The 113134-nt window shown below is 71.9% G+C and carries 109 protein-coding genes and 2 pseudogenes (1 of these 111 cut by a window edge); 80 read left to right on the top strand and 31 right to left on the bottom strand.

Features of this window, described 5'->3' with window-relative positions:
• Positions 1-1677 carry part of the coding region annotated (locus ACWEPX_RS18625) for a hypothetical protein (RefSeq protein ID WP_451898442.1) on the bottom strand (this coding region is incomplete at its 3' end). Its footprint begins 2458 nt before the window's first position, so 1677 of the 4135 annotated nt are shown.
• 177 nt (positions 1678-1854) lie between these two features.
• On the opposite strand from ACWEPX_RS18625, the gene ACWEPX_RS18620 reads away from it, so the two are divergent.
• From ACWEPX_RS18620 to ACWEPX_RS18605, 4 genes are read left to right on the top strand one after another with little or no spacing between them, the layout of a single operon-like run.
• Positions 1855-2841 carry a helix-turn-helix transcriptional regulator gene (locus tag ACWEPX_RS18620; RefSeq protein ID WP_451898441.1) on the top strand — a complete coding sequence of 329 codons (987 nt, stop codon included), beginning with the start codon at positions 1855-1857 and terminating at the stop codon, positions 2839-2841.
• Entirely contained in the window at positions 2832-3755 is a 924-nt protein-coding gene (locus tag ACWEPX_RS18615) for a DMT family transporter (protein WP_451898440.1), read from the top strand. The genes ACWEPX_RS18620 and ACWEPX_RS18615 overlap by 10 nt, the downstream gene beginning before the upstream one ends.
• A gap of 5 nt (positions 3756-3760) precedes the next feature.
• Positions 3761-4615, top strand: coding sequence for a bifunctional methylenetetrahydrofolate dehydrogenase/methenyltetrahydrofolate cyclohydrolase (locus ACWEPX_RS18610; protein ID WP_451898439.1), 855 nt, complete (start codon positions 3761-3763; stop codon positions 4613-4615).
• The gene (locus ACWEPX_RS18605) at positions 4612-4905 is read left to right on the top strand and encodes a DUF3017 domain-containing protein (protein WP_451898438.1); all 294 of its coding nucleotides are present in this window, start codon (positions 4612-4614) and stop codon (positions 4903-4905) included. Before ACWEPX_RS18610 ends, ACWEPX_RS18605 begins: the two co-directional genes overlap by 4 nt.
• Here ACWEPX_RS18605 and ACWEPX_RS18600 read toward each other — a convergent pair.
• Positions 4898-5695 carry a helix-turn-helix domain-containing protein gene (locus ACWEPX_RS18600; RefSeq protein ID WP_451898437.1) on the bottom strand — a complete coding sequence of 266 codons (798 nt, stop codon included), beginning with the start codon at positions 5693-5695 and terminating at the stop codon, positions 4898-4900. The genes ACWEPX_RS18605 and ACWEPX_RS18600 overlap by 8 nt on opposite strands.
• Before the next feature lie 220 nt (positions 5696-5915).
• On the opposite strand from ACWEPX_RS18600, the gene ACWEPX_RS18595 reads away from it, so the two are divergent.
• The 3 genes from ACWEPX_RS18595 to ACWEPX_RS18585 all read left to right on the top strand — a co-directional run bounded on the left by ACWEPX_RS18595 (position 5916) and on the right by ACWEPX_RS18585 (position 8378).
• Positions 5916-6899 carry a malate dehydrogenase gene (locus ACWEPX_RS18595; protein WP_451898436.1) on the top strand — a complete coding sequence of 328 codons (984 nt, stop codon included), beginning with the start codon at positions 5916-5918 and terminating at the stop codon, positions 6897-6899.
• Between the two features lie 66 nt (positions 6900-6965).
• On the top strand, positions 6966-7781 hold the full coding sequence (locus tag ACWEPX_RS18590; protein ID WP_451898435.1) for an inositol monophosphatase family protein: 816 nt from the start codon (positions 6966-6968) through the stop codon (positions 7779-7781).
• A 198-nt stretch (positions 7782-7979) separates the two neighbouring features.
• Positions 7980-8378 carry an SsgA family sporulation/cell division regulator gene (locus ACWEPX_RS18585; RefSeq protein WP_451898434.1) on the top strand — a complete coding sequence of 133 codons (399 nt, stop codon included), beginning with the start codon at positions 7980-7982 and terminating at the stop codon, positions 8376-8378.
• Between the two features lie 138 nt (positions 8379-8516).
• Here the strand turns inward: ACWEPX_RS18585 and ACWEPX_RS18580 are convergent, their stop codons facing one another.
• On the bottom strand, positions 8517-8894 hold the full coding sequence (locus tag ACWEPX_RS18580) for a bacteriophage spanin2 family protein (RefSeq protein WP_451898433.1): 378 nt from the start codon (positions 8892-8894) through the stop codon (positions 8517-8519).
• Positions 8895-8937: 43 nt separating this feature from the next.
• Entirely contained in the window at positions 8938-10281 is a 1344-nt protein-coding gene (locus ACWEPX_RS18575; RefSeq protein ID WP_451898432.1) for a serine/threonine-protein kinase, read from the bottom strand.
• Positions 10282-10310: 29 nt separating this feature from the next.
• On the opposite strand from ACWEPX_RS18575, the gene ACWEPX_RS18570 reads away from it, so the two are divergent.
• Positions 10311-10973: a spermidine synthase gene (locus ACWEPX_RS18570; RefSeq protein ID WP_451898431.1), complete on the top strand. Its 663-nt coding sequence runs from the start codon at positions 10311-10313 to the stop codon at positions 10971-10973.
• Here the strand turns inward: ACWEPX_RS18570 and ACWEPX_RS18565 are convergent.
• Together ACWEPX_RS18565 and ACWEPX_RS18560 are read right to left on the bottom strand one after the other, a co-directional pair.
• On the bottom strand, positions 10945-11511 hold the full coding sequence (locus ACWEPX_RS18565) for an HhH-GPD-type base excision DNA repair protein (RefSeq protein ID WP_451898430.1): 567 nt from the start codon (positions 11509-11511) through the stop codon (positions 10945-10947). The two genes, ACWEPX_RS18570 and ACWEPX_RS18565, sit on opposite strands and share 29 nt — an antisense overlap.
• A 105-nt stretch (positions 11512-11616) precedes the next feature.
• On the bottom strand, positions 11617-12069 hold the full coding sequence (locus ACWEPX_RS18560; protein ID WP_451898429.1) for a hypothetical protein: 453 nt from the start codon (positions 12067-12069) through the stop codon (positions 11617-11619).
• Between the two features lie 1181 nt (positions 12070-13250).
• Between ACWEPX_RS18560 and ACWEPX_RS18555 the strand changes: the two genes are divergently transcribed.
• Positions 13251-14669, top strand: a complete 1419-nt coding sequence (locus ACWEPX_RS18555; protein WP_451898428.1) for a hypothetical protein — start codon at positions 13251-13253, stop codon at positions 14667-14669.
• A gap of 27 nt (positions 14670-14696) precedes the next feature.
• On the opposite strand, the gene ACWEPX_RS18550 is transcribed toward ACWEPX_RS18555, so the two are convergent.
• The gene (locus tag ACWEPX_RS18550; RefSeq protein WP_451898427.1) at positions 14697-15119 is read right to left on the bottom strand and encodes an NUDIX hydrolase; all 423 of its coding nucleotides are present in this window, start codon (positions 15117-15119) and stop codon (positions 14697-14699) included.
• A 69-nt stretch (positions 15120-15188) separates the two neighbouring features.
• Here ACWEPX_RS18550 and ACWEPX_RS18545 point away from each other — a divergent pair, with 69 nt between their 5' ends.
• The 15 genes from ACWEPX_RS18545 (at position 15189) to ACWEPX_RS18475 (ending at position 26387) form a co-directional block, all read left to right on the top strand.
• Positions 15189-15968: a GntR family transcriptional regulator gene (locus ACWEPX_RS18545; protein ID WP_451898426.1), complete on the top strand. Its 780-nt coding sequence runs from the start codon at positions 15189-15191 to the stop codon at positions 15966-15968.
• A 103-nt stretch (positions 15969-16071) separates the two neighbouring features.
• Positions 16072-16524, top strand: a complete 453-nt coding sequence (locus ACWEPX_RS18540; protein WP_451898425.1) for a hypothetical protein — start codon at positions 16072-16074, stop codon at positions 16522-16524.
• A 68-nt stretch (positions 16525-16592) separates the two neighbouring features.
• Positions 16593-16877 carry a hypothetical protein gene (locus tag ACWEPX_RS18535; protein WP_451898424.1) on the top strand — a complete coding sequence of 95 codons (285 nt, stop codon included), beginning with the start codon at positions 16593-16595 and terminating at the stop codon, positions 16875-16877.
• Between the two features lie 6 nt (positions 16878-16883).
• A complete protein-coding gene (locus ACWEPX_RS18530) occupies positions 16884-17165 on the top strand; it encodes an AMED_5909 family protein (protein WP_451898423.1) in 282 nt (93 codons plus the stop codon).
• A gap of 19 nt (positions 17166-17184) precedes the next feature.
• The gene (locus ACWEPX_RS18525; RefSeq protein WP_451898422.1) at positions 17185-17925 is read left to right on the top strand and encodes a Scr1 family TA system antitoxin-like transcriptional regulator; all 741 of its coding nucleotides are present in this window, start codon (positions 17185-17187) and stop codon (positions 17923-17925) included.
• A gap of 352 nt (positions 17926-18277) precedes the next feature.
• Positions 18278-19780: an FtsK/SpoIIIE domain-containing protein gene (locus tag ACWEPX_RS18520; protein ID WP_451898421.1), complete on the top strand. Its 1503-nt coding sequence runs from the start codon at positions 18278-18280 to the stop codon at positions 19778-19780.
• An 8-nt stretch (positions 19781-19788) separates the two neighbouring features.
• Positions 19789-20205: a hypothetical protein gene (locus ACWEPX_RS18515; protein WP_451898420.1), complete on the top strand. Its 417-nt coding sequence runs from the start codon at positions 19789-19791 to the stop codon at positions 20203-20205.
• The gene (locus tag ACWEPX_RS18510) at positions 20202-21800 is read left to right on the top strand and encodes a replication initiator (RefSeq protein WP_451898419.1); all 1599 of its coding nucleotides are present in this window, start codon (positions 20202-20204) and stop codon (positions 21798-21800) included. The genes ACWEPX_RS18515 and ACWEPX_RS18510 overlap by 4 nt, the downstream gene beginning before the upstream one ends.
• A 12-nt stretch (positions 21801-21812) precedes the next feature.
• Complete coding sequence (locus ACWEPX_RS18505) at positions 21813-22010, top strand: helix-turn-helix transcriptional regulator (protein WP_451898418.1); 198 nt, start codon at positions 21813-21815, stop codon at positions 22008-22010.
• Positions 22011-22051: 41 nt separating this feature from the next.
• On the top strand, positions 22052-23341 hold the full coding sequence (locus tag ACWEPX_RS18500) for a tyrosine-type recombinase/integrase (RefSeq protein WP_451898417.1): 1290 nt from the start codon (positions 22052-22054) through the stop codon (positions 23339-23341).
• Positions 23342-23476: 135 nt separating this feature from the next.
• Positions 23477-24721, top strand: a complete 1245-nt coding sequence (locus ACWEPX_RS18495) for an MFS transporter (RefSeq protein WP_451898416.1) — start codon at positions 23477-23479, stop codon at positions 24719-24721.
• A gap of 39 nt (positions 24722-24760) precedes the next feature.
• Positions 24761-25021 (top strand): Prokaryotic metallothionein, encoded by a 261-nt coding sequence (locus tag ACWEPX_RS18490; protein WP_451898415.1) that lies wholly within the window; start codon positions 24761-24763, stop codon positions 25019-25021.
• 31 nt (positions 25022-25052) lie between these two features.
• A complete protein-coding gene (locus tag ACWEPX_RS18485; RefSeq protein ID WP_451898414.1) occupies positions 25053-25679 on the top strand; it encodes a SecDF P1 head subdomain-containing protein in 627 nt (208 codons plus the stop codon).
• A 32-nt stretch (positions 25680-25711) separates the two neighbouring features.
• Positions 25712-26020, top strand: coding sequence for an ArsR/SmtB family transcription factor (locus tag ACWEPX_RS18480; RefSeq protein ID WP_451898413.1), 309 nt, complete (start codon positions 25712-25714; stop codon positions 26018-26020).
• Positions 25998-26387, top strand: a complete 390-nt coding sequence (locus tag ACWEPX_RS18475) for a VOC family protein (RefSeq protein WP_451898412.1) — start codon at positions 25998-26000, stop codon at positions 26385-26387. The genes ACWEPX_RS18480 and ACWEPX_RS18475 overlap by 23 nt, the downstream gene beginning before the upstream one ends.
• A gap of 1 nt (position 26388) precedes the next feature.
• Here the strand turns inward: ACWEPX_RS18475 and ACWEPX_RS18470 are convergent, their stop codons facing one another.
• Positions 26389-27192 (bottom strand): metal-dependent hydrolase, encoded by an 804-nt coding sequence (locus ACWEPX_RS18470; protein ID WP_451898411.1) that lies wholly within the window; start codon positions 27190-27192, stop codon positions 26389-26391.
• Positions 27193-28077: 885 nt separating this feature from the next.
• On the opposite strand from ACWEPX_RS18470, the pseudogene ACWEPX_RS18465 reads away from it, so the two are divergent.
• From ACWEPX_RS18465 to ACWEPX_RS18450, 4 genes and pseudogenes are all read left to right on the top strand, one after another.
• Positions 28078-29225 (top strand): annotated as a pseudogene (locus tag ACWEPX_RS18465) (serine hydrolase domain-containing protein).
• Between the two features lie 109 nt (positions 29226-29334).
• Positions 29335-30555 carry an NADP-dependent isocitrate dehydrogenase gene (locus ACWEPX_RS18460; RefSeq protein WP_451898410.1) on the top strand — a complete coding sequence of 407 codons (1221 nt, stop codon included), beginning with the start codon at positions 29335-29337 and terminating at the stop codon, positions 30553-30555.
• Positions 30556-30703: 148 nt separating this feature from the next.
• Positions 30704-31015, top strand: a complete 312-nt coding sequence (locus tag ACWEPX_RS18455) for an SH3 domain-containing protein (protein ID WP_451898409.1) — start codon at positions 30704-30706, stop codon at positions 31013-31015.
• Between the two features lie 212 nt (positions 31016-31227).
• Entirely contained in the window at positions 31228-31416 is a 189-nt protein-coding gene (locus ACWEPX_RS18450; protein WP_451898408.1) for a hypothetical protein, read from the top strand.
• A gap of 67 nt (positions 31417-31483) precedes the next feature.
• Here ACWEPX_RS18450 and ACWEPX_RS18445 read toward each other — a convergent pair whose 3' ends face one another.
• Complete coding sequence (locus ACWEPX_RS18445) at positions 31484-32980, bottom strand: S8 family peptidase (protein ID WP_451898407.1); 1497 nt, start codon at positions 32978-32980, stop codon at positions 31484-31486.
• Positions 32981-33152: 172 nt separating this feature from the next.
• On the opposite strand from ACWEPX_RS18445, the gene trpS reads away from it, so the two are divergent.
• Together trpS and yhjD are read left to right on the top strand one after the other, a co-directional pair.
• Complete coding sequence (gene trpS, locus ACWEPX_RS18440; RefSeq protein ID WP_451898406.1) at positions 33153-34166, top strand: tryptophan--tRNA ligase; 1014 nt, start codon at positions 33153-33155, stop codon at positions 34164-34166.
• Positions 34167-34213: 47 nt separating this feature from the next.
• Positions 34214-35221: an inner membrane protein YhjD gene (gene yhjD / locus ACWEPX_RS18435; protein WP_451898405.1), complete on the top strand. Its 1008-nt coding sequence runs from the start codon at positions 34214-34216 to the stop codon at positions 35219-35221.
• On the opposite strand, the gene ACWEPX_RS18430 is transcribed toward yhjD, so the two are convergent.
• Positions 35218-36501, bottom strand: a complete 1284-nt coding sequence (locus ACWEPX_RS18430; protein ID WP_451898404.1) for a D-alanyl-D-alanine carboxypeptidase family protein — start codon at positions 36499-36501, stop codon at positions 35218-35220. The two genes, yhjD and ACWEPX_RS18430, sit on opposite strands and share 4 nt — an antisense overlap.
• Positions 36502-36638: 137 nt before the next feature.
• Between ACWEPX_RS18430 and ACWEPX_RS18425 the strand changes: the two genes are divergently transcribed.
• The gene (locus ACWEPX_RS18425) at positions 36639-36983 is read left to right on the top strand and encodes a hypothetical protein (RefSeq protein ID WP_451898403.1); all 345 of its coding nucleotides are present in this window, start codon (positions 36639-36641) and stop codon (positions 36981-36983) included.
• Here ACWEPX_RS18425 and ACWEPX_RS18420 read toward each other — a convergent pair whose 3' ends face one another.
• Positions 36984-38141 (bottom strand): ROK family protein, encoded by a 1158-nt coding sequence (locus ACWEPX_RS18420; protein ID WP_451898402.1) that lies wholly within the window; start codon positions 38139-38141, stop codon positions 36984-36986. It lies immediately after the preceding gene.
• A 157-nt stretch (positions 38142-38298) separates the two neighbouring features.
• Here ACWEPX_RS18420 and ACWEPX_RS18415 point away from each other — a divergent pair, with 157 nt between their 5' ends.
• Positions 38299-39468, top strand: a complete 1170-nt coding sequence (locus tag ACWEPX_RS18415) for a saccharopine dehydrogenase family protein (RefSeq protein WP_451898401.1) — start codon at positions 38299-38301, stop codon at positions 39466-39468.
• Positions 39469-39554: 86 nt separating this feature from the next.
• Here the strand turns inward: ACWEPX_RS18415 and ACWEPX_RS18410 are convergent, their stop codons facing one another.
• From ACWEPX_RS18410 to ACWEPX_RS18395, 4 genes are all read right to left on the bottom strand, one after another.
• The gene (locus tag ACWEPX_RS18410) at positions 39555-40151 is read right to left on the bottom strand and encodes a hypothetical protein (protein ID WP_451898400.1); all 597 of its coding nucleotides are present in this window, start codon (positions 40149-40151) and stop codon (positions 39555-39557) included.
• A 109-nt stretch (positions 40152-40260) separates the two neighbouring features.
• Entirely contained in the window at positions 40261-41328 is a 1068-nt protein-coding gene (locus ACWEPX_RS18405) for a fatty acid desaturase family protein (protein WP_451898399.1), read from the bottom strand.
• 80 nt (positions 41329-41408) lie between these two features.
• The gene (locus tag ACWEPX_RS18400; protein WP_451898398.1) at positions 41409-41540 is read right to left on the bottom strand and encodes a hypothetical protein; all 132 of its coding nucleotides are present in this window, start codon (positions 41538-41540) and stop codon (positions 41409-41411) included.
• Positions 41541-41555: 15 nt separating this feature from the next.
• Positions 41556-42557 carry a bifunctional lysylphosphatidylglycerol flippase/synthetase MprF gene (locus ACWEPX_RS18395; RefSeq protein WP_451898397.1) on the bottom strand — a complete coding sequence of 334 codons (1002 nt, stop codon included), beginning with the start codon at positions 42555-42557 and terminating at the stop codon, positions 41556-41558.
• A 157-nt stretch (positions 42558-42714) separates the two neighbouring features.
• Between ACWEPX_RS18395 and ACWEPX_RS18390 the strand changes: the two genes are divergently transcribed.
• The 17 genes from ACWEPX_RS18390 (at position 42715) to ACWEPX_RS18310 (ending at position 62519) form a co-directional block, all read left to right on the top strand.
• The gene (locus ACWEPX_RS18390) at positions 42715-43653 is read left to right on the top strand and encodes a diacylglycerol/lipid kinase family protein (RefSeq protein WP_451898396.1); all 939 of its coding nucleotides are present in this window, start codon (positions 42715-42717) and stop codon (positions 43651-43653) included.
• A complete protein-coding gene (locus ACWEPX_RS18385) occupies positions 43650-45068 on the top strand; it encodes an MmgE/PrpD family protein (RefSeq protein ID WP_451898395.1) in 1419 nt (472 codons plus the stop codon). The genes ACWEPX_RS18390 and ACWEPX_RS18385 overlap by 4 nt, the downstream gene beginning before the upstream one ends.
• 159 nt (positions 45069-45227) lie before the next feature.
• Entirely contained in the window at positions 45228-46853 is a 1626-nt protein-coding gene (locus tag ACWEPX_RS18380; protein WP_451898394.1) for an aldehyde dehydrogenase family protein, read from the top strand.
• Positions 46854-46870: 17 nt separating this feature from the next.
• Positions 46871-48010: an acyl-CoA dehydrogenase family protein gene (locus tag ACWEPX_RS18375; protein ID WP_451898393.1), complete on the top strand. Its 1140-nt coding sequence runs from the start codon at positions 46871-46873 to the stop codon at positions 48008-48010.
• A gap of 11 nt (positions 48011-48021) precedes the next feature.
• The gene (locus ACWEPX_RS18370; protein WP_451898392.1) at positions 48022-49329 is read left to right on the top strand and encodes an aspartate aminotransferase family protein; all 1308 of its coding nucleotides are present in this window, start codon (positions 48022-48024) and stop codon (positions 49327-49329) included.
• A gap of 1 nt (position 49330) precedes the next feature.
• Positions 49331-49819 (top strand): type II toxin-antitoxin system RatA family toxin, encoded by a 489-nt coding sequence (locus tag ACWEPX_RS18365; RefSeq protein WP_451898391.1) that lies wholly within the window; start codon positions 49331-49333, stop codon positions 49817-49819.
• A gap of 15 nt (positions 49820-49834) precedes the next feature.
• Positions 49835-50338 carry a hypothetical protein gene (locus ACWEPX_RS18360; RefSeq protein ID WP_451898390.1) on the top strand — a complete coding sequence of 168 codons (504 nt, stop codon included), beginning with the start codon at positions 49835-49837 and terminating at the stop codon, positions 50336-50338.
• A gap of 6 nt (positions 50339-50344) precedes the next feature.
• Entirely contained in the window at positions 50345-51331 is a 987-nt protein-coding gene (locus ACWEPX_RS18355) for a VlmB-like protein (RefSeq protein WP_451898389.1), read from the top strand.
• 49 nt (positions 51332-51380) lie between these two features.
• Complete coding sequence (locus ACWEPX_RS18350; RefSeq protein WP_451898388.1) at positions 51381-51617, top strand: acyl carrier protein; 237 nt, start codon at positions 51381-51383, stop codon at positions 51615-51617.
• Positions 51617-52837 (top strand): beta-ketoacyl-[acyl-carrier-protein] synthase family protein, encoded by a 1221-nt coding sequence (locus tag ACWEPX_RS18345; protein ID WP_451898387.1) that lies wholly within the window; start codon positions 51617-51619, stop codon positions 52835-52837. Before ACWEPX_RS18350 ends, ACWEPX_RS18345 begins: the two co-directional genes overlap by 1 nt.
• A 140-nt stretch (positions 52838-52977) precedes the next feature.
• The gene (locus tag ACWEPX_RS18340; RefSeq protein ID WP_451898386.1) at positions 52978-53370 is read left to right on the top strand and encodes an acyl carrier protein; all 393 of its coding nucleotides are present in this window, start codon (positions 52978-52980) and stop codon (positions 53368-53370) included.
• 10 nt (positions 53371-53380) lie between these two features.
• Complete coding sequence (locus ACWEPX_RS18335; RefSeq protein ID WP_451898385.1) at positions 53381-58312, top strand: SDR family NAD(P)-dependent oxidoreductase; 4932 nt, start codon at positions 53381-53383, stop codon at positions 58310-58312.
• A gap of 10 nt (positions 58313-58322) precedes the next feature.
• Entirely contained in the window at positions 58323-59864 is a 1542-nt protein-coding gene (locus ACWEPX_RS18330) for a long-chain-fatty-acid--CoA ligase (RefSeq protein WP_451898384.1), read from the top strand.
• Complete coding sequence (locus tag ACWEPX_RS18325) at positions 59861-60820, top strand: LLM class flavin-dependent oxidoreductase (protein ID WP_451898383.1); 960 nt, start codon at positions 59861-59863, stop codon at positions 60818-60820. Before ACWEPX_RS18330 ends, ACWEPX_RS18325 begins: the two co-directional genes overlap by 4 nt.
• Positions 60817-61575: a thioesterase II family protein gene (locus tag ACWEPX_RS18320; RefSeq protein WP_451898382.1), complete on the top strand. Its 759-nt coding sequence runs from the start codon at positions 60817-60819 to the stop codon at positions 61573-61575. Before ACWEPX_RS18325 ends, ACWEPX_RS18320 begins: the two co-directional genes overlap by 4 nt.
• A complete protein-coding gene (locus ACWEPX_RS18315) occupies positions 61572-61964 on the top strand; it encodes a PaaI family thioesterase (protein WP_451898381.1) in 393 nt (130 codons plus the stop codon). The genes ACWEPX_RS18320 and ACWEPX_RS18315 overlap by 4 nt, the downstream gene beginning before the upstream one ends.
• 111 nt (positions 61965-62075) lie before the next feature.
• A complete protein-coding gene (locus ACWEPX_RS18310) occupies positions 62076-62519 on the top strand; it encodes a hypothetical protein (RefSeq protein ID WP_451898380.1) in 444 nt (147 codons plus the stop codon).
• A gap of 289 nt (positions 62520-62808) precedes the next feature.
• On the opposite strand, the gene ACWEPX_RS18305 is transcribed toward ACWEPX_RS18310, so the two are convergent.
• From ACWEPX_RS18305 to ACWEPX_RS18285, 5 genes are all read right to left on the bottom strand, one after another.
• Positions 62809-63567 (bottom strand): helix-turn-helix transcriptional regulator, encoded by a 759-nt coding sequence (locus ACWEPX_RS18305; protein WP_451898379.1) that lies wholly within the window; start codon positions 63565-63567, stop codon positions 62809-62811.
• A 4-nt stretch (positions 63568-63571) separates the two neighbouring features.
• Positions 63572-64933 (bottom strand): MFS transporter, encoded by a 1362-nt coding sequence (locus ACWEPX_RS18300; RefSeq protein ID WP_451898378.1) that lies wholly within the window; start codon positions 64931-64933, stop codon positions 63572-63574.
• A 95-nt stretch (positions 64934-65028) separates the two neighbouring features.
• Entirely contained in the window at positions 65029-66246 is a 1218-nt protein-coding gene (locus tag ACWEPX_RS18295) for a cytochrome P450 (protein WP_451898377.1), read from the bottom strand.
• A 210-nt stretch (positions 66247-66456) separates the two neighbouring features.
• On the bottom strand, positions 66457-66912 hold the full coding sequence (locus tag ACWEPX_RS18290; protein ID WP_451898376.1) for a MarR family winged helix-turn-helix transcriptional regulator: 456 nt from the start codon (positions 66910-66912) through the stop codon (positions 66457-66459).
• A 121-nt stretch (positions 66913-67033) separates the two neighbouring features.
• Positions 67034-67474 (bottom strand): MarR family winged helix-turn-helix transcriptional regulator, encoded by a 441-nt coding sequence (locus tag ACWEPX_RS18285; protein WP_451898375.1) that lies wholly within the window; start codon positions 67472-67474, stop codon positions 67034-67036.
• A gap of 509 nt (positions 67475-67983) precedes the next feature.
• Between ACWEPX_RS18285 and ACWEPX_RS18280 the strand changes: the two genes are divergently transcribed.
• Genes ACWEPX_RS18280 through ACWEPX_RS18265 form a run of 4 tightly spaced genes read left to right on the top strand, consistent with a single transcriptional unit; the run spans position 67984 to position 72621 of the window.
• Positions 67984-68787, top strand: coding sequence for an AfsA-related hotdog domain-containing protein (locus ACWEPX_RS18280; RefSeq protein ID WP_451898374.1), 804 nt, complete (start codon positions 67984-67986; stop codon positions 68785-68787).
• Complete coding sequence (locus ACWEPX_RS18275; protein ID WP_451898373.1) at positions 68784-70748, top strand: acetyl-CoA carboxylase carboxyltransferase subunit alpha; 1965 nt, start codon at positions 68784-68786, stop codon at positions 70746-70748. Before ACWEPX_RS18280 ends, ACWEPX_RS18275 begins: the two co-directional genes overlap by 4 nt.
• A gap of 3 nt (positions 70749-70751) precedes the next feature.
• Positions 70752-71243 carry an acetyl-CoA carboxylase biotin carboxyl carrier protein gene (locus tag ACWEPX_RS18270; protein ID WP_451898372.1) on the top strand — a complete coding sequence of 164 codons (492 nt, stop codon included), beginning with the start codon at positions 70752-70754 and terminating at the stop codon, positions 71241-71243.
• A 7-nt stretch (positions 71244-71250) separates the two neighbouring features.
• Positions 71251-72621, top strand: a complete 1371-nt coding sequence (locus ACWEPX_RS18265) for an acetyl-CoA carboxylase biotin carboxylase subunit (RefSeq protein WP_451898371.1) — start codon at positions 71251-71253, stop codon at positions 72619-72621.
• Between the two features lie 52 nt (positions 72622-72673).
• On the opposite strand, the gene ACWEPX_RS18260 is transcribed toward ACWEPX_RS18265, so the two are convergent.
• Together ACWEPX_RS18260 and ACWEPX_RS18255 are read right to left on the bottom strand one after the other, a co-directional pair.
• Positions 72674-72967 (bottom strand): DUF1801 domain-containing protein, encoded by a 294-nt coding sequence (locus ACWEPX_RS18260; protein ID WP_451898370.1) that lies wholly within the window; start codon positions 72965-72967, stop codon positions 72674-72676.
• Positions 72946-73143, bottom strand: a complete 198-nt coding sequence (locus ACWEPX_RS18255) for a hypothetical protein (protein ID WP_451898369.1) — start codon at positions 73141-73143, stop codon at positions 72946-72948. Before ACWEPX_RS18255 ends, ACWEPX_RS18260 begins: the two co-directional genes overlap by 22 nt.
• A gap of 44 nt (positions 73144-73187) precedes the next feature.
• Between ACWEPX_RS18255 and ACWEPX_RS18250 the strand changes: the two genes are divergently transcribed.
• On the top strand, positions 73188-73541 hold the full coding sequence (locus tag ACWEPX_RS18250) for a MarR family winged helix-turn-helix transcriptional regulator (RefSeq protein WP_451898368.1): 354 nt from the start codon (positions 73188-73190) through the stop codon (positions 73539-73541).
• On the opposite strand, the gene ACWEPX_RS18245 is transcribed toward ACWEPX_RS18250, so the two are convergent.
• Positions 73531-74322 (bottom strand): AfsR/SARP family transcriptional regulator, encoded by a 792-nt coding sequence (locus ACWEPX_RS18245; RefSeq protein WP_451898367.1) that lies wholly within the window; start codon positions 74320-74322, stop codon positions 73531-73533. The genes ACWEPX_RS18250 and ACWEPX_RS18245 overlap by 11 nt on opposite strands.
• Before the next feature lie 231 nt (positions 74323-74553).
• Here ACWEPX_RS18245 and fabI point away from each other — a divergent pair, with 231 nt between their 5' ends.
• The 18 genes and pseudogenes from fabI (at position 74554) to ACWEPX_RS18155 (ending at position 98871) form a co-directional block, all read left to right on the top strand.
• Complete coding sequence (gene fabI / locus ACWEPX_RS18240) at positions 74554-75366, top strand: enoyl-ACP reductase FabI (protein ID WP_451898366.1); 813 nt, start codon at positions 74554-74556, stop codon at positions 75364-75366.
• Positions 75363-75821: a MaoC family dehydratase gene (locus tag ACWEPX_RS18235; protein ID WP_451898365.1), complete on the top strand. Its 459-nt coding sequence runs from the start codon at positions 75363-75365 to the stop codon at positions 75819-75821. Before fabI ends, ACWEPX_RS18235 begins: the two co-directional genes overlap by 4 nt.
• A complete protein-coding gene (locus tag ACWEPX_RS18230) occupies positions 75818-76366 on the top strand; it encodes a flavin reductase family protein (RefSeq protein ID WP_451898364.1) in 549 nt (182 codons plus the stop codon). The genes ACWEPX_RS18235 and ACWEPX_RS18230 overlap by 4 nt, the downstream gene beginning before the upstream one ends.
• Positions 76363-77400 (top strand): beta-ketoacyl-ACP synthase III, encoded by a 1038-nt coding sequence (locus ACWEPX_RS18225; RefSeq protein ID WP_451898363.1) that lies wholly within the window; start codon positions 76363-76365, stop codon positions 77398-77400. The genes ACWEPX_RS18230 and ACWEPX_RS18225 overlap by 4 nt, the downstream gene beginning before the upstream one ends.
• 939 nt (positions 77401-78339) lie before the next feature.
• A complete protein-coding gene (locus ACWEPX_RS18220) occupies positions 78340-79524 on the top strand; it encodes an ROK family transcriptional regulator (RefSeq protein WP_451898362.1) in 1185 nt (394 codons plus the stop codon).
• 248 nt (positions 79525-79772) lie between these two features.
• Positions 79773-81281, top strand: coding sequence for a sugar ABC transporter ATP-binding protein (locus ACWEPX_RS18215; RefSeq protein WP_451898591.1), 1509 nt, complete (start codon positions 79773-79775; stop codon positions 81279-81281).
• A complete protein-coding gene (locus tag ACWEPX_RS18210) occupies positions 81281-82291 on the top strand; it encodes an ABC transporter permease (protein ID WP_451898361.1) in 1011 nt (336 codons plus the stop codon). Before ACWEPX_RS18215 ends, ACWEPX_RS18210 begins: the two co-directional genes overlap by 1 nt.
• Positions 82292-82335: 44 nt before the next feature.
• The gene (locus tag ACWEPX_RS18205) at positions 82336-83382 is read left to right on the top strand and encodes a substrate-binding domain-containing protein (protein ID WP_451898360.1); all 1047 of its coding nucleotides are present in this window, start codon (positions 82336-82338) and stop codon (positions 83380-83382) included.
• Positions 83383-83426: 44 nt separating this feature from the next.
• Positions 83427-84599: a Gfo/Idh/MocA family protein gene (locus tag ACWEPX_RS18200; RefSeq protein ID WP_451898359.1), complete on the top strand. Its 1173-nt coding sequence runs from the start codon at positions 83427-83429 to the stop codon at positions 84597-84599.
• Positions 84600-84711: 112 nt separating this feature from the next.
• Entirely contained in the window at positions 84712-89865 is a 5154-nt protein-coding gene (locus ACWEPX_RS18195) for a ThuA domain-containing protein (protein ID WP_451898358.1), read from the top strand.
• A 138-nt stretch (positions 89866-90003) separates the two neighbouring features.
• On the top strand, positions 90004-91164 hold the full coding sequence (locus ACWEPX_RS18190; protein WP_451898357.1) for an inositol-3-phosphate synthase: 1161 nt from the start codon (positions 90004-90006) through the stop codon (positions 91162-91164).
• A 41-nt stretch (positions 91165-91205) separates the two neighbouring features.
• Positions 91206-92036, top strand: coding sequence for an SCO3242 family prenyltransferase (locus ACWEPX_RS18185; RefSeq protein WP_451898356.1), 831 nt, complete (start codon positions 91206-91208; stop codon positions 92034-92036).
• Positions 92033-93409, top strand: a complete 1377-nt coding sequence (locus ACWEPX_RS18180; protein ID WP_451898355.1) for an EboA domain-containing protein — start codon at positions 92033-92035, stop codon at positions 93407-93409. Before ACWEPX_RS18185 ends, ACWEPX_RS18180 begins: the two co-directional genes overlap by 4 nt.
• Complete coding sequence (locus tag ACWEPX_RS18175; RefSeq protein ID WP_451898354.1) at positions 93406-94269, top strand: TatD family hydrolase; 864 nt, start codon at positions 93406-93408, stop codon at positions 94267-94269. Before ACWEPX_RS18180 ends, ACWEPX_RS18175 begins: the two co-directional genes overlap by 4 nt.
• A pseudogene (gene eboE, locus ACWEPX_RS18170) lies at positions 94266-95252 on the top strand (metabolite traffic protein EboE); the annotation flags it as partial. The gene ACWEPX_RS18175 and the pseudogene eboE, both read left to right, overlap by 4 nt.
• Before the next feature lie 428 nt (positions 95253-95680).
• Positions 95681-97030 (top strand): alkaline phosphatase family protein, encoded by a 1350-nt coding sequence (locus ACWEPX_RS18165; protein WP_451898353.1) that lies wholly within the window; start codon positions 95681-95683, stop codon positions 97028-97030.
• Positions 97027-98031, top strand: coding sequence for a sugar phosphate isomerase/epimerase family protein (locus ACWEPX_RS18160; protein WP_451898352.1), 1005 nt, complete (start codon positions 97027-97029; stop codon positions 98029-98031). The genes ACWEPX_RS18165 and ACWEPX_RS18160 overlap by 4 nt, the downstream gene beginning before the upstream one ends.
• Before the next feature lie 9 nt (positions 98032-98040).
• Positions 98041-98871, top strand: a complete 831-nt coding sequence (locus tag ACWEPX_RS18155) for a sugar phosphate isomerase/epimerase family protein (protein WP_451898351.1) — start codon at positions 98041-98043, stop codon at positions 98869-98871.
• Between the two features lie 12 nt (positions 98872-98883).
• Here ACWEPX_RS18155 and ACWEPX_RS18150 read toward each other — a convergent pair whose 3' ends face one another.
• Together ACWEPX_RS18150 and ACWEPX_RS18145 are read right to left on the bottom strand one after the other, a co-directional pair.
• Complete coding sequence (locus ACWEPX_RS18150) at positions 98884-99429, bottom strand: DUF6886 family protein (protein WP_451898350.1); 546 nt, start codon at positions 99427-99429, stop codon at positions 98884-98886.
• On the bottom strand, positions 99419-99931 hold the full coding sequence (locus tag ACWEPX_RS18145) for a helix-turn-helix domain-containing protein (RefSeq protein WP_451898349.1): 513 nt from the start codon (positions 99929-99931) through the stop codon (positions 99419-99421). Before ACWEPX_RS18145 ends, ACWEPX_RS18150 begins: the two co-directional genes overlap by 11 nt.
• 39 nt (positions 99932-99970) lie before the next feature.
• On the opposite strand from ACWEPX_RS18145, the gene ACWEPX_RS18140 reads away from it, so the two are divergent.
• Positions 99971-100915 (top strand): hypothetical protein, encoded by a 945-nt coding sequence (locus ACWEPX_RS18140; protein ID WP_451898348.1) that lies wholly within the window; start codon positions 99971-99973, stop codon positions 100913-100915.
• Here the strand turns inward: ACWEPX_RS18140 and ACWEPX_RS18135 are convergent.
• The 6 genes from ACWEPX_RS18135 to ACWEPX_RS18110 form a co-directional block, all read right to left on the bottom strand.
• Entirely contained in the window at positions 100906-101628 is a 723-nt protein-coding gene (locus tag ACWEPX_RS18135; protein WP_451898347.1) for a Tat pathway signal sequence domain protein, read from the bottom strand. The genes ACWEPX_RS18140 and ACWEPX_RS18135 overlap by 10 nt on opposite strands.
• The gene (locus tag ACWEPX_RS18130) at positions 101629-102408 is read right to left on the bottom strand and encodes a succinate dehydrogenase iron-sulfur subunit (RefSeq protein ID WP_451898346.1); all 780 of its coding nucleotides are present in this window, start codon (positions 102406-102408) and stop codon (positions 101629-101631) included.
• The gene (sdhA, locus tag ACWEPX_RS18125) at positions 102408-104159 is read right to left on the bottom strand and encodes a succinate dehydrogenase flavoprotein subunit (protein WP_451898345.1); all 1752 of its coding nucleotides are present in this window, start codon (positions 104157-104159) and stop codon (positions 102408-102410) included. Before sdhA ends, ACWEPX_RS18130 begins: the two co-directional genes overlap by 1 nt.
• Positions 104160-104173: 14 nt before the next feature.
• Entirely contained in the window at positions 104174-104584 is a 411-nt protein-coding gene (locus tag ACWEPX_RS18120; protein ID WP_451898344.1) for a succinate dehydrogenase hydrophobic membrane anchor subunit, read from the bottom strand.
• Positions 104585-104589: 5 nt separating this feature from the next.
• Entirely contained in the window at positions 104590-105003 is a 414-nt protein-coding gene (sdhC, locus tag ACWEPX_RS18115; protein ID WP_451898343.1) for a succinate dehydrogenase, cytochrome b556 subunit, read from the bottom strand.
• A gap of 161 nt (positions 105004-105164) precedes the next feature.
• Positions 105165-105623, bottom strand: coding sequence for a MarR family winged helix-turn-helix transcriptional regulator (locus tag ACWEPX_RS18110; RefSeq protein WP_451898342.1), 459 nt, complete (start codon positions 105621-105623; stop codon positions 105165-105167).
• Positions 105624-105704: 81 nt separating this feature from the next.
• Here ACWEPX_RS18110 and ACWEPX_RS18105 point away from each other — a divergent pair, with 81 nt between their 5' ends.
• The 7 genes from ACWEPX_RS18105 (at position 105705) to ACWEPX_RS18075 (ending at position 112938) form a co-directional block, all read left to right on the top strand.
• On the top strand, positions 105705-106067 hold the full coding sequence (locus tag ACWEPX_RS18105) for a cupin domain-containing protein (protein WP_451898341.1): 363 nt from the start codon (positions 105705-105707) through the stop codon (positions 106065-106067).
• A 178-nt stretch (positions 106068-106245) separates the two neighbouring features.
• Positions 106246-107292: a BMP family lipoprotein gene (locus ACWEPX_RS18100; RefSeq protein ID WP_451898340.1), complete on the top strand. Its 1047-nt coding sequence runs from the start codon at positions 106246-106248 to the stop codon at positions 107290-107292.
• A 76-nt stretch (positions 107293-107368) separates the two neighbouring features.
• The gene (locus ACWEPX_RS18095) at positions 107369-108913 is read left to right on the top strand and encodes an ABC transporter ATP-binding protein (RefSeq protein WP_451898339.1); all 1545 of its coding nucleotides are present in this window, start codon (positions 107369-107371) and stop codon (positions 108911-108913) included.
• Positions 108910-110028, top strand: a complete 1119-nt coding sequence (locus ACWEPX_RS18090; RefSeq protein WP_451898338.1) for an ABC transporter permease — start codon at positions 108910-108912, stop codon at positions 110026-110028. Before ACWEPX_RS18095 ends, ACWEPX_RS18090 begins: the two co-directional genes overlap by 4 nt.
• Positions 110025-111278 (top strand): ABC transporter permease, encoded by a 1254-nt coding sequence (locus tag ACWEPX_RS18085; RefSeq protein WP_451898337.1) that lies wholly within the window; start codon positions 110025-110027, stop codon positions 111276-111278. The genes ACWEPX_RS18090 and ACWEPX_RS18085 overlap by 4 nt, the downstream gene beginning before the upstream one ends.
• A complete protein-coding gene (locus ACWEPX_RS18080) occupies positions 111275-111658 on the top strand; it encodes a cytidine deaminase (RefSeq protein ID WP_451898336.1) in 384 nt (127 codons plus the stop codon). The genes ACWEPX_RS18085 and ACWEPX_RS18080 overlap by 4 nt, the downstream gene beginning before the upstream one ends.
• 5 nt (positions 111659-111663) lie before the next feature.
• Positions 111664-112938, top strand: coding sequence for a thymidine phosphorylase (locus ACWEPX_RS18075; protein ID WP_451898335.1), 1275 nt, complete (start codon positions 111664-111666; stop codon positions 112936-112938).
• Positions 112939-113134: the final 196 nt, after the last annotated feature.

Genomic DNA, 113134 nt, shown 5'->3' with positions numbered 1-113134 from the left:
CGACGGCGTGCCCACGGTGTAGGCCGACGACGCCACACCCAGCTCGTCCAGCCGCGCCCGCATCCGCTCCACGACGTCCGCAGCGGGCTCGACCGGCGGCAGCGGCTCGGGCACGACCCCGGGATCGGCCACATTCGCCTCGTCCCGCACACCCTGCGCGGGCTCGAACGCCTGCTCACCCTGCGCCGGCTCGAACGCCCGCGAGGACCCGAACGCCTCCTCGGCCTGGGTCGGCTCGAAGGCCCGGTCGCCCTGCGCGGGCTCGAAAGCCCGCTCGGCCTGGGTCGGTTCAAACGCCCGCTCAGCCTGCGAAGCCTCGAACGCCTGCTCAGGCTGCCTCGGCTCGAAAGCCCGGTCACCTTGCGCGGGCTCGAACGCCTGCTCAGGCTGCCTTGGCTCGAAGGCTCGGTCACCTTGGTCAGGCTCGAACGCCTGCTCAGCCTGCGCGGACTCAAACGACCGGTCACCCTGCCCAGGCTCGAACGCCCGCTCAGCCTGCGAGGCCGCGAACCCCTGCTCGGCCTGTGCCGGCTCGAAAGCCCGGTCGCCCTGCGCAGGCTCGAACGCCCGCTCACCTTGCGCAGGCTCGAACGCCCGGTCACCCTGCCCAGGCTCAAACGCCTGCTCAGCCTGGGCAGGCTCAAACGCTTGCTCAGCTTGCGAGGGCTGGAACCCCTCCTCGCGCGCAGGCTCATCCCGCTCGGCCGAGTCGCCCTGCGGGGCCTCGAACCCGGCAGACGCGACCCCCTCTCCACCGCGCGGTTCGGCGAACTCCGGCTTCGGCGGCTCGAACCCCGGCTCAGCGGGGGCCGCGAAGGCGTCCGCGGGCGGCTGGTCGGCCTCGAACCGGGGCTCCGGGGGCCGGACCGGCGGCCGCGGTGGCCCGGCGATGAACACCGCCGCGCCGACCCTGGCCTGCTCGTCGACCTCCGGCATCCGGAACTCCGCGCGGCGGATGTGGGCGACCAGCTCCGGGTCCGGCGGCACGCCGTGGGCGCGCAGGTAGAAGTTGACCGCGGCGGGCCAGACCCACACGCCGTCGGTGTGGAAGGCGACCGGGACGGTCTGGCGGCGCTCCTCGTCGAAGTGGTCGACGTCGTAGCCGCGGGCGGGCAGGGCCAGGGGCGCGGCGTCGAGGTAGCGCTGGATCCGCTCGGCCTCGTCGGCGTCGAGCGGGGGGCGGTTGAGCACCGGCCCAGCGGGGCCCATGCCGTCGAAGATGCGGGCCCTGCGGAACGGCGGCTGCAGCGCGGTCAGGGCGCGGGTGAGCCACTCCGGGACGTTCTCCTCCTCGCGGGGGAACATCCGCAGCTCGTCGAAGAAGGCCGGGGGCGGGGGCGGGTTCTGCCAGCGCGGCTCGTCCCGGTCGTACTCCAGGTTGTAGGCGGCAGGCCGGTCGAGCTGGTACCGGGCGTTGAACCAGGTGCCGCGGCCCTCCCGGTACATGCCTGCGCGCAGCCGGGCGAACAGCCCGACGATCTCCGGGGCGACCGGCAGGTCGGCCCCGCCGCCGTCGGCGAAGGCGACGTGCCCGACCACCTCCGTGTAGCGGCCGATGGCGCGGAAGGACACCTCGATCGACGACCAGTCGGTCGGCGCGGCCCGCAGCAGCGCCAGCCCGATCTGCTTGACCAGGGCGTCCTGTTCGGTCGGGTTGAGCTGGGTTGGTCCTGCCACGCGCCTATCTTCCCCTGTCCCGGGATCGCCAGCACACGGTGTACCCGAGGCCGCTGCCCTGCCTGCGGCGATGACGCAAAGTCAACCCCCATCTCAACCCGACCGGGTGAGGGCGCGCCCTGTTTGTGCCGGCGGCACAGGTGTGCCAGTCTCCGCCGTGCACCGACGGAGGTCCGCATGTCCGACGGCGATCTCGCGCCGCACCTGTCCCGTCTCGGCCTGCCCGACGACGAGATCCACGTCTACCAGTACCTGCTGCGCACCGGTCCCTCGACGGTCGAGGAGATCGCCGCGGGGGCGGCGCGGCCCCAGCCGGGCGTGCGCGCGGCCGTGCGGGCGCTCACCGACGCCGGGCTGGTCGGCACCGGCGGCGCGGACGGCTCGGTGTTCACCCCGGTGCCGCCCGCGTCCGGCCTGGAGATCCTCAGCCGCAGGCGGGCCAGCGAGCTGGAGCAGGCCAGGGTCGCCACCCTCAACGCCTACGACACCTTCCGCCGCGCGGTCTCCCCGCAGCGCACCGACGACCTGATCGAGGTCGTCACCGGCACCGCCATCGCCCAGCGCATCCAGCAGATGGAGCTGAGCGCGCGGACCGAGATCCGCAGGCTGGAGTCGCCGCCGTACTTCACCGAGGGCCACGTCAACAACGCCGAGCTGGAGCAGCTGGCCCGCGGCGAGGTCACCTACCGCGTGGTCTACGCCCGCGCCTCGGTCGAGGACCCCGCCCGCTACGCCAACAACATCCAGCCGTGCGTGGCCGCGGGCGAGCAGGCCAGGGTGCTCTCCGAGGTGCCGGTCAAGCTGACGATCGTGGACCAGCAGTTCGCCACGGTGTCGCTGCCGGTCGCCGAGGCCGACGTCAACCGGTCGCTGCTGGTCGTGCACCCCAGCTCGCTGCTCTCGGCGCTGATCGGGCTGTTCGAGGCGTCCTGGCGGCTGGCCGTGCCGCTGCAGGCGGGCGCGCACGCGGTGTCCCCGGTCCAGCCGATCGAGCAGCGCCTGCTCGGCCTGCTCGCCGCAGGCGCCAACGACGACTCCATCGCCCGCCAGCTCGGCATCAGCAGGCGGACCGTCTTCCGCCACCTCCAGCGCCTGATGGAGCACGCGGGCGCGACCTCCCGCTTCCAGCTCGCGGTGCACGCCGTGCGGCACCGGTGGATCTGAGGCGCGCCGCCGGGCTGCTGGCGGGCTTCGGCGGCGGGGTCGCGGTGGCCGTGCAGGGCCGGATCAACGGCGAGCTGGCCGCGGGGTTCGGCGACGGGCTGTTCGCCGCCCTGGTGTCCTTCAGCGTCGGCCTCGCGCTGCTGGTCGGGGTCGTGCTCACCGGGCGGAACCCGCGGGCTGCCGTGGGCCGCTGGGTCACCGCGCTGCGCACGCGCAGGTTGCGGCCGTGGCAGTGCCTCGGCGGCGCGGCGGGCGCGTGGTTCGTCACCACCCAGGGCCTGACCGTCTCGATCCTGGGCGTGGCCGTGTTCACCGTGGCCGTGGTCGCCGGGCAGGTCGTGAGCAGCCTCGTCGTCGACCGCGCCGGGATCGGGCCGGGCGGTCCGGTCGCCGTCACCTGGCAGCGGGCGCTGGGCGCGGCGCTGGCCGTGGTCGCCGTCGCCGTGGCGGTCTCCGACGAGTTCGGCGAGCCCGACAAGCTCTGGCTGGCCGTCCTCCCGGCGCTGGGCGGGGCGGCGATGGGCTGGCAGCAGGCGGTCAACGGCCTGGTCAGGATGGCCAGCGGCAGCGTCCGGTTCGCCACCGCGGTCAACTTCGCCGTCGGCACGGCCGCGCTGCTGCTCGCCTGCGCGGTCGACGTCCTGGTGCGCGGCTGGCCCGCCGCCCCACCGGCGCAGTGGTGGCTCTACACCGGCGGGGCCATCGGGGTGGTCGGCCTGTCCGCGGCGGTCTTCGCCGTGCGGCACATCGGCGTGCTGCTGCTGGGCCTGTCGGCGGTGTGCGGGCAGATCACCGGGTCGATCGCCGTCGACCTGCTCGACCGCGGCGTCTCCGCGGCGACGGTGGCGGGCGCGGCGGTCACCGTCGTCGCCGTGGTGGTCGCGGCGGCGCGCAGGCCGGGAGTGAGAGGATGACGGCCGTGACGGCGACGATTCTGGACGGCAAGGCCACCCGAAACGCGATCCTGGACGAGCTGCGCGGGCGCGTGGCGGCGCTGGCCGAGCAGGGCGTGGTGCCCGGCCTCGGCACGATCCTGGTCGGCGACGACCCCGGCTCCCAGGCGTACGTGCGCAGCAAGCACAACTTCTGCCGCAAGGTCGGCATCAACTCCATCCGCCGCGACCTGCCCGCGACCGTCACCCAGGCCGAGCTGGAAGCCACGATCGACGAGCTGAACGCCAACCCCGACTGCACCGGCTACCTGATCCAGCTCCCGCTGCCCGGCCATCTCGACGCGGGCCGCGCGCTGGAGCGCGTCGACCCGGCCAAGGACTCCGACGGCCTGCACCCGACCAACCTGGGCAAGCTGGTCCTCGGCGACGCGGCCCCGCTGCCCTGCACCCCGGTCGGCATCGTCGAGCTGCTGCGCCGCTACGACGTCCCGCTCGCGGGCGCCCGGGTCACCGTCGTCGGCCGCGGCGTCACCGCGGGCCGCCCGCTGGGCCTGCTGCTGACCCGCCGCAGCGAGAACGCCACGGTGACCCTCTGCCACACCGGCACCAAGGACCTGGCCGCCGAGGTCCGCCGCGCCGACATCGTCGTCGCCGCCGCGGGCAGCGCGGGCCTGATCACCGCCGACATGGTCAAGCCGGGCGCGGCCGTGCTCGACGTCGGCGTCACCCGCACCGACGCGGGCCTGGTCGGCGACGTGCACCCGGACGTGGCGCAGGTCGCCGGGTACCTGGCCCCGATGCCCGGCGGCGTCGGCCCGATGACCATCGCCATGCTGCTGCGCAACACCGTCGAGGTGGCCGAGCGCGCCCTGCGGTCGTGAGCGGGGAGCAGCGCGGCCGCGGCCCGGTGCTCGTCCACCTGCCGTTCGTGCTGGTCATGCTGGTGGTCGCGGTCGGCCTGGCGCGCATCAGCATGTACCACTGGCGCGAGGGCAGCGTCTGGATCGGGCTGGCGCTGCTGCTGGCCGCGGGCCTGCGGGCCGTGCTGCGCGACGAGCAGGCGGGCCTGGTCGCCATCCGCGGCCGCGCGGTCGACGTGCTCAGCTACGGGGCCTTCGGCGTGGTGGTCATCGCCGTCGCGGTGACCATCCAGGGCGGCCCGCTCACCTAGCCAGCCGGGCGATCCTGGCCAGCGACTCCTCCTCCGACAGCGCCGTGCTCAGCAGCTCGACCACGACCCGGTCGTAGTGGCGCACCTCGGCCGGGTCCTCGACGAACAGCCGCGACGTGCGCTTGTCCAGCACCACGACCGCGCCCCGGTGCGGGAACTGCAACCGCTGGAACGGCCCGCCGAGGCCGGGGTGCCCGTGCGGCAGGTCCGGGATGAGCCGGATGGTCACCGACCGGCGCCCGCCCGCCTCGACCAGGTAGCGCAGCTGCTCGCGCAGCACGTCCGGCCCGCCGACCGCGGTGCGCAGCGCGGCCTCGGCGATGATCGCGTAGTAGCGCGGCGGGTTCGGCCTGCGCAGCACGGACTGGCGGTGGATGCGCTGGGTCCAGCGGTCGTCGTCGTCGAGCATCGCCACCTCGCGCAGGGCGGCCTGGGCGTAGGGGACGGTCTGCAGCAGCTCGGGCACCAGCGCCGACTGGTAGTCCACCAGCATCGCCGCGCGCGACTCCAGGAAGCGCAGCGCCGAGTCCGACCCGCTGGGGCCGCCCGAGCCGTCGGCGAGGCTGGCGGCGAGGTCGATCAGGTCGTCGCGGTTGAGCCCGGTGACGCCGTAGAGGCCGAGCAGGGCGGCCACGTCGTCGGGGGCCTGGGGCGCGCGGCCGTTCTCCATCCGGCTGAGCTTGGCCGCGCTGATCCCCACCTTGGCCGTCACCTCGGCCAGGCTGAGCCCGACCCGGTCGCGCTGGGTGCGCAGCTCCGCGCCGAGCAGGGCCACACGCACGTCCGACATCGTTCTCCCTGATCCTGCTCCGGGGACGCGCGCCATGATCGCGGCAGGTCGGCCGCCGCGGCGGGCGCGCGTTCCGGTGTCGCGGCAGAACCACCCGATGGGGTCGGCCGGAGACCCTGCTCACCGTCCACGGCCGCGGCCGCCTGCGGTTGGTAGCCTCCAGATCGCCGGGCGTCGCCGCAGGCATGGCAGCCCGCTGAGACCGGGAGGGAACCGCCCAGTGGCACCCGTCAACGTGACCGTCACCGGAGCCGCGGGACAGATCGGCTACGCGCTGCTGTTCCGCATCGCATCGGGGCACCTGCTCGGCCCCGACACCAAGGTCAACCTGCGGCTGCTGGAGATCCCGCAGGCGGTCAAGGCCGCCGAGGGCACGGCGATGGAGCTGGACGACTGCGCCTTCCCGCTGCTGTCGGGCATCGAGATCACCGACGACGCCAAGAAGGCCTTCGACGGGGTCAACGTGGCCCTGCTCGTCGGCGCGCGGCCGCGGACCAAGGGCATGGAGCGCGGCGACCTGCTGGCGGCCAACGGCGGCATCTTCAAGCCCCAGGGCGAGGCCATCAACGCTGGCGCCGCCTCCGACGTGCGCGTGCTGGTGGTCGGCAACCCGGCCAACACCAACGCCCTCATCGCCGCGTCGCACGCCCCGGACGTGCCGCGCGAGCGCTTCACCGCGATGACCCGCCTCGACCACAACCGCGCGCTCTCGCAGCTGGCGGCCAAGGTCGGCTGCGCGGTCACCGACATCAAGAAGATGACCATCTGGGGCAACCACTCCGCCACCCAGTACCCCGACCTGTTCCACGCCGAGATCAACGGTCAGTCGGCGGCGTCGGTGGTCGACGACGAGGCGTGGCTGGCCGACACCTACATCCCGACCGTGGCCAAGCGCGGCGCGGCGATCATCGAGGCGCGCGGGGCCTCCAGCGCTGCCTCGGCGGCGAACGCGGCCCTCGACCACATCTACGACTGGGTCAACGGCACCGCCCCCGGCGACTGGACCTCGATGGCCGTGCCGTCCGACGGCTCCTACGGCGTGCCCGAGGGCCTGATCTCCTCGTTCCCGGTGACCTGCTCCGGCGGGGAGTACTCGATCGTGCAGGGCCTGGAGATCAACGAGTTCTCCCGCGCCCGCATCGACGCCTCCGTGGCCGAGCTGGCCGAGGAGCGCGACGCGGTGCAGGCGCTCGGCCTCATCTAGCGACCGTCCACGACGGCCCCTCCCGAAACCCGCGGGCGGGGCCGTCGCGCTTGTTACGGTCAGGTGGTGAGCCTGATCGCCTGGCCTGTGCCGGTCCCCGACCTGCCCGCCGACGTCCACCCGGCGCTGGCGGGCGCCGCCCGCGCCGCCTCCGCCGCCTACGGCCTCATCCGCCGCTCGCACGGGCGCGCCGCGCTCGCCGAGGAGGTGGGCATGGGCGCGGACGGGACGCCGACCATGCGCGTGGACGCCGCCGTCGAGGAGGCGATCGCCGAGTCGGCCCAGCGCAGCGGGGTCAACCTGCTGTCGGAGGAGATCGGCTTCCTCGACCACGGCTCGGCGCTGACGCTGGTGGTCGACCCGGTGGACGGCTCGGCCAACGCCGCGTCCGGGGTGCCGCTGTCGTGCTTCGCGGGCGCGCTGGTGCGCGACACCCTGCCCGTCGAGGCGCTGACGACCTGGTTGGACACCGGTCGGGCGTGGTGGGCGCGGGCCGGGCACCCGACGCCGTTCCGCACGAGTGGACGGACGGCGCTGGCGGGCGCGACGGTCAACCTGCTGCGGCCGCGGCAGTCCAACCGGGACGCCTGGCTGCGGGTGGCCGACCGGGCGGGCAGGCTGCGCATCCTCGGCACCACCTGCCTGGAGGCCATCCTGGTGGCCGAGGGCTCGGTCGACGCCTTCGCCGACGCGGGCTCGGACACCCTGCGGATCGTCGACCTGGCAGCGGCTCTGGTGACGGTGCCCGCCGCGGGTGGGACGGTCATCGACGCCCGCGGCCGGGCCCTGGAATTCGACCCGGACCTGTCCCGGCGGTGGTCCGGGATCGCCGCCGCGACCCCGGAACTGGCCGAGGAGCTGGCCACCGCCATTCTCGGGTGACGCCAGCCTCACGCGAACGGGTCGCGCGCGCCGCATTCGGTGCTACTGAGTGGACAGCCGTCGGAACACGGTCGGACCTGCTTCCCCCGTACGAGGGAAAGTGCAGGTAATGGCATCACGGACTGCTGCCGACGGCGTTTCCCTGTCAGCGGTCCCGGGAACGCCTGTCCCGGGGCCTGGATGGACAGGGAGGCACCGATGACCAGCGAGCACACCGAGGAACTGATCTCGCTCTACAACGGCAGCATTCCGGTGCGGTCCCGGTGGACCTACCGGTCGGCCGAGCCGTTCACGGTCGCGGCCGCCTTCCAGTCCGACAACGACAGCTGGGTCGAGTGGGTCTTCGCCCGCGACCTGCTGCTCGCGGGGCTGTCGGCGCCCGCTGGCGAGGGCGACGTCCGGTTCCGCCCGGGGGCGGAGTCCGGCGGCCGCGTGCTCTACGTCGAGATCGAGTCGCCCGACGGGCGCGCGGTGCTCGTGCTGAGCCACGCGGACGTGACCGCGTTCGCCGCGACGACCGCGGCGATGGTCCCCATCGGCGAGGAGGGCGACCACTTCGACGTGGACGCGCTCATCGCCGAGATCACCAACGTCTGAATCCGGCGCCGCGGGCGCGGCGCAGGCCGGGTGATCGCGGGTGGGCTGTGGCCGCCCGCCCACCGATCACCGCGCCAGCCACCGCGCCCGTCCACGGTCCGGCCGCCCGCCCGAGTCGTCGGGGCGGGCGGCCGGCCGCTACAGGCAGGCCTGGCTCAGCGCGTTGAAGGCGTCGAGCTTCTGCTGGGTCCAGTCGGCGAGGTTCGCCGGGTCGAGGTTGGCCGGGATCTCGCGCAGCTGGGTGGCCATGCCGTCGAGCGCCTGGCTCAGCGTCGTGTCGCCCACGTCCTGGGCCAGCGCGGTCAGCTCGTCGGCCTTCTGCTGGGCCTCGTCGACGGCCTTCTGCGGGTCGCTCGCGTCCGGGGTGAACCCGGCCAGCTCCAGCGCCTTGACGCACACGCCCGCCTTGTCGGCCGCGTTGCTCGCGCTGTCGGCGGCCTGCTGGACCTCCGCGCACGCGGTGAGCGCGCCGATCAGCGCCGCGGCGGTCAGGGTGGTGGCAATCCGAGATCGCATCGTGCTCCCGTCGATGGCGGAGGGGTCACGGCCAGGTTACCGATCATCCCGCGGTGAACGCGCTGCCGGTGGTCTGCCCGCCCGGCTTCCCGGCCAGGCACAGGGCCGTGGCCCGGTCGTTGCTCGGGAAGACCTCCACCGACCACCCGGTCGTGTCGATGGTCGCCCGCTTCGCCATGACCGAGGTCGAACAAGCAGCCTTGACCTGCGGCAACTCCGCGATCTGCGTGCCGGTTGACCCCTCGGAGCCCGCGGGCAGCCGCACCCCGCTGAACGCCTGCCACGGGTGCCGCTGCGAGCACTCGACGGGCCGGGCGGTGAACTGCATGTCGGAGATGATCACGAGGCCGCCGAAGCACCGGTCGGGCACGCAGTAGCCGTCGGCCTCGTGGCCCGCGCACTCGACCATCCCGTCGGGCGCGGCCTCGGCGCTCTCGGTGGGGTCCCCGGCGGGTGGCTCGGTGGACAGGGCGTCGGCCGCGGGCAGCAGCCCGCGGCCGAAGAAGCCCGCCGCGACCAGCAGCGGGACCGCGATCACCGCGGCGGCCTTGTGCCTGCTGCGCGGGGCGACGGGCCGGGCGCGCCGCTGGCCGGTCAGCTCGTCGCGCAGGCGCTCGGCGGAGTCGGTGCGCCGGGCGGGGTCGGCCGCCAGCGCGCCGAGCAGGGCGGCGTTGACCTCGGCCGGGGCGTGCGGGATCGGCGGCACCTCGCGGTGCAGGGCGCCGACGAGCTGGTCGAGGGTGGTGGCGGGCCAGGGGATCTGGCGGGGGAGCGAGCCCGCGATGAGGGTGTAGAGGGTGGCGGCGAGGGAGTAGATGTCGCCTGCCGGGGTCGGCGCGGCGTGGGCGAAGACCTCGGGGGCGGCGTAGTGCGGGCTCAGCGCGCCGACGGTGACGGTGCTCTCGGCGTGCGCGTCGAGGATCGCGGCCAGGCCGAAGTCGGCCAGCTTCACCGCGCCGAAGGCGTTGACCAGGATGTTCGCGGGCTTGACGTCGCGGTGCAGGATGCCCGCCGCGTGCATCCTGGCCAGCGCGTCGGCCAGCCGGGCGCCCATCTCCACGACCTCGTCGACCGGCAGCGGGCCGCGCTCGGCGAGCACGTCGGCCAGCGACCCGCCGGTGCACAGCTCCATCACGATGTAGGGCCTGCCGTCCTCGGTGACCCCGGCGTCGTAGACGTTGACCACGTTCGGGTGGCCGGACAGCCGCGCCGCCGCCCGCGCCTCCCGCAGGAACCGCGCCTGGTCGCGCTCGCTGCTGAGCACCCGGTTGTCCAGCTTGACGGCGACGTCGCGCTCGAGCCGGTGCTGGCGGGCCAGGTAGACCGCGCCGAAGCCGCCCTGGCCGAGCGGGCGCAGCAGGGTCAGCCCGGGAATGGTCGGAAGCATGCCGCGGACTCTGGCACAGTGGGGGTCATATGGATGAGCTGCCCACCGTGATCGCCCGCGCCGACGGCGCCTGCGGCGAGCTGGTCCTGCGCCGCGTCGGACCCCACCACGAGATCATCGCCGACGGCATGTTCCTGATGGACACCCGCGCGGGCGACTCCGAGCGCCTGCTGGTCGACGCCGCCGCCGAGCGCATGCCCGAGGGCGCGCCCCTCGTCGTCGGCGGCCTCGGCGTCGGCTTCTCCCTGGCCGCCGCCCTGGCCCACCCGCGGGTGGGGGAGGTGGTCGTCGTCGAGCGCGAGCAGGCCGTCGTCGACTGGAACCGCGGCCCGCTGGGCAACGCCGACCTGCTCGACGACCCCCGCACCCGCTGCGTCACCGCGGACCTGGCGGCCTGGCTGTCCACAGTGGAGTCCCCGGTGGGCGCCCTCTGCCTCGACATCGACAACGGTCCGGACTGGACGCTGGACGAGGGCAACGCCGCCCTCTACACCGACCCCGGCATCGACCTGCTCACCGCCGCCCTGCGCCCCGACGGCGTCCTCGCCGTCTGGAGCGCCGCCCGCAGCACCCCGTTCCACACCCGCCTGCAATCCCGCTTCGCCGAGGTCGAGGAACTCCCCGTCCCGGTCCCCCGCGGCGAGCCGGACGTGGTCTACCTGGCTACGCCTTCGCCTTCATCGCCTTCTTGAACGCCCGAACCGCCGCGAGCGACTCCGCGTCCACCACATCGGCGACGCTGCGCTTGGACCCCTTGGCCCCGTAGTCCCCGGCCGCCTTGCGCCACCCGTAGGGCGTGACGCCGAGCTGCTTGCCGAGGAGGGCGAGGAAGATCTTCGCCTTCTGCTCGCCGTACCCGGGCAGCGCCTTCAACCGCTTGAGCACCGTCTCCGCACTCGGCTTGTCCCGCGTCCAGATCTGCGTCGGATCCCCGTCGTACTCCGCCACCAGGTACTGGCACAACACCTGCACCCGCTTCGCCATCGACCCCCCGTACCGGTGGATGGCAGGCGGCGTCGTCGCGATCGCCGCGAACTCCTCCGGGTCGTACTCGGCGATCACCCGGACATCCAACCCCCCAATCCGGTCATACAACTTCTTCGGCCCGTTGAAGGCGACCTCCATCGGGATCTGCTGGTCCAGCAGCATCCCGATGAGCAGCGCCAACGGGCTTTCCTCCAAGAGCGCGTCAGCCTCGGGGTTCTGAGCGATGCAGAGCTTGGGCGTCATGCCGGAAGGATCGCACAACCCCCGCCCCAAGCCATCCCCGACGCGAGGGCCAAGCCGGCCGACCACCACCGACGCAGGCACGCGGGCGCCCTCCAGCGCCAGCCCCTAAAACCGCCACACCAACCATTGGGCGAACAGATCGACGATCGCATTGCCGGCCATCGCCGACGACTGGTTGATGCCGACGAGGACGATCAGCAGGGCGCCGAGCATTCGGAGCAGCGCGAAATCATCCCCTTGGAGCCGGTACTCCGTCGCCACGAACACGGGGACGACCACGGCGGTGGACAGGATGATCTTCGGCCAATCCCAGAACGACAGGTCGAAGGAGCCGATGACGACCGCGTACGCGGAGGCGAGGAAGAAGAGGGCGAGGTAGGCGGCGGCCGTGAAACCCCAGTGGAACCTGCTGTAGTACACGACCCGGCCCTCGTCGGCGTCGTTGACCGAGTTCATGTTGATGCTGCCGTAGATGTTCCGCACCTGGAAGATGTTCTCGGTGGAGCTGTTGCGGATGCGGTTGTCGGTGTTGAAGTCGTAGTCCTCGTTGTAGCCCATGCTCGGTCCCCCGCGTCAGCCGGATCGCGTCAGCAAGAGAAGATAACCCGGGCGTCCGACAATGCGAGAAAGTCCCCGAGCGGTCGTCACCAATTCGGCCTAGTCAGAAACATGACAATTCCGCAGCTGTGCGGACTGGTGCCTGGGCGGCAGCGATCCCCCGGTGCCGCGTCGGCGTTGGGCATGTCGGGAGATGTGATCCACTGCCCCCGCCGTTCACCCTGGTCACCACGTCCACACGTGGAGGCGGCGATGTTGAAAGAGGCGACTACCACCAAGCACCGCAAGGTCGCGGTTGCCGCGTTCCTGGCCTCCACTTTCGAGTGGTACGACAACTTTGCCCCGGCCTTAGCGGTCCCAGGTGCCTGAACACCGATACGTGCCTGACCTGCGCTTTCCTGCTGGTAATGTCCCGTCGCGTCCGGTCGCTTCCCGACGTCTGACGGCCTGTTGACGGCCTGCCCGTGGACGCCTTGCGGCCACTGTGGAGGAACGTGTGCCGGCAAGCAGTCGGGGCGCTGGAGCAGTCCGCGGCTTGCGGGGCTGCCGGGCCTCGATGGGCTGCGGTTCGGCGTAGGTGCTGCGGTCCTCGCATAGGGCGTAGCGGGTCCAGATGACCAGTTGATCGGGCCCGGGGGTGACGGCGGCGCATCGTGGCTCCTGACGTGAGACGACCGGCTGAGTCTCAACAGGGGGCTTGCTCCTCCCCCTGCTTCCTCGCCCTTGCCGCCCCTAGCGTCGGGAGTGCGGTGTCAAGGGTGGCGCTCGCGCCATCGCGCAGCGACGCCGCAGGCGCCCTTGATGCCGTGCTCCCGGCGTTAGACGATCGCGGCGACCGGGGAAGCGCCTCCCAGCTCTTGTTCCTTGTGCCGCGTCGCCTGCGCGGTGCGGCGCGCCCTGGACCGGCTCCGCCAGGGCCTGCCGCGCGCCAGCGCGGGCGGAGCGAAGCGGGAGCCCGCGCTTTGGCGCGATGGATAGGCGCACACGGTGCCACCGGGACAGGCACACCCGCGCCGCGCCGCGCAGGCGGCGCGGCTTGATCCTATAGAGCCGGGTTCAGCAGCGCTGTCATACCCGCAACCGGGTGCGATGACAGTAAGTAACTGCGAAACACTCACGCATGACATCGCGATCTAGTCGCAGAAGCTGTCTGCTGCGCCCTGACCTAGGAGCTACAACGAATGGACCTCAACTCGCTTCGACTGCCCGATAGGTTCGAAAAACTCAGGCAGCAGGGCGAAGAGGCGTTGCGTACCATTATCACGCCTGTCGCCGAGTCGTTGTACGACATTGACGAGCGTTTTGCGGATATGAGGATGGCCGAGCGGGGAGCTTTTGTAATTGTTCGCGGCTCGACAGGTGCCGGGAAGTCAACGTTTCTCGATACGCTCCACCTGTTCAGAAAAGGGATCGAAACGGTTAGAATTCCACGCGAGCATGACATTGAAAAGGCATTGCTGGAATTAATACCCACGTCAAACCCTCGCGTGATCGTGTTAGAGAGTCGCGAAGCCCTTGGCGTTGCTTCGACCTCGGAAATCGAAGCAGCAATGCATGCGATAAACATGTTTGTGCGCTCGGACGCCGGGCAGGACAACTTAGTTGCCTGGCCAGCAAATCGTGATGACCTGGCCATTCTTCTTCAAGACTTAGCCAACAGTCTCGGAGGTGAAGCGCTGTTTGGGAGTTCGGCTCCAGTTCTACGGTTCCGTGGACCTTCCAAGGGTGATTACGTGCAGATCGCTGAGCGCACTGTAGCGGCGTTGAACGAGGGGGCCTCTCTCGCGGCTATCGGCATCTCACTCGATTTGGCCAGCGAATTGGCCGAGGAGTCAGAGACTATCGGCCAATTCTTATCTAAGATCCGTAGCGCCGCGCGCAAGGCGGGTAAGAATGTGCAGGGTCTCATGTCGACGGAAAGTTATAGAGTCTGGACGGTCGTTATAGCGGGCACCGACACGGAGGGTGATGTGGCAGCCCTAACGCGCGGCGGGCAATCGCTCATAGATATCGACAGACTGATGACTTCCACGGAAGCTAACGTGGTGCTCGAACTTAAGAAGAACCCGGATGCGCTAGGAGTGCTAGGAACGGTGCTCGACGCGCGAATTATCCACGTTGACCTCTTCACGGTTCTGGCCGTAGCCAGGTCGTTCGGTTCCGATCGCCTCCATAAGTTGATGGCCGATCGGACAATGTCCATTAAGCCCGATAAGAAGGCCCTGGACCGATTGGTCAACAGTCAACTCGGTGTTCTCATGGCCGGTAAATCTCTCGGGACTCGACGGCGCGGGGTCAAGCCGCGAGGAAACACAATGGATGCCTTCATCAAACTTGCCGAGATTGCGCAGACGAACGATGGGCTACTTAACGCTGCATTCGGACGGGCTCTCCAGGAAGCTTCTTTGATCGATGCGTTCACCACCGAGAAGCCGTTGGGTACCAAGCCGGACTTTCTCAGTGACGTGTACTGTGAGCGTGCCGAAGGGCCGGTAAGGCTAGAGATGATGTGGAGGAAAGAGACTAGTCGTGCGGGAATTGCAAACTACGTCCTAGGCAAGCTCAATAATTACGGTAAAGGGATAGGATTGCTGCGATAATCCTCGCCCATCAAGCGTGGGCAGCTCTCAAGGGAGAAGGTGTGTGCCGTCGTGAGTTTGACATGCAACCTCATGACCGAACGCCCCGGACACTCGTACGAAGTACGCTGGCGTCATCTTCGTGGCAGCTTGATCGAGGGTCATCCATGCCACGTTGAGTGCCTCGGCGGTGGGAGTCTCTTGACCAGACTCAACGCTGCACCGGAACACCAAGGCGACGATTCCCTTGGTCATGTTCTTGTATATTCCTGTAACTCGCTCGACCCTGACGCATAGGCCTGTTTCTTCGAAAACTTCTCGGCGTACACCTTGTTCGAACGTCTCGTCCAACTCCAAGACGCCTCCCGGGGGTTCCCAGTGGCCATTGTCGCGGCGTTGAATGAGGAGGACGCGGTTGTCCTTGTCGATGACGATTCCGGCGACGCTTACGGAGTGTTTGGGTGTGGGCATGCTTCGGCTTTCGCTGGGGCGGCTGGTGTGGGAGGATGTAGCTCCTCTAGTCGTCTACAGGAGTGGTCCATGCTTGACCTAGGTTCCATCGATAGGGCCGACGACAGACCACCCTATCGGCAGATTGCGGCGGCGTTGCGACGACTCATCTCGTCGGGGCGGTTGCCTGCGGGGGAGAAGTTGCCCTCGGAAGCGGAGTTGATCGCGCACTACGGCGTTGCCCGGATGACGGTCCGCCAGGCGCTTCAGGAGCTCCGCGGTGAGGGGCTGGTGGTAGCCGAACACGGCAAGGGCGTCTTCGTGCGATCGACTCCCCCGGTGCGGCGGCTCGCGTCGGATCGGTTTGCTCGGGCGCATCGGAAGCAGGGGAAGGCGGCCTTCCTGGCTGAGGCTGAGGTCAGCGGGCACAAGCCGGGGGTTGACCAAATCTCGGTCACGACGGAGCAGGCCCCACCGGAGATCGCGCAGCGGTTGCGGTTGCCGGAGGGGGCTCGTGTGGTCATGAGGTCGCGGCGGTACCTGGCGAACGGGACTCCGATCGAGACGGCCGTCTCCTACATCCCCGAGTCCATCGCGGCCGGGACTGCGATCACCAGCACGGACTCCGGGCCCGGTGGCATCTACGCCCGGATCGAGGAGCAGGGGCACCAGCTCGGGCGGTTCACCGAGGAGGTCTCGGCGCGGATGCCGACCCCGGAGGAGCGCCGCGCCTTGCAGATCGGGGCCGGGGTTCCGGTGCTCACCCTCATCCGCACCGCCTATGACCTCGATGATCTTCCGGTCGAGGTCTGCGAGACGGTGAAGGTCTCGCATGCGTTCGTGCTGGAGTACGACTTCCCGGCGCGCTAGTCCCTTCGCAAAAGCGAAGGATCGACCGTCCCGATTGAACTCCTCTAGACGACTATGTAGCTTCGAACTTGTCTAGAGGAGCTACCCACCGAGAGGCGACGCAGTGGCGATCAACAAAGGACACCGGTTCCCCATCTCGTTCGAGGATGCGTTCCCGCACGGGCTGGTGATGACAGGCGAGGTGATGCCGGACAACGAGTACCAGAGCAGGGAGGACAGGGCGGCGGGTCGACCCGTGCGGCAGCGGGTGGACGAAGCCACCGGCCTCCGGCAGTGGAAGGCGATCGTGATGGACCCGGGCGAGTCGAACGCCAAGCGGGCCTCGTTCGAGGTGACCTTCCTGGCTGAGGTCCAGCCGGTGCCGACCACCCGCGAGGCACTGCCCGGGATGCGGCCGGTCGAGTTGGACGGCCTGACGGCTGAACCGCGTGTCGCGGGCAACGGCGAGTACAAGTACCTGTCGTACGTCTTCCGGGCCACCGGCTTCCGGGGCGCTGCCAGCTCTGGCGGCACGCGGGGCGGGAAGACCGACGGCGCTGAGAAGGCGGCGGCCTAGCCGTGGGCCAGGAGATGACGGGTGACTCGACCGGGCGATTCCGCCTGGTCGGGCCGTCCCTGGACCAGATGCCTCCGCAGGAATCCCGAGAGCGGTGGGAGGCGGCGTACCGCCGATACGCGGCGGCCGGTGAGTCGACGGGCCCGTTCGCGCGGCAGGCGGAGCTGACCGCCGCGGCGTCGTGGGAGGTCGCGCGGGCGTGGCGGGAGATCGCGCAGTCCGCCTCGTGGCCCTGGTGGCTGTCAGCGGCGTTGGACGCGGCGGCTGAGGCGTACGAAGACCAGGCCCGGGAGTACGACCGGCGCGCCCGTGAGGCGCGTCAGGGCTCCGACGTCCGCCAGCGGCGGAGGTGATGCCGCATGGCTCGACAAGTGATCGTCGTGGGCAACGGGGCCGGGGAGGTCCGAACCCTGGCCGACGCGCACAGGGCTTTGGAGGGCTTGCAGCCCAGGTCCGACGCACCGGCCAAGGCGTGGGAAGCGTGGTACCGGGAGGCGTCGCGCGTCTACGCGGCGGTGGCGGAGCTGGACAAGAACCACCACCACGAAGCGCTGTCCTACTGGTCGAACCGCACGCGCCAGATCGCCGACGAGATCGCGAGGACCGGGGAGCGGCCGGGCTTCCGGTTCTCCTTCGGATGACCAAGGGAGGTAAGGGATAGTGAGTGAGTACGTCCGAAATGGTCAGTTGCGGCCGGTGGCCGCTCGGCGGGTGCTGTGCTACGAGCTGGTGCGGCTGATCGGTCGGGCTGAGGTGTCGCCTCCGGCGATGGCGGCCCACCTTCACCTGTCGACGGCGGCGCTCCACGCCATGCTGCACGGCGAGAGGCTGCCGACGGTCGCAGTCTTGAAGGGGATCACGGATCGGGTCGAGGATGCGGCGGCGCTGCCACGGCTGGTGAAGCTCCTGGACGTGGCGCAGGAGAGCCGGGCTCTGTCGTTGGCCCCTGGCAACCGCGAGCTGCTGCATGGGCTGGAGGCGTGCGCGCGGCGGATCGACGTCTACGACCCGTTGATGATCTCCCCTCTCCTCAACGGCTCACGAGCGACCGTGCTCACGGCCCGGCCGTTGCCACGGGTGGTGTGGGTGACCGATGAGCACATGCTGATGCGGCGATCGCGTCTGGCGTCCGCTCAGGTGGAGCGCTTGTGCGCTCTCGCCGACCGCATCAACGTCACGGTTCACGTGCTGCCTGCCACGGCGGACAAGCACTACGTGTTGCGCGGCGGGTTCGAGATCGTCAGCGGCCCGGCGGGAGTCGTGGCGTGCGAGGAGACGCTGTACGTCAACCTCTACCACCATCAGCCGAAGGCCGTGGCCGAGTTCGAGAGAAGGTTCCGGCACCTGCGGGGGTCCGCGCTAGGTCAGGAGGACTCGCGCAAGCTGCTGGCCAACCTCTAACTGAACGAACTGTCTATTCAGGATCACGCGGTGCCGCGTGCTCTCGTGATCCTGCGCGCTCAAATCCTTGCGAATCAGCAGAAGTAGGTGGGAGCGGCCAGATGGTTGGTCGCCGGTTGGCCGCTCCTCCTGCCCGACCCGGAAGCGAATCAGACATGGCTAGCGTAAGGCAGACGGGGGATGCCCCCGCAAGGGGGACCGCCCGACCAGGAAACACCCGCTGCGCCAAGTGCAAGCGGTTTGCCCGCATGCTGCCCGGTGACAAGCACTGCGCGGCGTGCTCCGGGGCGCTGGCGCTGGAGTTCGGCGTCATCTCCCGCCCGGCCGACACCTCGGTTCGGGGTGGTTGGTGATGGGCGGCCGGTGGGTCGACCCGGCCCCGCTGGAGGTGGCGCGGCCTCGGCTGCCGTGGTGGACCCTGCTTCCGTGGAAGGCGAAGCTGCTCCTCTTCCCGGTCGCGGCTGCGGTCGTGCTGGTGTGGTTGGCGGTGAGGGCGGCGCGAATCGCCTGGTACTACCCCGCCTCGGTGGTCCTGGGCCTGGTGGGGCTGGTGCTGTACTGGCTGGCCGGGCAGGTCACGGTGTTCGGGCTCGGCCTGGGCTGGCTGGTCGGCGGCCTGGTCCTGGTGCTCGTCGCGGCCGCGGGCGTCTGGTGGCTCCGGGATGCTCCGGGGTTCAATCAGCGCTTCTCCTGGTTGCGGAGCGAGTGGCGGCGGGGCGTCGTGTACGCGGGCCAGTGGCGGACCGTGACGCGGCTGTCGTCGTTGACGGGGGATGCCCGGGGCCGTGAGTACCGGCCCAAGCTCAAGCGGACACGTTCGGAGTGGTGGCGGGACCGGGTTCGGGTGCGGATGATCCCGGGGCAGGCCCCGGAGCAGTGGGAGGCGCGGGCCTCGGGGCTGGCGCACTCGTTCCGGGCCCGAGCGTGCCGGGTGCGGGTGATCAAGCCGGGCGTGATCGAGCTGGACTTCCTGCACGCCGATCCGTTGGCGCGTCCGCTGCCGGTTCCCGCGCTCGCCGACCCCGGGGCATCGGTCGACTTGAAGCGGGTCGTGATCGGCTGCACGGAGACGGGCAAGCCGTGGGCGCTGCGGCTGCGGGGTGCTCAGTTCTTGGTGGCCGGTGTGCAGGGCGCGGGGAAGGCTTCGATCCTGTGGGCGGTGCTGCGGGCCCTCGCCCCGGCGCTGCGTTCGGGCCTGGTCCGCGTCTACGGCATCGACCCGAAGGGCGGCATGGAACTCGGGCAGGCGCCCGACCTGTTCCACGGCGGTCCGGTCTACAGCAACGGGGCGGCGGCGGTCGAGCTGCTCGAATCCCTCGCTGAGGAAGTGCGTGCGAGGGCAGCGCGGTTCCGGGGCATCCGGCGCGGCTGGTCACCCAACAGCGGGGAGCCCTTCCTGCTCCTGGTGGTCGATGAACTCGCCGACATCATCGCCTACCAGCCGGATCGCAAGCTGCGGGAGCGGGCGCAGATGGCGCTGCAAACCATCACGTCCCAGGGGCGCGCTCCGGGCGTCGCCGTGCTGGCGCTGGTGCAAGACCCGCGCAAGGAGATCGTGCCCTTCCGCAACCTGTTCACCACACGCATTGCTATGCGCCTGGATGAGGCGGTTCAGGTGGACATGGTTCTCGGGGACGGGGTTCGCGCCCGGGGCGGCAACGCGCACGAGATCGCGGAGTCGACGCCTGGTGTGGCGTGGGCCAAGGAGGACGGCAAGCGCGACCCGGTGCGGGCCCGCGCCTTCCACGTGACCGACACCAACATCATCGAGCTTTCCCACTACGTCACCGGGAGCGCGGCGACGGTGCTGCACTTCCCGATCCCTCGGCACGCGGACGGAGATACGGCGGCATGAACACCCACATGAGCAACGCTGCGGGCATGGCGGCCCTCCTCGACGTGTGGGCCGCGTTCGAGGAGCACGTCGCCGAACTCGGGGAGCTGTCCCTGCCCGTGCCGGTTCAGGTCAGCGCTTCGGGGATCGTCGCCGCTGCCGGGGAGCCGGTCCTGTCGGCCCAACTGCGCGGCGGCAACGTCGCCCAGCTCGCGGCCGGTCTCCTGGCCTGGGCCGACACCCTCACCACCGTCACGGCGTGGTTCTGGTGCTCGGAGGGCGGCCTGCACCTGTACGTCTACGGCCGCTTGACCTGCGACCGCCTGATCCAGGTGTGGGGCGTCGCCGACCTCCCGGCCGCCCTGACCCAACCCGAAGACTCGCGCTTCGCGGTGGAGATCGACCTGTCGCGGCTGCGGCGCTGGGCTGCGGGGGTAGGCGGATGAGCGAGAACGTCATCGCCCTGGAGAAGGTGCGGGCTCCGCTCGCTCTGGACGTGATCACCTCCACCGCTGAGCAGCACGGCGTATGCGTGCGACCGTTCACCATGGAGGTCGGCGATCCCGACACCGGGCGTCTCCGCTACGTGGGTGTGCCGTGTGGGTCGACGGTGGAGAGCGCGTGTGGGCCGTGCGCTAGGAAGGCTCGGGCGCTGCGGATGGCTCAGTGCCGTGAGGGTTGGCACCTGAGCTCCGAGCCTGTCGATGTGCGGCGGGAGCCTTCGGCGGAGGAGCGGGCGTTGTTGGAGCTGCGCGCCGACCTCGTGGCCGCCTACCGACGGGCCGATGCCGCTGGAGAGGTGGAGGCGGACGGGCTGCGTGAGGACATCCGCGCCGTGGATGAGGAGCTGCGCGGCTGTGGTGTCGCGGGCAGGCTCCCGAACCCCGACGGGCCCGGCGCGAAGTCGGCTCCGAAGCGGTCGACCAGGCGGCGGCAGGACGCCCCGAACCTGCCTCGGCGACGGGTCGAGAAGCGCACCCTCGGCCGCGAGTACGCCGGTGCCTACCGGCCCTCCATGTTCGTCACCTTGACCTGTGACACCTACGGCCACGTCGGGCCCGATGGCGCACCCCGCGACTTCGCCAGCTACGACTATCGGCGGGCGGCTCGGGATGCGGTGCACTTCGCCTCCCTGATCGACCGCTGGTGGCAGAACCTCCGCCGCGTCGTCGGCTGGGACGTGCAGTACTTCGCCACGGTCGAACCGCAGAAGCGGACAGCGCCGCATCTGCACGCGGCGATCCGCGGCTCCATCCCGCACGAGGTCATCCGGCAGGTCACCGCGGCCACCTACCTGCAGGTGTGGTGGCCCGCCCACGACCAGCCCATCTACGGCGGTGAGCGCCTGCCGGTGTGGGATGGCGGCCGGTTCGTGGACCCGGACACCCGGCGCCCTCTGATGACCTGGATGGACGCCCTTGAGCAGGTCGAACACCCCGCCCACGTGGCGCGGTTCGGGCCGCAGGTGCACTCCAAGGGCATCCTCGGCGGCACCGAAGAGGCCGGACGCCACATCGGGTACCTGACCAAGTACCTCACCAAGTCCACCGAGGAAGTCGTCACCGCCACCACCGATCGGCAGCGCGAACACCACGACCGCCTGCACGCAGAACTGGCGGTGACGCCCTGTTCGCCCCGGTGCGCGGTCTGGCTGCTCTACGGCGTCCAACCGCTGGGCGTCACCTCCAAGACCATCCCCGGCCGCTGCAAAGGGCGCGCGCACCGACGCTCCACCCTGGGCCTGCCCGGGCGGCGCGTGCTGGTCTCGCGCAAGTGGTCAGGCAAGACCATCGCGGAGCACAAGGCAGACCGGCGCGCCTTCGTGCTCTCCATGCTCGAAGGCGTCGGCATCCGCCCACCCGAGCAGGACAGCTCCCGGCTGATCTGGCGCAAACTCGCCCCAGGCGACACCAACGCCCCACCACGCGCCCACCTACTCATGCACGCCATCTCCGAACGCATCCGCTGGCGCGCCGAATACGACAGAGCCCTGCTCGCAGCGAGCACCGATCTTTCAGCAACACGACCACTAGCTGCCTGACGTGGGGGAGTCATGCGACGGGAGTACGTCCCCATGTGGGACACCGACGACCTAGCGGCCTTCCTGAAGGTGCCCGCCAAGACGCTGCGGGAGTGGCGGCACAAGGGCACCGGGCCCGAGTACGTCCGCGTGGGCAAGCACGTCCGATACGACCCACGCAAGGTCACGGCCTGGCTCGCCCAGGGCGGCACCGCGGCGGCGGCTGCCTAATCAACTACTCGGATTGCAGAGATCGGAGAGCAGGCCGCGCTATGGCCGGACACGTGGAAGACCGCTGGTACCGCGACAAACTAGACGAGAACGGAAAGGTGGTCCTCAACTCGAAAGGTAAGCCGGTACGGGAACGATCAGCCCTCTATGGAAAGGGCTTGCGCTACCGCGTCCGCTACTATGTCGGGAAGAAAGAGCGCTCGAAGTCGTTCCCGGACAAGCAGCTCAAACGGGCTGAGGCGTTCTTGTCCACAGTGCAGGTCGACCTATTGGCAGGGAAGTATGTCGACCCGAAGGCGGGGCAGCTCAGCCTACGTGACTACGTGGCCAAGTGGCGAAAGGGGCAGTCGTCGGACGCCTCGTATCAGCAGATGATCACGACGCGGCTCAACGGTATGGTATGGCCGTTCTTCGGAGATATGTCTCTCGCGGAAGCCGCATCGGTCGACACCATCCGCGACTGGTTGGAATGGATGGTCAACCGCAAGCGCAAGGGTTCATACAGGGCGCAACTCTTCGACATGTTAAGCGCCATTCTGGGTGCGGCGGTTGACGAGAAGCGAATTGAGGTCAACCCCTGCAAGGTCAAGAGCATCAAGCGGCCCAAACCGGAAGAGCGTCGCGTCACCGTGTGGCCGGACGTCAAGCTCCGCAAGGTGCACATGGCCTTGCCCGAGCATTACAAGGTAGTCGTGCCGCTCGGGGCGGGTGCTGGCCTGCGGCAAATGGAGGTATTCGGGTTCAGTCCGGATGACATCAACCGCACGGATATGGAGTTGAACGTTGTCCGTCAGATTCGCTGGATTGGCCCCGTCGCGGTCTTCGCTCCCCCGAAGGGTGGGAAGTCGCGGACGGTGCCGCTCGGCGATGGCGTCCTGGCGCGCATTGACGACTACCTGACCACCCATCAACCGCTGGAACTGACGTTGCCCTGGCTGGAGCCCGGCGGCGATCCCGTCACTGTCACGCTCCTCATCAACCGTCTGACTGACGGGCTGGGCCGGAACCTGAACCGTGAGACCTCCAAGGTGTGGCGTGGCGGTCAGTTCCTCCTGGAGGTGTGGAAACCGGCCTTCGCGGCCTCAGGCGTGCCGTACACCGACCGGCGCGACGGCATGCACGCGCTGCGGCACCTTTACGCCTCGAACCTGCTCGCCAACGGCGCGTCCATCAAGGAGGTGTCCGCGTACCTCGGCCACCATGACCCGGCCTACACGCTCAAGATCTATACGCACCTGGTCCAGAGCAGCCACAGCCGGGCGCGGGCGGCGTCGGATCGGCTCTTCCCCTCGGTGGACGGTGGCACGGCCTCGTCGTCTGTGACGGCCTGAGGACGGCCTGGCGTGGAGCAAGCGTCTTCGCTCCGATCCGACGGAGCGCTGTCGGAAGCGTTGGGCATCGCCGGAGATGTGATCCACTGCCCCCGCCGTTCACCCTGGTCACCACGTCCACACGTGGAGGCGGCGATGTTGAAAGAGGCGACTACCACCAAGCACCGCAAGGTCGCGGTTGCCGCGTTCCTGGCCTCCACTTTCGAGTGGTACGACTACTTCATCTTCGGCACCGCCGCCGCCCTCGTGCTCAGCGATGTCTTCTTCCCCTCCGTCAGCCCCGTCGCCGGGGTGTTGGCGGCTTTCGCCACGTTCGCGGTCGGGTTCGTGGTGCGGCCGATCGGGGCGGCGATTGCCGGGCATCTGGGGGATCGGTACGGGCGTAAGCCGACTCTGGTGTTGGCGCTGGTCGCGATGGGCGCGGCGACGACCGGCATCGGGTTGACGCCCTCGTACGCCACCATCGGGATCGCCGCGCCGATCATCCTGGTCGTGCTGCGGTTGTTGCAGGGGGTGGCCGTCGGGGCGCAGTGGGGTGGGGCGATGTTGCTGGCCACCGAGTACGCGCCGCCCGGGAAGCGGGGGTTGTACGGCAGCTTCGTGCAGATCGGGGTCGTCGTCGGGGTCGTGTTGGCGAACATGTCGTTCGCGGTGCTGCAGAAGTCGGCGGGGTTCGCGGAGTGGGCGTGGCGGATCCCGTTCCTCGTCGGGCCGCTGGTGCTGGTGCTCGCGTGGTTCATCCACAAGCGGATCGCCGAGACGCCGGAGTTCCGGGGGGTCGAGCGGTCGCCGGTGCGGGAGGTGCTCAAGCACCACCGGGGCAAGGTGCTGCTGGCGGGCGGGTCGTTCGCCGTGCACCTGGCGACCTTCTACATCCTCATCACCGGCGCCCTCGACTACACCACCCGCGAGCTGGGCATGGACCGCGGATCGGTGCTCGTCGTCGCGATGATCGTCGCCGGGGTGCAGATCGTGACGATCCCGCTGGCCGCGCGGCTGTCCGACAAGCTCGGGCGGCTGCGGGTCTACACCGTCGGCGTGGTCGGGCTGCTGCTGTGGGCGTTCCCGATGTTCCTGCTGATCGACACCGCCACCGTCCCCGGGCTGATCGTCGCCCAGCTGGTCGGCGCGACGTTCCTCAGCTGCATCTACGGCCCGCAGGCCGCGCTGTTCGCCGAGCTGTTCGCCCCGCAGATCCGCTACACCGGCGCGTCGCTGGCCTACCAGATCGCCTCGGTGCTCGGCGGCGGCCTGGCGCCGTTCCTCATGGTGCTGCTGCTGGAGGCCACCGGGACCTCGATGGCCGTCTCCGGCTACATCGCCGTGCTCGCCCTGATCGCCCTGGGCTGCGTGGCCCGGCTCCGGGTTGCCGCGCGCTGAGGCCCGGCGCAGGCTGGCGGGGACGGAAGGAGCGCCCCCATGGCGGTCTGCGACGTGTGCGGCAACGACTACTGGATGGCCTTCGAGGTCCGGACGGTCAGCGGCCAGGTCCACACCTTCGACTCCCTGGAATGCGCTGCCCACCGCCTCGCGCCGGTGTGCGAGCACTGCAAGTGCCGGGTGCTCGGCCACGGCGTCGAGGTACGGGGCCGGTTCTTCTGCTGCGCCCACTGCGCGCGCAGCAGCGGCGAGGACCTCGGCAACGAGATCCGCGACGCCGTCGGCGCGCACCCGGGGTAACTGATCGACACCAGCAGGCGATGCACCCGGTGTGGCGCGAGCACTCGGGGCGGTACTGGTCGCCTGCGTGGTCCTGAGCGGGTGTCAGTCGGCGGTGGGCGGCGAGGCGGTGCAAGCGCCTTCCCTGGACTTCCGGCCGGTCGTCGTCGCGGCCCCGGTCGCGGGCCTGACGCCGGGCGTGACGACCCCCGCCTGCCCGGACCGCTCCGCCGCGCAGGACGCGGCGTGCGTCCAGGCGCCCGAGCTCGCCACCGACCCGACCGCGCAGCTGGCGGCGATGAACGCCCTGGACTGCGGCGCGGGCCCCGCCGACGCCGACCCGGACCGGCCGCTGGCCGCCTGCGCCCGCGACGGGGCGGAGGTGTTCGTCCTGGGCGCGGTCCTCCTCGACGAGCGGCACGTCGCAGGCGCGACCGCGGCCGCCGACCCGCAGGGCGTCGGCTACGTCGTCACCCTCTCGTTCACCGCCGAGGGCGCCGACATCTGGGCCCGGCACACCGGGGCCAACGTCGGCCAGCGCGTCGCGTTCCTGGTCGACGGCGAGGTCGTCTCCGCGCCGAGCATCCAGGGCGAGATCCGCGGCGACACCACCATCCACGGCGGTGCGGGCGGGTTCAGCGAGGAGGAGGCGGAGGCGCTGGCGGCGTCGCTCGGTTGACAGGCAAGTGACGACTTGCCTATAACTGCGGTGTGGACGACCTGCTGTTCAAGGCCCTCGGCGACGCGACCCGGCGCGCCATCCTGGACGAGCTGACCGACCGGGACGGCCAGACGCTGTTCGAGATCTGCGGCAGGCTGGCCATGAAGCACGGCCTCTCCTCCACGCGCCAGGCCATCTCCCAGCACCTCGCCGTGCTGGAGCAGGCCGGTCTGGTGCGCACCCGGCGGCAGGGCCGCTACAAGTTCCACCACATCGACCCCGGTCCGCTGCGCTCGCTCGCCGACCGGTGGACCCGCGACCGAGAGGGACCGACCCATGATCAGGATCAACGTGACTAGCGTGTTCGTCGACGACCAGGCCAAGGCGCTGGCGTTCTACACCGAGAAGCTGGGCTTCATCAAGAAGACCGACGTGCCCGCGGGCTCGGCCCGGTGGCTGACCGTGGTCTCCCCGGCCAACCCCGACGGCGTGGAGCTGCTGCTGGAGCCCGACGGGCACCCCGCGGCCGGTCCGTTCAAGAAGGCGCTGGTCGCCGACGGCATCCCGTTCACCCAGTTCGCCGTCGACGACGTCTACGCCGAGGCCGAGCGGCTCAAGGGCCTGGGCGTGGAGTTCACCCAGGACCCGGTGGACATGGGCCCGGTCGTCACCGCGGTCTTCGACGACACCTGCGGCAACCTCATCCAGCTCGCCGCGATGAAGTAGGTCAGGTCCAGGGGATCAGGTCGATCTGGGGCAGCACGCCGCCCGCGCGCTGCAGGGCCACCGCCGACATCCACACGGCGATCGCGGTGATGAGCGGCCCGATGATCGCCATCTCCACCCGGCCGCCGGTCCGCATCCGCATGATCTTCGGCGGCGCGATCGGGTACCACGTCTTCCACGCGATCGGCACCGGCCACAGGATCGGGCACCCCTGCTCGGTGATGGCGTCGCCGAGGTAGTGGGCGATGCAGCCGATGGCGACGGCCACCCCGCACGCGGCGGCGTCCGGGGAGGTCGGGTCGGTCCACTTGAGACAGGCGTAGGTCAGGACCAGGCTGGTCCCGGTGATCCACAGCGCGTCGTTGCGCGGGCACCACTTGTGCATGATCCCGCGCACGGCCAAGCCGCAGAAGAAGAACATCAGCACCGGCAGCGCCCAGGACTGGCTGGTCTGGATGATCGCCGTGGTGACCACCGCGGCCCCGAGGGCGAAGACGAGCGTGTGGGTCAGCCCCCGGTGCCCGCCCTCGCGCTTGGAGTCGCGGTTGGTGCGCGTCGCCTTGTAGACGATGCCGCTGAGCCCGTTGAGCAGCTTCGACGCGGCCGCCGACACCGGCCCGAAGGTCGTGGAGACCGTCGAGCCGGGGTGGTCGAGGTCGGGCAGCAGCGCCGCCCCCGACGCCAGGATCGCCCCGACCAGCCACCCCTTGACCGACAGGCTGCCCAGCGCCGTCCCCTCGGCCAGCGCGGTCACCGCCGCCCACGCCGCCAGCCCGCTCATCGCGTGCGTCGGACCGGTCGCCATCGCTTCCCCCACCTCCGCTGCCCCCTGCGGCCGTCCACCTGCCGCACGGCTGCCCAAGATCCAAGCATGCCCGGTCGCGCGCCGGGACCGGCCCGCGGCAATTCGTCCCGCCCGGTGGCCGGTCCCTTCCGCTGGCCCGGGGACCGACGTCCCTCCCCCGCGCCGGGCTCCGTCCCGACCAGGACGGCCTGACCGACGCCCACGTCGAGTGGCTGGTGGGCCGCCCGGTGCAGGCGCTGGTCGGCGACCACCTGTGATCTGGGGGTGGGGCGATGGCGGGACCGACGTTTGCCCTTCCCTCACGCCCGGCTCTCCGTGATCCCGGGGGGCGAGGAGGAGGAAGAGGGTGATGGCGTGGCGGGAGCGGGGCCGACGTTCGGCCCTTCCTCGCGCCGGGCTCTCCGTTCTGCGACCCGTGGGTGGGCGATGGCGCGGCGGACGCCGGCCTTGTGCCGTGCTCGGCTCGGCGGGTTCGTCGGATGGTCGTGCTCCGCCGCCGGCCCGGGCGTGCCGTCGCAGCACGGGTCGCAGAAGCGGTCTCCAGCACTGCGCTCCACGTCTTCGCACCCGAATCGCCCCGAACCCCTCGATCGTGTGGACCTCCGGCGCCGCCTGCCGCCGCATCGGAGTGTCGACTCCGATTTCGTCGGCCCTCGCCGGTACGGTGAGAACCGAGGGGGTCTGCCCCCTGGGTGGGCGGGGTGTCTGATCTGGATGGGTGGGCTGATCTAGACGGGTGGGGCTGCATCTGGATGGGTGGGGCTGCATCTGGATCGGGTGGGGTGGGGGAGGCGGGGTTCGGGGGGTGGGGTCAGGGGAAGTTGGGGGTGGGGATCAGGGGGCTTGCCTGATGGCGGGGGTGGTGATCGGCGACAGGGTGGGGGTATGCGAATTCGGATTGCCGCGGTGGTGGCGGCCATGCTGGTGGGGACGGCTTCGGGGGCTGGGGCCGTGGGTGGGGGAGTGTCGGTGCCGCCGTTGGATGTGGGGGCGGTTCGGGCGGCTATTGGGGGGTTGCCGGACCAGGGGGCGTCTGGGGCGTTGGTGCGGGTTCGGGGGTGGGCGGGGAGTTGGGACGGGACCGCGGGGGTTGCGGATGTGCGGTCGGGGCGGGGGGTGCCGGGGAATGCGCGGTTCCGGATCGGGAGCATCACCAAGCTGTTCACGTCGGTGGGGGCGTTGCACCTGGTCGCGCGGGGGAGTTGGACCTCGACCGGACGGTGCAGGAGTACCTGCCGGGGGTCCTGCCCGAGCGGTACCCGCCGGTTCCGGTGCGGACGCTGCTCAACCACACCTCGGGGCTGCCGGGGGTGCCGATCGACCACAAGGACCCCGACTGGTTCCTCCGGCACCGCTTCGACACCTGGACCCCGCAGCAGCTGTTCGACCTGGCGTTCACCGGGCGGGAGATGGAGTTCGCGCCCGGGACGAAGCAGCACTACGGCAACATCGGCGCGCTGGTGCTCGGGGCCGTCATGGAGGCGGTGACCGGCAGGCCGTACGCCGAGACCGTGCACGAGGCCGTCATCAAGCCGCTGCGGCTGGGCGGGACCAGCTTCCCCGGGGCGAGGACCCGCATCCCCGGGCCGCACGCGCGGGCCTACGAGCTGGTCGACGGCCGCTACGTCGACATCACCGAGGCCAACCCCACCTACCAGTGGGCCGCGGCCGAGGCGATCTCGACCGCCGAGGACCTCGACCGGTTCCTCGTCGCCGTGATGACCGGGCGGCTGCTGCCGCCGGAGCAGAACGCGGTGGTCTTCGACGTGCCGGACGTGCCTGCCTACGACGGCGACGACGACCCGGCCAATGACGTCCCCGCGCACCGCGGCGGCGGGCTGGACCGGATCGCGGTGGGCGATGTCGTCTTCTGGGGCAAGACCGGCGACCGGCCGGGGTACAACAACGGCATCGGGGCCACGCCCGACCTCGCCCGCCGGGTGGTGTTCTCGGTGAACACCCTGCACATGGGTCTGCCGGAGCAGCCGCTGGTGAGCAGGCGCATCATCGCCGCCGTGGCGGGGCTCGCCTAGCATCGGGCCGCGGTGAGAGTGCCCACACGGGTGCCCGCCGCGGCCCGCTACCAGTACGCTTGTACCGTTTAGCGCGGGCAGACCACAGGCGAGAGGAGCATCGCGGCTCATGGCCAAGATCAAGGTCCAGGGAACCGTCGTCGAGCTCGACGGCGACGAGATGACGCGGATCATCTGGCAGTTCATCAAGGACAAGCTGATCCACCCGTACCTGGACATCAACCTGGACTACTACGACCTGGGCATCGAGCACCGCGACGCCACCGAGGACCAGGTCACCATCGACGCCGCGAACGCCATCAAGCGCCACGGCGTGGGCGTCAAGTGCGCCACCATCACCCCGGACGAGGCGCGGGTCGAGGAGTTCGGCCTGAAGAAGATGTGGATCTCGCCCAACGGCACGATCCGCAACATCCTCGGCGGCGTCGTCTTCCGCGAGCCGATCATCATCAAGAACATCCCGCGGCTGGTCCCCGGCTGGACCAAGCCGATCATCATCGGCCGCCACGCGCACGGCGACCAGTACAAGTCGACCAACTTCAAGGTGCCCGGCGCGGGCACGGTGACCATCACCTACACCCCGGCCGACGGCTCCGAGCCGATCCAGCACGAGGTCGTGCGGATGCCCGAGGACGGCGGCGTCGTCATGGGCATGTACAACTTCAACAAGTCCATCGAGGACTTCGCCAGGGCCAGCTTCTCCTACGGCCTGCAGCGCAACTACCCGGTCTACATGTCCACGAAGAACACCATCCTCAAGGCCTACGACGGCGCCTTCAAGGACATCTTCCAGGCCGTGTTCGACGCGGAGTTCAAGGCCGAGTTCGAGGCCAAGGGCCTGACCTACGAGCACCGCCTCATCGACGACATGGTCGCCGCCGCGCTGAAGTGGGAGGGCGGCTACGTCTGGGCCTGCAAGAACTACGACGGCGACGTGCAGTCCGACACCGTGGCCCAGGGCTTCGGCTCGCTCGGCCTGATGACCTCGGTGCTGATGACCCCGGACGGCAAGACCGTCGAGGCCGAGGCCGCCCACGGCACGGTCACCCGGCACTACCGCCAGCACCAGGCGGGCAAGCCGACCTCGACCAACCCGATCGCCTCGATCTTCGCCTGGACCCGGGGCCTGGCCCACCGCGGCAAGGTCGACGGCACGCCCGAGGTCGTCGGCTTCGCCGAGACCCTGGAGCGGGTCATCATCGAGACCGTCGAGAGCGGCAAGATGACCAAGGACCTCGCGCTGCTGATCGGCAAGGACCAGCCGTACCAGACGACCGAGGAGTTCCTGAACACCCTGGACGAGAACCTGCAGAAGGCCATGGCGGGCTGATCACCCGCGCCCGCGTCGACGGCCCCCGCCCTGCCCGGCGGGGGCCGTCGCCGTCGGTGGGGCCTTTCGGGTGACACGAGTTGTCGGCGCGGCCCGGCTGGGTCACGGTGGAGCCGTCGGAGTCCAGCCGGACCGGGAGTGTGCTGACGTGTTGGTGCCGAAGCGGGCCCTGCTGATCGGCGGTGTCGCGGTGGTCGCCGTCATCTACTCGATGGGGGTGGACCGCCCCGGCGGGGAGGCCGCGCCGACCGGCGGCGAGGGGGCCTGCAAGGTCATCGTCACCGCCGACGTGCTCAACGTGCGCGCCGCGCCGAGCCGCACCGCCGAGATCGTCGGCAAGTTCAAGATGGGCGCGGAGACCGTGGCCGACCGGACCGTCGATGGCGGCTTCCGCAAGCTCGGCCCGGACCGCTGGGCCGCTGAGGAGTTCCTCAAGCCGCTGCCCGGCCACGACTGCTGATGCCACACCGCCCCGGGTGATTGATCCACTACCCGGGGATACCGTTCACCGCACCGGGAGCTACGCTCATCGACGCCAGCGGGCGATCTATCACCGATGTGGGTCTCCGCTGTTGACACAGTCGGTAGCTTCTTGACGGTCCACACAGCGGTGCTTTAGCCCAATCGAGGGACGGTGCAACGGTGTCAGGCGTATCGGCCACGTTGGCCCAGGTGACGGCCGCCACCGTCAGCGAGGGCGGGGTCCTCGTCGGGGGCATCGCGGTCGTGATCGGCGGCGGCGGCCTGGTGCTGGGTCTGCTGCGCCGCCGCAGGGTGGCCGTCAAGGCCGCGGCCGCGGCGCGCGTGCCCCTGCCCGCCCCGCGCGTCCCCGTCGCCGCGGACGACCGCGCCGCCAGCTGAGCCCCGCCCCCGAAGCCGACCGCGGCCGACCCGGACGGCATCCGGATCGGCCGCGATGGTCAGCCGGTCAGCGCACCGCGTCCAGCGCGTCGATCAGGCCAGCGCCGTAGAAGCCGCGGCCGGTGCTCCCGCCCTGGCAGTTCGCCAGCCAGTTGCCGGTGCCGTCGGGGTCGTAGACCCCGCCCGCCGGGCACGGGAGCCGGTCGGCGTCGCGGCCGAGCTCGACGATCGTGCGCGCCGCACTCCAGCCCGGGTGGGTCGAGCGCAGCAGGGCCACCACGCCCGCCGCGTGCGGGGCGGCCATCGAGGTGCCCTGCTTGTAGCCCCAGCCGCCGTTGAACGTGGTGGACAGGATGCGGCCGTTGCCGTCCGGGGTGCTCGGGATCTGCCGGGCGTCGCCGCCGGGCGCGGCCACCTCGGTCTCGCCGATGCCGTAGTTGGAGAAGTACGACTTGCGGTTCTCCACGCCGGTGGAGGACACGCCCACCACCCCGCGCACCTCGGCGGGCAGCTTGACGCACTGGTTGCCGGTCTGCCGCGGGAACGGGGTGCCGTTGTTGGGGCTGCCCTCGTCCAGGATCGGGTGCGCCAGGTCCCAGTTGCTGTTGCCCAGCGCCGCCACGTTCACCACGCCGCGCCGCGCGGAGTAGTCCACCGCGCGGGTGACCGCCCTGGCGACGGCGCGCTGGTCGGCGTCGTCGTTGCACCACAGGTACCACGGGTCGACGAAGTAGGAGCTGTTGGTCACCGAGACGCCGTGCTCGGCGGCCCAGATGAACCCGCAGATGGCGTACTCGGGGTAGATGTAGCCCGCGTCGTTGACCACCTTGATCGAGGCCATCTTGACCCCCGGCGCCACGCCGACGACGCCGACGCCGTTGCGCGCCGCGCCGATGATCCCGGCGACGTGGGTGCCGTGGTCGCTGGTGGTCGGGGTCCACGCGCTGCGGGCGGGGTTCGGCACGCCGCGGTCGGTGCAGCCCACCGAGTTGGCCTGGTCCAGGTTCGGCGCGAGGTCCGGATGGGTGGGGTCGATGCCGGAGTCGAGCACGCCGACGAGCACGTCCGGGCTGCCGCCGCTGATCTCGTGCGCCTGGTCGGCGCGGATCGCGCCCAGGTTCCACTGGTTGACGCTGAGCGGATCGCCCGCGGCGGACGCGGTGCCGGGCGCCCCCGCCGGGATGACGCCGGTGGTGGCCTCCAGCGCCCGCGACTCCAGCCCGCCCGCGGCCAGCGCGGGTTGGGCCAGCTCAGCGAGGTTCTGGGTGGCGCCAGCGCCCTGCACGCCGGGCTTGGTCCGCACGACCGCGGCGAAGTCCGCGTTCGGCGAGGCCGCGACGACGACGCCGATCTGCGGCCAGCTCTGCACGACGGTGCCGCCGGAGTCGCGCACCGCCTTCTCGACCCGCCACAGGGCCCTGGCGCTCTGCGGGCCGAGCACGACGAAGTGCGCGCTGGGCCCGTCGGCCGGGGCCGCGACCGCGGGCGGGGCGACCGCGGCGGCCAGCCCGCCCGCGCAGGCCGCGGCGAGCACCGCGCCCAGGAACCGGGATCGTTTTCGCACTGGTACCTCCGAACAGGCGACGACGTCGTGGGCAGGCCCATCCGTGCCGGTCGGGCGGGGGATCGGCTGCAGGCGAACCTGCCACCGCACGACCCTAGGCGGCAATCCACCGGATGGCCCCTAACCTCACCCGACCGGGGTGCGTCGCGGGCGAGCTGGGAGAATCGGGGGCGTGTCGACCGAGAAGACCGAGCGCAAGCCGCGCGTGCTGTCGGGCATCCAGCCCACCGCCGACTCGTTCCACCTGGGCAACTACCTCGGCGCGGTCCGCCAGTGGGTGGCCTTGCAGGACACCCACGACGCCTTCTACTTCATCGCGGACATGCACGCGATCACCGTCGAGCACGACCCGAAGCTGCTGCGCAAGCGCACCCGGGTCTCGGCGGCGCAGCTGCTCGCCCTCGGCCTCGACCCCGCCCGCACCACCCTGTTCGTGCAGTCCCAGGTGCCCGAGCACGCCGAGCTGGGCTGGGTCATGCAGTGCCTGACCGGCTTCGGCGAGGCGGGCCGGATGACGCAGTTCAAGGACAAGTCGGCCAAGCAGGGCAGCATGGTCAGCGTCGGGCTGTTCACCTACCCGATCCTGCAAGCGGCCGACATCCTGGTGTACCGGCCGGAGTACGTGCCGGTCGGCGAGGACCAGCGCCAGCACCTGGAGCTGACCCGCGACCTCGCGCAGCGGTTCAACACCCGCTTCGGCAAGACCTTCCCGCTGCCGGAGCCCTACATCCTCAAGGGCACCGCCAAGATCTACGACCTGCAGGAGCCGCAGGCGAAGATGAGCAAGTCCGCCTCCAGCCCCGGCGGGATCATCGAGCTGCTGGACGACCCGAAGGCCTCGGCCAAGAAGATCCGCTCCGCGGTGACCGACGCCGAGCGGGAGATCCGCTTCGACCCGGAGGCCAAGCCGGGCGTCAGCAACCTGCTGGGCATCTACTCCGCGCTGACCGGCCGCGCGGTCGAGGACCTCGTCAACGCCTACGACGGCAAGGGGTACGGCGACCTGAAGAAGGACCTCGGCGAGGTCGTCGCCGACTTCGCCGGGCCGGTCCGCGACACCGTCAAGTCCTACATGGACGATCCGGCCGAGCTGGACAAGCTCCTGGCCGGGGGCGCCGAGCGGGCCAGGGAGGTCGCCGCGGCGACGCTGGCGCGGGTGTACGACCGGGTCGGCTTCCTCAAGTAGCGGATCTTCGAGTAGCGGATCTCCAGCGGGCCGCCTAGGTTTTGCAGGTGCCCGACGAGAAGGAGTCGAAGGTCGCCCGGCTGCGCCGCAGGCGGCCGGGGATCGACCACCTGTTCCGCGCGAACGAGGCGTTCACCGACCGCTACGGCAACCACTTCGCCGCGTCGATCACCTACTTCAGCGTCCTGTCGCTGTTCCCGCTGCTGCTGATCTCCTTCGCCGTCCTCGGCTTCGTCCTCGCCGGGCAGCCCGAGCTGCTGCGCTCGCTGCAGGAGAGCATCACCTCCGCGGCCCCGGAGAACCTGCGCGGCCTGCTCACCGACCTGGTCAACGCCGCGGTCGAGGAGCGCGGGCGGGTCGGGCTCATCGGCCTGCTCACCGCCGCCTACACCGGGCTGGGCTGGATGAGCAACCTGCGCGACGCGCTGACGGCGCAGTGGGGCCAGAAGCACAAGGACCGCCCGTTCCTCAAGGGCAACCTGATGGACCTGCTCGCGCTGCTGGGCCTGGGCGGGGCGATCGCGCTGTCCTTCGGCCTGAGCGCGGCGGGCAGCGGGCTGGCCGACCTGCTGCTGGACTGGGTCGGCCTGTCCGAGGCGGGCTGGGCGCGGGTGCTGCTGTTCTGCGTGACCACCGCGCTGTCGCTGCTGGCCAACTGGCTGATCTTCCTGTGGGTGATCGCCCGGCTGCCGCGCACCCCGGTGAGCGTCCGCAGCGCGGTGCGGGGCGCGCTGGCGGCGGCCATCGGCTTCGAGGTGCTCAAGCAGATCGGGGCGATCTACCTCAACTCGGTGCTCGGCGGCCCGCTGGGCAGCCTCGTCGGCCCGATCGTCGGTCTGCTGGTGTTCGCCAACCTGGTGGCCCGCTTCCTGCTGTACGTGACCGCGTGGACGGCCACCGCCAAGGAGAACGTCGTCGACGAGCCCATCCCGCCCCCGCCGCCCGCGGTCATCCGGCCGGTGGTGACGGTCGCCAGCAGGCCCAACGCCCGGCAGACGGCGAGCCTGCTGGGCGCGGGCGCGCTGCTCGGCCTGGTGCTGGGCAGGCGGCGCTAGGACGCCGCCGCGCGGGCGGCCGCCCTGGCCCGGGCGGCCCGCTTCTTGCGCAGGAACATCGCCAGCGCGACCAGCACGGCCAGGCCCGCGGCCACCACCAGCGGCATGCCGTAGGTGCCGAACGCCGAGCGCTCGGCGGCGGGCGCCGCGGAGTCGCGCGGGCTGTCGCCGGGCGGGGCCTGGGTCTCCGGCACGCCGCCGACGCTGCCGTCGGGCTTGGGCTGGGCGTCCGGGGCGCCGGTGACCAGCTCCCCGACCGGCTTGCGGCCCGCGTCGATGAGGCCGAAGCCGTAGTCCAGCAGGAGCGCGCCCTGCCCGGCCAGCGGGTCGGGGTTGGGCTCGCCGCGCAGCAGGACGACGGCGAGCCTGCGGCCGTCGCGCTCGGCGCTGCCGAGGTAGGTGTGCCGGGCCGAGTCGGTGAAGCCCGCGGTGCCGCCGGTGAACCCGGCGTACTCGCCCCACAGCTTGTTGTCGTTGTAGATCGGGAACGAGCCGCGCTGGCCGTCGCCGGGGAAGTCCAGCGACCGGGTGGCGATGGCCTTGGCGATCTCCTGGTGCTCCATCGCCTCGCGGAAGATCAGCGCCACGTCGTAGGCCGACGTGCTCATGCCCGGCCCGTCCAGGCCGGACGGGGTGGCCGCCCGGGTGTCCATCGCGCCCAGCTCGCGGGCCAGCGCGTTCATCTTCTCCAGCGCGACCGGCACCCCGCCGAGGGCGCGCGCCAGCGCGTGCGCCACGTCGTTGCCCGAGCGCATCAGCAGCGCGTGCAGGAGCTGGTCGACGGTGTACTCCCCGCCGGGGCCGATGCCGACCCGGGAGCCCTCCTGCTGGGCGTCCTCCGCGGTGCCGGTCACCACCTGCTCGGGGCGCAGCTCGCGCACCGCGGTGATGGCCAGCAGCAGCTTGATCAGCGACGCGGGCCGCTCGCGGGCGTGCGGGTCCTTGGCGGCCAGCACGGTGCCCGAGCCGATGTCGGTGATGATCCAGGCCGCGGCGTTGACCGCGCCGGGCAGCGCGGGGGCCTCCGGCGGCAGCACCAGCCCGCACTCACCCATCCGGGTGCCGCCGACGGGCTCCTGGGGCACCGGCAGCGGCGTCGGCGACGGGTCGCCGGGCTTGGGCTCCTCGGAGGTGTCGATGGCGGGCGGCGGGCGGTCGTGGTTGCGGCACTGGGCGCTGGTCTGCATCAGCGGCTCGCCCGTCGGACCCTGCGCCGCCGCTGGGGCGGCGGTGAGCAGGGCCAGGAGGGCGGCGACGGTCCCGCGGGCTGCGAAGCGCACCCGGCCAGGGTAGAACCCGTCACGATCAGGCCACGATCCGGCCTGTCACCCACACGGGCGTGCCCGGTGTCAGCGCCGGTCGGGCCGGGTGTGAGACTGCAGCTGTCGAAATTCCCGCGATGTGGAAGGGGCGCGACGTGGAGTTCGTGCGACTGCTGCTGGTCTTCCTGCACCTGCTGGGCATGGGCCTGCTGGTGGGCACCTTCCTGCTGCAGCTGCGCTCCCGCGAGGGCGCGCTCAACCCCGGCTGGCTGCACGGCTCCGGCCTGCAGCTGGTGACCGGCGTCGCCCTGATCGCGCTCGCGCCGCTGACCGACGCCGAGTACAACCACATGAAGCTGGGGATCAAGACGCTGGTGGTCGTGGCCATCGCGGGCATCGCCTTCACCTACCTGCGCAAGACGCCGCTGCCCAAGTGGGTCACGCCCGCGCTGGGCGCGCTGGTGGTGCTGAACGTGGGCCTGGCGGTGTTCTGGAGCTGATCAGGCCAGCTCGCGGTCGAGCACGACCGGCGAGAGCGCGTGCTGCACGACCATCGCCGCCGCGCCCAGCATGGCGGCGGCGTCGGCGGTCTGCGACGGCACGATCCGCAGGTGCTCGGTGGCCAGCGGCAGCGAGCGGCGGTAGATCGCCTCGCGCACGCCCGCGAGCAGCATCTCGCCCGCGTTGGACAGCGAGCCGCCGATGACGATGAGCGAGGGGTTGAACAGGCTCACGCAGCCCGCCAGCACCTCGCCGATGTCCCGCCCGGCCTGCCGCACGGCCTGGCCAGCGGTCGGGTTGCCGGACTGGACGAGGGCCACGACGTCGGCGCTGGTGGTGGCCGCCAGCCCCATCGCGCTCAGCCGCGCGGCCACGGCAGGCCCGCTGGCGACGGCCTCCAGGCAGCCGGTGTTGCCGCAGCGGCACGGGGCGTCGCCCGCGCCGGGGGCCAGGATGTGGCCGAGGTCGCCCGCCGCGCCGACCGCGCCGCGGTGCAGCATGCCGTTGCTGATCAGGCCCGCGCCGATGCCGGTGGCGACCTTGACGACCACCATGTGCTGCTCGCCGGGGTGGCAGCGGGCGTGCTCGCCGAGGGCCATCAGGTTGACCTCGTTGTCCACCAGCACGGGGACGTCGAAGTCGGCGGCGACCCGGGCGGGCACGTCGTAGCCGTTCCAGCCGGGCATGATCGGCGGGTTGGTCGGGCGGCCGGTGGAGTGCTCGACCGGGCCGGGCAGGCCGATGCCGACGCCCGCGACCGGGGTGCCCATCGGCTCGACCAGCCGCCGCCAAGTGGCGGTGAGCAGGCCGAGCACGGCGTCGGGGCCGTCGGCGATGTCCAGGGCCAGGCGCTCGGTGGCCAGCGGGTCGCCCGCCAGGTCGGTGACGGCGACGGTCGCGTGCGTCGCGCCGACCTCGGCGGCCAGGACCAGGCGGGAGCGGGCGTTGAAGACGAACCGGCTGGCCGGGCGCCCGCCGGTGGACGCGCCGTTGCCGCGGTCGGTCACCAGCCCGGCGTCGACGAGGGAGTCCAGCCGGGCGCGCACGGTCGAGCGGGCCAGCCCGGTCTCGGCGACCAGCTCGGCCCGGGTGCGGGCCTGCCCGTCGCGTAGCAGCCGCAGCAGCTCGCCGGGGGATGCGGATGGGGAGATCTGCACGACGCCCTTCCTCGTCCGGACCCAGCCGCCCTGGGCTGGTCGAAGTGTAACCCCGTTCGTGCGACATTCGCCGGAACTTCGACCATGGAGTGAATACTTTTGGCTGCCAGATGCCAATAGTGGTGAGTCCGGTTACTCGTGGGTAATGTCGGGGTCCATGTACGACATCGTCCTGTTCGGGGCCACCGGCTTCACCGGCGAGCTGACCGCGGAGTACCTGGCCAGGCACGCGCCCGAGGGCTGCACCTGGGCGCTCGCGGGCCGCAACCAGGCCAAGCTGGCCGGGGTCCGGTCCCGGCTGGCCGCGATCAACCCGGCGCTGGCGTCGATGGACCTGCTCACCGCCGACGTGACCGACCCGGCGTCCCTGGCGGCGGTGGCGTCCTCGACCCGCGTGGTGATCACGACCGTGGGCCCGTACGTGAAGTACGGCGACCCGCTGGTGGCGGCGTGCGCGGCGGCCGGGACGGACTACGTCGACCTGACCGGCGAGCCGGAGTTCGTCGACCAGACCTACCTCCGCCACCACGCGACGGCCGTGGCCAGCGGCGCCCGGCTCGTCCACGCCTGCGGCTTCGACTCGATCCCGTACGACCTGGGCGTGTACTACACGCTCCGCGAGCTGGGGGCGTCCGGGCCGGTGTCGGTCGACGCCTACGTGCGGGCGTCGGCGGACCTCTCCGGCGGGACGTTCCACTCGGCGATCACCGCCTTCAGCCGGATGCGGTCGAGCGCGGCGGTGGCCCGGCAGCGGCGGTCGGTGGAGCAGCGCCCCGCCGGGCGTCGGGTCCGCGGGGCAGGCCGCCCCCACCGCTCCCCGTTCGGCTGGTGGGCGCTCCCCGCCCCGACGATCGACCCGCAGATCGTGCTGCGGTCGGCCAGGGCGCTGGAGTCCTACGGGCCCGACTTCACCTACGGCCACTACCTCGCGCTGCGCCGCCTGCCGACGGCGGTGGGCCTGGTCGCCGGAGTGGGCGTGCTGTTCGGCCTGGCGCAGCTCCCCCTCACCCGCGACTGGCTCCTCACCCGCAAGAAGCCCGGCGACGGCCCGTCCCCGCAGAAGCGCGCCCGCTCCTGGTTCAAGGTCCGCTTCTCCGCCCGCACCCCCGGCAAGCACCTCGTCACCGAGGTCTCCGGCGGCGACCCGGGCTACGACGAAACCGCCAAGATGCTCGCCGAATCCGCCCTCTCCCTGGCCTTCGACGACCTCCCCCCAACCGCAGGCCAGCAAACCACCGCCACCGCCCTGGGCGACGCCCTCCTAGACCGCCTCATCAAGGCAGGCCTCACGTTCACCGTGCTGGAGACCCGAGACCTGGTACCGTAATCACCGAGAGCCACCCGTCGTGGGCGGGCGGCGAGTCGCAAGGCCAGGTGCACCTGGGGTAGACCGGGACCCTGGCCTTACGCATGTCAGCAGCCGGTATCGATCTCGATCTCCACGAGGCTGCCCGCCAGCAGGTCCCGGCAGCGGGAGTCCCCGCCGCGGTGCAGGCGCACGGCCCCGGCCACGATGTCGGCCACCCACAGGAGCGGTTCGGCGCGTCCGGGCCGGTGGTCGAGGTGGAACCGCGACCCCTTCGGCAGGTTGTACCGCGCGCCGATGACGGTCCGCAGATCGCGGGCATCCAGCGTCGGCGTCCTGCTCTCGGCGAGCACGGCGGTGACGTCGACCCCGTGGAGCTCGGTCACCAGGCGCTCCAGGCACCGCGCCCGGGCGCGGTCCTGCCGCCTGCGCGGCACCGGGGTGCCGATGGCCACGACGTGGAAGCCCGCCAGCGCGGCCACGGCGGCTGCCGCCCGCATCTGGCGGTCGTGGTTCATCTCGTTCCAGTGGAGCTTCTCCCGAGAGCTGCGGTCGAGCAGGGCGACCATCACCTGCCGGGCAGCGGCCTGGGCCGCGGGCTCGATCACCGCTGCGGCGACGATGTAGAAGCCGTCGCCCGCATCGCATTCGAGGAACGACTCGTCGACGAAAGCTTGTGGCCGAGGTGGCCCACTGCTTGGCATGGGCAGATCGTGGCAGCGGGGGGAGATCACTCGATCGAGATACCCCGGGCGGGGGTGATGACAGTGAAAGGCTCCCACCGGAGTGGTGGGAGCCTTCACGTTGGTTGGGTTAGACGGTTACTTCGCCGCGGCGGGCGGGGGCGCTGACGTCGTGGAGGAAGGTGGCTACTTCCTTGTACGAGGACCAGAAGCCCATTTCCACGTACGGGATGCCCTTCTCCGCGCAGTACTCCATCGTCAGCTGCCGGGCCCTCGGCAGCGCGCCCTGGGGCATCGACGGGAACAGGTGGTGCTCGATCTGGTAGTTCAGGCCGCCGTACATGAAGTCGATCAGCGGGGACGGGTTGATGTTGCGGGAGGTCAGGACCTGGCGCTCCAGCCAGTCGAGGGTTTCCTCGTCGCCGTCGCGGATTTCCATGCCCTTGTGGTTGGGGGCGAAGATCATGCCGAAGTAGACGCCCATCACGGCCTGCTGCAGGAGGATGAACGCGATCGCCAGGCCGGGGGACAGGACCAGGAAGGCGCAGGTGAGGTAGACCGCCAGGCGCAGGACGATGAGGCCCGCCTCCAGCAGCGGGTTCTTCACCTCGCGGCGGGCGATCATCCGCCACGCCGTGCGCTGCATCTTGTACGACTCCAGCGTCAGCAGCACGAAGAACAGGACCGACTGGTACCGGACGATGAAGCGGCCCACCCGGGTCCTGGTCGCGTAGTGCTTGATGTCGAAGATCGCCGTGCGGCGGGCGATGTCGGGGTCGAGGGAGAGGTGGTTGGGGTGGCTGTGGTGGCGGTTGTGGTGGTTGACCCACCAGCCGTAGGAGAACCCGTTGATCAGGTTCGCGTGCGTGTAGCCCACCACCGTCGCCGAGGTCCGGGCGCGGAACATGGACTTGTGGCCCGCGTCGTGGAACATGAACGACGCCTGCGCGCACCAGAGGCCGATCCAGGTCGCGGTGAGCAGCTGCCACCAGGAGTCGCCGATGGCGAAGAAGGCGGCGATGCCCAGGCCGAGCATCGCCAGGTTCAGCGAGATCCGCCGGTAGTACCAGCCAGCGCGCAGGTCGAGCAGGCCCTCGGCCTTCACCCGGCGGAGCAGCTCGGTGAACGTCGCCGAGCCGGTGTTGGCCTGCCGCACATCCGGATCAGGCGTGGTGCTGCTGGCTTGCGTGGACTGCATGCCGTGACTCCTTAGCGATGACGACGGGAGGCGGGGCCAGCGTGGCTGCCCGGGCTGATCCGGGGCTGACCCTGCGGTGATCAGCCGGCGAGGGCCTCGTGCAGGGCGGCGAGGGTGTCGTCCGCGGCCTCGGCGACCTCCGGGTCGTCCGGGGCGCCGAAGATGCCCATCAGCGCGCCGACGGCGGCCTGCATCAGTTCCTCAGTGGACATTCGATCGGCTCCGTTTCAGAACGCGCCGCAGGCGCGGAAGACGTGGGCGAAGGCGTGCAGGGAGGCGCGGTCGGGGAAGGCGATGTACTCCGGGATCACCAGCGTCGGGCCCCACTTCTGCTTGTAGGCCAGCTGGCTCTGCGCCGGGTACAGGTCGCCGCCCTGGGCGAACAGCGCGTGCATCAGCCACTGGTAGCCGCGGTTGAAGCCGGGCAGCTCCTGGGTGGCGTCCAGGCCGGTGAACGGGGTGAAGCCGAAGTGCAGCCACGGCACGCCCTCGCCCCGGAACTTCTCGATCGCCACGGAGTTGATGGCCTCCATCAGCCCCGGCGAGGTCGACGGGATGCGCCGGGACAGGTCGTGCATCCAGCCGTGCCGGGTGCCGTAGACCGGGGAGTAGGAGATGTAGCCCACCGGCTGGCCCTCGATCGAGCCGACGAACAGCCGCCGGTGCGGCTGGCCGTCGCCGCCGATCTCGCCGACGAGGAACTCCAGCTGGTGCGCGCCGTCGCCCTTGGACCCCAGCCACGCCCGGTCGATCTCGGTGATCGGGCCCGCGTAGTGGGCCGCGTCGACCTCCTCGACGGTCAAGCCGTTGCGGAACGCGCGGGAGATCTTGTTGCGCAGCTGCATGAAGCGGGTTCCGCGCAGGGTGAACTCCGGCAGCGACACCGCCCAGGACGCGCCGATCTGGTTGACGGTGAAGCCGTTGCGCGCGTAGATCTCCGCGTCGTGGCGCTGCAGCTGGACCGACACCACCTTGCACGCCTGCGACCGCGCGAAGTCGAGGAACGCCGCCAGCAGGCGGTCGTAGTCCTCGGGCGGGGCGAACACGCCCCCGAACTGCACCAGGTAGTCCCCCGCGCGCCGGTAGGCCACCGCGCCCGGGATGCCCGGGCTGGTGAAGGTCGCCGTCCCGGCGTTGAGCGTGAGGAAGGCCGACGGGTTCTCGGCCTGCGTGTACGCCCGGATCGCGTCCAGCGCCGGGATGTCGGTCCTGCTCACTGTGCTGGTCACGCCTGGCACCCCTTTCCGCGGGTTTCGTCGGCGCCCAGTAGAACACCGGGGATATAGCGGGGAAAGGCGCTGTCAGGGGCCCATCAGCCGGTGGTCAGAACCACTGGCGATGGTCGTGATCGGCATGCCGGGTCACACACGCGCGGGGAGCAGTCGCATGAGTCCACTGTCGGACACCAGCCACGTGCTGGTGATCGCCAATCCGACCGCGGGCAGCGCGCGCGGGCCGCTGCTGGCCGCCGTCCGCGACGCCTGCGCCGCGCACGCCGACGCCGCGCTGCACATCACCACGGCCAAGGGGGACGCCACCGAGAGCGTGCAGCGCGCCCTCGCCGAGCGCACCCCGCCGGACCTGGTGGTCGTCGTCGGCGGCGACGGGACCGTCCGCGAGGTCGTCGAGGGAATGGCAGGGGTCAGCGCCGCGACCCTGCTGGTGATCCCCGGCGGCACCGGCAACTCCGTCTACCGCATGCTGTGGGGCGAGAAGCCGTGGGCCGACGCGCTGCGCGCGGTGTTCACCGGCCAGGCGGTGCGCCGCAGGCTGGACGTGGCCCGGCTGGAGGAGATCGGCACGACCGTCTGCCTGGGCGCGTGCTCCGGGGTGGTCGCCGAGGCGCTGGACTTCGCCCGCCGCACCCCGCTGTCCGGCCGCGCCCGCTACGCCAAGGCCCTCGCCGACGCCTGCGCGGCGCACCGGCCCTACCCGGGCCGGGTCACCGTGGACGACCGCGTGCTGTTCGAGGGCGACACCGTGCTGGCCAACGTCGGCGGCGGGCGCTACCGCGGCGGACAGTACCTGCTGCTGCCGCTGTCGGAGCTGACCGACGGCCTGCTCGACGTGTGCGTCATCAGCGGCCAGGTCGACCCGGCGCGCGTGCCGGAGCTGATCCGCGCTGGCGGGCACCTCGGCGAGCCGGGTGTCTACTACGGACGCGGCAGCCGCATCCGGGTCGAGCGCACCGACGGCGCGAACCTGGTCTTCGAGCACGACGGCGAGCTGATCGCCGACACCTGCGCCAGCATGACCCTGCGGGTCGCGCCGGGCGCGCTGCCGGTGTGGGCCGACCCGGCCATCGCGGCGGGCCGGGACTGGTGACCCGGCTGCGCGCTCTGGCCCGGTGGGCGGCCGGGGTCCGGGCAGGCGACATCCCCGGCCGCGTCCGCGACTACGCGGCCAGCCAGGTGCTCTCCCAGGTGGCGGCCATCCGCGCGGGCGCGGCGCACCCCGGGGCCGCCCGGCTCACCGCCGCGTTCGGCCGCCCCGACCAGCCCGACCGCAAGGCCGCGGCGTGCGTGCTGGCCGCGCTGGGCTCGTGGCTCAACCTCGACGACACCGCCTACGCGGGCCACCTGTCCAACTCCACCGTCGCCGTCCCCCTGGCCTACGCCCGCGACGGGGCCGAGCTGATCACGGCCGTCGTCACCGCCAACGAGTGCGCCGCCCGCATCACCGCCGCCGCCACCCTCGGCCCGCTGCGCGGCCAGAGCGCCATGCACACCCACCTCGCCGGGGCCGTCGCGGGCAGGCTCAAGACCGAGGGGGTCGACGCCGACCGCTGGACCGACGCGCTGGCGCTCGCCTTCGCCATGCCGAACTGGCCGCTGCTGCGCGCGTTCCTGGCCAGCGACGCCCGGATGCTGTGCACGATGGTCCCGGTCCGCACCGCGCTGGACGCCTGCGACGCCGCGCACGCGGGCTTCACCGGCGCGGCCGACCTCATGGAGCACCCGGACGGGTTCCTCGCCCGCTTCGCCGAGGTGCCGCTGCCCCAGCAGGTCGACCACGCCCTCGGCGAGCAGTGGCACACCGAGACGCTGTCGTTCAAGCTGCACCCCGGCGGCCCGGGCATCGACGCCGCCGTGGACTGCGCGGCCGAGCTGGCCCCGCTGGCCGCCGACGTCGAGGACGTCGCCGAGGTGGTGGTGGACGTCTCGGCCTACACCCTGCTGGCCCAGCGCACCGCCGACCGCTACGCCGACGGCCCGGACACCCCGCTGGGCGCGCTCGTCCTCGACGTGGCCTACCCGGTGGCCACCGCGCTGCTGACCGGCGGGCTCACCGCGGCCGACCTGGAGCGGCCCGCCACCGCCGACCAGGCCCGCTGGGCGCTGGCCAAGAAGGTGCGCCTGCGCGAGGACGCGGCGATGACCCGCGCGCTGCTGGAGTCCGACGCCCCCGTCGGCGCGGCCCTGCGGCTGGCGGGGGCCGCCGCCCTGCCCTGGCTGGACCGCTACCGCCTGGCGGCGCCGGGGAACGCGCAGGGGGATTTCCGCGAGGCCACCAAGGCGACCCCCGCCCGGGTCACCGTCCGGTTCCACGACGGCGCGACGCGCACGCGCGAGCGGTGGATCCCGCGCGGGGCGGCAGGCCCGGAAACGCGCGCCGGGCACCGCGCGCTCATCCGCGCGAAATTCGTCGAAAGCGGCGGCGACCCGGAATTGGCCGACGTCGAACTCGAATCGCTGACCGCGGACGGGCTGCGGTCCTGGCTGGGTGCCGCGCTGAGCTGACCGTTCGTCATCACTGCGGTGTCAGGAGCCGGTCAGACGCCCCTGCGAGAGTCGATCGCGTGGCGCGAGGCGAGGGAATGCGCGCCGGGAATCGTCACAGACCCCGCTGATTGTCGGGAAGGGCATGCGATGATGCTTTTTGAGGGAGATCCCACCCAGTTGTCCGGGGGGACGGCCGACGCCGCGCGGGACACCCCGCTGCGCAGCTACGACCTGTTCATCGGCGGCAAGGACGTCCCCGGCGACGGCTGGGTCTACACCACCAGCGCCGCCTCCCTGCTGGAGGACGTCTTCACCAGCATCAGCCTCAAGCGGGCGCTGGAGAAGGACCCCGACGACGCGGCCTCGCGGCACCGCTACGTCGTCGGCCGCTGCGCCGTGGCCACCACCGCCCACATCGACGAGTCGCTGCAGGCCGCGGCCGAGGCGGCCAAGGAGTGGGCGCGGGTGCCGCTGACCCGGCGGCTGCGCCTCGGCGAGCTGTTCCGCCGCACCCTGCTGGCCAACCAGGACGAGTTCCTGGAGCTGCTGGTGGCCGAGTCGCACCCGGTCAAGCTCGCCCGCTGGGAGCTGAGCTGCCTGTACCAGCTCTACGGCCAGGAATCCGTGCAGTGGTACGCCGAGCAGATGCACAAGGAGTTCATCCACGGCGCCCGCAGGCTGATCGTGCGCCGCCAGCCCGACGGCGTGGTGTGCTTCAACCCGCCGCAGAACGCGGCCGGTCCCTCCGCCGCGCTGGCCGTGCTGCCGCTGATGGCGGGCAACGCCGTGGTCGTGCGGGCCCCCCGCAGCATCCCGCTGTCCACGATGTACCTGTGCCGCGAGCTGATCGCCCCGCTGCTGGAGGAGGTCGGCGCCCCGCCCGGCGTGCTCAACGCCCTGTGCAGCAACCCGAAGCAGACCACCGACCGCTGGGTGGAGAGCCCGCTGGTGGACGACATCTTCTTCGTCGGCGGCTCCGAGGAGGGCCTGAAGCTGCAGGAGCGCTGCATCGCCAACGGCAAGAAGCCGATCCTGGAGCTGGCGGGCAACGACTCGATCGTGGTCTGGAAGGACGCCGACCTCGACGCGGCCACCGAGGCCATCCTGGAGTGCTTCTACGGCTCCGGCCAGATCTGCATGGTGCCCAACTGCGTCGTGGTGCACCCCGCGGTCGCCGAGGACCTGATCGCCCGGATCAAGGCCCAGATCGTCGACGTCAAGCCCGGCTACCCCGACCAGGAGGACGTGCTGCTCTCCCCGGTGCGCCGGGCGGAGAAGTTCTTCGCCCTGCAGCGCCAGGCGATCGGGCTGGGCGCGGAGCTGGTCTGCGGCGGCGGCCGGATGGAGGTCGACGGCACCCCGTCGGAGACCGGGGTGTTCCTGCAGCCGACCGTGCTGCGGGTCAACGGCCTGGGCACCGCGCGGGACATGGAGATGGTCAAGCACGAGACGTTCTTCCCGCTGCTGCCGGTCATCGTCCCGGAGGCGGCCACCGACCTGGAGCTGCTGGACGGCTTCATCGAGTTCGTCAACACCAACGACTACGGCCTGCGCAACTCGCTGTGGGCCTCGTCGGAGGAGGTCATCGACCAGTTCGTGCAGCGGATCGTCAACGGCGGCCTGCTCAAGGTCAACGACTCGCACATCGGCTTCCTGCCCTACCTGCCCAGCCACGGCGGCACCGGCCTGACCGGCGGCGTCTACGGCGAGGCCAACTACCCGATGCTCAAGACCTCGCACGTGCAGGGCGTGAGCGTCGCCACCGGAATCCGTCCGCGCCAGGCCGTCTTCGACGGTGCCTGAGGAGGTCTGAGACAACCATGCGTTCCCTCGAAGCCGCTCGCGAGGTCTGCGAGCAGTTCCACCCCGGCCTGGTCCCGGCGCTGCGGGCGCTGACCTTCGCCGAGCGGGAGACCCCGGGCAGCCCGGTGATCGACCTCTTCCGCGCCCACGACGGCGTCGGCCTGCTGGTGCCGACCGACCACGGCGGCGCGGGGGCCGACCTGGTGCAGGCCGTGCAGGTCATGCGCGCGCTGGGCTCGCTGTCGCCGTCGCTGGCCGCGGCGGCCACCATGCACCACTTCACCGCGGCCACCCTCTACGCCCTCGCCCCGACCGAGGGCAGGCTGACCGGCGCGCAGATCGACCTGCTCAAGTCGGTGGTGCCCGAGCGCAAGATCATGGCCTCGGGCTGGGCCGAGGGCCGCACCGAGCAGAACATCCTCGCCCCCGCGGTCAAGGCCGTGCCGGTCGAGGCCGGCTACCTGCTCAACGGCAGCAAGAAGCCGTGCAGCCTGTCCGGGTCGATGGATGTGCTGACCGCCAGCATCGCCGTGCCCGGGCGCACCGGCGAGCCGGAGCTGGCGATGGCGCTGATCCCCGCCGACAGCGCGGGCATCACCCGCCACCCGTTCTGGGGCAACGACGTGCTGGCCGCCGCGGAGTCCGAGGAGGTCCGGCTCACCGACGTGTTCATCGCCGACGACCTGGTCATCCGCACCACCGACGAGGACCCCGAGCGGATCGAGGCGCTGCAGCTGGCCGGGTTCGTCTGGTTCGAGCTGCTGATCTCCGCGGGCTACGTCGGCGCGGCGGGCGCGCTGGTGGAGAAGGTGCTGGAGCGCGGGCGCGGCGGCGCGCAGGACCAGGCGCAGCTGGCCATCAAGGTCGAGTCCGCCTACGCCCTGCTGGAGGGCGCCGCGCGCGGCGTGCTCGACGGGGTGGACGGCGAGGCCGCCGTGGCCAACGCCCTGGTCGCCCGCTACGGCGCCCAGCAGCTCATCGCCGAGTCCACCGCCGTGGCCCTGGAGCTGCTGGGCGGGCTGGACTTCATCACCTCCGCCGACAGCACGCGCCTGGCCACCGGCGTGCGGCCGCTGGCCTTCCACCCGCCGTCGCGGGCCTCGGTGGCCGACGCGCTGGTCGCCTACTTCACCGGGCAGCCGCTCGTCCTGTCCTGAAAGGACCACACATGACCGCGATCGCGAACACGCCCGCCACCGGGCACGGCGCGGCCGAGCAGCGGGTGCTCGACCTCTACCGCAAGCACCTCAGCCGCGGCCGGGCCACCCTGGCCGAGCTGTTCGGCTGCCACGTCGAGGCGCACTCCGACGGCGCGTGGATGACCACCAGCGACGGCGAGCGCTTCCTCAACTGCGGCGGCTACGGCGTGTTCATCCTCGGCGCCCGCCACCCCATCGTGCTGGAGGAGGTGCAGCGCCAGCTCGCCGCCAACCCGATGGGCACCCGCATCCTGCTGGAGCCCACCGCGGCCGAGGCCGCCGAGCTGCTGTGCTCGGTCGTGCCCAAGGGCCTGGAGCGCGTGCACTTCTCGCTCTCCGGGGCCGAGGCGGTCGAGACCGGGCTGAAGCTGGCCCGCGCCAACGGCTTCAAGCACACCGTGTCGATGGTCAACGGCTACCACGGCAAGTCGCTCGGCGCGCTGTCGGCCACCGCCAAGGACGTCTACCAGCGCCCGTTCCGCCCGCTCATCCCGGACTTCACCCACATCCCCTTCGGCGACTCCGACGCCCTGGAGGCCCAGCTCAAGGCCCACCCGGGCGAGACCGCGGTGATCCTGGAGCCGGTGCAGGGCGAGGCGGGGGTGGTCCTGCCGCCCGCAGGCTACCTGCGGCAGGTGGAGGCCCTGGTCCGCGAGTACGGCGGGTTCCTGATCCTCGACGAGGTGCAGACCGGCATGGGCCGCCTCGGCGAGTGGTGGGGCGCGGACCTGGAGGAGATCACCCCGGACGTGCTGCTCACCGGCAAGGGCATCGGCGGCGGCGTCATGCCGGTCTCGGCCGCGGTCGCCACGCGCAAGGCGTTCAAGCCCTTCGACAAGGACCCGTTCGTGCACACCGGCACGTTCGCGGCCATGCCGGTGCTGATGGCCGCCGTCAAGGGGTCCATCCGCGCGCTGCAGGAGGAGCGGCTGGTCACCCGCGCGATGGAGCTGGGCACCCAGCTGCTGCCGCGCATCGCCGACATCGCCTACCGCAACATCGGCCACCTGGTGAAGGACGTGCGCGGGCAGGGCCTGCTGATCGGCGTGGAGCTGGTCGAGCCGGGCCTGGCAGGCGAGCTGCTCACCGAGCTGTTCAACAACGGCGTCGTGGCCAACCACTCGATGACCGGCAGCGCGGTCGTGCGGTTCACCCCGCCCGCGATCCTCACCGACGTCGAGGTGCAGACCCTGCTCACGGCGTGGGACCAGGCCACCCGCGACCTCATCACCAACTCGGCCACCATGCCCGATTCCCACCAGCCGGAGGGCGACTGACATGCGACACGTAGACCTGGAAGCGACCGTCCGCAACGCCAGCGCCGAGGATGTACTCCGCGCGCTCGTCCAGTTCGACCGCTACCCCGAGCTGGCCCCGCACGTGCGGTCGACCGAGGTGCACAAGACCCTGCCCGAGACCAGCGCGTCCTCCAGCTGGGAGCTGTACTTCCGCAGCGGCATCCTGCGCTGGACCGAGCAGGAGACGATCGACCTGGCGGCGCTGACCGTGGAGTTCGCCCAGGAGGACGGCGACTTCGACGTCTTCGAGGGCGTCTGGCGGTTCACCCAGGAGGGCGCCGACACCCGGGTGCGCTTCGACGGCGACTTCGACTTCGGCATCCCCTCGATGGAGGGCATCCTCGACCCGATCGCCGAGCGGGTCATCCGGGAGACGGTGGCCTGGGCCATCGACGGCTCCTTCGCCGAGGTGTCCTTCGCGGGCGACCTCGAACTCACCCCCGCCGCCGCGGCCACGCCCGGCCAGTAGCCCTCGGAGTCCACAATGGACCAGCTCAACCCCTACGAGACGCCCAACACGTTCAAGGCCCACCGCGCGGAGTACCTGTTCGGCCTGGTGGTCGTCACCGGGCTGCTCATCTGGAACATCTCCGAGGTGCGCTGGTGGGTCGCGGTCACCCTGTTCCTCTACATCGACCTGATCGGCTACCTGCCCGGGGCCATCGCCTACAAGAAGGCAGGCGGCGGCCCCATCCACAAGGGCTACCACGTCCTCTACAACGTGATGCACTCGATGATCACCCAGGGCGCGGTCGTCCTCGTCTGGTGCCTGACCATCGGCCCGGAGTGGGCGCTGCTGATCATCCCGTTCCACCTCTTCGGCGACCGCGGCCTCTTCGGCAACTTCATGAAGCCGCTGCGCCTGCCGTTCGAGCCCGTCGCCCAGCCCGCCTACCAGCGGATGCTCGACGAGCTGGGCATCGACCAGAAGGGGCCCGCGCCCGCCGCCGAGCCCGCCACGCCGGAACCCGCGCTCACCCGGAGCTGAGAGGCCATGACCCACACCACCGCGCCCGAGGCCGACTTCGACAGCGCCCCCAGCCTGCTCGACGGGGCCAAGGAGCTCGTGCTGACCGCCGAGCACTGCAACCTCGCCTACTGGTTCACCGACGTCGCCCAGGGCACCCTCGCCGGGCGCGGCGCGACCGGGCACGCCCCGGACGCGCTGGTCCCCGACTACATGCGCCAGCCCGGCCACCCGCTGCGCGAGGCGCTGGTGCTGGAGTTCGGGTTCCGCGCGCTGTCGGAGGAGCTGGCCACGCGCGTGCTGTCGTACTACGTGGCCAACGCCCCGGGCATCCCGGAGATGGAGTTCTTCGCCACCCAGCTGGTCGACGAGGCCCGGCACGCGCGCGTCTTCCGCGAGCACCTGGTGTCCATGGGCGTCCCGCGCGACCGGCTCTTCGCCGAGATCGAGGAGATGACCGCCGACTACCGCCAGCGCGTGCTGGCGCCGGTGGAGGAGTACGCGCTGGACATCGTGCGCGACCGCAAGGACTTCTACGGCGGCGTCGCGGTGTTCACCATCGTCATCGAGGGCGTGCTCGCCCCGGCCGCCGAGCTGAGCGAGCGCAAGTGGGGCGTGCTCGACCCGGCGGCGGGCGAGATCTCCCGCGGCACCTCCATCGACGAGATCCGCCACCTGGTGGTCGGCTCGACCATCCTGCGCGACCACCTGGCGCGCACCCCCGAGTACCGCCCCCGGCTGCTGGAGATCCTGGAGGCCGGGCGCAAGCTGTGGAACGAGGTGCCCGACCGCGAGTACGTCATCCACCGCGAGGAGCTGTTCCAGGAGGGCATGCTCCGCCACGCCGACCTGATCGCCGACTACGAGCTCTGGCCCGGCGTGCGGATGCTCGACACCACCCCCGACGAGCGCTACGACGCCGCCGAGCGGTGGACCGACGAGATGGCCGAGGCCCGGATGAGCTTCATGGGCCTGCCCACCGACTGGCTGTCCGGCGTCCCCGCCGGCGGCTGAGCCCGGCTTCCCGCCGGAGGAGATCCCCACCACAGGTAAGGAGAACGCCGTGTTCGAGACCCTGAAGAACATCCTGGTCGACAAGCTGAAGATCAGCCCGGACCAGATCGTCGCCGAGGCCACCAAGGAGGACATCGAGCTGGACTCCCTGGCCGTGGTCGAGCTGTCGCTGGTGCTGGAGAAGGAGCTGGGCCTCAAGATCAGCGACGACGAGCTGATGGAGCTGGACACCGTCGGCGAGATCGTGGCCCTGATGGAGCAGCGCGCCGGGAGCGTGACGGTCTGATGGCAGGCCCCGACGACGTCGCGGTGACCGGGCTCGGCCTGGTCACCCCCGGCGGGATCGGGGTCGAGCCCAGCTGGGCGGCCGTGCTGTCGGGCCGGTCCCGCGCGGCGCACGACCCCGTCCTGGCCGACAACCCGGTGTCGATCTCCTGCCGGGTGCCGGGCTTCGACCCCGCCGAGCGGCTGGGCGGGCGCAAGGCCCACCGGCTCGACCGGTTCGTGCAGCTGGCGCTGGTGGCCGCGCAGGAGGCGGTCGCCGACGCCGGGCTCGACACCGAGACGTGGGACGGCGCCCGGGTCGGGGTGGTCATCGGCAGCGCGGGCGGCGGCGCGGAGACCTTCGAGGCCAACCACAAGGTGCTCCTGGAGGAGAACCCGGCGTGGGTCTCGCCGCTGCTGCTGCCGATGCACCTGTCCAACATGGCCGCGGGCCAGGTGGCGATGGAGTTCGGCGCGCGGGGGCCGAACATGGTGGTGGCCACGGCCTGCGCGTCCGGGGCGACCGCCATCGGCATCGCCAAGGACCTGCTGGTCATGGACCGCTGCGACATCGTGCTCGCGGGCGGCACCGAGGCCCTGCTGAACCCGGTGACGATGGCCGGGTTCGCCCGCATGGGGGCGCTGTCCAAGCGGACCGACGCGCCCACGGCGTCCCGCCCGTTCGACATCGACCGGGACGGGTTCGTCGGCGCGGAGGGCGCCGGGATGCTCGTGCTGGAGCGGGCGGCCGACGCGGTGGCGGCGGGCAGGCGCGTCCGGGGCCGGGTGCTGGGCTACGGCGCGACCGCCGACGCCCACCACGTCACCTCCCCGGACCCGGGCGGGGCCGGGGTGCAGGCGGCCATCCAGGCGGCGCTGGCCGAGGCGGGGGCCGCGGCGGTCGACGTCACCCACGTCAACGCGCACGGCACATCGACCCCGCTGAACGACCTGGTGGAGGCCCAGGTGCTGGCCCGGCTGCTGCCGCACCGGCCGGTGGTGACCTCCACCAAGGGCGTCACCGGGCACATGATGGGCGCCGCGGGCGCCGCCGAGGCGGTGTTCTCGCTGCTGGCCCTGGAGCACGCGGTGGCCCCGCCGACGGCCAACACCAGCAGGCTCGACCCGCGCATCGACATCGACGTGGCGGTCCAGCCGCGGCCGGTGGCGAAGGGCCTGGTGCTCAGCAATTCCTTCGGGTTCGGGGGGCAGAACGCGGTGCTGGCCATCGCGGCCGCCTGACCCCGTGCCCCCGGCGGGGGTCGTGCGCCCGGTGCGCGCGGCCCCCGTCAGCTGCGTTTCAGGGGCTGATCAGAAGTGCGTTGTTGGATTGCTGCGAATCGAATCCGCGCGCTGACCACTCCCGTTCCCGGAGGCCCGCCATGACCGCACCCACCGTCGAGGCGCTGCTCGCGTTGCCCGCCTCGGAGCGTCCGGACGCGCTGGAGGCGACCGTCGTCGCCGAGTTCCGCGCGGCGATGCTGATGGACGACACCGAGCCGCTGCCGCTGGACAAGGCGTTCTTCGAACTCGGTCTGACCTCCTTACGCATCACCGACATCAAGCGCAGGCTCGAAGCCGCGCTGGACTGCGAGATCAGCGCGAACGCGCTGTTCAACCGGCCGACCGTGCGCGAGCTGGTCGACTACCTGATGTCCGACGTGCTGGTCGAGGTGTTCCCGGCGGCCGCGCAGCCGCAGGCCGCAGGCGCCGGGGTCAGCGCCGCGGACCGGGCGATCGTCGACGACCTGCTCCAGGACCTCTACCGGGCGTAAGGGACCAATGATGACTGAGCCGGACCTGCGCGCCACCGTCGCGCGCCAGCAGGCGACCATCCGCGAGCTGATGCTGGAGAAGTACGAGCCCATCGCCATCGTCGGCATCGGCCTGCGCTTCCCCGGGGAGACCCGCAGCCCCGCGGAGTTCGCCGAGTTCCTGCGGCAGGGGCGCTCGGGCATCGGCCCGCTGCCCCGCGACCGCTGGGACTTCGACGCCTACGCCCCCACCGGCGACGCCGAGCCGGGCAAGATCCGCGCCGACAACGGCGGCTACCTGGAGCGGCTGGACCAGTTCGACGCGCCGTTCTTCAACATCTCGCCCAAAGAGGCCCAGTACATGGACCCGCAGCAGCGGCTGCTGCTTGAGACGTCCTGGGAGGCCCTGGAGCACGCCAACATCGACCCGACGCCGCTGCGCAAGGGCACCGGCGGGGTCTACGTCGGGGCCAGCTCGATCGACTACGCCTTCGAGATGGACCAGCTCGCCCCGGCCGAGCTCGACGGGCACCTGGCCTCCGGGGTGACGTTCTTCCCGCTGTCCGGGCGGCTGTCGTACTTCCTGGGCTGGCACGGCCCCTGCATGACCGTCGACACCGCGTGCGCGTCCGGGCTGACCGCGATCCACCTGGCGGTCAAGGGCCTGCGCGCGGGGGAGTGCGAGATCGCGCTGGCGGGCGGGGTCAACGCCCTGCACCACCCGCGCACGCAGGTGATCTTCTCCGCGGCGGGCATGCTGGCCCCCGACGGCCGGTGCAAGACCTTCGACGAGGCCGCCGACGGCTACGCCCGCGCCGAGGGCTGCGGGATGCTGGTGCTCAAGCGCCTCTCCGACGCCCGCCGCGACGGCGACACCGTGCTGGCCCTGATCCGCGGGTCCGCGGTCGGCCAGGACGGCGACAGCGCCGGGCTGACCGTCCCCAACGGACCCGCGCAGGAGAAGGTGATGCGCGCGGCGATCGCCGCGGCCGCGCTGGCGCCCAAGGACATCTCCTACGTCGAGGCGCACGGCACCGGGACGCCGCTGGGCGACCCCATCGAGATGGGCGCGATCGCCGACGTCTTCCGCGACTCGCACACCCCCGACGCCCCGATCCCGGTCGGCTCGGTCAAGACCAACCTGGGCCACATGGAGCCCGTGGCGGGCGTGGTCGGGGTGATCAAGACCGTCCTGCAGCTGCAGGAGTCGACGATCTTCCCGCACCTGAACCTGCAGAACCTGTCCGGGCGCATCCCGTGGTCGAGCTACCCGGTGGAGATCCCCACGACCTGCCGCCCGTGGACGGCCGAGGTCAAGCGGGCGCTGGTCAACAGCTTCGGCTTCGGCGGGACGATCTCCGCCGCGGTCATCGAGCAGGCCCCGCCCGCCCCGGCGCGCGCCGCCGAGCCGATGCCCGAGGCTGGGGCGGTCTTCGCGCTCTCGGCGAAGAACCGCCGGTCGCTGGCCGGGCAGATCGCCCGGTACCGGGCCTACCTGGCCGAGCACCCGGACGCCGACCTCGCCGACCTGGCCCGCACGGCCACCACCGGCCGCGCGCACTTCCCGCTGCGGGTCGCCGGGCTGGTGCGCGACGTCGCCGGGCTCGACGCCTTCCTGCAGCGCCAGGGTGATGCCTCCGCACCGGAGTCGCGCAAGCTGGCGTTCCTGTTCACCGGCCAAGGCTCGCAGTACCTGGGCATGGGCGCGACGCTGTACCGGGACTACCCGCGCTTCGCCGCCACCGTCGACGAGATCGACGCGCTGTTCGCGCCGCTGCTCGGCCGGTCGGTGCGGGACCTGCTGCTCGGCGCCGCCGAGGACGGGGTGATCGACCAGACCCGCTACACCCAGGCGGCGCTGTTCACCCTGGAGTACGCGCTGGCCCAGCTCTGGATCTCCTGGGGCGCGCGGCCCACGGCGCTGATCGGGCACAGCATCGGCGAGGTCGTCGCGGCCACCGTCGCCGGCCTGTTCACCTTGGCCGACGCGGTGAAGCTGGTCGCGGCGCGCGGCAGGCTCATGCAGTCGGTGAGCGCGCCGGGCGGGATGGTCGCGGTGACCGCCGCTGCCGCCGAGGTCGAGCCGCTGCTGGCCGGGTACGACGACCTGGCGATGGCCGCCTACAACGCGCCCTCGCAGTGCGTGGTCTCCGGCGGGTCGGCGTCGCTGGCCGAGGTCGTCGCCGCGCTGGCCGAGCGCGGCATCAAGGCCAAGGCGCTGGCGGTGTCGCACGCCTTCCACTCGCCGCTGATGGCCGAGGTGTTCGACGAGTTCCGGGCGGTCTTCGCCGACATCGCCTTCCACGAGCCGAAGCTGACCCTGATCTCCAACCTCACCGGCAAGGTCGCCCGGTTCAGCCAGGTCGCCAAGGCCGAGTACTGGGTGCGCCACATCGGCGAGGCGGTCGACTTCGCCGCCGGGATGGCGGCCATCGAGCGGCGCGGCAAGCACGTGTTCATCGAGATCGGGCCGTCGGCGCAGCTCTCGGGCCTGGCCAAGAAGTGCGTCGAGGCCGACGAGCACCGCTGGCTGACCAGCGTGCACTCGAAGGACCCCGAGGGCGCGACGATCCGCAAGTCCGTCGCCCAGCTCTACACCGCGGGGCTGCCGGTCGACTGGGCCGCCTTCTACGGCAGGCCGGCGAACCCGCTGACGCTGCCGACCTACGCCTTCGACCGCAAGCGCCACTGGCTGCCCGAGGGCAGGGGCGCGCTGGTCGCCCGCTCCGGCGGGCACCCGCTGCTGGGCGCGGAGGTGGCCGACGGGGAGTTCCGGGCCGCGGTGCCCGCGTTCCCGGTCGGGGCGGTGCTGGACCTGCTGTGCGCGGTCCAGGACAAGGTCTTCGGCGAGACGTCCCGGGCGATGACCGGCGTGCGGCTGTTCGAGCTGCCCGCCGTCGCCGACGACGAGCAGGTCGACCTGCGCACCACCGTGCAGCGCACCGGCGACGGCGCGCGGGTGGAGGTCTTCGCGGGCGAGTCGCTGCTGGCCGCGGCCGTGCTGGGCGGCGAGCCCGCGATGGCGGGCATCGAGCTGTCCGAGGGCATGGCCGAGGCCGCGCTGCCGCTGGCCGAGCCCGCCGAGTACCTGCCCGCCACCCTGCTGGACGACCTCTGGCGGTCCGTGCTGGCCGACGCGGAGTACCACCCGGTGCGCGTGTCCCGGGCCGTGCTGGCCAAGAAGCCGCGGGCGGGGGAGCTGCGCGCGGTGATCCGCCAGTCGCCCGCCGAGCAGGTGGACGAGGACCTGGTCATCGACGTCCTGGTCTACGAGGGCGACCGGGTGGTGGCCTCGCTGGAGGGCGTCGGCCTGCGCCGGGTGGACGAGGAGGGCGGCCCGCGCCACTTCCTGCACCGCATGCACTGGGTGCCCGCGGACGCCGAGCCCGCCGCGGCTGAGCGCCGCGTGCTGCTGCTGGGCGCGCAGGCCCCCGCCGCGGCGTCGGTGGTGTCCTCCCTGGACGACAACCCGACCGACGTCGTGTTCTGCTGGGAGGAGCTGCCCGGGTCGGGCGTGGAGCGCCTGCGGGCGGAGAACGAGCACAACTTCACCCGCCTGCTGGACACGCTGAAGACCCTGGCTGAGCGCGGCTTCGGCCGCGGGCAGCGGCTGTGGCTGGTCACCAGCGGCGCGCAGGTCGTGCCCGGCGACGACGCCCACCCGATGCCGGTCGCCGCGACGCTGTGGGGCTTCGCGCAGGTGCTGCTCAACGAGTACCCGTCCTACCGGCCGACCCTCGTCGACACCGACCGCATCGAGTCCGTCTTCGCCGAGGTGGCCAGCGCCGACACCGGCGACTTCCAGGTCGCCTACCGCGGCGGCACGCGGTACGTCAAGCGCTTGCGGCCCTACAGCCCGGACCTGGAGCCCGACGTCCGCGAGACCCCCGTCCGCCCGGACCGCACCTACCTCATCACCGGCGGTCTGGGCGCGTTGGGCCTGGTCACCGCGGAGAAGCTGGTCGACCTCGGCGCGCGGCACATCGCCCTCGTCGGCAGGCGCGGCACGCCCGCGGCCGACGCGGTGGACGTCTGGGACCGGCTGCGGGCCCAGGCGGAGGTCCGCGTGCTCACCGGCGACCTGGGGCAGGCCGCCGACGTGCGCCGGATCGTGGCCGAGCTGGCGGCGGGCGAGCACCCGCTCGCAGGCGTCATGCACGCCGCAGGCGCCCTGGCCGACGCGCCGGTCGCCGCCCAGACCTGGGAGTCCCTCGACGCCCTCTTCGGCCCCAAGGTCTACGGGTCGTGGCTGCTGCACGAGGCCACCGCCGGGCTCGACCTCGACTTCTTCGTCGGGTACTCGTCGGCGGCCTCGGTCGTCGGCGGGATGTCGCAGTCCAACTACGCCGCCGCGAACGCCTTCCTCGACCAGCTCTGCCACCACCGCGCCGCCATCGGCCTGCCCGCCCTGGCGGTCAACTGGGGCCCGTGGTCGGCGGTCGGCATGTCGGCGCGGCTGTCCGAGCTGCACGTCAAGGCGCTGGAGCACGAGGGCGTGCACTACTTCACCCCGGAGAAGGCGCTGCGGGCGCTGGCGGTGCTGCTGCGCAGGCCGTGGCCGCAGGTCGCCGCGGGCGAGGTCGACTGGGCCCGGTTCACCGCGGCCAAGCCGGTCGCCAGCGGCCTCTACGCCGAGCTGCACACCCCGGCGGCCGAGTCCGGCGGGCTGGACCTCGTCGCGCTCTCGGCGATGGCCGCGCCGGACCGCATCGCCGCCCTGCGCGAGCACATCCGCGCCACCGTGGCCCGCATCCTGCACATCGACGACCTCGCCGACGTCGACCCGAACACCGAGTTCGTGCGCCTCGGCATGGACTCGCTGGCCTCGGTCGACCTGAAGAACTCCGTGGAGAGCGCGGCAGGCGTCGTGCTGCCCTCCGGGGTCACCTTCGACCACCCGACGCCCGCCCGGCTCGCCGAGTTCGTCGACCAGTGCATGACCGCGTCCGCCGTGGCCGCGTGAGGGAGTGACGATGAGAGAGAACTGGACGCTGACCGCGACCTCGGCCCGGCACGCCGCCGAGCGCGGCGAGCACCCCGCGATCCTCTGCGAGGACCGGGTGGTCACCTACGCCCAGCTGCACCGGGAGTCCAACCGCACCGCGCACCGGCTGCTCGCCGCCGGGCTCGGCGTCGGCGACCGGGTGGCCTACCTGGGCCTGGAGTCCGAGCACTACTACGAGATCGCGCTGGGCTGCGCCAAGGCCGGGGTCGTGCTGGTGCCGGTCAACTGGCGGCTGACCCCCGACGAGGTGGACCACATCCTGCGCGACTCCGGCGCGGCGCTGCTGTTCGTCGAGCGCGAGTTCGCGGGCATCGCGGAGAAGATCGCCGTGCCCGCGGTCGTGCCGATGGACGCCGTGGTCCGCGGCGGCGGTTTCCAGGACTGGAAGGGCGACGCGCCCGATGCCGACCTGACCGCCCGCACCGGCCCCGACGACGCCATCCTGCAGATCTACACCAGCGGCACCACCGGCTTCCCCAAGGGCGTCGTGCTGGCCAACCGGGCGTTCTTCACCCTCCCGGCCGCGCAGGCCGAGGCCGGGGTGTCCTGGTTGGACTGGCTGCCGACCGACCGCAGCCTCATCTCGCTGCCCGGCTTCGGCATCGCGGGCATGGGCTGGTTCATGCACGGCTTCAACGCGGGCGCCACCAACGTGGTGATGCGCATGTTCATCAGCGAGGAGGCCGTCAAGCTGATCGAGCGCGTCGGCGTCACCACGACCTTCGCCGCGCCCGCCATGCTCCAGATGATGATCGAGGAGCGCGGGGTCACCCGGGACACCTTCCGGTCCCTGCGCAAGGTCGCCTACGGGGCGGCGCCGATCTCCTCGGACCTGCTGGAGCGGCTGATCGACATGATGGGCTGCGAGTTCGCCCAGATCTACGCCGCCACCGAGACCGGCACCTGCGCGGTCTGCCTGCCGCCGGAGGACCACGTGCCGGGCAGCCCGCTGCTCAAGGCCGCGGGCAAGGCGTGCCCGGGGCACGAGATCAAGGTCATCGACCCGGCGGGCAACCCGCTGCCGCCCGGGGAGATCGGGCAGGTGTGCATCAAGACCCCGGCGCACATGCTCGGCTACTGGAACCTGCCCGAGGCCACCGCCAAGACGCTCATCGGCGACTGGCTGCACATGGGCGACGCCGGCTACCTCGACGAGGACGGCTACGTCTACCTCTGCGACCGGATCAACGACACGATCATCCAGGGCGGGCAGAACATCTACCCGGCCGAGATCGAGCGCGCGCTGGCCGGGCACCCGTCCGTGCAGGACGCCGCGGTGATCGGCCTGCCGCACCCGCTGTGGGGCGAGGCCGTGCACGCCTGCGTCGTGCTGCGGCCCGGCGCGGCCGCCACCGGGCGCGAGCTGATGCGCTACCTGTCCGGCCGCATCGCCGACTACAAGATCCCGACCGAGTGGGAGTTCCCGGAAGCGGTGCCGCGCAACCCCTCCGGGAAGATCCTGCGCCGCGTGCTGCGCGAGGAGCGCATGACCGAAAGGGCATCCCGATGACCAACCCGGCCGTGCGGATCGGCGCGCTGCTGCCGACCCGCGAGATGGCGATCCTCGGCGACTTCTCCATCGCCCCGCTGCTCGACTACGCCCGGCGGGCCGAGTCCCTGGGCTACGACTCGCTGTGGACCGGCGACTCGCTGACCGCGCGCACCCGCCTCGACCCGTTCGTCGTGCTGTCCGCGGCGGCCGCGGTCACTTCGACCATCGGCCTGGGCACCGCGGCGCTGACCGCCTCCCTGCGCCACCCGCTGCTCGGCGCCAACATGGTCACCTCCCTCGACCACGCCTCCGGCGGCGGCAGGCTCGTGCTCGGCCTGGGCGCGGGCTTCCCGATGCCCGAGAGCGAGGACGAGTTCACCAGCCTCGGCGTGCCGTTCGCCGGGCGCGTCGGGCGGCTGGACGAGACCGTCCGCTTCTGGAAGACGACCTGGTCGGGCGGCGCCGCCCACGAGGGCAAGCTGTGGCGGCAGGAGGGCCTGGACCGCCTCGCCGCCCCGGCGACCCCGGGCGGCCCGCCGCTGTGGCTGGCCAGCAGCGACACCCCGAAGGTGCTGGCCAGGGTCGCCCGGCACTACGACGGGTGGCTGCCGTTCCTGCCCTCCGCCACGGCCTACGCCGCCGCGTGGGGCCAGATCCAGGACCTGGCGGGCGGGCGCAGCATCACCCCCGCCCTGTACGCGACGCTGAACATCAACCCGGACGCCGACAAGGCCAAGCAGGCGCTGGAGGACTACCTGCAGGGCTACTACGGCCGCTCGCTGGAGGTCATGTCGACCTTCCAGGCGTACGGCTACGGCAGCGCCGAGGACTGCGCCGAGTGGCTGGCGGGCTACGTCCGCGCTGGCGCCCGGCACATCATCATCCGCATCGGCTCGCTGGACCCCGGCGACCAGCTCGAACAGCTCGCCGCCGACGTCCTGCCCGCCGTCCGAGGGCTGGGAGGCCCGGCATGAGCGTGAGCTGGTTCGAGACCGCGGCGGGCAACCCCGACGCGCCGCTGCGGCTGTTCCTGCTGCCGCACGCGGGCAGCGGCGGCACCATCTACCGCAACTGGGGCTCGCTGCTGCCCGGCGACATCGCCCAGCACATCGTCTGCGCCCCCGGCCGCGAGCGGCGCTTCGCCGAGGCGGCGTTCACCGAGATCGAGCCGCTGGTCGACGCCCTGTACGACGCGCTGCTCGACGAGCTGGACGACCGCCCGTACGCGATGTTCGGCCACTGCCTGGGCGCCCAGCTGGCCTACCGGGTGGCGGTCAACATCCACCGCGACGGCGAGCGCGCCCCGCTGCTGGTCGGGGCGTCGGGCTGGGCGCCGGAGGGCTTCCAGCAGTCGACCTACGAGCAGAGCCAGATGCCCGAGCCCGACCTCATCGAGTGGATGAAGACCCTGGGGTCCTTCCCCGCCGAGGTCTACGGCGACCCGGCCGTCATGGCCCGCATCATCCCGGCGCTGCGGGCCGACCTGGCGGTGGTGTCGACCTACGTCGACGACGAGGCCGACTGCGGCGTCCCGCTGGTCAGCTACAGCGGCAAGTCCGACCCGCTGATGTACCCGGGCGCGATGGAGTCGTGGCGGACCCGCACGCCGGAGTTCCTGGGCAACAGCGAGTTCACCGGCGACCACTTCTACATCGACACCCCCGAGCACGCCGTCGCCGTCACCGCGGACCTCACGCGGCACCTGCAGCGGCGGATGGCGCTGGTATGAGCGCCGCGCTCATCCTGGCCCAGCTCCCGTTCGCCCGGCTGCTCGGCGTGCGGCTGGCCGAGGCCACCGCCGCCGAGGTCCGCGGCGAGCTGGACTGGTCCCCGGAGCGCTGCACGGTCATGTCCGCCATGCACGGCGGGGCGCTGATGGGCCTGGCCGACACGGTGGGCGGCGTCCTGGCCTACCTCAACCTGCCCCCGGGCGCGGCCACCACCACGGTCGAGTCCAAGACCAACTTCCTGCGCGCGGTGCGCTCCGGCGTGGTGACCGCGGTCGCGCGGCCCCTGCACGTCGGCGCGCAGTTCATCGTCTGCCAGACCGACCTGCTCGACGACACCGCCGCGCTGGTCGCGCAGACCACGCAGACCCAGGCGGTCCTCCGTCGCTGACAGTGCACTGACAAGGCGCTGACAGAACCCTGTTTCACCCTGATAGGCAATGGCTTTCCCGTCCGCCGTCCGCGACGCTGGACGGGGAACACCTTCGATAGGAGACTCGACGTGACCACGACAGCGCACGGCTCCTCGCGACTGACCGACTCCTCCGCCCCGGCCACGTCCGCGGCGACCCTGCTCCGTCGGTTCCTCGCCCTGGACGCCGTAGTCACCACCGGAAACGGCCTCATCTACCTGCTCTTCTCGTCCTGGGCGGCGTCCCTGCTCGGCGTCGACGCCACGGCGCTGGTCGTCATCGGCGCCTTCCTCACCGCCTTCGGCCTCGGCGTCGGCGCCCTGGCCATCTCCGCCACCCCGTCCACCGCGGGCACCACCGTCGTCGCCGACGTCAACATCCTGTGGGCGGTCGGCAGCATCGTCGTCGCCGCCTTCGGCATCATGGGCGCCAACACCATCGGCACCCTGTGGACCATCGCCCAAGCCCTGGTCGTCGGCCTGTTCGCGGTCCTGCAGCTCTGGGCCCTGAAGAAGTACAAGGCCACCCGCTAGGAACAACCCCCCGGAAGCCGCCCCGCACCCAGCGGGGCGGCTTCCGCGCATTCACCGCTTCCGCGGCTGACTGTGCCACACCGCGTACCACCCCAGGATTCGGAACGTCGTCTACTGTCCGCCGTCGAAACTGGGAGGTTCTCGAGGAGCCCTGCGCTTGCAGCGGCCTGCGGATGAGGAGCTGCTCCGGGGGGTGGCCGCCTCGCACGGAGCGGGAAGAGCAGGTGACGCGGCTGAAGGCCCAAGCAGACAAGCGGGCAACCCCGGCATCACTTTCCGAGCCTGGCCGCTACCGGCGCAGGAAGTCCGACGTCCGGTCATCCGCTGGTAGGAAGGCTTCGATGGCCAGTTCGGACACCGTCACGTCCAGCGGCGTGTTGAAGGTGCCCGCCGTCGTGAGGAAGGACAGGATCGTGCCCTCGCACTCGACCCGGAACGGCTGGGCTACCAGGCCCGGTTCGGGGAGGGGGCCCGAGCCGCCGACCGCGCCGCCGACGACCCGGTACCCCGTCACCTCGTCGTACAACTCGCGCAGGTCCGGGCGGGCGGGCAGGGCGCGTTCCAGCCGCTCCACCATGTACAGCCGCCAGGCCGGGAAGTTCACCACCCGCGGCGCCAACCCATCCGGGTGAAGGAAGGCCCGCATGAGGTTCCCGGTCAACGACGGCGACACGCCCGCCAGCACCCGCGCCACCCCGGCGTTCGACGCCACCACCTGGTAGCCCCCGTCGAACACCAGCGCCGGGAAGGGCTCGTAGGCGGTCAGCAGGCGCTCCAGCCCCGCCCGCACCGGCGCCATCGACGGCGAGTCCAGCGCCAGCGCCGAGTACACCGGCGCGTACCCGGCGGCCACCAGCAGCTGGTTGCGCTGGCGGAGTGGGACCTCCAGCTGCTCGGCCAGCTTCAGCACCATCGCGCGCGACGGCCGGCTCCGACCGGTCTCGACGAAGCTGAGGTGCCGGGCCGAGCTGTCCACGGACAGGGCCAGGTCGAGCTGGCTCATCCGGCGCAGCCTGCGCCACTCGCGCAGCAGAGGTCCCACCGCCATCGGTCTATCCCTTCACGTACTGCTCCACTTCCACGCCCGTGGTCCGGTCGCCCAGGGCGAGGAGGACGACGACCATCACCGCGATGCACCCCGTGATGACGGTGAACAGCGCACCGGCCCCGTACGAGGTCAGCACCGGCAGCAGGGCGAACGGGATCGCCGCCGCGCTCAGCCTGCTGAACGAGTAGGCCATGCCCGCGGCCGTCGAGCGGATCTGGGTCGGGTACTGCTCGCCGAGGAACACGTGGGATGCGTTGGCGAAGATGTTGCTGACCAGGGTGTACCCGATCCCGCACGCGACCATCAGCGGGATCGAGCCCGCCAGGCCGAAGCCCAGGCCGAAGGCGGCCATCGCCACCGCGGACCCGGCCAGCAGCGTCTTGCGCTCGAAGCGGTCCATCAGCGGCACCGACAGCAGCGACCCGATCGGGTAGCCGATGAACGACACCGCCACGTACCCGAGGCTGGCCACGATGCCGTACCCCTTCGCGGCCAGCACCTGCGGGGCCAGCGTGCCGAAGCCGTAGTACGCCGTCACCGACAGGATGCTGAACGTCCACAGCACCAGGGTGCGCTTGCGGTACTCCCGCGCCAGCAGCGCGCCGATGCCCGGGCGCCTGCCGGGGGCGGGCGAGGGGGCGAGCTCGGGGCTGGGCAGGCCCGCCTCGCGCTCCATCGCGCGCACCAGGACGTCGGCCTCGGCGTCGCGGCCCTGCACCGACAGCCAGCGCGGCGACTCGATCAGCGCGCGGCGCAGCGCCCACACCACGGCCGCGCCCAGCGCGCCGAGCACGAACAGGATGCGCCAGCCGTCCACGCCCATGATCTGCTGCGGGGCCAGCCACAGCGCGGCGAAGCCGACCGCGGGCACCCCGCAGAAGCCCGCGGTGTAGGCCCAGGCGATGAACCGGCCGCGCTTGCGGGCGGGCAGCATCTCGGCCAGGTAGCTGTCCGACAGCGCGTTCTCCGCGCCGATGCCCACGCCCGCGATGAACCGGGTGACGATGAGCCACGCCGCGTTCGGGGCGAAGGCGCCCAGCAGCGTGAAGAACGAGTAGATGCCCAGGTTGAGCATGAACGCCCGGCGCCTGCCGTGCCGGTCGGCGAAGCGGCCCAGGACGATGGACCCGAAGAACTGGCCGACGAACGCCGAGGCGAGCATGAGCTTGAGGGCCGTGCCGTCGAAGGCGAAGTCGGCCTGCAGCACCTTGGCGATCGTGCCGGATAAGTTGCTGTCGAAGAAGTCGAAGAACAGCCCGATACCGATGACCAGCGTCAGGTGCCGGTGGCTGGTCAGCACCGGCAGCCGCTCCATCCGCTCGGAGATGGTGGCCGCAGGCGCGGTACGGGTGAGGGTTTCGGTCATGACGGCTCCCCACTGGAAAATGGCAAAGGGGAGAGCCCGGCTCCCCCCTTTGCGTCCATTGTGGTCCGCAGAGCTGACCGACCGCTGACGTCGGGCTACGGCCGGATTCGGTCGTAGCGGACGAACAGCCGCTCCGGGCCGCGCAGGTTCACGTGCGGGCGGTAGGTGAGCAGGTCCTCGTCGACCTGCGGGTTCTGCACCCGGCGGGCGTACTCGGCCAGCGCGATCCCGGCCTCCAGCTTGGCCAGGCTCGCCCCGATGCAGAAGTGCGGGCCCGCGGCGAAGGCCAGGTGGTGGTTGGCCGCGCGCCGCGGGTCGAAGCGGTCGGGGTCGGCGAAGGCGGCCGGGTCGCGGTTGGCTGCGGCCAGCAGCAGCATGATGACCCCGTCCTGGGGCACCGGCACGCCCTCGATGTGGGTGGCCCGCCGGGACACCCTGGTCACCATCTGGGCGGGCGTGTCGTAGCGCAGCACCTCGTCGACGGTGGCCGAGGCCAGCGAGGGGTCCTCGCGCAGCGCGGCCAGCGCCTCCGGGTGCCGGGTCAGCGCCAGCACGCCGTTGGCGATCAGGTTCGCGGTGGACTCGTAGCCGCCGACCAGCAGCAGCGAGCAGGTCGCCAGCAGCTCGGCCTCCGACAGCGCGTCGCTGGTGCGCTCCAGCTGCACCAGCCGCGACAGCAGGTCCTCGCCCGGGCGCACCCTGCGGTAGGCCACCAGGTCGGCGAAGAAGGCGCGGAAGCCGTTCTTGGCCAGCTCGATGTCGGCGATGACCACCGGGTCGCCGATGTCGGTCGCCGGGTCCAGCGCGCGGACCAGCCGGTTCGACCAGTCCTGCAGGATGTCGTGCTCGCCCGGCGGCACGCCGAGCAGGTCGTTGATGATGGTCACCGGCAGCACGTTGGCCAGCTGGGAGACCGCGTCCATCGCGGTGGCCTCGCTGGCGGCGTCGAGCTGGCGGCGGACGATCTCGCGGATGCGGGGCTCCAGGGCGGCCACGACGCGCGGGGTGAACGCCTTGGCGACCAGGCCGCGCAGCCGGGTGTGGTCGGGGGCGTCCATCGACAGGAACGAGTCGGCGGGCACCGCGTCCGGCGTGGTGCCGAAGGTGGCGCCGAGCAGGGACCGCTGCCGGTCGCTGCTGACGGTCGGGTCGCGCAGCACCGCGGAGCAGTTGCGGTAGTCGCCGACGACGACGAGCGCGCCGCCCAGCTCGGCCCGCGGCCCGCTGCGCAGCCCAGCCAGCACCGGGTACGGGTCCGGGCGGGTGGCGGGGTCGAACAGCGTCGCCAGGGAGGGTTCGGCGGTCACGGTCATGGTCTTCACCCCATCGTGTGCAAGCCCCGCGGGGCGTGGTCCTCTGCGACCACGATATCAGGGTACTGTGACAGATCAAGGCTCGAATACGTGAGGATTCCTTATCCCGCAACGCATCCGCGCAGGCCGGAACCCGACCGGTGCGCCATCCGCCCGAGCCCCGCGAACCCCAAGGTCGCAGGGGGGCCTGACCGGGCGCTGATGCGGCGCTCAGGCCTCGCCGGGGGCGAAGGCGTCGATGACCCGCAGCAGGTAGTCGCGCAGCTGGCGGCGCTCCGCGGGGCGCAGGGTGTCGCGCAGGCGCGCGCCCGCCGCCTCGGTCAGCGCGTCGGCCTTGCGCAGCGCCGCCCAGCCCTTGGCGCTGAGCCGGGCCAGCAGCACCCGCTCGTGCACCTGCGACGGCGTGCGCTCGATGAAGTCGCGCTCGGCGAGCTTGCCCAGGACCGCGGCCATGCTCTGCGGGGTGACCAGGCACAGCCGGGCCAGGTGCGCGCCGGAGAGGTCCGGGCGCTCGGCGAGGACCAGCATGGTCGAGTACTGGCGCACGGTCAGGTCCAGGGTGCGCAACAGGGCCGCGGTCTCGGTGCTGATCGCGTGCTCGGCGCTGCGCAGGGTCGCGCCCAGCTCGTGCAGGCCCGGCGCGGTGGCGCCACCGGTGGTTCCCATGCGATTCCCCTCCCGGCAGGCCGCTGTGGCCCCGCAGTTTACCAGGATTCGCTCACATGTCAGAACTCGAACATGGGCGAGGGGCCGCAGTCGACTGCGGCCCCTCGCACGTCGGGGGCGGTCACTTGCCGCCGAGCACCCGCACCGCGCGGTCGAGGTAGTCGGCGAAGCGGGCCAGTTCCTCCTCGGTGAACTCGGCGGCCAAGGTCTCCTCGACCGCGTGCGCCTTGACGTCGGCCCGTTTGAGCAGCGCGCTGCCCGCCCGGGTCAGCTTGGTGACGAACACCTTCTGGTGCACGCTCGACGGGGTTCGGGTGATCAGGCCCTTGGCCTCCAGATTCGCCAGCACCGTCGCCATCGTCTGCGGGGTCACCGCGCAGATCCTGGCCAGCTGCGCCCCGGACGCGCCGGGGAGGTAGGACAGGACCAGCAGCCCCGCGTACTGCGGCACAGTGAGGTCGAATGCGCGCAACGCCGCGGCCTTGGCCGTGGTCAGCGCCTGCTCGGCACGCTTGATGGCGTGACCGGGACGGCGGGCGATCTCCGCCTCCAGGTCCGCCATGCCAGACCGTGTATTCAAGCCAGCCTCCTGTTACGAATCTGACTTATGATAGGCCAGCGCCGATCGCCGCCACAACCGCGCGCGGGCGCGTCCGCGGCCCTCCCAAGATCACGATTGGGGTGTCGCCGCCGACCGGACGTGAATGGCGCTCAGGAACGAGTCCGGGATTGCCGGGCCGATCGTCGGATGAATAACCGGCCGCGAGCGGTCCGCGGGGTGATCGGCGGACGGGTCCGCGGTGTTAGGGCATTACCCGAGGGTGCCCCCGATCGGGGTAGCGTCAGTCGTCTGTCGGATGGCTGTCATTCAATGGTTTGTCAGCGCTTTGTCCAGCCGCTAACGATAGTAAAAGCCTTGTCCGACAACGTGTACGGGGGCTCAGGGGGGCTTCTGGACGTGCTTGACTTCGAGTACGCAGCGTGGTCATTATTCTGATGGGACTCAGCTATCCGAAGTTAAGTTCGTATCCTGATACACCGCAGAGGTTTACCACGAGGGGACGAGACGACATGGCTGTCCAGCACAGGTCCACGCTCCACCTGGTCGGCGAACGCTTCGCCGCCTTCGCCGCCAACCCGGGGGTCGCCACCGTCAACCGGTTCATCGGGAACATCCGCGGTGGCTTATACGACGATCTCCCCGATCCCGTCCGCATCGGCGCGGGGCAGGGGGTGGATGCGTCGGACTGGGCGGTCGTGGCCGCCGAGCTGGGCAGGCGGGGGCTGCTCGACGGGTTCCACCTGCCCGCCGTCCCGGTCGTCGTGGCCGCCGACCTGGTGCACAAGCGCAGCCAGGAGAACGTCATGCTCGCCGACGCGCGCAGGCGCGGCCCGGAGCGGCTGGCCGCGCGGCTGTGCCTGTCGGACATGAACGAGCTCGTCCTCGACCACGTGACCGGCCAGCACGTCGCGGGCATGGTGCTCATCGAGGCGGCGCGGCAGCTGATGCACCTGGCCAACCACGAGCTCGTCGTCGAGGACAACGCGCACTCGTTCGTGCTGTGCTCGCTGGCCGCGGCCTTCGACGGCTACGTCTTCCCGCTGGGGGTCGACCTGGAGTGCGCCCTGACCCGCCTGGAGACCTCCAAGCCCGCGCGCCTCGACTACTGCGCCGAGGTGCTGATCAGCCAGGGCGGGGAGACCAGGGCTCGGGTGCGCGCGGAGTACCAGATCGTGCGGTCGCGCTCGCTCTCGCGCCAGGAGGCCATGCTCGCGGCCAAGGCCGCCGCGGCGGCCGAGCACGACGTCCCGCCCCGCGTCTGCGCCACCCCGGTCGCCCTGCGCGCCGAGCGCGTGTCCTCCGCCGCGTCATGACCGACATGCTCAGCCGCGCCGAGGAGATCCGCGCGCGCATCCGCGACGTTCCGGCGGGCACCTGGGTCAAGTGCCCCAGCTGCCGGGCGGGCGCCCACCGCGACCGGCTGGCCCGTCACCAGAACACCTGCCCCGAGTGCGGCCACCACTACCCGCTCACCGCGGGCGAGCGCATCGCCCTGCTGGCCGACGCCTTCACCGAGCACGACGCCGACCTGCGCCCGCTCGACCCGCTCGGCTTCGTCGACAGCAAGCCCTACCCCGACCGCGCCCGCGAGGCCGCCCGCCGCACGGGCCGCAACGACGCCGCGGTGTGGGGCGTCGGCGCGGTCCTCGGCCACCCGGTCGTGCTGTGCGTGCTCGACTTCGGCTTCATGGGCGGCAGCATGGGCGCCGTCGTCGGCGAGAAGGTGAGCCGCGCGGCCGAGCACGCCCTGGCCGAGCGCATCCCGCTGGTCGTCTGCTCGGCCTCCGGCGGGGCCCGCATGCAGGAGGGCGTCTTCTCCCTCCTCCAGATGGCCAAGACCGCCGCCGCCCTCCGCCGCCTCTCCGACGCAGGCGTCCCCTACATCTCCATCCTGTGCGACCCCGTCTACGGCGGCGTCAGCGCCTCCTTCGCCAGCCTCGGCGACATCATCATCGCCGAACGCGGCGCCCGAGCAGGCTTCGCGGGCCCGACGGTCATCGAGCAGACCATCCGCCAGAAGCTCCCCCCAGGCTTCCAGACCGCCGAATTCCTCCTGGAGAACGGCCACATCGACGCCGTCGTCGGCCGCGCCGAACTCCGCCTCACCCTCGCCCGCATCCTCCGCTGGCACACCGCCACCACCCCCGCAGCACCCGCGGACCCAGCAGGAACCACCAACCCCGCAGGAACCACCAACCCCGCAGCGGCCCTAACCACCGTCGCAACCACCTCGCCCCCTCCGGACGGCACTGCCTCTGTCCCTGCCCCGGAGCCCGCGAACCCCACCCGCCCCTTAGAAACCACCCCAGACCTCTCAGCAACCATCCCCACCCCATCCCCACTTGTCCACAACCCGCCAGTAACGCAGGCGCCGCCGCCAGCGGCCTCGATAGACTGGCCAGGGGCCGTCCCCCCAGGGAGTGGTGGGGGCCGCCCGGTTGTGGTCGTGGGCGCTGGCGCCGTTCGGGCTTGGGATGTTGTGCGGTTGGCTCGGGAGGGTGGGCGGCCGCATTTCGGGGAGTATGTGGTTGGGGTGTTTGAGGATTTCGTGGAGCTGCGGGGGGATCGGGCCAAAGAGGACGATTCGTCTGTGGTGGGTGGGTTGGGGCTCTTCGATGGTGCGGCGGTGGTGGTTGTCGGGCATCGGAAGGGGCGGGGGACGGCGGAGGGGGTGGCGCGGAACTTCGGGATGCCGCATCCGTCGGGGTACCGGAAGGCGGCGCGGCTGCTGCGGTTCGCCGAGCGGGTCGGGGTGCCGGTGGTGACGTTCGTCGACACGCCGGGGGCCTACCCGGGGATCCGGGCCGAGCAGGAGAACCAGAGCGGGGCGATCGCGGAGAACCTGGCGCTGCTGGCCGGGCTGGCGACGCCGGTGGTGTCCATCGTGGTCGGCGAGGGCGGCAGCGGCGGGGCGCTCGCGCTCGGCGTCGCCGACCGGCTGGTCATGCTGGAGAACACGATCTACTCGGTGATCAGCCCGGAGGGGTGCGCGTCGATCCTGTTCAAGGACGCCGGGCGCGCGCCGGAGGCCGCGGCGGCGCTGCGGCTGACCGCGGCGCAGCTGCTCGCGGCGGGGGTGGCCGACCGGGTCGTGCCCGAGCCGCCGGGCGGGGCGCACACCGACCACGAAGCGACGATGGCCGCCGTGCGGGACGCCCTGCGCGCCGAGCTGGCCCCGTTGCGGCGGCTCCCGGTGCGGGAGCTGCTGGACCGCAGGTACCGCAGGCTGCGCTCGGCGGGCACGTTCGCCGACGCCCACACCGAAAGGCTGTAGATCATGTCACCTCTGGACGCGGCCCAGCTCAGCGAGGTCCCGCGGCTCAACCGGCACCCGGCCCCGCCCGACGAGGTCGCCGCGGCGCTGGCGGGGGCCGGGCAGCTCGCGGAGATCCTGCGGCGCACCGGCGCGGCCCGGATCGCGGTGAGCGTGGGGGACATCCAGTGGGAGGTGGAGGCGCCCACGGCCGACGCGGTCGCGGTGGCCGCCGCCCCCGCGCAGGCGGTCGAGCCCGAGGCGGCCCCGCCGCTGGGCCACGACCTGCCCGCCCCGCTCGTCGGCGTCTTCTACCGCGCCCCCGGGCCGGGCAAGGCGCCCTACGTCGAGGTCGGCGACCGGGTCGAGACCGGGCAGCAGGTGGCGATCGTGGAGGCGATGAAGATGCTCAACGAGGTCGTCGCCGACCGCCCCGGCGTCATCGGCGCGGTCTACCCGGCCGACGGGGACGTGGTGGAGTTCGGCCAGCCGCTGTTCCGCATCGACCCGGCGTGAGGCGGACATGGTCGACAAGATCCTGGTCTGCAACCGCGGCGAGATCGCCGTCCGGGTCATCCGGGCCTGCCGCGAGCTGGGCATCCCCAGCGTCATCGCCTACTCGACCGCCGACCGCGACTCGCGCGCGGTCGCCCTGGCCGACGAGGCGGTGTGCGTCGGGCCCGGCCCGTCGCCGCGCAGCTACCTCAACGTGCCCGCCCTGATCCACGCCGCGGAGAAGACCGGCGCGGACGCGGTGCACCCCGGCTACGGCTTCCTCTCCGAGGACGCCCAGTTCGCGGCCGTGTGCCAGGACCTGGGGATCACCTTCATCGGCCCGCCGCCGGAGGTCATCACCGCGATGGGCGACAAGACCAACGCCCGCCGCGCGATGGCCGCCGCAGGCCTGCCGCTGCCCTCCGGCAGCGAGGAGCCGCTGTCCGGCCCGACCGAGGCGCTGGAGCGCGCCGCGGCGATCGGCTACCCGGTCATCCTCAAGGCGGCCGCGGGCGGCGGCGGCAAGGGCATGCAGGTCGTGCGCCGCGCCGAGGACCTGCCCGCCGCGCTGGCCGAGGTCCAGCAGACCGCCCGCACCATCTTCCTCGACGACCGCGTCTACCTGGAGCGCTTCGTCACCGGGGCGCGGCACGTCGAGGTGCAGGTCCTGGGGGACCACCACGGCAGCATCGTGCACCTGGGCGAGCGGGACTGCTCGATCCAGCGCCGCCAGCAGAAGCTGGTGGAGGAGTCGCCGTCGACGGTGCTCAGCCCGCGGCTGCGCGAGGAGATCTGCGCGGCGGCGGTGGCGGGCGCGGCGGCGGCCGGGTACCGCAGCGCGGGGACGGTGGAGTTCCTGGTCGCCGGGGACGAGTTCTACTTCATGGAGATGAACAGCCGCATCCAGGTCGAGCACCCGGTGACCGAGGTCCGCAGCGGGATCGACCTGGTCGCCTGGATGATCCGGGTGGCGTCCGGCGAGCCGCTGGCCTTCACCCAGGCTGACATCGCGCTGTCCGGGCACGCCATCGAGTGCCGCATCAACTCCGAGGACGCCGCCCGCGACTGGGCGGGCTCGTTCGGCCGCCTGGAGCGGTTCGTGCCGCCGGCGGGGCCCGGCGTGCGGGTGGACACCCACGGCTTCCCCGGCTACCAGATCCCGCCCTACTACGACTCGCTGCTGGCCAAGGTCATCGTGCACGCCGACTCGCGGGAGGAGGCGCTGGCCCGCATGGACCGCGCCCTCGCCGAGTTCGACTGCGCGGGCGTGTCGACCACCATCGGCTTCCACCGCGAGCTGATGTCCCACGCCACCTTCCGCGCCGGGACACACCGCCTGGACTTCGTCGACCGGTACCTGACCGAATCGGGAACCTTGCGGGAGGCGCCTGTGGAGTGATCCGAACGCGGGAATCAATGGGTGGCCTAGGGCGCGGGACCCGTCCCGCGCCCTAGGCCTGCGCGCGGTCCAGGGCGACGGCCTGGGTGATGTAGTCGCGCAGGGCGTCGCGGTCGATGTCCTGCGGCGCCTTCAGCTTGACGTGCCTGGTCTTCTTGCCGACGCCCTGGAGCAGGCCGTGGCCGTCGGTGAACTCCGCGCCGCGGTCGAAGGCGAAGGTGATGTGCGTCTTGGCGGCGCTGACGATGGCCAGGTTCTTGGCGCCTCGCCAGGCGAGGGAGTCGTAGGCGATCACCTCGGCGGCGTCGGGGGCGTGCGCGGCCATCAGCTCGCGCAGGGCGGCCACGGTGGGCTGGTGGGCTCGCCCGCGACCCGCCCGCCCGCGGCGACCGCCGCGTCGGCCAGTTCGTCGACCCGCTCGCGGCTGTCGGCGCCGATGGCGAGCACCACCTCGGCGGCCGCAGCGGTGTCGGCGACGGGCTTGCCGGTGAACGTCTGGACGTACGGCTCGGTGAGCAGCACAGGAGGAGCTGTTCGAGACCCTCGCCGAGCAGGGGCACCCGCACGTGCGGCCCCGGCACGGCGCCGTGCTGGCCTACCTCGACGCCGAGGGCAGCCGGGCCACCGAGCTGGCCCGGCGGTCCGGCCAGCACAAGCAGATCGTGGGCACGATCATCGACGAGCTGGAGGAGCTCGGCTACGTCCGCCGCGAGCCCGACCCCGCCGACCGCCGCGCCAAGCTGATCGTCCCCACCGCGCACGGGCTCGACGAGATCGCCAAGGCGCGGGCGATCCTGGCGGGCGTGGAGGAGCGCCACCGCGCCGCGGTCGGGGCCGAGGCCTACGCGGCCTTCCGAGCCGCGCTGGAGCGGGTGGTCCGCGACCAGCGCGGCTGGCGGGAGGGCCCGCTCAGCCGGTGACGTGGGCGGGGATGGGCCGGGGCTGCAGGGCGGGGTCGTGGGCGAGGATGGCCATCTGGCACTTCTGCAGCACCGGCGACGGCTCGACCCCCAGCTCGTCCATCAGGCGGTTGCGCATGCGCTGGTAGGCCGCGAGGGCGTCGCGCTGGCGGCCGCCGCGGTAGAGGGCCACCATGAGCTGCTGGCACAGCCGCTCGTTGAGCGACTCGCTCTCCACCAGCTCGCTCAGCTCGGCGACGATCTCGTTGTGCCTGCCGATCTTCAGCTCGGCCTCGAACAGCCGCTCCAGGGCGGCGGCGCGGTACTCCTTGTAGCGGACGGCGGCGGCCTGGCAGATGAAGCCGCCGACGTTGCCGCCGAAGGTCGGGCCGCGCCACAGGGTCAGCGCGTCGCGCAGCTTGGTGATCATCTCGTACGGGCTCAGCGCCGTGTTCGCGCGCACGTCGAGCAGGGCGTGGGTGAAGATGTCGGCGTCGAAGGTGTCGCCGTTGAGGCAGAGGCGGTAGCCCGAGGGCATGCTCAGGAACCGCGACCCGGTCTCGTCGGGGTCGACGGAGCGCAGCCGCCTGCGCAGCCTGCTGATGTGCGCCTGTAAGGCGTTCTCCGCGTTTCGAGGGGGGTTGTGCTCCCACAGCTCCCCGATGAGCGAGTCGGTCAGGACCAGGCGGTCGTGGTTGACCAGCAGGGCGGCCAGCAGCGTGCGCTGGAACGTCCCGTTGATCTCGACGGGTTCCCCCTCTGCCTGAACCTCGATCGGACCGAGGATTCGATAGGTCAGCATGGTCAACTCCTGTGGCTGGTCGGGCGTCGGCCGGACCGCTGGCGCCTACGAATGCTTCCATGTGTCAGTGCTCTGATGCAAGGCGTACCCTGATGGTAGACAGAATTCGACCGGTCCCGCCGCGGGTTTCGCCCGATGCGTCCGCCCTGGTCAGTCCGACATCAACCGACCGTCAGGCCCGGCGTTGAGCATCGGTGCCGTGCCGTAGCCGTCAACCCCGATGAGGTAGCGATGTTCCTTCACGGAAAGCGATTGCTGGTCACGGGCGTGGTGTCGACCAAGTCCATCGCGCACGCCGCCGCGCGGCTGGCGATCGAGCAGGGCGCCCAGGTCACGCTGAGCGGGTTCGGCCGCGGCCTGCGGATCACCCAGCGCCTCGGCGACGACCTCGGCGCCGAGGTGCTCGAACTCGACGTCACCCGCCCCGAGCACATCGCCGCCGCGGTGCGGCGCGTCGAGGAGAAGTGGGGCGGCCTCGACGGCATCCTGCACTCCATCGCCTATGCCCCGGCCGACGCCCTCGACGGCGGCTTCCTGACCGCCGAGTGGGAGCAGGTCGCCACCGCGCTGCACGTGTCCACCTACTCCTACGCCGCGCTGGCCAGGGCGTTCGCCCCGCTGATGCCCGGCGGCTCCATCGTCGGCCTGGACTTCGACGCGACCGTGGTCTGGCCCGGCTACGACTGGATGGGCGTGGCCAAGGCGGGCCTGGAGAGCGCCAACCGCTACCTCGCCCACGCGCTCGGCCCCCAGGGCATCCGGGTCAACCTGGTCGCCTCCGGCCCGCTGCGCACGATCGCCGCGAACGCGATCAAGAGCTTCGGGGTGTTCGAGAGCGTCTGGCGCGAGCGGGCCCCGCTGGGCTGGGACGAGGAGGACGCGACCCCGGTCGGCCGGGCGGTGTGCGCGCTCTGGTCGGACTGGCTGCCCGCGGTGACCGGCGAGGTCATCCACGTCGACGGCGGGGTGCACGCGGTGGGCGGGACGGTGCCAGCGCCCGCGGCCGCGGCCGCCGAGCCCGGCGCGATCGCCGCGGTCCGATGAGCATCCCGCTGCACGAGCTGCCCGAGCACGCGGGCGCCGACCTCGGGGTCTCCGGCTGGTACCCGCTCACCCAGCGCGTCGTCGACCAGTTCGCCGAGGCCACCGGCGACTTCCAGTGGATCCACGTCGACCCCGAGCGGGCCGCGGCGGGCCCGTTCGGCGGGCCGATCGCCCACGGCATGCTGACGCTGTCGATGCTGCCCGCGATGGTCACCGACACCTTCGCCGTCGAGGGCGCCGACCTGATCATCAACAAGGGCTTCGACAAGGTGCGCATCGGCAAGCCGGTGCCGGTCGGCTCCCGGGTGCGGGGTGCGGTCCGGTTGGCCGAGGTGCGCCAGCGGCCCAAGGGCTACACCGAGGTCACCCTGGGCGTCTCGGTCGAGGTCGAGGCGGTCAAGGGCGCGGCGCTCACCGCCGAGATGATCTTCCTGTACCACGCGGAGGCGGCATGATCCCCCAGGCCAGGGCCGCGCTGCGCAAGCTCGCCTCCGGCGTCGCCGTGCTCACCTACCGCGACGGCGAGCGCGCCCACGGGGCCACCGTCAGCTCGGTGAGCGCGGTGTCGCGGGAACCGCTGCTGCTGGCGATCTGCCTGGGCACGGGCTCGCGGTTCGCCGACCTCGTCGGCGCGGTGGGCGCGCGCTTCGCCGTCAACATCCTCAGCGCCGAGCAGGCCGCGCTGGCCAGCTGGTTCGCCGACCCGCGCCGCCCGCCCGGCCTGGTCCAGTTCGACTGCGTGGAGTGGCTGCCCGACGGGTTCAGCGGCGCCCCGCTGATCGACGGCTCGCTGGCCCGCCTCGGCTGCCAGGTGCGCACGGTCACCACCGCGGGCGACCACTACCTGCTCGTCGCCGAGGTCGTCACCGGGGTGCCCGGGGACGGGCTGCCGCTGCTCAGCTTCGCCGGACAACTGCACGACGGGGACCTGCGCAGCCTGCCGGAGCGGCAGGCCCACCCGTTCGCCCTGGAGGAGGAACCCATGGGAGCCGCCCGATGACCGCCGCCGTCGTGACCGGGGTGGGCGCCACCATCCCGCCCCGCGTCGTCACCAACGACGACCTCGCGGTGTACCTGGACACCTCCGACGAGTGGATCCGCTCGCGCACCGGCATCGCCTCCCGCCGGTGGGTGGACCCGGGGGTGTCCACCGGCGACCTGGCGGTCGAGGCGGGCGCGCTGGCCCTGCGCTCGGCGGGCCTGGACCGGGTCGACGCCGTGGTCGTCGCCACGACGACGCCGGACCGGCTGTGCCCGGCCACGGCCCCGGAGGTGGCGACCCGGCTGGGCATGACGGGCATCTCCGCGCACGACGTCAACGCGGTGTGCACCGGGTTCCTCTACGGCCTGGCCAGCGCGGTGGGGCTGATCGCCGCGGGCAACGCCTCGACGGTGCTGATGATCGGCGCCGAGGCGTTCTCCACGATCCTGGACCCGCGCGACCGCAGCACGGCGGTCATCTTCGCCGACGGCGCCGGGGCGCTCGTGCTGCGGGCGGGCACCCCCGACGAGCCCGGCGCGGTGGGGCCGATCGTGCTGGGCAGCGACGGCAGCCTGTCCGACCTCATCCAGATCCCGGCGGGCGGCTCCCGCCAGCGCTCCGCGGGCACGATCGCCCCGCCGGAGGACCACTTCTTCCGGATGCGCGGCCGCGAGGTCTACCGGCATGCGGTGGAGCGGATGGCGGCCTCCGCGCAGGAGGCGATGGTCAAGGCGGGCCTGTCGATGGCCGACGTCGACAAGTTCGTCCCCCACCAGGCAAACAACCGAATCTCCGTAGCCGTCGGCGAACGCCTCGGCCTCCGCGACGCGCAGACGGTGTCCAATGTGGATCACATGGGCAACACGGCAGCGGCCTCGATCGGCGTCCTCCTCGCCGAAGCCTCCCTCGACGGCGCCCTCCACGCAGGCGACCGCCTCCTCCTGACCGCCTTCGGCGGCGGCCTCACCTGGGGCGCCACCACCTTCGTCTGGCCCACCCTGACCCCCCACATGACCGTCCTCCCCCAACCAGTCGCCGCCGCCGCGATCTGACCCACCCAGATGACCCATCTGTCCTCGCCCGCAGATGATCCACCCAACTGACCTTGCCCCAGATGGTCCGCCCATCTGACCTACCGCTCAGATGATCGGCGCATCTGAATCTGCGCACCGAGATGATCCGCGCATCTGAACCGCCATTGAGATGGTCCGAGCATCCGAACTTGTCACCCAGATGACCCGAGCATCTGAAGTTGTCATCCAGATGACCTGGTCATCTGAGCTTGCTACCCAGCTGGCCCGGGCATCTGAGCTCATCACCCCAGATGATGCGGCCATCTGAACTCGCGTCCCAGATGATCCGATCATCTGGGACGCTATTCATATGATCGGATCATCCGTTCGGTAGGCGGTGTTCGGGTCCAGAGGAACGATCGGGATTGTCACGTCATCTCGGATTCCACTCCAGATGGTCACATCATCTGGGGTCGGCATTCAGATGTTCCGATCATCTGGGCGGGCCGTTCGGATGGGCTGACCATCTGGAATGGACACGGCCATCTTCTGCGCGTGGCTCGGGCTGGGAGAGGTTTGAGCCGTGGTGCCGGTTTCGGTGAGGCGTGAGTTGGCGCCGGTTCGTCGCCGCTTGGATTGTGGTGCCGGGTTCGGCGGGGCTTGGTTGTAGTGCCAAGTTCAGTGGGGCTTGGCTGTGGTGTTGGACTTGGTTTGTGGGCCGGGTTCACCGGGTTTGGGTTGCGGTGCCGGGTGCAGTGGGCTTGGTTGTGGTGCCCGGTCCACTGCGGCCTGGGTTGTGGTGCCGGGTTCGGTGAGGGTTGAGATGGGGTGCGAGATTCGGTGGGGCTGGACGTTCTGATGTCGGGGTGCTCGGCGTGGGTGTGGTGGAGCGGGAATTGGGCTTGGTTGGCTGATGGGGGGTGGCCCTTTGGGTGTTCAATGTGCGGCGTCGAGTAGATGGGGTTGGTGGAGGTGGGTATGGGTGGGCGGCGGGTTCGGGTGGGGTCGGTGGAGCAGGGGCGGATGTTGGGGGTGTTGCGGGATGAGGGGGCTTTGTCGCGGGTGGCGTTGGGGGAGCGGTTGGGGTTGCCTCGGGCTCGGTTGGCGGGGGAGCTTGGGCGGTTGATCGAGGACGGGTTGGTGGCCGTGGGTGGGCCTGCGGCGAGCCGGGGTGGGCGGCGGTCGACGTTGGTGCAGTTGGCGGGGGATCTGCGGGTCATCGGGGTTGACATCGGGGCGACGTCGATCAGCGTCGCGGTGACCGATGGGCGGTGCGAGGTGCTGGCGGCCGACAGCGAGGAGTGCGAGGTCCGGCTGGGGCCGGTGGAGGTGCTGCGGCGGGTGCGGGAGCTCGCGGAGCGGACGGTGGCGCGGGCGCCGGGCAGGCTCATCGGGGCCGGGATCGGGTTGCCCGGGCCGGTGAGCTTCCGGGACGGCATGCCGGTTGCGCCGCCGATCATGCCCGGATGGGACCGCTACCCCGTGCGCGACGAGCTGGCCGGGGCGCTGGGGTGTCCGGTCACCGTGGACAACGACGTCAACGTCATGGCGTTGGGGGAGCGGCACGCAGGCGTCGCACGCAGCCTCGACGACCTCATCTTCGTCAAGGTGGGCACCGGGATCGGGTGCGGGATCGTCGTGGGTGGACGGGTCTACCGCGGGGTCGCGGGCAGTGCGGGGGACATCGGGCACGTGCGGCTGGACGACTTCGGGCCGCCCTGCGCCTGCGGGGAGGTCGGCTGCCTGGAGGCGTTCTTCGGCGGCGCGGCCCTGGCCCGCGACGGGCTCGCGCTGGCGCGGACCGGCCGTTCGTCCGCGCTGGCCGAGGTCCTGGCCGCCAACGGCACGCTGACCGCCCGCGACGTGGGCGCCGCCGCCGCGGCGGGCGACTTCGCCGCGGCCAGCCTGGTCCGCGAGGGCGGGCGGCGGCTCGGGCAGGTCGTCGCCTCGCTGGTCAGCTTCCTCAACCCGGGCATGGTGGTCATCGGCGGCGGCGTGTCCCGGCTCGGGCACGCGCTGCTCGCCGAGGTGCGCAGCGCCGTCTACCGGAGGTCGCTGCCGCTGGCCACCGGCAACCTGCCCATCGTCCTCTCCGAGCTCGGCGACCAGGCGGGCGTCATCGGCGCCGCGTGGTCGGCGACCGAGCGCGTCTTCACCGCCTGAGCAGGCCCCCGCGCGGCTGACGCGCGCCCGCCGGGTGGCACAAAGATGACAGTCACAAACTCGCCACACCCCCAGATACGGCACAACCGAAGACAAGTTTCGGCTGTTGGACGCACACTTTTGTTGATTGTCAGCAAAAGTTGCGGTCGATCGCTACTCTCTTCGGACTATTGCGAGCAATATCCCTGGTGAATCAGGCTGCCGCCCGTGAGGTCAGCCACACAAGGGAGGCCGCTGTGCTGCTGGCGATGACGGGGATCGGCAAGAGCTTCCCCGGCGTGCGGGCGCTCGACGGGGTCGACCTCGTGGTCGAGCCGGGCGAGGTGCACTGCCTCCTCGGCCAGAACGGCGCGGGCAAGTCGACGCTGATCAAGGTGCTGGCCGGGGCCCACCAGCCCGACGAGGGCGAGATCCGCTGGCAGGGGCAGCCGGTGCGGCTGTCGTCGCCGGTCGCCGCGCTGCGGCTGGGCGTGGCCACGATGTACCAGGAGCTGGACCTGGTCGCGGACATCTCCGTCGCCGAGAACGTCTTCCTCGGCCACGAGCCCGCCCGGTTCGGCTTCACCCGCAAGGGCGCCGCGCGCACCGCGGCCGCCGCGCTCATGCGCAGGCTCGGCCACCCGGAGATCCACCCCGACCGCCCGGTCGGCTCCCTCTCCGCGGCGGGCCAGCAGCTGGTCTCGATGGCCAGGGCGCTGGCCCACGACGCCCGGCTGATCGTCATGGACGAGCCCACCGCCGCGCTGGCCTCCGACGAGGTGGACAACCTCTTCCGCATCGTCGCCGAGCTGACCGCCGACGGCGTGGCCATCGTCTACATCTCCCACCGGCTGGAGGAGATCCGGCGCATCGGCAGCCGGGTCACGGTGATCAAGGACGGCCGCACGGTCGCCACCGGCCTGCCCGCCGACACCCCCACCTCCGACCTCGTCGACCTCATGTCCGGCCGCAAGGTCGAGACCGTCTTCCCGCAGCGCGACGAATCCACAGTGGACCCCGAGACCGAGGTCCTGCGGGTGTCCGGCCTGTCCCGCAAGGGCGAGTTCGCCGACGTCGGCTTCAGCGTGCACGCCGGGGAGATCGTCGGCATCGCCGGTCTGGTCGGCGCGGGCCGCAGCGAGATCCTGGAGACCATCGCGGGCGCGCGCAAGCCCGACCGGGGCGAGGTCGCCGTCGACGGCAGGCGGCTGCGGCCGGGCAGCGTGCCCGCCGCGGTCCGGGCGGGCGTCGGCCTGGCCCCCGAGGAGCGCAAGAGCCAGGCGCTGCTGCTGGACCTGCCGCTGGCCCACAACGTGACCCTGGCCAGCCTGCCCGCCTACAGCACCGCGGGCTACCTCGACCGCGCCCGCGAGCACCGCGACGCCAAGGCGACGCTGGAGCGGCTGGAGCTGCGCCCGGCCGACCCGCGCAGGCTGGTCGGCACCTTCTCCGGCGGCAACCAGCAGAAGGCCGTCGTGGCCCGCTGGCTGGTGCACGGCTGCCGGGTCCTGCTGCTGGACGAGCCCACCCGCGGCGTCGACGTCGGCGCCCGCGCCGAGCTCTACCGGCTCATCCGCGAACTGGCCGCGTCCGGCGTCGCCGTGGTCCTGGTCTCCAGCGAGGTGCCCGAGGTGCTCGGCCTCGCCGACCGGGTGCTGGTGCTGCGCGAGGGCCACGTGGTCGCCGACCGGCCCGCCGCCGACCTCACCGAGGCCGCGGTTCTGGATCTAGTCATGGAGGGCAGCACGCACGCCCTCGACCCCGAGGAGGCGATCTGATGGCCGCGCCCGAGCAGACGGCGGTGCGGGCGGAGTCCCCGGCTCCGCAGCCGCCGAGCAGACCCGCGAGCAGGCTGGACCTGCGGCTGGCCGGGCTGCTGGGCGTGCTGGTGGTGCTGTGCATCGTCGGGTACGCCACGAAGCCGGAGAGCTTCCTGACCGAGGCCAACATCTCCACCATGCTGCGCCTGGCGGCGGCCATCGGCGTGGTCAGCGTCGGCATGACGTTCGTGATCATCAGCGGCGGCATCGACCTGTCGGTCGGCTCGATCGTCGCGCTGGCCAGCGTGTGGGCCACGACCCTGGCCACGCAGTCCTACGGCCCCGTGGTGATGGTGCTCTGCGCGCTGCTGGTCGGCCTGGCCTGCGGCCTGGTCAACGGGGTGCTCATCTCCTACGGGAAGATAGTGCCGTTCATCGCAACCCTGGCGATGTACGCCTCCGCGCGCGGCCTGGCCGAGCGCATCTCCGGGCGGCGCACCCAGGTGGTCAGCGAGACCGGGTTCACCGACTTCTTCCGCGGCGACCTGCTCGGCGTGCCCATCCTGATCTGGATGCTGGCGCTGGTCTTCGCCGTCGGCTGGGTCGTGCTCAACCGCACCACCTTCGGGCGGCGCACCTTCGCCGTCGGCGGCAACGCCGAGGCCGCGCGGCTGGCGGGCATCAACGTCAAGCGGCACACCGCGCTGGTCTACGGCATCGCCGGGCTCTGCTGCGGCATCGCCGCGATCATGGTCGTCGCCCGCACCACCTCCGGCGCCTCCACCAACGGCATGTTCTACGAGCTGGACGCGATCGCGGCGGTCGTCATCGGCGGCACCCTGCTCAGCGGCGGGCGCGGCAGCCTGATCGGCACCCTCATCGGCGTGCTGATCTTCACCGTGCTGAACAGCATCTTCACCCAGAACAACCTCGACACCGACGTCCAGAACATCGCCAAGGGCGTGATCATCGTCGCCGCGGTCCTGCTGCAGCGCACCACCGCCCGGCGCAGCGCCGACAAGACCTGACCTCGGCCCACCCCCCACCCGCACACACCTGCTGGAGATTCGCCATGCCCTCGTTCGACCGCCGCAAGTTCCTGTGGGGCTCCTCCGCCGTCGGCGCGACCGCGGTCCTGGTCGGCTGCACGTCCAACGCGGCCCTGACCGACAACACCGCAGCCGTCGCGGGCCAGACCGGGGCCAACAGCGCCCCCGGCTCGCCCGTCACCATCGGCTTCTCCGCGCCCGCCGCCGACCACGGCTGGATGGCGGCCATGACCAAGAACGCCCGCGCCCAGGCCGAGCGCTTCCCCGAGGTCACCTTCAACGCCACCGAGGGCACCAACGACGTCAACCAGCAGATCGCGCAGGTCGAGACGCTGATCAACGCCGGGGTCGACGTGCTGGTCATCCTGCCCTTCGACGGCAACGCGCTCACCGCGGTCGGCAAGCAGGCCATGGACAAGGGCATCCCGGTGATCAACGTCGACCGGGTCTTCGACACCGCGCTGGCCTACCGCACGTGGATCGGCGGCGACAACTACCGGATGGGCGTCAACGCGGGCAACTACATCGCCGAGCAGATGAAGGCCAAGAACGTCGCCAACCCGATCATCGGCGAGGTGGCGGGCATCGACTCGCTGCCGCTGACCCAGCAGCGCAGCAAGGGCTTCGCCGACGCGCTGGCCGGGCACGGCTTCAAGGTCGGGCCGCGGGTGGCCGCGCAGTTCACCCCCGAGTCCGGCGAGCAGCAGACGGCCAACCTGCTGCAGGGCGCGCCCAAGCTGGACGCGCTGTGGAACCACGACGACGACCAGGGCATCGGCGTGCTGGCCGCCATCGACAGCGCCGGCCGCGACGAGTTCATCATGGTCGGCGGCGCGGGGTCGCGGAACATGATGGACCTGATCAAGGCCGACTCCGGCGTCGTCAAGGCGACCGTGCTCTACAGCCCGTCGATGGCCTCCTCGGCGATCGCGCTGGCCCGCCTGCTCGGCCAGAGCAAGGGCATCGGCGACCTGGCCGAGCACGAGATCCCGGCGTCCATCACCACCTACTCCGCGGTCGTCACCAAGGAGAACGTCGACCAGTACATGGACGTGGGCTTCGATTCCTGAGTGGACGCCGAGCTGGGAGTGCGGGAGATGACGGAGGGCGAGGGATGACAGGGGAAATCGGCATCGGGATGATCGGGCACGCCTTCATGGGCGCCGTGCACTCCCAGGCGTGGCGCACCGTGCACCGGTTCTTCCCGGTGCCGCTGGCGCCGCGGCTGGCGGTGCTGTGCGGCCGCGACGGCGCCCGGACCCGGGACGCGGCGGCGCGGCTGGGCTGGCCCGCGGTGGAGACCGACTGGCGGGCGGTGGTGGAGCGGGCGGACGTGCAGGTGGTCGACATCTGCACCCCGGGGGACACCCACGCCGAGATCGCGCTGGCGGCGCTGGCGGCGGGCAAGCACGTGCTGTGCGAGAAGCCGCTGGCCAACTCCGTCGCCGAGGCCGAGGCGATGGCCGAGGCCGCGGCGGCGGCCGCGGCGCGGGGCGTGCGCTCGATGGTGGCGTTCAACTACCGGCGCGTCCCCGCCCTCGGCCTGGCCAGGCAGCTCGTCGCCGACGGCCGCCTCGGCGAGATCCGGCACGTGCGCGCGGTGTACCTGCAGGACTGGCTGGCCGACGAGAGCGCGCCGATGACCTGGCGGCTGCGCAAGGACAAGGCGGGCTCGGGCTCGCTCGGCGACCTCGGCGCGCACATCGTCGACGCCGCCCAGTGGGTGACCGGCCAGGAGATCAGCGGGGTGTCGGCGATCGCGGAGACCTTCGTGCGCAGCCGCCCGTCCGGCGGCGGCGCCCACGACGAGGTCACCGTCGACGACGCCGCGCTGTTCCTGGCCCGGTTCTCCGGCGGCGCGCTGGGCTCGTTCGAGGCGACCCGCTACGCGCTGGGCCGCAAGAACGCGATGCGGCTGGAGGTCAACGGCAGCCGCGGCAGCATCGCCTTCGACTTCGAGTCCATGAACGAGCTGCGGTTCTACGACGGCGACGACGCGGGCCCCGAGGCCGGGTTCCGCCGGATCCTGGTCACCGAGCCGGAGCACCCGTACGTGGGCGCGTGGTGGCCGCCGGGCCACCTGCTCGGCTACGAGCACACCTTCACCCACGAGGTCGCCGACCTGCTGACCGCGATCGCCGCCGGGACCGACCCGGCCCCCGGGTTCGCCGACGGGCTGCGCGTGCAGCGCGTGCTCGCCGCGGTGGAGGCCAGCGCGGCGGGCGGTTCGGTGTGGACGCCGGTCGGCGCTGGCCAGGTCGAGATGACCGGGGCGGCGGCAGGCTGACCGATGGCGCCGCAGCCCCCGGCGTGCGGGCCGGGGGCTGCGGCATCGAACGAGAAAGGAGCGCTAGGCCCTTCCCGACGTTCCCACTGCTGAGAACAAGGAGAGCGTAACTGTGCAAGGCAAGAGAGGTCCTCTGCGGGCGGGCATAGCCGCGCTCGCGTTCGCCACGGGGCTGAGCGGCCTGGTGCTCACCGCGGCCCCGGCTTCCGCCCACGGCGCGCACGTGCTGGTCTTCTCCAAGACCGCGGGCTTCCGCCACGACTCCATCCCCGAGGGCATCGCGGCCATCACCCAGCTCGGCGCCGAGCACGGCTTCGAGGTCGACGCGACCGAGGACGCGGCCGCCTTCACCGACGAGAACCTGGCCAAGTACGCCGCCGTCATCTGGCTGTCCACCACCGGCGACGTGCTCAACCCCACCCAGCAGGCCGCCTTCGAGCGCTACATCGACGGCGGCGGCGGGTACGCGGGCGTGCACGCCGCGGCCGACACCGAGTACAGCTGGCCGTGGTACGGCGAGCTGGTGGGCTCCTACTTCAAGTCCCACCCGCAGATCCAGCAGGCCGACGTGCTGGTCGAGGACCACGACCACCCGTCGACGGCGCACCTGCCCGCCACCTGGACCCGCACCGACGAGTGGTACAGCTACCAGTCCAACCCGCGCGGGCGGGTCAAGGTCCTCGCCGCGCTGGACGAGACCAGCTACACCCCGACCGACCCCAGCGGCGACCACCCCATCGCGTGGTGCCAGAACGTGGCGGCGGGCCGCTCCTGGTACACCGGGATGGGCCACACCAAGGAGTCCTTCGCCGACCCGGCCTTCCGCCAGCACCTGCTCGGCGGCATCCGCTACGCCGCGGGCCTGGCCTCGGCCGACTGCGCCCCCGACCCCGACGCCCCGCCGACCGACGCCGACTTCGACCAGGTGACGCTGGCCCGCGGCCAGGAGAAGACCGGCGAGCCGATCGCGCTGGCCGTGCTGCCCGACCGCAAGGTCCTGCACACCTCCCGCGACGGGCGGGTCTGGCTGACCACCCCGGAGGCCACGACCACGCTGGCCGGGCGCGTCCCCGTCTACAACCACGACGAGGACGGCCTGCAGGGCGTCGCCATCGATCCGGACTTCGCGGAGAACCGCTGGGTGTACCTGTACTACGCCCCGCCGCTGGACACCCCGCCCGGGGACGCGCCGACCGACGGCACCGCCGCGGACTTCGCCCCCTACCAGGGCCACAACCAGCTCTCCCGGTTCAAGCTGACCGAGGACGGCGTGCTCGACGTCGCCAGCGAGCAGCGCATCCTGCAGATCCCCGCCGACCGCGGCATCTGCTGCCACGCGGGCGGTGAGATCGACTTCGACGCCCAGGGCAACCTGTACCTGTCCACCGGCGACGACAGCAACCCCTTCGCCTCCGACGGCTACACCCCGATCGACGAGCGCGCCACCCGCAACCCGGCCTACGACGCGCAGCGCTCCTCGGGCAACACCAACGACCTGCGCGGCAAGATCCTGCGCATCAAGGTCGACGAGGACGGCGGCTACCGCATCCCCGCGGGCAACCTGTTCCCCGAGGGCACGGCCAAGACCCGGCCCGAGATCTACGCGATGGGCTTCCGCAACCCGTTCCGCTTCGCCGTGGACAAGGCCACCGGCTGGATCCACCTCGGCGACTACGGCCCGGACGCGGGCTCGGCGAACCCCGCCCGCGGCCCCGGCGGCACCGTCGAGTTCAACCTGATCAAGGGCCCGGGCAACTTCGGGTGGCCGTACTGCATCGGCGACAACCAGCCGTTCGTGGACTACGACTTCGCCACCGGGACCTCCGGGCAGCCCTTCGACTGCGCGGCGCCCAAGAACACCAGCCCGAACAACACCGGTCTGGTCGACCTGCCGCCCGCCCAGCCAGCCTGGATCCCCTACGACGGCGGCTCGGTGCCGGAGTTCGGCACCGGCGGTGAGTCCCCGATGGGCGGACCCACCTACAACTTCGACCCCGAGCTCGACGTGGTCACCAAGTTCCCGGAGTTCTTCGACGGCAAGAACTTCGCCTACGAGTGGGACCGCGGCTGGATCAAGACCATCGACGTCGGCCCCGACGGGGAGCGCGGGGCGATCACCCCGTTCTTCAACTCGATGGAGCTGACCCGGCCGATGAACCTGGAGTTCGGCCCGGACGGCTCGCTGTACGTGCTGGACTACGGCAGCGGCTACTTCGGCGGCGCGCCCGACTCGGCGGTTTACCGGATCGACTACACCCGCGGCAACCACACCCCGGTCGCCAAGCTCAAGGCGGACAAGACCTCCGGTCCCGCTCCGCTGACGGTGAACTTCGACCCGGCGGGCACCGCCGACGAGGACGGCCCCGAGCTGAGCTACGCCTGGGACTTCGACGGCGACGGCACGACCGACTCGACCACCGCCGGGCCGGTCACCCACACCTACACCGCCATCGGCCAGTTCAGCGCCAAGCTGTCGGTCACCGACCCGACCGGGCTGACCGGCTCGGCGACGGTGGTCATCAACGTCGGCAACACCGCGCCGACGGTGAAGATCAACGCGCCCGCCGACGGCACGGTGTTCGCCTTCGGCGACCAGGTGCCGTTCTCGGTCACCGTGACCGACCCCGAGGACGGGGAGATCGACTGCTCGAAGGTGACCGTGGAGTACATCCTCGGCCACGACAGCCACGGCCACCCGCTGTCGCGGGAGACCGGCTGCGAGGGCACGATCGCCACGCCCACCGACGGCGGGCACGGGGCCGACGCCAACATCTTCGGCGTCATCAACGCCTCCTACACCGACGGCGGCGGCGAGTCCGGCCCGCTGACCGGCTCCGACGAGGTGGTCCTGCAGCCGAAGACCAAGCAGGCGGAGTTCTTCACCACGCAGAGCGGCGTCCAGGTCGTCGAGGCCGGTGGCGCGGCGGGCAACAAGCGCGTCGGCTACATCGAGAACGGCGACTGGATCATGTTCGACCCGGTGAACCTCGCCGGGGTCGGCGGCATCGGCTACCGGGTGTCCTCCGGCGGCGCGGGCGGGATCATGGAGGTGCGCTCCGGCGCGCCCGACGGCCCGCTGGTGCAGTCGGTCGCCATCGGCAACACCGGCGGCTGGGAGACCTACGCCGACATCCCGGTCGCGCCGATCACCCCGGTCGCGGGCACGCACCCGCTGTACCTGGTGTTCAAGGGCTCCGGCTCGGGCGGGCTGTTCGACATCGATGAGATCCGCTTCCACACCGGCGAGGTCGCCCCGCGCACGCTGGTGCCCGCGGAGTCCTACGACGAGATGCAGGGCGTCAACCTGTTCGACGACGCCGCGGCGCAGGACGGCCGCCAGGTCGGCGACGTGCACAACGGCGACTGGATCGCCTTCGACGGCATGGACCTGGCCCAGGTGACCGGCATCGGCTACCGGGTGGCGTCCAACGCGGCAGGCGGCACCATCGAGGTCCGCGCCGACAGCCCGGACGGCCGGCTGCTCCAGACGGTCGCGGTGGGCAACACCGGCGGGTGGCGCACCTACGCCAACCTGCCGCCCGCCCCGGTGACCGACCCGGGCGGCGCGCACCGGCTGTACTTCGTGTTCAAGGGCGCAGGCCCCGAAGCGCTGTTCGACGTCGACACGATCGTCTTCGCGGGCACGCTCACGCGGTCCTGCCAGCCGCAGACGCCGGAGGAGGGCTACCGCAGCCTCTACGACGGCACCGCGGCCGCCTTGAAGGCGTGGCGCATGGCCGGTCCGGGCTCGTTCGCGCAGGACAACTGCTCGATGCGCTCGGTCGGCGGGATGGGCCTGCTCTGGTTCCCGGAGGAGTTCAACGCCTACAGCCTGCGCCTGGACTGGAAGATGGCGGGCGACGACAACTCCGGGGTGTTCGTCGGCTTCCCCGACCCGGGCGACGACCCGTGGGTCGCGGTGAACACCGGCTACGAGATCCAGATCGACGCCACCGACGCGCCCGACCGCACCACGGGATCGATCTACTCGTTCCAGAGCGCCGACATCGCCGCCCGCGACGCCGCGCTCAAGCCGCCGGGCCAGTGGAACGCCTACGAGATCACCGTGACCGGCCAGAAGATCAAGGTGTTCCTCAACGGCGCGCTGATCAACGAGTTCACCAGCACCGACCCGGCCCGCGACCTCACCCAGGGCCACATCGGCCTGCAGAACCACGGCAACGGCGACGACGTGTGGTTCCGCAACGTGCGGATCAAGGAGCTCGACATCACCGCGCCGAGCACCACGGCGACCACGGACCCGGCCCCGGCCGCGTCCGGCTGGCACACCACCGCGCCGGTCGCGGTGACGCTGGCCGCCTCCGAGCCCGGCACCACCGAGTACCGGGTCGGCGGGCAGTGGCAGCGCTACACCGAGCCGTTCGTGCTGGGTGAGGGCGTGCACGCGGTCGAGTACCGCTCGACCGACGCCGCGGGCAACGTCGAGCAGACCAAGACCGTCGAGGTCAAGGTCGACGCGACCGCGCCGCTGACCACCGCGGAGTTCGACGCCGACTGGAGCGACTCGGCCGTCGCGGTGGCCCTCACCGCGGCCGACGAGGTCTCCGGCGTCGCCGCCACCGAGTGGAGCCTCGACGGCGGCCCGTGGACCGCCTACAGCGGACCGGTTTCGGTGTCCGGCGACGGCGAGCACACGCTGCTCTACCGCAGCCGCGACGCCGCGGGCAACGCCGAGGTCGACAAGGCCGCGACCATCAAGATCGACGCCACGGCGCCGACCCTGCTGGTCTCCGGCATCGCCGCGGGCCGGGTCTACGGCGACGCCACCGACCTGGTGGTGACCTGGACCGGCGCGGACGAGACCTCCGGGCTGCGCTCGGTGACCGGCCGCCTCGACGGGGCCGCGATCGACTCCGGCGACCTGGTGGCCCTGCACACGCTGCGCCTGGGCACCCACGAGCTGGTCGTGACCGCGGTCGACAACGCGGGCAACCGCACGGTCAGCCGCATCCCGTTCGCCACGACCACCTCGCTGCGCGACATGGGCCAGCTCCTCGACCGCTTCAAGGCGAGCAACCGCCTGACGGCCAAGGAGTACAAGGACCTGTCCAAGCAGCTGGCCAAGGTGCGCAAGGCCGAGGCGGGCGGCGACGACCGCAAGGCCGCGCGCGAGCTGGAGAAGTTCAAGCGCCAGCTCGCCTCGGTGGCCGACCGGGCGGTCCGCGACGTGCTCACCCGCGACGCCGACCACGTGCTCGGCGTGCTGACCGGCGCCTCCGACGGCAGGAGGTCCGGCCGCCAGTAGTTGTCCGACGGTCGCCGGGGGGCATCGGGGCTCCCCGGCGACCGCCAGCGGAAAGGGGAAGGCGATGGCGCCTGCAGTGCCGACCGCCGGTCACCGGGCCGCGCCCGGGGCCCGCAGCGGGAACCGGGAGGTGCGGCGATGACGGCCGAACGCATCGGGCTCTGGCTCGTCGGCGCCCGCGGGTCGGTGGCGACCACGGCGGTGTGCGGCCTGGCCGCGCTGCGCGCCGGGCTCGTGCCGCCGACCGGCTGCGTCAGCGAGCGGCTGGCCGGGGTCGAGCTCGCCGCCTGGGACGACATCGTCGTCGGCGGGCACGACCTGGTGCCCACCCCGTACGGGAAGCGGGCCGAGGACCTGGCCAAGGCCGGTCTGCTGCCCCACCACCTGCTGGGCCCCATCGCCCCCGCCCTCCGCGCCGCCGACGCGGAGGTCCGCGACGGCTACCACCCGGCGACGCACCGCGGGCCCCAGGAGCTCGCGGTGCGCCGCCTGGCCGCCGACCTCACCGCCTTCCGCGCCGAGCACGGCCTGGCGCGGGTGGTGGTGGTCAACGTGGCCTCCACCGAGGCGCCGGTGCCGCAGGCGCCGGAGTTCGCCGACCTGGCCGCGCTGCGCTCGGCCCTGGCCGACCCGGCGGCGGCCGTGCTGCCGCCGAGCAGCGTCGTCGCCTTCGCCGCGCTGACGGCGGGCTGCTCCTACGCGGACTTCACCCCGTCGACCGGCGTCGCGCTGCCCGCGCTGGACGAGCTCGCCCGCGAGCGGGCCGTGCCGTACGCCGGGCGCGACGGCAAGACGGGGGAGACCCTGCTGCGGACCGCCCTGGCCCCGATGTTCACCGACCGCGCGCTGCGGGTGCTGTCGTGGTCGGGCACGAACCTGCTCGGCGGCGGCGACGGCGCCACCCTGTCCGACCCGGCGCACGCGCAGAGCAAGCTGCGCTCGAAGGCCGACGGCCTCGCCGCGCTGCTCGGCGGCCCGGTCGCCGCGCCGCTGCACATCGACAACGTGCCGGACCTGGGCGAGCGCAAGATCGCCTGGGACCACGTGTCGTTCGAGGGCTTCCTCGGGGCCCGGATGAGCCTGCAGTTCACCTGGACCGGCCTGGACTCCTCGCTGGCCGCCCCCCTGGTGCTGGACCTGGCCCGCCTGCTGGCCGCGGCCCACGCCGCCGGGCGGTCCGGGGTGGTGCCGGAGCTGGGCTTCTTCTTCAAGGACCCGTTGGGCTCCACCGAACACCGCCTCGACCACCAGAGCGCCGCCCTGACCGAGTGGGCCCGATCCCTGGGCAGGCCGCGATGAACGCGCGCAACGGGTCTGCCCGCGCATCTGCACGGTCCTCGTTGGGGGCCTACGTCGAACTCGTGCGCGCCCCCGCGGCGTTGACCGTGCTCGGCGACACCGTGGCCGGGGCCGCGTTCGGCGCCGGGCTGCGCGGGCGGCGGCTGGCGCTGCCCGCGGCGTCGGTGGCGCTGTACTGGGCCGGGATGGCGCTCAACGACTGGTCGGATCGCGCGCTGGACGCCGTCGAGCGGCCGGAGCGGCCGATCCCGTCCGGGCGGGTGCGGCCGGGCGCGGCCCTGGGCGTGGCCGCGGGGCTCACCGCCATCGGACTGGGGCTCGCCGCCGCGGCCGGACGGCTGAAGGTCGCGGTGCCGCTGGCCGCGGCGGTGTGGGCCTACGACACGGTGCTCAAGTCGACGCCCGCCGGCCCCGCGGCGATGGCCGCCTGCCGGGGGCTGGACGTGCTCATGGGCGGCGGCCGGGCCGCGCTGCCCGCCGCGCTGGCGCTCGGCGGGCACACCCTCGGCGTGACGGTGCTGTCCACCGGCGAGGTGCACGGCGCCCCGCCCGCCGCAGCCAGGGGCGCGGTCGCCACGACCGCCGCCGCCGCGCTGGTGGCGGCCACCGGCCGGGCCGCGTCGCTGCGGCACCGGCTGCTCGGCGCGGCCGGGGCGGCGGCCTACGCCGGGTTCGTCGGGTCGGCGCAGCTCGCGGCCGCCCGGGAGCCCAGCGCCGCCGCCGTGCGCGGGGCGACCAAGGCGGGCATCCACGGGATGGTGCCGCTGCAGTCGGCCCTGGCCGCCCGCGCGGGATCCATCCGGTCGGCGCTGGTGGTGGCGGGCGCGCTGCCGCTGGCCCGCAGGCTGTCGCGGAAGGTGGGACCGACATGACCTTCGAGCTCGGCTACGGCACCAACGGGTTCGCCAACCACCGGCTGCACGACGCGCTGGCGGTGATCGCCGACCTCGGCTACACCGGGGTCGCCCTGACCCTCGACCACCACCACCTCGACCCGTTCGGCCCGAACCTGGCCGCCGAGGTCGAGCGGGTCGCCGCGCGGCTGGACGCGCTGGGGCTGCGGGTCGTGGTGGAGACCGGCGCCCGCTACCTGCTCGACCCCACCCGCAAGCACCACCCGACGCTGGTCAGCGACGACCCCGGCCCCCGCGTCGACTTCCTGCTGCGGGCCGCCGACATCGCCGCCGACCTCGGCGCGGACTGCGTGTCGTTCTGGTCGGGGGTGTCCGATGTGGACGAGAACACGGCGTGGGGCAGGCTGCGCGACGGCGTAGCCCGGCTGCTCGACGCCGACCCCCGGGTGCCCCTCGGCCTGGAGCCGGAGCCCGGGATGGTCGTGCAGCACCTGGCCGAGGCGCTGACCCTGCGCGCGGAGCTGGGCGAGCCGCGGCAGCTCGGGATCACCCTCGACGTGGGCCACTGCGTGGCCGTGGAGCCCGACGACGCGGCGACCTGCATCCGGCAGGCGGGGGAGCTGCTGGTCAACGTCCAGCTCGACGACATGCTGCCCGGCGTCCACGAGCACCTGGAGTTCGGCGCGGGCAGCCTCGACCTGGCCGCGACCCTGGCCGCGCTGGCCGAGGTCGGCTACACCGGCCTGGCCGCCGTCGAGCTGCCCCGGCACTCCCACGCCGCCCCCGAGGTCGCGCGCCGGTCGTACGCGGCGCTGCGCGCGGCGCTGGACCCGCCGTGGCTGGCCGACGCCGAGGCCGCCGTGCGCGCCGACGCCGCGGCGATCCGGGCGCTGTTCCCGGCCGTCGGCCGCCACGTGGGCCGCGGGGCCGTGCGCCCGCGGCTGGACCCGCAGGGGTGGGTGCACGGCACGGTGGACGACCTGGCGCGGGCGCGGCTCGTCGCGGCCCTGCCGGACGCTGGCGAGCTGGCCGACCTCTACCGCTACGGCGACGACGCCGAGAAGCGCGGCGTGCTGCGCGGGCTGGCCGCATCGACCGACCCGTCGGTCGGCGTGCCGATCGTGCTGGACGCCCTGCGCACCAACGACCCGCGCCTGGTGGCCGCCGCGCTCGGCCCGTTCGCCGCGGCCCACCTCGACCGCCACGCCTGGCGCCACGGGGTGCTCAAGTGCCTGTTCATGGGCATCCCGCTGCGCGCGGTGGCGCGGCTGGACGAGCTGGCCGACGACGAGCTGATCCGCATGGTGGCCGACTACGCCGCCGAACGCCGAGCGGCCGGGCGCACCGTCCCGGCCGACGCCGCCGACCTGCTGGGAAGGGCCCGCGCATGAGGATCTTCGACCCGCACATCCACATGACCTCCCGCACCACCGACGACTACGAGGCGATGCGCGCCGCGGGCGTGCTGGCGGTCGTGGAGCCCGCCTTCTGGCTCGGCCAGCCCCGCACGAGCGCGGCGAGCTTCGCCGACTACTTCGACGCCCTGATCGGCTGGGAACGCTTCCGCGCGGCCCAGTTCGGCATCCGCCACCACTGCACCATCGCCCTGAACCCCAAGGAGGCCAACGACCCGCGGTGCGCGCCGGTGCTCGACCTGCTGCCGCGCTACCTGGCCAAGGACGGCGTGGTCGCCGTCGGCGAGGTCGGCTACGACTCGATGACCCCGGAGGAGGACACCGCCTTCGCCCGCCAGCTGGAGCTGGCCGCGGAGTTCGGGCTGCCCGCCCTGGTGCACACCCCGCACCGGGACAAGGCCGCCGGGACCGCCCGCACGCTGGCCGTCGTCGCCGAGTCGGGCCTGCCGCCCGAGCGGGTGGCCGTGGACCACCTCAACGAGGTGACGGTCAAGCAGGTCAAGGAGTCCGGCTGCTGGATGGGCTTCTCGATCTACCCCGACACCAAGATGGACGAGGAGCGCATGGTCGCCATCCTGAAGGAGTACGGCACCGAGCGCGTGCTGGTGAACTCCGCCGCCGACTGGGGCCGCTCCGACCCGCTGAAGACGGTGAAGACCGCTCAAGCCATGCTGGCCGCGGGCTTCAGCGAGTCCGATGTGGACACCGTGCTGTGGCGCAACCCGGTCGAGTTCTACGGCCAGAGCGGGCGGCTGGTGCTCGACGAGCTGCCCGGGTTCACCCCGTCGGCGGAGACGTTCTCCGGCAACTCGGTGCTGCGGGGCGGTGGGCGGTGATCTCCTACTGCACCAACGTCCACCCGGCCGAGACCGTCGCGGGCATCGTCGAGCAGTTGGACCGCTACAGCGTCCCGATCCGGGAGGAGCTGGGCGCCGACGTGCTCGGCCTGGGCCTGTGGCTGCCCGCGCCCGCGGCCCGCCACCTCGCCGCCGACCCCGCGGCCCGGCGCCGCTTCCGCCGCGAGCTGGACGTGCGCGGGCTGGCCGTGCAGACCCTCAACGCCTTCCCCTACCGCGGCTTCCACGAGCCCGTGGTCAAGCACTCGGTCTACCACCCGCGCTGGACGGAGAAGGCCCGGCTGGACTACACCCGCGACTGCGCCACCGTCCTGACCACCCTGCTGCCCGACGACGCCGAGTACGGCAGCATCTCCACCCTCCCGCTCGGCTGGCGCACCGAGTGGACCGCAGCCGACGACAGCCGCGCCACCGCCGCCCTGTCCGACCTCACCGACTACCTCGCCCGCCTCCCCCGCCCCATCCGCCTGGCCATCGAACCCGAACCGGGCTGCATCCTCGACACGGTGTCGGACGCGGTCACCTGGCTGGCGGGCCGCGTCGACCCCGACCACATCGGCATCTGCCTGGACACCTGCCACCTGGCCGTGTCCTTCGCCGACCCCGCCGCCGCCGTCCGCCAGATCACCGACGCGGGCCTGCGGGTGGTCAAGGTGCAGGCCTCAGCGGCCCTGGAAGCCCCCGCGGGCCACGCCGCCGCCCTGGCCCCCTACATCGAACCCCGCTACCTCCACCAGGTCAGAGCCGCCAAGAACGGCACCATCCACCCCAGCGACGACCTCCCCACCGCCTACACCACCCTCCCCCGCGACGCCCCCTGGCGCGTCCACTTCCACGTCCCCCTCCACCTCACCCCCGAACCACCCCTCACCACCACAACCCACGTCCTCACCGCCGCCTTGGCCGCCCTCCCCACCCCCACCCACATCGAAGTGGAGACCTACACCTGGCCCGTCCTCCCCACCCCATCCCCACCCACCGCCACCACCCACACATCACCGCCCCCCGTGCCCACCGCCACCCCGCCCACCTCACCGAACCCCCTGCCCACCTCGCCGAACCCCGTGCCCACCGCCACCCCACTCACATCAAGGAACCCCCCACACCTGCCCGAAACCACGCCCACCCCGCCCAAATCGGCGAATCCTTCACCCCTGGCCGAACCCACGACCACCCCAAACACAACAAAGGGTCCCCCACCACTCCCCGGGGGGACGACCCCTGGCCAGTCTATCGCCGCAGGGGTCGCTCAATCGGGTGAACGTGGTCCGTTGTGGACAACTCGGAAGCCGGAGGACACGCCTGTGGATGACGCCGAACGCAGGCGGCTGATCGAAGGTATAGCGGGGGAGCTGCGCTGGGCCGCGGCCAACCTGGAAGGGGTGCGCGGGTGAAGCCGTTGATCGTCATCGATGTCGTCGGCATGACACCGGCGCTGCTGCCGCACATGCCGAACCTGCGCGGGCTCGGGCAGCGGGCGGAGCTGAGGACCGTGCTGCCCGCGGTCACGTGCAGCGTGCAGTCGACGTTCCTCACCGGGCTCATGCCGAACCAGCACGGCATCGTCGGCAACGGGTGGTACTTCCGCGACCTCGGCGAGGTCTTCCTCTGGCGGCAGCACAACCGGCTGGTGCGGGGCGAGAAGCTGTGGGAGACGGCGCGCCGCAGCAGGCCGGACTACAAGGCCGCCAACATCTGCTGGTGGTACGCGATGGGCGCGAGCACCGACGTCACCGTCACCCCGCGCCCGATCTACCACGCCGACGGACGTAAGTCGCCCGACGCCTACGTGCGGCCGCCGGAGTTCCACGACCGGCTGGTCGGCGCGCTGGGCGAGTTCCCGCTGTTCCAGTACTGGGGGCCGACCGCGTCGCTGGCCTCCAGCGAGTGGATCGTCGGGGCCGCGCTGCGGACGCTGGCCGAGCACCGGCCGGACCTGCTGCTGGTCTACATCCCGCACCTGGACTACGACCTGCAGCGCTTCGGCCCGGACTCGCCGCAGGCCAGGGCCGCGGCCCGGGACGTCGACCGGGCGCTCAAGCCGCTGCTGGAGCAGGACGCGACCGTCGTCGCCCTCTCCGAGTACGGCATCACCGCCGCCGACCAGCCCGTCGACATCAACCGGGCGCTGCGCGAGGCCGGGCACCTGGAGGTCTACACCCAGGCGGGCATGGAGTACCTGGACCCGTGGACGTCGAAGGCGTTCGCGGTCGCCGACCACCAGGTCGCCCACGTCTACACCGACGAGCCCGCCAAGATCCGCGACCTGCTGCGTCAGCTCCCCGGGGTCGATGAAGTGCTCGACCGCGACGAGCAGGCCCGCTACGGCATCGACCACGAGCGCTCCGGCGACCTCGTGGCGATCGCCGAGCCGCGGGCGTGGTTCACCTACTACTACTGGCTCGACGACGAGCGCGCCCCCGACTTCGCCCGCGGGGTCGAGATCCACCGCAAGCCCGGCTACGACCCGGCCGAGCTGTTCTTCAACCCCGCCGACCCGCTGGTCAAGGCCAAGGCGGCGGCCAACCTGGCGCGCAAGAAGCTGGGCCTGCGGTACGCGATGAACGTCGTCCCCCTCGACCCGGCCCCCGTGCGCGGCACGCACGGGCGGCTGCCGGACAGCCCCGACGACGGCCCCGTCCTGCTGTCCAACGCCGACCTGGGCGCGGACCGCTTCGCCGCGACCGAGGTCCGCGACCTGCTGCTCACCCTCCAGGGCCTGAAAGGAAACCCGCGATGAGCCGACCCGTCACCCTCTTCACCGGCCAATGGGCCGACCTGCCGTTCGCGGAGGTCTGCGCGCTGGCCGCGCAGTGGGGCTACGACGGCCTGGAGATCGCCTGCTCGGGCGATCACTTCGAGGTCGACAAGGCCCTGGCCGACCCCGACTACGTCCCGGCCAAGCTCGCCCAGCTCGCCGAGCACGGCCTGAAGGTGTGGACGATCTCCAACCACCTCGTCGGCCAGGCGGTCTGCGACGACCCGATCGACTTCCGCCACCGCGACATCCTGCCCGCCCGCATCTGGGGCGACGGCGAGCCCGATGGCGTGCGGCAGCGCGCGGCCCAGGAGATGGCCGACACCGCCCGCGCGGCCCGCAAGCTCGGCGTGGACACCGTCGTCGGGTTCACCGGGTCGAAGACCTGGAAGTACGTGGCGATGTTCCCGCCGGTGTCCCAGGAGGTCATCGCCGACGGCTACGCCGACTTCGCCGAGCGGTGGAACCCGATCCTGGACGTGTTCGACCAGGAGGGCGTCCGCTTCGCCCACGAGGTGCACCCCTCGGAGATCGCCTACGACTACTGGACGACCCGCCGCGCGCTGGAGGCGGTCGGCAACCGGCCCGCGTTCGGGCTCAACTGGGACCCGTCGCACTTCATCTGGCAGGACCTCGACCCGGTCGGCTTCATCCTCGACTTCGCCGACCGCATCTACCACGTGGACTGCAAGGACACCAAGAAGCGCTTCGACGGCCGCAACGGCCGCCTCGGCTCGCACCTGGCCTGGGCCGACCCCCGCCGGGGCTGGGACTTCGTCTCCACCGGGCACGGCGACGTCCCGTGGGAGCAGTGCTTCCGCGCGCTCAACGCCATCGGCTACGCCGGTCCCATCTCCGTGGAGTGGGAGGACGCGGGCATGGACCGCCTGCGCGGCGCGGCCGAGGCCGTCCGCTTCATCCGCGACCTGCAATTCGACCCGCCGTCGACCTCGTTCGACGCCGCCTTCGCCACCGAACGCTGAAGGAGAGCCATGACCACCCGCCGCACCTTCCTCCGCAGCGCCGCCATCGGCGCCGCCACCATCGGCGCGGGCGCCGCGCTGCCGGGCGTCGCCGCCGCGGCCAGCAGCCGCTCCGGCCGGGTCCAGCGCAACGCCATCAGCATCCAGCTCTACACCCTGCGCGGCATCATGGGCGACGACCCGGAGCCGGTGCTGTCCGCGCTGGCCGACATCGGCTACCGCCGCGTCGAGCTGGCGGGCCTCTACGGCCGCTCGGCCGCGGAGATGGCCCGCATCCTGCGCCGCCACCACCTGCGCGCCACCTCGACGCACACCGGCCTCGACGGCGACCTCGACCAGGTCATCGCCGACGCCCGCACCCTCGGCCACCACTACGTCGTGGTCCCGTGGGCCAGCTACGGCACGCTCGCGGAGTGGACGGCCTTCGCCGACCGGCTGGAGCGGGCGGGCAAGGTCCTGCGGCGGGCGGGCCTGCAGGCCGGCTACCACAACCACGCCCACGAGTTCGCGCTGGTGGAGGGCAAGCGCCCGTTCGACGTCATCGCCGCCCGCACGACCGCCCACAACGTCCACTTCGAACTGGACCTCTACTGGGCCGTCGTCGCCGGGGTGGACCCGGTCGCGTTCTTCCGCCAGCACCACCCGCGGGTCCGCCAGTACCACGTCAAGGACCGCGCCCGCGACGGCGGCTTCGCCGACCTGGGCACGGGCACGATCGACTTCGCGGGCATCTTCTCCCGGTCGGCGGTCTCGGAGTACATCGTCGAGAACGACCAGCCCGCCGACGCCCTGGTGACCGCCGAGGTGGGCTACCACTACCTCCGCAACCTGCGCTGGTAGTCGCCCCCGGGGTCACGCCCCGCCCGGGGGCGTGGCCCCACCTCGGGCGTTGCGCAGGCGGATGCCGCTGAAGCCGAGGGTGGTGGTGACGACCGCCGCCCAGAACGGCTGGAGGGCGGGCAGCACGCGGAGCTGGATGCCCGCCTCCTCGTGCAGCGCGAACAGGTCGCCGACGCGCTCCGGTGGGCCGAGGGGGGTCACCGGGACGGTGGCGACGTGGGCGTGGTCGCCGTGCGGGGTGAAGAGGTGGGCCGGGAGCCGGTAGGCGTACAGCCGGACCGAGCGCATCGCGTCCAGCCAGGCGTACTCGACGGCGTGGACCCGGGTGCCGCCGCCCGGGCCGAGGATCAGGGCCTGGTCCTCGGCGGTGGTGCTGGGGGTGGCCCAGGCCATCGCCCGGGGGCATTGGCGGGGGAACCAGTAGTCGGGGGAGCGGTCGGCGTCCACCGCCCAGACGTACGGGTCGGGGGCGCGGGCCGTGCGGGCGACGTGCGGGGTGAAGACGGTGATCGTCGGGTCCTCGGAGAAGTGCAGGACCTCGCCGGGCTCAGGGCGCATGGGACCGCCGCACCAGGGGCAGGTACACCTCGTCGACGATCTCCACGATCACCTCGTCGGGCACGGCGGCCAGGCCGCGGGTCAGGTACTCGCTGCGCAGCAGGTCGATGGCGACCGTGGCCACCCTGGGGTGCACGTCGCCCGCGATGCGCTGCCAGACCGGCGCGGCGGGCAGGTCGCGCAGCAGCTGCGGGTCGACCTCGGCGACGAGGCCGCGCAGGAGGTCGAAGCGGGCCGATGCGTTGACCCGGCGCAGCAGGGTCAGCACGTCCGAGCGCAGGTCGCCGGTCTCGGGCGGGGTCAGCTCGGCCTCGGCCAGCTCGCGGTAGGCGGCCAGGGCGAGGGCGGCGCGGTTGGGCCAGCGGCGGTAGATGGCGTTCTTGTTCGTGCCCGCCCGCGCGGCCACGCGGTCCATCGTCAGCCCCGCGTAGCCGGATTCGGCCAGCTCGGCGACCGCGGCGTCGAGGATCGCGCGTTCCAGGGTCGCACCGCGTCGACGCACCGTGGCCTCCAATAGGGTACTGGGAGTACCTTAACGAGCATGCGGATCAAAGGCATCACCTACGACACCGGCTTCCTCAACGGTACGGCGACCACCCGGCCCACCTTCGACCCCCAGGACGTGGCCCGCGACCTGCGCGCCATCCGCCACGACCTGCGCTGCGCCGCCGTGCGCCTCACCGGCGGCGACCTCGACCGCCTCGACCTGGCCGCCCGGCTCGCCGCCGAGGTGGGCCTGGAGGTCTGGTTCTCCCCGTTCACCTGCGAGGTGCCCGCCGACGACCTGCTGGCCATGCTCGCCGACGGTGCCGAGCGGATGGCCCGCGTGGACGGCCGCGTCGTGTTCCTCACCGGCTCGGAGCTGAGCCTGTTCACCCCCGGGTTCATCCCCGGCGAGACCGTCCACGACCGCCTGCCGAACCTCGCGGGCGACCGCGCGGGCCTGCCGGAGCGGATCAACGACTTCCTCGCCGAGGCCGTGCGGGTCGTCCGCGCGCGCTTCGACGGCCCGGTCAGCTACGCCTCGCTGCCGTTCGAGGGCGTCGACTGGACCCCGTTCGACTTCGTGGCCACCGACGCCGCCTACCGCGACGCCACCAACGCCGCCACCTTCGCCGAGCAGATCCGCGCCGCCGTCGCCGCGGCGGGCAAACCCCTGGCGATCACCGAGTTCGGCTGCACCACCCACCGCGGCGCCGCCGCCCTCGGCGGCCGCGGCGACTCGCTCATCCGCTGGTCCGCCGACGGCGCCCCGGCCGGCCTGACCCACGAGGTCATCCGCGACGAGACCGAGCAGGCCCAGTACCTCCGCGAGCTGCTGACCACCTTCACCGACGCGGGCGTCGACGCCGCCTTCGTCAACACCTTCGCCCGCTACGACCTGCCCGACGCCCTCGACCCCGCCAGCTACGGCATCGTCACCACCCACCCCGACGGCACCTGGCACCCCAAGGAAGCCTTCGCCGCCGTCGCCGATCACCCCTGAGGCGCCCACTGGTACGCGCGGAGGTCGCGGATGTCCAGGTGGCAGTCCCGCAGGGCGTCGTCGCCGAGGGCGCGGTAGATGCCCCACTTGGGCCGGACCCGGTCCGGCAGCCAGGTGCCCACCCCGTCCGCCCCGGCGTCGACCACCCGCCCGCCGTCGAGCCGCCACCGCAGCCACCCGGCCTCGGCGACGAGCATCGCCAGGTCGACATCCACCCAGCGGTCGCGCAGCGGCGCGAGACCCGCCGCCCCGACCAGCACCCGCCCCGCCTTCAGCTCGACGAGCTCAGCGCCACCGCGCCTGCGCAGCGACATCACCACCAGGGGAAGCGTCCCCGTGCCGGGCGGCATGACCTGGAAGATGTGGGTGAACGACCTGGTCGCGCCCAGGCTGCGGGGGATGCGCATGCGGTAGGCCAGCCGCCAGACCTCGCCCCGGCCCAGGACCAGGTGGCGGCCGTCGGGCAGCCGCATCCCCTTGACCTCCTGCCGCTGCCGGTCACCACGGCGGTCCCGGTCGACCAGGTGCATCGAGAACCGGTAGGCGTCGCCGCGCACGCCGATGTGCGGCACCCCCGCCGGGTGCGACCCGGCCCGGTCGTCCTCGACCCCCTCGAACGCCGCCAGCCCGTCCCGCGCCGCGGACGGCGACCAGCGCAAATGCCAGGTCCCCGCGCCGAGCGGACGCGGGGACCCGGGGAGCGCCGGTGCCATTCAGCGGCGGAACATCAGGGCGCGCTTGACCTCTTGGATGGCCTTGGTGACCTGGATGCCGCGCGGGCAGGCGTCGGTGCAGTTGAAGGTGGTGCGGCAGCGCCAGACGCCCTCGGCGTCGTTGAGGATGTCCAGGCGTTCCTGGGCGCCCTCGTCGCGGCTGTCGAAGATGAAGCGGTGGGCGTTGACGATGGCGGCGGGGCCGAAGTAGCTGCCCTCGGTCCAGTACACCGGGCACGAGGTGGTGCAGCAGGCGCACAGGATGCACTTGGTCGTGTCGTCGAAGCGCTCGCGGTCGGCGACGGACTGGATGCGCTCGCGGGTGGGCTCGTTGCCGTAGGTGATCAGGAACGGCTTGACCGCGCGGTAGGCCTCCATGAAGGGCTCCATGTCCACCAGGAGGTCCTTGTGGACGGGCAGGCCCTTGATCGGCGCCACGGTGATCGTGGTGTGCTTGCCCTTGCCCGCCATCAGGTCCTTCACCAGGACCTTGCACGCGAGCCGGTTCACGCCGTTGATCTGCATGGCGTCGGAGCCGCAGATGCCGTGGGCGCAGGAGCGGCGGAAGGTCAGCGTGCCGTCGATGTACCACTTGATGTAGTGCAGCAGGTTCAGCACGCGGTCGGTCGGCAGCGCGGGCACGCCGAAGGACTGCCAGGTGGCCTCGTCGCCGGTCTCCGGGTTGTACCGCAGCACCTTGACGGTGACGGTGACGGCGCCTTCGGGCACCGGCGGCATGGTGCCGCGGGAGCCGGTCTGCTCAGCGGTCGCAGCGGTCATCAGTACTTGCGCTCCATCGGCTTGTACCGGGTGAAGGTCACCGGCTTGTAGTCCAGGCGGATGTCCGCCTTCAGGCCGTCGCCCTGCTTGTAGAACATGCTGTGGCGCATGTAGTTCGTGTCGTCGCGGTTGGGGTAGTCCTCGCGCGCGTGCCCGCCGCGGGACTCCTTGCGCTCCAGCGCGCCCACGACCAGGACCTCCGCCAGCTCCAGCAGGAAGCCCAGCTCGACGGCTTCGAGCAGGTCGGTGTTGAACCGCTTGCCCTTGTCCTGCACGGTGACGTGGGCGTAGCGGTCCTTGAGCGCCTGCACGTCGTGCAGGGCCTGCTTGAGCGTCTCCTCGGTGCGGTACACCGAGGCGTTGGCGTCCATCGTGGCCTGCAGCTCGGTGCGGATGTCGGCGACGCGCTCGCGGCCGTGGTCGGACAGCAGGTGCTCGACCTGCTCCTGCACCTGGGCCGCCGGGTCGGCGGGCAGGTCGACGAAGCCGTGCCCGTTGGCGTACTCGGCGGCGGCGATGCCCGCCCTGCGGCCGAAGACGTTGATGTCCAGCAGCGAGTTGGTGCCCAGCCGGTTGGCCCCGTGCACCGACACGCAGGCGCACTCGCCCGCGGCGTACAGGCCGGGGACGACGTTGTCGTTGTCGCGCAGGACCTCGCCGTGGACGTTGGTGGGGATGCCGCCCATCGCGTAGTGCGCGGTCGGGTAGACCGGCACCGGCTCCTTCACCGGGTCGACCGCCAGGTAGGTGCGGGCGAACTCGGTGATGTCGGGCAGCTTGGACTCCAGGACCTCGGCGCCCAGGTGCGTGCAGTCCAGCAGCACGTAGTCCTTGTTCGGGCCTGCGCCGCGGCCTTCCAGCACCTCCAGGGCCATCGACCGCGCCACGATGTCCCGGGGGGCGAGATCCTTGATGGTCGGGGCGTAGCGCTCCATGAACCGCTCGCCGGAGGCGTTGCGCAGGATCGCGCCCTCGCCGCGGGCGCCCTCGGTCAGCAGGATGCCCAGGCCCGCCAGGCCGGTCGGGTGGAACTGGTAGAACTCCATGTCCTCCAGCGGCAGGCCCTTGCGGAACACGATGCCCATGCCGTCGCCGGTGAGCGTGTGCGCGTTGGAGGTCGTCTTGAACACCTTGCCGAAGCCGCCGGTGGCGAACACGACCGCCTTGGCCTGGAAGACGTGGATCTCGCCGGTGGCCAGCTCGTAGGCGACCGCGCCGGTGCAGACCGGGCCGTTCTCGGTCTCGGTCAGGCAGATGTCGAGGACGTAGAACTCGTTGAAGAACTCGATGCCGTGCTTGACGCAGTTCTGGTACAGCGTCTGCAGGATCATGTGGCCGGTGCGGTCGGCGGCGTAGCAGGCCCGGCGCACGGCGGCCTCGCCGTGGTTGCGGGTGTGCCCGCCGAAGCGCCGCTGGTCGATCTTGCCCTCGGGCGTGCGGTTGAACGGCAGGCCCATCTTCTCCAGGTCGAGGACGGCGTCGATGGCCTCCTTCGCCATGATCTCGGCGGCGTCCTGGTCGACCAGGTAGTCACCGCCCTTGATCGTGTCGAAGGTGTGCCACTCCCAGTTGTCCTCTTCGACGTTGGCCAGCGCGGCGCACATGCCGCCCTGGGCGGCGCCGGTGTGCGAGCGGGTCGGGTAGAGCTTGGTGAGGACCGCGGTGCGGCTGCGCTGCCCGGCCTCGATGGCCGCCCGCATGCCCGCGCCGCCTGCGCCGACGATCACGACGTCGTACTTGTGGAACCGCATCTTCAGCTTCTTCCCTAGTTCGCGCTGATGTTCGGGTCGAAGGTGAAGATCACGTACGTGCCGAGGAGCAGGATCAGCACCATCGAGACGTAGAGCATCATCTTCAGCCAGAACCGCGTCGAGTCCTTGCGGGCGTAGTCGTTGATGATCGTGCGCAGGCCGTTGCCGCCGTGGATCTCCGCCAGCCACAGCATCGCCAGGTCCCAGACCTGCCAGAACGGGCTGGCCCAGCGCCCGGCCACGAACGCGAAGTCGATGCGGTGCACGCCGCCGTCGGCGATGTTCATGATGAACAGGTGCCCGAGCACCAGCACCACCAGCGCCATGCCGGAGATGCGCATGAACAGCCAGGAGATCATCTCGAAGTTGCTGCGCCGGGCGGCGGGCCTGCGCGGGCTGCGGGGCTTGTCCAGTGCCATCGTCATCGTGGTCAGCCCCCGAACATCTCGGTGACGGTGCGCTGCATCATGAAGTAGGTGCCGGGGATCATCACCAGGACCCAGACGGCCAGGATGACCCACAGCATCGGCCGCTGGTAGCGGGCGCCCTTCTCCCAGAAGTCCACCAGCATGACCCGGATGCCGTTGAGCGCGTGGTAGAGCACGGCCCCGACCAGGCCGACCTCCAGCAGGTTCACCAGCGGCGTCTTGTAGGTGGCGATGACCTCGTCGTAGGCGTTCGGCGAGACCCGGACCAGCGCCGTGTCCAGCACGTGCGCGAACAGGAAGAAGAAGGTCGCCACACCGGTGATCCGGTGGGCCACCCAGGACCACATGCCGGGGTCGCCGCGGTACAGCGTCCCGCGCGCACCGGCCTTCCCGGTGGTGATGGCCGTGTCGGACATCGGGTACCGGCCCTCCAACGTCGCTGATGGACTCTCGGCCGGTGCGGGAGCCGCTGGAACCCGGCCTTGACCTGTCGGATGCTAGACCCGTCCGACACTGGGCACCCAACGCGCCGATCCCCTCTGTGACCGACGAGACACGCGCGCGGGATCGCCCGGTTTCACCAGATCGGGCGCAGCGGCGGCGGCGTGTCGCCCGCCAGCGCGCGGATCACCCTGCTCAGGTCGGCCTTGAGCCCGGGGAGATCGCCACCGAGGCGGTCGGCGATCTCCGCCTCCAGCGTCCGCATGGTGTGACCCGCCACCATCAGGTGATCCTCGGCACGCCCGGTCAGCACGACCAGCCGCCGCCGCCCGCCCGCCGGGTGCGGGGCCCGCCGCACGTACCCCTTGCGCTCCAGCTCGTCGACCATCTGGCCTGCGGCCTGCTTGGTGACCCCGAGGGCGTCGGCCAGCTCGGTGCTGGTCAGCCCGCCGCCGCGCAGCGCCTGGAAGGCCATGCCGTGGACCGGGCGCAGGTCGTCGGCGGCCAGCCGGGCGGTGAACTCCCCGAGCACGGCCTGGAAGGCCATCCCGAGCAGGAAGGCCAGCTCGGTGCGGGCCAGCGGGTCCTCGGTCATGCCCCCATCTTGACGCGCTCGGTGACAAGTGGCTTTACTCATCCCTTGAGTAAAGCCACTTTACACAGGAGGAGAAGTCGAGTGATCGTCACGACCGGGGACCGGATCACCGCCACCCCCAACGCGACCATGCACGGCCTGGCCGCGCCGAGCGTCGGCTCGACCGAGCTGAGCACCTGGCGGGTGGAGATGCTCGCGGGCAGCGCCGGGCCGGAGCACGTCGTCGACCGCGAGCAGGTGCTCATGCCGGTCAGCGGGTCGCTGGAGATCACCGTGGACGGTGCGGTGGAGGTCTGCGGGCCGGGCGAGGCCGCCGTCCTGCCCGCGGGCGCCACCCGCCGGATCGCCGCGCAGGCCGACGCCGTCGCCCTGGTCGCCATGCCCGCCGGGGCGCGCGTGCTGGCCGAGGGCCGCGCGCCGGGCCCGCTGCCGTGGGCGGTCTGACCCCGGTCCGTCACGCCGCGTGCCCGGCCGGGTGGAAGATTTGTATTCATCGTCAACGATTGGGTCACAGCGGGCCTTCGGTGCGGGGAGCGTTCGTACCAGCGGGTACGGTTCCGCGGATAGCTAAGTCGCGACCCGGTAACCCCGGGCGTCTCGGAAGGAGAAAGCCTTGCGCCGAATGCGAGGAGTTCGACTCGCCGCCGGGCTGTTCGCGCTGGGCATCGGCCTGGCGTCCTGCGCGTCGGACACCCAGCCCGCCGGGAACGGGGGCACCTCGGGCGCGCCAGCCGCGTCGGCGGTGAAGGTCGGCCTGGCCTACGACATCGGCGGCCGCGGGGACCAGTCCTTCAACGACTCCGCCGCCCGCGGCCTGGACAAGGCCAAGGCCGAGTTCGGCATCGAGGTGACCGAGCTGGAGGCCGCGCAGGGCGAGACCGACGCGCAGAAGGAGGACCGGCTGCGCCAGCTCGCCGAGAGCGGCCACAACCTGATCATCGCCGTCGGCTTCGCCTACGAGAAGTCGCTCTCGGCCGCCGCGGCCGACTACCCCGACGTCCACTTCGCGATCATCGACAGCGAGAACCCCAAGGGCGACAACGTCGCCAACCTGACCTTCGCCGAGCACGAGGGCTCCTTCCTGGTCGGCGTCGTCGCGGGCCTGAAGAGCAAGACGGGCAACGTGGGCTTCATCGGCGGCGTGAACACCCCGCTGATCCAGAAGTTCGAGGTCGGCTTCGAGCAGGGCGTCAAGGCCGTCAAGCCGGACGCGACGGTGCAGGTCAAGTACCTGACCCAGCCGCCGGACTTCACCGGCTTCAACGACCCGGCCAAGGGCACCACCGCGGCCAACGGCATGTTCGACGCGGGCGCCGACGTGGTCTACGCGGCGGCGGGCGGCTCCGGCACCGGCGTCTTCGAGGCCGCCAAGGCCAAGGGCAAGATGGGCATCGGCGTCGACTCCGACCAGTACAACCTGCCCGCGCTGGCCAACGTCAAGGACGTCATCATCACCTCGATGGTGAAGAACGTCGACGTGTCGGTCTTCGACGTGATCAAGTCCGTCAAGGACGGCCAGTTCAAGGCGGGCCCGCAGGTCTACGACCTGAAGGCGGGCGGCGTCTCCTACTCCACCAGCGGCGGCAAGATCGATGACATCGTGCCGCAGATCGAGGAGTACGAGCAGAAGATCACCTCGGGCGAGATCCAGGTCAAGGCGACGAAGTAAGCGCCAGCCGCAGGCGGACCCGGGGACCTTGCCCGGGTCCGCCTCGGCGTTCCCCTGCTAGGACAAGGAAGCGGCCGTGTCTACCGAGCCACCGGGCGGCGACCCCGCCCTCGCCGTCGAGCTGACCGGGATCACCAAGCGCTTTCCCGGCGTCGTCGCCAACTCCGATGTGAACATCGCCGTCCGCCCCGGCACCGTGCACGCGCTGGTCGGGGAGAACGGGGCGGGCAAGTCCACCCTGATGAAGATCCTCTACGGGATGCAGCGGCCCGACGAGGGCGCCATCGCCGTCAACGGGTCCCCGGTGGACTTCCACACCCCGGCCGACGCGATCCGGGCGGGCATCGGCATGGTGCACCAGCACTTCATGCTCGCCGACAACCTGACCGTGCTGGAGAACGTCGTCCTCGGCGACGAGCCGCGCCGCGGGGTCGGCCTGGACTTCGCCGCGGCCCGCAAGCGCATCAAGGAGATCTCCGACGCCTACGGCCTCGGCGTGCGGCCGGACCGGCTGGTCGACGAGCTGGGCGTGGGCGAGCGCCAGCGGGTGGAGATCCTCAAGGTCCTCTACCGCGGCGCGCGCATTCTCATCCTCGACGAGCCGACCGCGGTGCTGGTGCCGCAGGAGGTCGACGAGCTGTTCGGCAACCTGCGCGACCTCAAGGCCGAGGGCCTGACCATCCTGTTCATCTCCCACAAGCTCGACGAGGTCCTCTCCGTCGCCGACGACATCACCGTCATGCGCCGCGGCACCACCGTGGCCAGCGTCGAGCCCGCGGCGACGACCGCGCGCCAGCTCGCCGAGCTGATGGTCGGCAGCGCGCTGCCGGTCCCGGAGCTGCGCGAGTCCACCGTCACCGACCGGCCGGTGCTCACCGTGTCGAACCTGACGCTGGCCGACGCCGACGGCCGCAAGGTCCTCGACGACATCTCCTTCACCATCCACGCGGGCGAGGTCCTGGGCATCGCGGGCGTCGAGGGCAACGGGCAGGCCGAGCTGGTGGAGGCCCTCATGGGCATCCGCAAGCCCGACTCCGGCGCCATCCAGCTCGGCGACCGCGACATCTCCCGGCTGTCGACCCGCGCCCGGCGCGAGGCGGGCATGGGCTACGTGCCCGAGGACCGCCACCGCCAGGGCGTGCTGCTGGAGGCCACGCTCTGGGAGAACCGCGTCCTGGGCCACCAGACCCGCAGGCCCAACGCGCGCGGCCCGCTGATCGACCGGCGCTCGGCGCGCGCGGACACCCAGCGCATCGTGGAGACCTACGACGTGCGCACCCCGGGCATCGACGTGCACGCCTCGGCGCTGTCCGGCGGCAACCAGCAGAAGCTGATCGTCGGCCGGGAGATGTCCGGCAACCCGGTCGTGCTCATCGCCTCCCACCCCACCCGCGGTGTGGACGTCGGCGCGCAGGCGGCCATCTGGGACCACATCCGCCGCGCCCGCGCCGAGCACCTCGCGGTGCTGCTCATCTCCGCCGACCTCGACGAGCTGATCGGCATGTCCGACACCCTGGCCGTGATCCTGCGCGGCCGCCTCGTCGCCGACTACGACCCCGCGACCGTCACGCCCCAGGACCTGGGCTCGGCGATGACCGGCGCCGGGAGGGATGCCGAATGAGGACCCTGTCCGCGCGGTCGGTCCTGCTGGGCCTGGCCGCCCCGCTCGGGGCGCTGCTGTTCGCGGTGCTCGTGTGCGCGCTGATCCTGATCGTCTCCGGGCACTCCCCGGTGACCGCGGTGGACTCGCTGGTCACCTCGGCGAGCAGGCCGCGCACCACCATCAACTCCATCAACAGCGCGATCGGGTACTACCTGGCCGCGGTCGCGGTGGCCATCGGCTTCCGGATGAAGCTGTTCAACATCGGCGTCGACGGGCAGTACCGGCTGGCGGCCATGCTCTCGGCCGCGCTCGCCGGCGCGGCGTTCATGGAGTCGCTGCCGTCGGTGCTGCGCGTGCTGATGACCATCGTGGCCGCCATGCTGGTCGGCGCGGTGTGGGCCGGGATCGCCGCGCTGCTCAAGGTGACCCGCGGCGTCAGCGAGGTCATCACCACGATCATGCTGAACGCCATCGCCACCAACCTGGTCGCCTACCTGCTCAACCCGGACCGGCTGGCCGAGGCGGTGCCCGGCTCCAACAACATCAGCACCCGGCCGATCACCGAGGGCGGGCAGGTCGCGGGCATCCCGATCCCGGGCTCGACCTCGCCGCTGCTCGGCCTGGTCTTCCTGGCGATCGCCGTCGGCGTCGGCTACTGGTTCCTCTTCGGCCGCACCCGGCTGGGCTTCGAGATCAAGGCGACCGGGCTCAGCGAGTCGGCCGCGGTGGCCAGCGGCGTCAGCGTCAAGAAGATGGTCGTGCTGTCGATGCTGCTCTCCGGGGCCATCGCGGGCCTGATCGGCATGCCGCAGCTGCTGGGCTCCGCGCACTCCTACGCCCTGGACTTCCCGCCGGGCCTGGGCTTCATCGGCATCGCGGTCGCGCTGCTGGGCCGCAACCACCCGATCGGGATGGCCTTCGCCGCGCTGCTGTGGGGCTTCCTCGACAACGCATCGACCTCGCTGGACATCGCGGGGGTGCCGCGCGAGATCGTGGTGATCATGCAGGGCGTGATCGTGCTGTCCGTCGTCGTCGCCTACGAGCTGGTGCGCCGCTACCGCGTGCGCGCCGAGCAGCGCGACGTCGGGCGCGCCCTGGCCATCCAGAAGTCGCCTGAGGAGGTGTCGGTGTGAGCGGCGGACTGGCAGTCGGGCAGCCGAGCGCGCCCGCGGCGAAGCGCGCGTCGCGCTCGCCGCTGACCTACGCGCTGGTGGCGCTGGGCGCGCTGCTGGTGCTCTCCGCGGTCCGGGTGATCACCGGGGCCGACGACCTGACCTCCACCGGCAGCGTGCAGGCCGCGCTGACCGCGGCGGTGCCGATCGCGATGGCCGCGCTGGCCGGGCTCTGGGCCGAGCGCGCGGGCGTGATCAACATCGGCCTGGAGGGCATGATGGTGCTGGGCACCTTCGGCGCCGGGTACGCGGGCTACCAGTGGGGGCCGTGGGCGGGCGTGGTGTTCGGCCTGCTCCTGGGCGTCTTCGGCGGGCTGCTGCACGCGGTGGCCACGGTGACCTTCGGCGTCGACCACATCATCTCCGGGGTCGCGATCAACCTGCTGGCCCCGGGCGCGGCGCTGTTCCTGTCCAAGCAGTTCTTCTCCGACGCCCCCGGCGGCGGGCAGAAGCAGTCCCCGCGCATCGAGGACGCCCAGAAGGTGTCGGTGCCGGGCCTGCCCGAGCTGCTCGGGTCGATCGAGGAGAAGCGCTGGTTCTTCGTCTCGGACCTGGCGGGCATCCTGCGCGGGCTGACGACGCAGGTGTCGCTGCTGACGATCCTGGCGGTGCTCGCGATCGTGGTGTCCGGCTTCGTGCTGTGGCGCACGGCCTTCGGCCTGCGGCTGCGCTCCTGCGGCGAGGCGCCGATCGCGGCGGAGTCGCTGGGCGTCAACGTCTACAAGTACAAGTACCTGGCCGTGCTGGCCTCCGGCGGCTTCGCCGGGCTGGGCGGGGCGATCCTGGCGGTCACCTCCGGGCAGTTCCGCGACGGGCAGACCGGCGGCCGCGGCTTCATCGGCCTGGCCGCGATGATCTTCGGCAACTGGCGGCCGGGCGGCCTGGCCACCGGCGCGGGCCTGTTCGGCTACAGCGACGCGCTGGCCCTGCGCGGCTCGCTCGCGGTGCACGCGCTGCTGTTGCTGCTGGCCATCGCGCTGGTCGTGGTCGCCGTCTGGCAGTACCGGGAGGGCGCGGTGGTGCTCTCCGCGGTCTCGGCGGGCATCGGCGTGCTGTTCGCCTGGTGGTACTTCAGCAGCGACGGCATCCCGGGCGAGCTGGTGGGCGCGGCGCCGTACGTGGTCACGATCCTGGTCCTGGCGCTGGCCTCGCAGCGGCTGCGCGCCCCGCGCGCGGTCGGCGAGATCTACCGCAGGGGTGAGGGCAAGTGACCGACTGGGAGGCGCTGCGGGCGGCGGCCGTCGAGGCCGCCGCGCTGGCCTACTGCCCGTACTCCGGGCTGCAGGTCGGCGCGGCCGCGCTGGTCGACGACGGGCGCGTGGTGACCGGCTGCAACGTCGAGAACGCCGCGTACGGGGTCGGCCTGTGCGCCGAGTGCGCGCTGGCCGGGCAGCTGCGGCTGACCGGCGGCGGCAGGCTGGTGGCGCTGGCCTGCCGCAGCGGGCAGGGCGAGCTGCTGATGCCGTGCGGGCGCTGCCGCCAGGTCATCTACGAGCTGGGCGGCCCGGACTGCCTGGTCGACACCCCGCGCGGCCCGCTGCCGATGTCGGCGGTGCTGCCGGACGCCTTCGGACCGGAGCAGCTACCGTGACCGGCATGCACACCGCCGTCGACGTCATCCGCGCCAAGCGCGACGGCCACCGCCTCACCGACGACCAGATCGACTGGGTGGTCGCCGCCTACACCCGCGGCGACGTCGCCGACGAGCAGATGGCCGCGCTGGCGATGGCCGTCTACCTCAACGGGATGACCGCGGCGGAGACCGCCCGCTGGACGGCGGCGATGATCGCCTCCGGGTCCACGTTGGACCTATCGGTGGACCGGCCGACGGTCGACAAGCACTCCACCGGCGGCGTCGGCGACAAGATCACCCTGCCGCTGGCCCCGCTGGTCGCCGCCTGCGGCGCGGCGGTCCCGCAGCTGTCCGGCCGCGGCCTCGGGCACACCGGCGGCACGCTGGACAAGCTGGAGTCGATCCCCGGCTGGCGCGCCCGCCTCTCCGACGCCGAGATCACCGCCCAGCTGGCCGACGTCGGCGCGGTGGTCTGCGCGGCGACCGAGGGCCTGGCCCCCGCCGACCGCAAGCTCTACGCCCTGCGCGACGTCACCGGCACCGTCGAGTCGATCCCGCTGATCGCCAGCTCGATCATGTCCAAGAAGATCGCCGAGGGCGCCGACGCCCTGGTGCTGGACGTGAAGTGCGGCTCGGGCGCGTTCATGAAGACCCCCGAGGACGCCCGCGCGCTGGCCACGGCGCTGGTGGAGATCGGCGTCGCCCACGGCAGGCGCGTGTCCGCGCTGATCACCGACATGTCCGTCCCGCTGGGCCGGGCCGTGGGCAACGCCCTAGAGGTCGCGGAATCGATCGACGTCCTGCGCGGCGGCGGCCCCTCCGATGTGGTGGAGCTGACCGTCGCCCTCGCCCGCGAGATGCTGGCGCTGGCCGGTCTGTCCGATGTGGACCCTGCTGAGGTGCTGGCTTCCGGCCGCGCGTACGAGGTGTGGGAGCGGATGATCCGCGCCCAGGGAGGCGACCCGGACGCGCCGCTGCCGACCGCGGCTCACGTGCACACGGTCACGGCTGCCCGGTCCGGTGTCCTCACCGGCCTCGACGCCTATGCCGTCGGCGTTGCGGCGTGGCGGCTGGGGGCTGGGCGGGCGCGCAAGGAGGACCCGGTGCAGGCGGCGGCTGGGGTGCTGTGCCTGGCGAAGCCGGGGGATGCGGTGGAGTCGGGCGCTCCGCTGCTGGAGCTGCACACCGACACGCCGGACGCTGTTCCTGCGGCGTTGGCGGCCCTGTCGGATGCTGTCGTGATCGCCGATGAGGCGGCTGGGCGTGGGTCGTTGGTCCTGGAGACCATCCGGGGTTAGGCCGGGCGGCGTCGTTGCGCGGGTGCGGCTCTGGGCGCGACTTCCGGCGCGATGCGCGGTTCCGGCGGTGGTTGCGTGGGCTTGGTTGCGCGGGTTGCTTTGTGGGTCCGATGGGGTGAACTCGCATTCGCGGGGACCCCTAAGCGAAACGCCGCTTGGGCGTGAAGGCGGTGAAGGCGGGCGGAGCCCGTTCACG

This window comes from Actinokineospora sp. NPDC004072, assembly GCF_053604195.1.
This window is presented reverse-complemented; position numbering and strand designations above follow the sequence as displayed.

Bases quoted from the DNA above. Each gene is read 5' to 3' on its own strand.
- ACWEPX_RS18620 (WP_451898441.1), top strand. From the start codon at position 1,855: ATGTCCGACGGCGATCTCGCGCCGCACCTGTCCCGTCTCGGCCTGCCC.
- ACWEPX_RS18600 (WP_451898437.1), bottom strand. From the start codon at position 5,695: ATGTCGGACGTGCGTGTGGCCCTGCTCGGCGCGGAGCTGCGCACCCAG.
- ACWEPX_RS18585 (WP_451898434.1), top strand. From the start codon at position 7,980: ATGACCAGCGAGCACACCGAGGAACTGATCTCGCTCTACAACGGCAGC.
- ACWEPX_RS18580 (WP_451898433.1), bottom strand. From the start codon at position 8,894: ATGCGATCTCGGATTGCCACCACCCTGACCGCCGCGGCGCTGATCGGC.
- ACWEPX_RS18575 (WP_451898432.1), bottom strand. From the start codon at position 10,281: ATGCTTCCGACCATTCCCGGGCTGACCCTGCTGCGCCCGCTCGGCCAG.
- ACWEPX_RS18570 (WP_451898431.1), top strand. From the start codon at position 10,311: ATGGATGAGCTGCCCACCGTGATCGCCCGCGCCGACGGCGCCTGCGGC.
- ACWEPX_RS18565 (WP_451898430.1), bottom strand. From the start codon at position 11,511: ATGACGCCCAAGCTCTGCATCGCTCAGAACCCCGAGGCTGACGCGCTC.
- ACWEPX_RS18560 (WP_451898429.1), bottom strand. From the start codon at position 12,069: ATGGGCTACAACGAGGACTACGACTTCAACACCGACAACCGCATCCGC.
- ACWEPX_RS18555 (WP_451898428.1), top strand. From the start codon at position 13,251: ATGGACCTCAACTCGCTTCGACTGCCCGATAGGTTCGAAAAACTCAGG.
- ACWEPX_RS18550 (WP_451898427.1), bottom strand. From the start codon at position 15,119: ATGCCCACACCCAAACACTCCGTAAGCGTCGCCGGAATCGTCATCGAC.
- ACWEPX_RS18545 (WP_451898426.1), top strand. From the start codon at position 15,189: ATGCTTGACCTAGGTTCCATCGATAGGGCCGACGACAGACCACCCTAT.
- ACWEPX_RS18535 (WP_451898424.1), top strand. From the start codon at position 16,593: ATGCCTCCGCAGGAATCCCGAGAGCGGTGGGAGGCGGCGTACCGCCGA.
- ACWEPX_RS18530 (WP_451898423.1), top strand. From the start codon at position 16,884: ATGGCTCGACAAGTGATCGTCGTGGGCAACGGGGCCGGGGAGGTCCGA.
- ACWEPX_RS18520 (WP_451898421.1), top strand. From the start codon at position 18,278: ATGGGCGGCCGGTGGGTCGACCCGGCCCCGCTGGAGGTGGCGCGGCCT.
- ACWEPX_RS18515 (WP_451898420.1), top strand. From the start codon at position 19,789: ATGAGCAACGCTGCGGGCATGGCGGCCCTCCTCGACGTGTGGGCCGCG.
- ACWEPX_RS18510 (WP_451898419.1), top strand. From the start codon at position 20,202: ATGAGCGAGAACGTCATCGCCCTGGAGAAGGTGCGGGCTCCGCTCGCT.
- ACWEPX_RS18505 (WP_451898418.1), top strand. From the start codon at position 21,813: ATGCGACGGGAGTACGTCCCCATGTGGGACACCGACGACCTAGCGGCC.
- ACWEPX_RS18500 (WP_451898417.1), top strand. From the start codon at position 22,052: ATGGCCGGACACGTGGAAGACCGCTGGTACCGCGACAAACTAGACGAG.
- ACWEPX_RS18495 (WP_451898416.1), top strand. From the start codon at position 23,477: ATGTTGAAAGAGGCGACTACCACCAAGCACCGCAAGGTCGCGGTTGCC.
- ACWEPX_RS18490 (WP_451898415.1), top strand. From the start codon at position 24,761: ATGGCGGTCTGCGACGTGTGCGGCAACGACTACTGGATGGCCTTCGAG.
- ACWEPX_RS18475 (WP_451898412.1), top strand. From the start codon at position 25,998: ATGATCAGGATCAACGTGACTAGCGTGTTCGTCGACGACCAGGCCAAG.
- ACWEPX_RS18470 (WP_451898411.1), bottom strand. From the start codon at position 27,192: ATGGCGACCGGTCCGACGCACGCGATGAGCGGGCTGGCGGCGTGGGCG.
- ACWEPX_RS18460 (WP_451898410.1), top strand. From the start codon at position 29,335: ATGGCCAAGATCAAGGTCCAGGGAACCGTCGTCGAGCTCGACGGCGAC.
- ACWEPX_RS18415 (WP_451898401.1), top strand. From the start codon at position 38,299: ATGTACGACATCGTCCTGTTCGGGGCCACCGGCTTCACCGGCGAGCTG.
- ACWEPX_RS18410 (WP_451898400.1), bottom strand. From the start codon at position 40,151: ATGCCAAGCAGTGGGCCACCTCGGCCACAAGCTTTCGTCGACGAGTCG.
- ACWEPX_RS18405 (WP_451898399.1), bottom strand. From the start codon at position 41,328: ATGCAGTCCACGCAAGCCAGCAGCACCACGCCTGATCCGGATGTGCGG.
- ACWEPX_RS18400 (WP_451898398.1), bottom strand. From the start codon at position 41,540: ATGTCCACTGAGGAACTGATGCAGGCCGCCGTCGGCGCGCTGATGGGC.
- ACWEPX_RS18390 (WP_451898396.1), top strand. From the start codon at position 42,715: ATGAGTCCACTGTCGGACACCAGCCACGTGCTGGTGATCGCCAATCCG.
- ACWEPX_RS18375 (WP_451898393.1), top strand. From the start codon at position 46,871: ATGCGTTCCCTCGAAGCCGCTCGCGAGGTCTGCGAGCAGTTCCACCCC.
- ACWEPX_RS18370 (WP_451898392.1), top strand. From the start codon at position 48,022: ATGACCGCGATCGCGAACACGCCCGCCACCGGGCACGGCGCGGCCGAG.
- ACWEPX_RS18365 (WP_451898391.1), top strand. From the start codon at position 49,331: ATGCGACACGTAGACCTGGAAGCGACCGTCCGCAACGCCAGCGCCGAG.
- ACWEPX_RS18360 (WP_451898390.1), top strand. From the start codon at position 49,835: ATGGACCAGCTCAACCCCTACGAGACGCCCAACACGTTCAAGGCCCAC.
- ACWEPX_RS18355 (WP_451898389.1), top strand. From the start codon at position 50,345: ATGACCCACACCACCGCGCCCGAGGCCGACTTCGACAGCGCCCCCAGC.
- ACWEPX_RS18345 (WP_451898387.1), top strand. From the start codon at position 51,617: ATGGCAGGCCCCGACGACGTCGCGGTGACCGGGCTCGGCCTGGTCACC.
- ACWEPX_RS18340 (WP_451898386.1), top strand. From the start codon at position 52,978: ATGACCGCACCCACCGTCGAGGCGCTGCTCGCGTTGCCCGCCTCGGAG.
- ACWEPX_RS18335 (WP_451898385.1), top strand. From the start codon at position 53,381: ATGACTGAGCCGGACCTGCGCGCCACCGTCGCGCGCCAGCAGGCGACC.
- ACWEPX_RS18330 (WP_451898384.1), top strand. From the start codon at position 58,323: ATGAGAGAGAACTGGACGCTGACCGCGACCTCGGCCCGGCACGCCGCC.
- ACWEPX_RS18325 (WP_451898383.1), top strand. From the start codon at position 59,861: ATGACCAACCCGGCCGTGCGGATCGGCGCGCTGCTGCCGACCCGCGAG.
- ACWEPX_RS18320 (WP_451898382.1), top strand. From the start codon at position 60,817: ATGAGCGTGAGCTGGTTCGAGACCGCGGCGGGCAACCCCGACGCGCCG.
- ACWEPX_RS18315 (WP_451898381.1), top strand. From the start codon at position 61,572: ATGAGCGCCGCGCTCATCCTGGCCCAGCTCCCGTTCGCCCGGCTGCTC.
- ACWEPX_RS18305 (WP_451898379.1), bottom strand. From the start codon at position 63,567: ATGGCGGTGGGACCTCTGCTGCGCGAGTGGCGCAGGCTGCGCCGGATG.
- ACWEPX_RS18300 (WP_451898378.1), bottom strand. From the start codon at position 64,933: ATGACCGAAACCCTCACCCGTACCGCGCCTGCGGCCACCATCTCCGAG.
- ACWEPX_RS18295 (WP_451898377.1), bottom strand. From the start codon at position 66,246: ATGACCGTGACCGCCGAACCCTCCCTGGCGACGCTGTTCGACCCCGCC.
- ACWEPX_RS18290 (WP_451898376.1), bottom strand. From the start codon at position 66,912: ATGGGAACCACCGGTGGCGCCACCGCGCCGGGCCTGCACGAGCTGGGC.
- ACWEPX_RS18285 (WP_451898375.1), bottom strand. From the start codon at position 67,474: ATGGCGGACCTGGAGGCGGAGATCGCCCGCCGTCCCGGTCACGCCATC.
- ACWEPX_RS18280 (WP_451898374.1), top strand. From the start codon at position 67,984: ATGGCTGTCCAGCACAGGTCCACGCTCCACCTGGTCGGCGAACGCTTC.
- ACWEPX_RS18275 (WP_451898373.1), top strand. From the start codon at position 68,784: ATGACCGACATGCTCAGCCGCGCCGAGGAGATCCGCGCGCGCATCCGC.
- ACWEPX_RS18270 (WP_451898372.1), top strand. From the start codon at position 70,752: ATGTCACCTCTGGACGCGGCCCAGCTCAGCGAGGTCCCGCGGCTCAAC.
- ACWEPX_RS18265 (WP_451898371.1), top strand. From the start codon at position 71,251: ATGGTCGACAAGATCCTGGTCTGCAACCGCGGCGAGATCGCCGTCCGG.
- ACWEPX_RS18245 (WP_451898367.1), bottom strand. From the start codon at position 74,322: ATGCTGACCTATCGAATCCTCGGTCCGATCGAGGTTCAGGCAGAGGGG.
- fabI (WP_451898366.1), top strand. From the start codon at position 74,554: ATGTTCCTTCACGGAAAGCGATTGCTGGTCACGGGCGTGGTGTCGACC.
- ACWEPX_RS18235 (WP_451898365.1), top strand. From the start codon at position 75,363: ATGAGCATCCCGCTGCACGAGCTGCCCGAGCACGCGGGCGCCGACCTC.
- ACWEPX_RS18230 (WP_451898364.1), top strand. From the start codon at position 75,818: ATGATCCCCCAGGCCAGGGCCGCGCTGCGCAAGCTCGCCTCCGGCGTC.
- ACWEPX_RS18225 (WP_451898363.1), top strand. From the start codon at position 76,363: ATGACCGCCGCCGTCGTGACCGGGGTGGGCGCCACCATCCCGCCCCGC.
- ACWEPX_RS18220 (WP_451898362.1), top strand. From the start codon at position 78,340: ATGGGTGGGCGGCGGGTTCGGGTGGGGTCGGTGGAGCAGGGGCGGATG.
- ACWEPX_RS18215 (WP_451898591.1), top strand. From the start codon at position 79,773: ATGACGGGGATCGGCAAGAGCTTCCCCGGCGTGCGGGCGCTCGACGGG.
- ACWEPX_RS18210 (WP_451898361.1), top strand. From the start codon at position 81,281: ATGGCCGCGCCCGAGCAGACGGCGGTGCGGGCGGAGTCCCCGGCTCCG.
- ACWEPX_RS18205 (WP_451898360.1), top strand. From the start codon at position 82,336: ATGCCCTCGTTCGACCGCCGCAAGTTCCTGTGGGGCTCCTCCGCCGTC.
- ACWEPX_RS18200 (WP_451898359.1), top strand. From the start codon at position 83,427: ATGACAGGGGAAATCGGCATCGGGATGATCGGGCACGCCTTCATGGGC.
- ACWEPX_RS18190 (WP_451898357.1), top strand. From the start codon at position 90,004: ATGACGGCCGAACGCATCGGGCTCTGGCTCGTCGGCGCCCGCGGGTCG.
- ACWEPX_RS18180 (WP_451898355.1), top strand. From the start codon at position 92,033: ATGACCTTCGAGCTCGGCTACGGCACCAACGGGTTCGCCAACCACCGG.
- ACWEPX_RS18175 (WP_451898354.1), top strand. From the start codon at position 93,406: ATGAGGATCTTCGACCCGCACATCCACATGACCTCCCGCACCACCGAC.
- ACWEPX_RS18160 (WP_451898352.1), top strand. From the start codon at position 97,027: ATGAGCCGACCCGTCACCCTCTTCACCGGCCAATGGGCCGACCTGCCG.
- ACWEPX_RS18155 (WP_451898351.1), top strand. From the start codon at position 98,041: ATGACCACCCGCCGCACCTTCCTCCGCAGCGCCGCCATCGGCGCCGCC.
- ACWEPX_RS18150 (WP_451898350.1), bottom strand. From the start codon at position 99,429: ATGCGCCCTGAGCCCGGCGAGGTCCTGCACTTCTCCGAGGACCCGACG.
- ACWEPX_RS18140 (WP_451898348.1), top strand. From the start codon at position 99,971: ATGCGGATCAAAGGCATCACCTACGACACCGGCTTCCTCAACGGTACG.
- ACWEPX_RS18135 (WP_451898347.1), bottom strand. From the start codon at position 101,628: ATGGCACCGGCGCTCCCCGGGTCCCCGCGTCCGCTCGGCGCGGGGACC.
- ACWEPX_RS18130 (WP_451898346.1), bottom strand. From the start codon at position 102,408: ATGACCGCTGCGACCGCTGAGCAGACCGGCTCCCGCGGCACCATGCCG.
- sdhA (WP_451898345.1), bottom strand. From the start codon at position 104,159: ATGCGGTTCCACAAGTACGACGTCGTGATCGTCGGCGCAGGCGGCGCG.
- ACWEPX_RS18120 (WP_451898344.1), bottom strand. From the start codon at position 104,584: ATGACGATGGCACTGGACAAGCCCCGCAGCCCGCGCAGGCCCGCCGCC.
- sdhC (WP_451898343.1), bottom strand. From the start codon at position 105,003: ATGTCCGACACGGCCATCACCACCGGGAAGGCCGGTGCGCGCGGGACG.
- ACWEPX_RS18110 (WP_451898342.1), bottom strand. From the start codon at position 105,623: ATGACCGAGGACCCGCTGGCCCGCACCGAGCTGGCCTTCCTGCTCGGG.
- ACWEPX_RS18100 (WP_451898340.1), top strand. From the start codon at position 106,246: ATGCGAGGAGTTCGACTCGCCGCCGGGCTGTTCGCGCTGGGCATCGGC.
- ACWEPX_RS18090 (WP_451898338.1), top strand. From the start codon at position 108,910: ATGAGGACCCTGTCCGCGCGGTCGGTCCTGCTGGGCCTGGCCGCCCCG.
- ACWEPX_RS18075 (WP_451898335.1), top strand. From the start codon at position 111,664: ATGCACACCGCCGTCGACGTCATCCGCGCCAAGCGCGACGGCCACCGC.